109 protein-coding genes and 1 pseudogene are annotated in these 112,944 nt (G+C 71.6%); 24 read left to right on the top strand and 86 right to left on the bottom strand.

The window, feature by feature from the left end; translation table 11 throughout:
• Positions 1-345 precede the first annotated feature (345 nt).
• Together KAG51_RS10380 and KAG51_RS10375 are read left to right on the top strand one after the other, a co-directional pair.
• Positions 346-1,620: an oxygenase MpaB family protein gene (locus tag KAG51_RS10380; protein WP_290583347.1), complete on the top strand. Its 1,275-nt coding sequence runs from the start codon at positions 346-348 to the stop codon at positions 1,618-1,620.
• Between the two features lie 137 nt (positions 1,621-1,757).
• Positions 1,758-2,816: a hypothetical protein gene (locus KAG51_RS10375; protein WP_290583345.1), complete on the top strand. Its 1,059-nt coding sequence runs from the start codon at positions 1,758-1,760 to the stop codon at positions 2,814-2,816.
• A 160-nt stretch (positions 2,817-2,976) separates the two neighbouring features.
• On the opposite strand, the gene KAG51_RS10370 is transcribed toward KAG51_RS10375, so the two are convergent.
• From KAG51_RS10370 to KAG51_RS10335, 8 genes are read right to left on the bottom strand one after another with little or no spacing between them, the layout of a single operon-like run.
• Complete coding sequence (locus KAG51_RS10370) at positions 2,977-4,149, bottom strand: MlaD family protein (protein ID WP_290583343.1); 1,173 nt, start codon at positions 4,147-4,149, stop codon at positions 2,977-2,979.
• Positions 4,150-4,154: 5 nt separating this feature from the next.
• A complete protein-coding gene (locus tag KAG51_RS10365; RefSeq protein WP_290583341.1) occupies positions 4,155-5,327 on the bottom strand; it encodes an MCE family protein in 1,173 nt (390 codons plus the stop codon).
• The gene (locus KAG51_RS10360) at positions 5,324-6,580 is read right to left on the bottom strand and encodes an MCE family protein (RefSeq protein WP_290583339.1); all 1,257 of its coding nucleotides are present in this window, start codon (positions 6,578-6,580) and stop codon (positions 5,324-5,326) included. The genes KAG51_RS10365 and KAG51_RS10360 overlap by 4 nt, the downstream gene beginning before the upstream one ends.
• Positions 6,577-7,557: an MCE family protein gene (locus tag KAG51_RS10355; RefSeq protein WP_290583337.1), complete on the bottom strand. Its 981-nt coding sequence runs from the start codon at positions 7,555-7,557 to the stop codon at positions 6,577-6,579. The genes KAG51_RS10360 and KAG51_RS10355 overlap by 4 nt, the downstream gene beginning before the upstream one ends.
• Positions 7,557-8,627, bottom strand: a complete 1,071-nt coding sequence (locus KAG51_RS10350; protein ID WP_290583335.1) for an MlaD family protein — start codon at positions 8,625-8,627, stop codon at positions 7,557-7,559. Before KAG51_RS10350 ends, KAG51_RS10355 begins: the two co-directional genes overlap by 1 nt.
• On the bottom strand, positions 8,624-9,817 hold the full coding sequence (locus KAG51_RS10345; protein WP_290583333.1) for an MCE family protein: 1,194 nt from the start codon (positions 9,815-9,817) through the stop codon (positions 8,624-8,626). The genes KAG51_RS10350 and KAG51_RS10345 overlap by 4 nt, the downstream gene beginning before the upstream one ends.
• Positions 9,814-10,623 (bottom strand): ABC transporter permease, encoded by an 810-nt coding sequence (locus KAG51_RS10340; protein WP_290583331.1) that lies wholly within the window; start codon positions 10,621-10,623, stop codon positions 9,814-9,816. The genes KAG51_RS10345 and KAG51_RS10340 overlap by 4 nt, the downstream gene beginning before the upstream one ends.
• Entirely contained in the window at positions 10,620-11,441 is an 822-nt protein-coding gene (locus KAG51_RS10335) for an ABC transporter permease (protein WP_290583329.1), read from the bottom strand. Before KAG51_RS10335 ends, KAG51_RS10340 begins: the two co-directional genes overlap by 4 nt.
• Positions 11,442-11,576: 135 nt before the next feature.
• Here KAG51_RS10335 and rarD point away from each other — a divergent pair, with 135 nt between their 5' ends.
• On the top strand, positions 11,577-12,524 hold the full coding sequence (rarD, locus tag KAG51_RS10330) for an EamA family transporter RarD (protein ID WP_290583327.1): 948 nt from the start codon (positions 11,577-11,579) through the stop codon (positions 12,522-12,524).
• A gap of 286 nt (positions 12,525-12,810) precedes the next feature.
• On the opposite strand, the gene KAG51_RS10325 is transcribed toward rarD, so the two are convergent.
• The 15 genes from KAG51_RS10325 to KAG51_RS10255 form a co-directional block, all read right to left on the bottom strand.
• Entirely contained in the window at positions 12,811-13,809 is a 999-nt protein-coding gene (locus KAG51_RS10325; protein WP_290583325.1) for a polyprenyl synthetase family protein, read from the bottom strand.
• Positions 13,810-13,838: 29 nt separating this feature from the next.
• Positions 13,839-15,347 carry an NADH-quinone oxidoreductase subunit NuoN gene (nuoN, locus tag KAG51_RS10320; RefSeq protein WP_290583323.1) on the bottom strand — a complete coding sequence of 503 codons (1,509 nt, stop codon included), beginning with the start codon at positions 15,345-15,347 and terminating at the stop codon, positions 13,839-13,841.
• Positions 15,344-16,822, bottom strand: coding sequence for an NADH-quinone oxidoreductase subunit M (locus KAG51_RS10315; RefSeq protein WP_290583321.1), 1,479 nt, complete (start codon positions 16,820-16,822; stop codon positions 15,344-15,346). The genes nuoN and KAG51_RS10315 overlap by 4 nt, the downstream gene beginning before the upstream one ends.
• Positions 16,819-18,711: an NADH-quinone oxidoreductase subunit L gene (nuoL, locus tag KAG51_RS10310; protein WP_290583319.1), complete on the bottom strand. Its 1,893-nt coding sequence runs from the start codon at positions 18,709-18,711 to the stop codon at positions 16,819-16,821. The genes KAG51_RS10315 and nuoL overlap by 4 nt, the downstream gene beginning before the upstream one ends.
• The gene (gene nuoK / locus KAG51_RS10305) at positions 18,708-18,977 is read right to left on the bottom strand and encodes an NADH-quinone oxidoreductase subunit NuoK (RefSeq protein WP_290583517.1); all 270 of its coding nucleotides are present in this window, start codon (positions 18,975-18,977) and stop codon (positions 18,708-18,710) included. The genes nuoL and nuoK overlap by 4 nt, the downstream gene beginning before the upstream one ends.
• Positions 18,978-18,997: 20 nt before the next feature.
• On the bottom strand, positions 18,998-19,894 hold the full coding sequence (locus KAG51_RS10300; protein ID WP_290583317.1) for an NADH-quinone oxidoreductase subunit J: 897 nt from the start codon (positions 19,892-19,894) through the stop codon (positions 18,998-19,000).
• A 166-nt stretch (positions 19,895-20,060) separates the two neighbouring features.
• A complete protein-coding gene (gene nuoI, locus KAG51_RS10295; RefSeq protein WP_290583315.1) occupies positions 20,061-20,621 on the bottom strand; it encodes an NADH-quinone oxidoreductase subunit NuoI in 561 nt (186 codons plus the stop codon).
• A complete protein-coding gene (gene nuoH / locus KAG51_RS10290; RefSeq protein WP_290583313.1) occupies positions 20,618-21,844 on the bottom strand; it encodes an NADH-quinone oxidoreductase subunit NuoH in 1,227 nt (408 codons plus the stop codon). The genes nuoI and nuoH overlap by 4 nt, the downstream gene beginning before the upstream one ends.
• A complete protein-coding gene (locus KAG51_RS10285; protein WP_290583311.1) occupies positions 21,837-24,242 on the bottom strand; it encodes an NADH-quinone oxidoreductase subunit G in 2,406 nt (801 codons plus the stop codon). Before KAG51_RS10285 ends, nuoH begins: the two co-directional genes overlap by 8 nt.
• Before the next feature lie 139 nt (positions 24,243-24,381).
• Positions 24,382-25,707 carry an NADH-quinone oxidoreductase subunit NuoF gene (nuoF, locus tag KAG51_RS10280; RefSeq protein WP_290583309.1) on the bottom strand — a complete coding sequence of 442 codons (1,326 nt, stop codon included), beginning with the start codon at positions 25,705-25,707 and terminating at the stop codon, positions 24,382-24,384.
• The gene (gene nuoE / locus KAG51_RS10275) at positions 25,700-26,527 is read right to left on the bottom strand and encodes an NADH-quinone oxidoreductase subunit NuoE (protein WP_290583307.1); all 828 of its coding nucleotides are present in this window, start codon (positions 26,525-26,527) and stop codon (positions 25,700-25,702) included. The genes nuoF and nuoE overlap by 8 nt, the downstream gene beginning before the upstream one ends.
• 193 nt (positions 26,528-26,720) lie before the next feature.
• Positions 26,721-28,055, bottom strand: coding sequence for an NADH-quinone oxidoreductase subunit D (locus tag KAG51_RS10270; RefSeq protein WP_290583305.1), 1,335 nt, complete (start codon positions 28,053-28,055; stop codon positions 26,721-26,723).
• Positions 28,055-28,729 (bottom strand): NADH-quinone oxidoreductase subunit C, encoded by a 675-nt coding sequence (locus KAG51_RS10265; RefSeq protein WP_290583515.1) that lies wholly within the window; start codon positions 28,727-28,729, stop codon positions 28,055-28,057. Before KAG51_RS10265 ends, KAG51_RS10270 begins: the two co-directional genes overlap by 1 nt.
• Before the next feature lie 44 nt (positions 28,730-28,773).
• Complete coding sequence (locus KAG51_RS10260) at positions 28,774-29,328, bottom strand: NADH-quinone oxidoreductase subunit B (protein ID WP_290583303.1); 555 nt, start codon at positions 29,326-29,328, stop codon at positions 28,774-28,776.
• Complete coding sequence (locus KAG51_RS10255; RefSeq protein WP_290583301.1) at positions 29,328-29,687, bottom strand: NADH-quinone oxidoreductase subunit A; 360 nt, start codon at positions 29,685-29,687, stop codon at positions 29,328-29,330. The genes KAG51_RS10260 and KAG51_RS10255 overlap by 1 nt, the downstream gene beginning before the upstream one ends.
• A 165-nt stretch (positions 29,688-29,852) precedes the next feature.
• Between KAG51_RS10255 and KAG51_RS10250 the strand changes: the two genes are divergently transcribed.
• A complete protein-coding gene (locus KAG51_RS10250) occupies positions 29,853-30,389 on the top strand; it encodes an AAA family ATPase (protein ID WP_290583299.1) in 537 nt (178 codons plus the stop codon).
• Between the two features lie 92 nt (positions 30,390-30,481).
• Here KAG51_RS10250 and KAG51_RS10245 read toward each other — a convergent pair whose 3' ends face one another.
• A complete protein-coding gene (locus tag KAG51_RS10245) occupies positions 30,482-31,177 on the bottom strand; it encodes a demethylmenaquinone methyltransferase (RefSeq protein WP_290583297.1) in 696 nt (231 codons plus the stop codon).
• Between the two features lie 33 nt (positions 31,178-31,210).
• Here KAG51_RS10245 and KAG51_RS10240 point away from each other — a divergent pair, with 33 nt between their 5' ends.
• Complete coding sequence (locus KAG51_RS10240; protein WP_290583295.1) at positions 31,211-32,467, top strand: isochorismate synthase; 1,257 nt, start codon at positions 31,211-31,213, stop codon at positions 32,465-32,467.
• Between the two features lie 117 nt (positions 32,468-32,584).
• On the opposite strand, the gene KAG51_RS10235 is transcribed toward KAG51_RS10240, so the two are convergent.
• The 6 genes and pseudogenes from KAG51_RS10235 to KAG51_RS10210 all read right to left on the bottom strand — a co-directional run bounded on the left by KAG51_RS10235 (position 32,585) and on the right by KAG51_RS10210 (position 39,947).
• Positions 32,585-33,343, bottom strand: a complete 759-nt coding sequence (locus KAG51_RS10235; protein ID WP_290583293.1) for an SGNH/GDSL hydrolase family protein — start codon at positions 33,341-33,343, stop codon at positions 32,585-32,587.
• A 254-nt stretch (positions 33,344-33,597) separates the two neighbouring features.
• Positions 33,598-34,152, bottom strand: a pseudogene (locus KAG51_RS10230) (SGNH/GDSL hydrolase family protein); the annotation flags it as partial.
• A 113-nt stretch (positions 34,153-34,265) separates the two neighbouring features.
• Positions 34,266-35,828, bottom strand: a complete 1,563-nt coding sequence (locus KAG51_RS10225; RefSeq protein ID WP_290583291.1) for an aldehyde dehydrogenase family protein — start codon at positions 35,826-35,828, stop codon at positions 34,266-34,268.
• Entirely contained in the window at positions 35,825-37,402 is a 1,578-nt protein-coding gene (locus KAG51_RS10220; protein ID WP_290583289.1) for a GMC family oxidoreductase N-terminal domain-containing protein, read from the bottom strand. The genes KAG51_RS10225 and KAG51_RS10220 overlap by 4 nt, the downstream gene beginning before the upstream one ends.
• Before the next feature lie 44 nt (positions 37,403-37,446).
• On the bottom strand, positions 37,447-38,988 hold the full coding sequence (locus KAG51_RS10215; RefSeq protein WP_290583287.1) for a thiamine pyrophosphate-binding protein: 1,542 nt from the start codon (positions 38,986-38,988) through the stop codon (positions 37,447-37,449).
• Positions 38,985-39,947 (bottom strand): o-succinylbenzoate synthase, encoded by a 963-nt coding sequence (locus KAG51_RS10210; RefSeq protein ID WP_290583285.1) that lies wholly within the window; start codon positions 39,945-39,947, stop codon positions 38,985-38,987. Before KAG51_RS10210 ends, KAG51_RS10215 begins: the two co-directional genes overlap by 4 nt.
• Before the next feature lie 42 nt (positions 39,948-39,989).
• Between KAG51_RS10210 and KAG51_RS10205 the strand changes: the two genes are divergently transcribed.
• Positions 39,990-40,658: an SDR family oxidoreductase gene (locus KAG51_RS10205; protein ID WP_290583283.1), complete on the top strand. Its 669-nt coding sequence runs from the start codon at positions 39,990-39,992 to the stop codon at positions 40,656-40,658.
• A 109-nt stretch (positions 40,659-40,767) separates the two neighbouring features.
• Here KAG51_RS10205 and KAG51_RS10200 read toward each other — a convergent pair whose 3' ends face one another.
• Both KAG51_RS10200 and KAG51_RS10195 read right to left on the bottom strand, forming a co-directional pair.
• Complete coding sequence (locus KAG51_RS10200; RefSeq protein ID WP_290583281.1) at positions 40,768-41,760, bottom strand: AMP-binding protein; 993 nt, start codon at positions 41,758-41,760, stop codon at positions 40,768-40,770.
• A gap of 4 nt (positions 41,761-41,764) precedes the next feature.
• Complete coding sequence (locus tag KAG51_RS10195; RefSeq protein WP_290583279.1) at positions 41,765-41,986, bottom strand: hypothetical protein; 222 nt, start codon at positions 41,984-41,986, stop codon at positions 41,765-41,767.
• A 42-nt stretch (positions 41,987-42,028) separates the two neighbouring features.
• Here KAG51_RS10195 and KAG51_RS10190 point away from each other — a divergent pair, with 42 nt between their 5' ends.
• Complete coding sequence (locus KAG51_RS10190) at positions 42,029-42,928, top strand: 1,4-dihydroxy-2-naphthoate polyprenyltransferase (protein WP_290583277.1); 900 nt, start codon at positions 42,029-42,031, stop codon at positions 42,926-42,928.
• Between the two features lie 111 nt (positions 42,929-43,039).
• Here the strand turns inward: KAG51_RS10190 and KAG51_RS10185 are convergent, their stop codons facing one another.
• A complete protein-coding gene (locus KAG51_RS10185; protein WP_290583275.1) occupies positions 43,040-44,116 on the bottom strand; it encodes a PLP-dependent cysteine synthase family protein in 1,077 nt (358 codons plus the stop codon).
• Positions 44,097-44,369, bottom strand: a complete 273-nt coding sequence (locus tag KAG51_RS10180) for a DUF4229 domain-containing protein (protein WP_290583273.1) — start codon at positions 44,367-44,369, stop codon at positions 44,097-44,099. The genes KAG51_RS10185 and KAG51_RS10180 overlap by 20 nt, the downstream gene beginning before the upstream one ends.
• A 66-nt stretch (positions 44,370-44,435) precedes the next feature.
• Here KAG51_RS10180 and KAG51_RS10175 point away from each other — a divergent pair, with 66 nt between their 5' ends.
• A complete protein-coding gene (locus tag KAG51_RS10175; protein ID WP_290583271.1) occupies positions 44,436-44,690 on the top strand; it encodes a PLDc N-terminal domain-containing protein in 255 nt (84 codons plus the stop codon).
• A 30-nt stretch (positions 44,691-44,720) separates the two neighbouring features.
• Here KAG51_RS10175 and KAG51_RS10170 read toward each other — a convergent pair whose 3' ends face one another.
• From KAG51_RS10170 to hemL, 8 genes are all read right to left on the bottom strand, one after another.
• Entirely contained in the window at positions 44,721-45,884 is a 1,164-nt protein-coding gene (locus KAG51_RS10170; protein ID WP_290583269.1) for an ABC transporter permease, read from the bottom strand.
• A complete protein-coding gene (locus KAG51_RS10165; RefSeq protein WP_290583267.1) occupies positions 45,881-46,783 on the bottom strand; it encodes an ABC transporter ATP-binding protein in 903 nt (300 codons plus the stop codon). Before KAG51_RS10165 ends, KAG51_RS10170 begins: the two co-directional genes overlap by 4 nt.
• 262 nt (positions 46,784-47,045) lie before the next feature.
• Positions 47,046-47,990, bottom strand: a complete 945-nt coding sequence (gene ccsB, locus KAG51_RS10160) for a c-type cytochrome biogenesis protein CcsB (protein WP_290583265.1) — start codon at positions 47,988-47,990, stop codon at positions 47,046-47,048.
• Positions 47,987-49,600, bottom strand: coding sequence for a cytochrome c biogenesis protein ResB (locus tag KAG51_RS10155; protein WP_290583263.1), 1,614 nt, complete (start codon positions 49,598-49,600; stop codon positions 47,987-47,989). Before KAG51_RS10155 ends, ccsB begins: the two co-directional genes overlap by 4 nt.
• A gap of 13 nt (positions 49,601-49,613) precedes the next feature.
• On the bottom strand, positions 49,614-50,360 hold the full coding sequence (locus KAG51_RS10150) for a cytochrome c biogenesis protein CcdA (RefSeq protein ID WP_290583261.1): 747 nt from the start codon (positions 50,358-50,360) through the stop codon (positions 49,614-49,616).
• On the bottom strand, positions 50,357-50,938 hold the full coding sequence (locus KAG51_RS10145) for a TlpA disulfide reductase family protein (protein ID WP_290583259.1): 582 nt from the start codon (positions 50,936-50,938) through the stop codon (positions 50,357-50,359). The genes KAG51_RS10150 and KAG51_RS10145 overlap by 4 nt, the downstream gene beginning before the upstream one ends.
• Complete coding sequence (locus KAG51_RS10140; RefSeq protein ID WP_290583257.1) at positions 50,935-51,585, bottom strand: histidine phosphatase family protein; 651 nt, start codon at positions 51,583-51,585, stop codon at positions 50,935-50,937. Before KAG51_RS10140 ends, KAG51_RS10145 begins: the two co-directional genes overlap by 4 nt.
• Positions 51,586-51,621: 36 nt before the next feature.
• Entirely contained in the window at positions 51,622-52,932 is a 1,311-nt protein-coding gene (hemL, locus tag KAG51_RS10135) for a glutamate-1-semialdehyde 2,1-aminomutase (protein ID WP_290583255.1), read from the bottom strand.
• A 233-nt stretch (positions 52,933-53,165) separates the two neighbouring features.
• On the opposite strand from hemL, the gene KAG51_RS10130 reads away from it, so the two are divergent.
• The gene (locus tag KAG51_RS10130) at positions 53,166-54,359 is read left to right on the top strand and encodes a lytic transglycosylase domain-containing protein (protein ID WP_290583253.1); all 1,194 of its coding nucleotides are present in this window, start codon (positions 53,166-53,168) and stop codon (positions 54,357-54,359) included.
• Positions 54,360-54,426: 67 nt separating this feature from the next.
• Here KAG51_RS10130 and KAG51_RS10125 read toward each other — a convergent pair whose 3' ends face one another.
• Positions 54,427-55,323, bottom strand: a complete 897-nt coding sequence (locus KAG51_RS10125) for a LysR family transcriptional regulator (RefSeq protein WP_290583251.1) — start codon at positions 55,321-55,323, stop codon at positions 54,427-54,429.
• Between the two features lie 71 nt (positions 55,324-55,394).
• On the opposite strand from KAG51_RS10125, the gene KAG51_RS10120 reads away from it, so the two are divergent.
• Positions 55,395-56,321 carry an EamA family transporter gene (locus tag KAG51_RS10120; protein WP_290583249.1) on the top strand — a complete coding sequence of 309 codons (927 nt, stop codon included), beginning with the start codon at positions 55,395-55,397 and terminating at the stop codon, positions 56,319-56,321.
• Here KAG51_RS10120 and hemB read toward each other — a convergent pair.
• From hemB to KAG51_RS10090, 6 genes are all read right to left on the bottom strand, one after another.
• Complete coding sequence (gene hemB / locus KAG51_RS10115; RefSeq protein WP_290583247.1) at positions 56,285-57,259, bottom strand: porphobilinogen synthase; 975 nt, start codon at positions 57,257-57,259, stop codon at positions 56,285-56,287. The two genes, KAG51_RS10120 and hemB, sit on opposite strands and share 37 nt — an antisense overlap.
• Positions 57,260-57,544: 285 nt before the next feature.
• Positions 57,545-59,179: a bifunctional uroporphyrinogen-III C-methyltransferase/uroporphyrinogen-III synthase gene (locus KAG51_RS10110; RefSeq protein ID WP_290583245.1), complete on the bottom strand. Its 1,635-nt coding sequence runs from the start codon at positions 59,177-59,179 to the stop codon at positions 57,545-57,547.
• A 58-nt stretch (positions 59,180-59,237) separates the two neighbouring features.
• Complete coding sequence (hemC, locus tag KAG51_RS10105; protein ID WP_290583243.1) at positions 59,238-60,164, bottom strand: hydroxymethylbilane synthase; 927 nt, start codon at positions 60,162-60,164, stop codon at positions 59,238-59,240.
• On the bottom strand, positions 60,161-61,489 hold the full coding sequence (locus KAG51_RS10100; protein WP_290583241.1) for a glutamyl-tRNA reductase: 1,329 nt from the start codon (positions 61,487-61,489) through the stop codon (positions 60,161-60,163). Before KAG51_RS10100 ends, hemC begins: the two co-directional genes overlap by 4 nt.
• 191 nt (positions 61,490-61,680) lie before the next feature.
• On the bottom strand, positions 61,681-61,965 hold the full coding sequence (locus tag KAG51_RS10095; protein WP_290583239.1) for a glutaredoxin family protein: 285 nt from the start codon (positions 61,963-61,965) through the stop codon (positions 61,681-61,683).
• Complete coding sequence (locus tag KAG51_RS10090) at positions 61,962-63,527, bottom strand: AMP-binding protein (protein ID WP_290583237.1); 1,566 nt, start codon at positions 63,525-63,527, stop codon at positions 61,962-61,964. Before KAG51_RS10090 ends, KAG51_RS10095 begins: the two co-directional genes overlap by 4 nt.
• Before the next feature lie 82 nt (positions 63,528-63,609).
• Here KAG51_RS10090 and KAG51_RS10085 point away from each other — a divergent pair, with 82 nt between their 5' ends.
• The 3 genes from KAG51_RS10085 to KAG51_RS10075 all read left to right on the top strand — a co-directional run bounded on the left by KAG51_RS10085 (position 63,610) and on the right by KAG51_RS10075 (position 66,388).
• Positions 63,610-64,506, top strand: coding sequence for an HAD-IB family hydrolase (locus tag KAG51_RS10085; protein ID WP_290583235.1), 897 nt, complete (start codon positions 63,610-63,612; stop codon positions 64,504-64,506).
• A 63-nt stretch (positions 64,507-64,569) separates the two neighbouring features.
• Positions 64,570-65,268, top strand: coding sequence for a sigma-70 family RNA polymerase sigma factor (locus KAG51_RS10080; protein WP_290583233.1), 699 nt, complete (start codon positions 64,570-64,572; stop codon positions 65,266-65,268).
• Positions 65,269-65,362: 94 nt separating this feature from the next.
• Entirely contained in the window at positions 65,363-66,388 is a 1,026-nt protein-coding gene (locus KAG51_RS10075; protein ID WP_290583231.1) for a DUF5667 domain-containing protein, read from the top strand.
• A 50-nt stretch (positions 66,389-66,438) separates the two neighbouring features.
• On the opposite strand, the gene KAG51_RS10070 is transcribed toward KAG51_RS10075, so the two are convergent.
• From KAG51_RS10070 to proC, 6 genes are all read right to left on the bottom strand, one after another.
• Positions 66,439-67,803, bottom strand: coding sequence for a 1-acyl-sn-glycerol-3-phosphate acyltransferase (locus KAG51_RS10070; RefSeq protein ID WP_290583229.1), 1,365 nt, complete (start codon positions 67,801-67,803; stop codon positions 66,439-66,441).
• Positions 67,804-67,825: 22 nt separating this feature from the next.
• A complete protein-coding gene (locus KAG51_RS10065; protein WP_290583227.1) occupies positions 67,826-68,797 on the bottom strand; it encodes an NAD-dependent epimerase/dehydratase family protein in 972 nt (323 codons plus the stop codon).
• Between the two features lie 12 nt (positions 68,798-68,809).
• Positions 68,810-68,911, bottom strand: a complete 102-nt coding sequence (locus tag KAG51_RS10060) for an AURKAIP1/COX24 domain-containing protein (RefSeq protein WP_019143756.1) — start codon at positions 68,909-68,911, stop codon at positions 68,810-68,812.
• A gap of 164 nt (positions 68,912-69,075) precedes the next feature.
• Positions 69,076-69,261: a helix-turn-helix domain-containing protein gene (locus KAG51_RS10055; RefSeq protein ID WP_290583225.1), complete on the bottom strand. Its 186-nt coding sequence runs from the start codon at positions 69,259-69,261 to the stop codon at positions 69,076-69,078.
• 191 nt (positions 69,262-69,452) lie between these two features.
• The gene (locus KAG51_RS10050) at positions 69,453-70,634 is read right to left on the bottom strand and encodes an acetoin utilization protein AcuC (protein ID WP_290583223.1); all 1,182 of its coding nucleotides are present in this window, start codon (positions 70,632-70,634) and stop codon (positions 69,453-69,455) included.
• 48 nt (positions 70,635-70,682) lie between these two features.
• Positions 70,683-71,480 (bottom strand): pyrroline-5-carboxylate reductase, encoded by a 798-nt coding sequence (proC, locus tag KAG51_RS10045; protein WP_290583221.1) that lies wholly within the window; start codon positions 71,478-71,480, stop codon positions 70,683-70,685.
• A 47-nt stretch (positions 71,481-71,527) separates the two neighbouring features.
• On the opposite strand from proC, the gene KAG51_RS10040 reads away from it, so the two are divergent.
• Positions 71,528-72,502: a bile acid:sodium symporter family protein gene (locus tag KAG51_RS10040; RefSeq protein ID WP_290583219.1), complete on the top strand. Its 975-nt coding sequence runs from the start codon at positions 71,528-71,530 to the stop codon at positions 72,500-72,502.
• Here the strand turns inward: KAG51_RS10040 and KAG51_RS10035 are convergent.
• From KAG51_RS10035 to KAG51_RS10020, 4 genes are all read right to left on the bottom strand, one after another.
• On the bottom strand, positions 72,486-73,121 hold the full coding sequence (locus KAG51_RS10035) for a LysE family translocator (protein WP_290583217.1): 636 nt from the start codon (positions 73,119-73,121) through the stop codon (positions 72,486-72,488). The genes KAG51_RS10040 and KAG51_RS10035 overlap by 17 nt on opposite strands.
• A complete protein-coding gene (locus KAG51_RS10030) occupies positions 73,121-73,906 on the bottom strand; it encodes a sugar phosphate isomerase/epimerase (RefSeq protein WP_290583215.1) in 786 nt (261 codons plus the stop codon). The genes KAG51_RS10035 and KAG51_RS10030 overlap by 1 nt, the downstream gene beginning before the upstream one ends.
• A gap of 155 nt (positions 73,907-74,061) precedes the next feature.
• Positions 74,062-74,901 (bottom strand): formyltetrahydrofolate deformylase, encoded by an 840-nt coding sequence (purU, locus tag KAG51_RS10025; RefSeq protein WP_290583213.1) that lies wholly within the window; start codon positions 74,899-74,901, stop codon positions 74,062-74,064.
• Positions 74,902-74,922: 21 nt separating this feature from the next.
• Positions 74,923-75,831, bottom strand: coding sequence for a Ppx/GppA phosphatase family protein (locus tag KAG51_RS10020; protein WP_290583211.1), 909 nt, complete (start codon positions 75,829-75,831; stop codon positions 74,923-74,925).
• Between the two features lie 64 nt (positions 75,832-75,895).
• On the opposite strand from KAG51_RS10020, the gene KAG51_RS10015 reads away from it, so the two are divergent.
• Positions 75,896-76,657 (top strand): hypothetical protein, encoded by a 762-nt coding sequence (locus tag KAG51_RS10015; protein WP_290583209.1) that lies wholly within the window; start codon positions 75,896-75,898, stop codon positions 76,655-76,657.
• Positions 76,658-76,709: 52 nt separating this feature from the next.
• Entirely contained in the window at positions 76,710-77,348 is a 639-nt protein-coding gene (locus tag KAG51_RS10010) for a VOC family protein (RefSeq protein WP_290583207.1), read from the top strand.
• A gap of 215 nt (positions 77,349-77,563) precedes the next feature.
• On the opposite strand, the gene KAG51_RS10005 is transcribed toward KAG51_RS10010, so the two are convergent.
• Entirely contained in the window at positions 77,564-79,207 is a 1,644-nt protein-coding gene (locus KAG51_RS10005; protein WP_290583205.1) for an FMN-binding glutamate synthase family protein, read from the bottom strand.
• An 85-nt stretch (positions 79,208-79,292) separates the two neighbouring features.
• Here KAG51_RS10005 and radA point away from each other — a divergent pair, with 85 nt between their 5' ends.
• Both radA and disA read left to right on the top strand, forming a co-directional pair.
• Positions 79,293-80,669, top strand: coding sequence for a DNA repair protein RadA (radA, locus tag KAG51_RS10000; RefSeq protein ID WP_290583203.1), 1,377 nt, complete (start codon positions 79,293-79,295; stop codon positions 80,667-80,669).
• Positions 80,670-80,717: 48 nt separating this feature from the next.
• Entirely contained in the window at positions 80,718-81,785 is a 1,068-nt protein-coding gene (gene disA / locus KAG51_RS09995; protein ID WP_290583201.1) for a DNA integrity scanning diadenylate cyclase DisA, read from the top strand.
• A gap of 3 nt (positions 81,786-81,788) precedes the next feature.
• On the opposite strand, the gene KAG51_RS09990 is transcribed toward disA, so the two are convergent.
• On the bottom strand, positions 81,789-82,496 hold the full coding sequence (locus KAG51_RS09990) for a hypothetical protein (RefSeq protein ID WP_290583199.1): 708 nt from the start codon (positions 82,494-82,496) through the stop codon (positions 81,789-81,791).
• A 46-nt stretch (positions 82,497-82,542) separates the two neighbouring features.
• On the opposite strand from KAG51_RS09990, the gene KAG51_RS09985 reads away from it, so the two are divergent.
• On the top strand, positions 82,543-83,439 hold the full coding sequence (locus KAG51_RS09985) for an A/G-specific adenine glycosylase (RefSeq protein WP_290583197.1): 897 nt from the start codon (positions 82,543-82,545) through the stop codon (positions 83,437-83,439).
• A 145-nt stretch (positions 83,440-83,584) separates the two neighbouring features.
• On the opposite strand, the gene KAG51_RS09980 is transcribed toward KAG51_RS09985, so the two are convergent.
• From KAG51_RS09980 to KAG51_RS09960, 5 genes are all read right to left on the bottom strand, one after another.
• The gene (locus KAG51_RS09980; RefSeq protein WP_290583195.1) at positions 83,585-86,098 is read right to left on the bottom strand and encodes an ATP-dependent Clp protease ATP-binding subunit; all 2,514 of its coding nucleotides are present in this window, start codon (positions 86,096-86,098) and stop codon (positions 83,585-83,587) included.
• Between the two features lie 186 nt (positions 86,099-86,284).
• Entirely contained in the window at positions 86,285-86,542 is a 258-nt protein-coding gene (locus tag KAG51_RS09975; protein WP_290583193.1) for an HPr family phosphocarrier protein, read from the bottom strand.
• Positions 86,543-86,570: 28 nt separating this feature from the next.
• Complete coding sequence (locus tag KAG51_RS09970; protein WP_290583191.1) at positions 86,571-88,655, bottom strand: fructose-specific PTS transporter subunit EIIC; 2,085 nt, start codon at positions 88,653-88,655, stop codon at positions 86,571-86,573.
• A 9-nt stretch (positions 88,656-88,664) separates the two neighbouring features.
• Positions 88,665-89,666, bottom strand: a complete 1,002-nt coding sequence (locus KAG51_RS09965; protein WP_290583189.1) for a 1-phosphofructokinase family hexose kinase — start codon at positions 89,664-89,666, stop codon at positions 88,665-88,667.
• Positions 89,663-90,430, bottom strand: a complete 768-nt coding sequence (locus KAG51_RS09960) for a DeoR/GlpR family DNA-binding transcription regulator (protein ID WP_290583187.1) — start codon at positions 90,428-90,430, stop codon at positions 89,663-89,665. Before KAG51_RS09960 ends, KAG51_RS09965 begins: the two co-directional genes overlap by 4 nt.
• Positions 90,431-90,600: 170 nt before the next feature.
• Here KAG51_RS09960 and KAG51_RS09955 point away from each other — a divergent pair, with 170 nt between their 5' ends.
• The gene (locus KAG51_RS09955; RefSeq protein ID WP_290583185.1) at positions 90,601-92,253 is read left to right on the top strand and encodes a putative PEP-binding protein; all 1,653 of its coding nucleotides are present in this window, start codon (positions 90,601-90,603) and stop codon (positions 92,251-92,253) included.
• Between the two features lie 143 nt (positions 92,254-92,396).
• On the opposite strand, the gene lysS is transcribed toward KAG51_RS09955, so the two are convergent.
• The 3 genes from lysS to KAG51_RS09940 form a co-directional block, all read right to left on the bottom strand.
• Positions 92,397-93,902: a lysine--tRNA ligase gene (lysS, locus tag KAG51_RS09950; protein WP_290583183.1), complete on the bottom strand. Its 1,506-nt coding sequence runs from the start codon at positions 93,900-93,902 to the stop codon at positions 92,397-92,399.
• 43 nt (positions 93,903-93,945) lie between these two features.
• A complete protein-coding gene (locus tag KAG51_RS09945; RefSeq protein WP_290583181.1) occupies positions 93,946-94,215 on the bottom strand; it encodes a GlsB/YeaQ/YmgE family stress response membrane protein in 270 nt (89 codons plus the stop codon).
• Positions 94,216-94,310: 95 nt separating this feature from the next.
• Positions 94,311-94,481 carry a CsbD family protein gene (locus tag KAG51_RS09940; protein WP_290583179.1) on the bottom strand — a complete coding sequence of 57 codons (171 nt, stop codon included), beginning with the start codon at positions 94,479-94,481 and terminating at the stop codon, positions 94,311-94,313.
• Positions 94,482-94,595: 114 nt separating this feature from the next.
• Between KAG51_RS09940 and KAG51_RS09935 the strand changes: the two genes are divergently transcribed.
• Positions 94,596-95,360 (top strand): M15 family metallopeptidase, encoded by a 765-nt coding sequence (locus KAG51_RS09935; RefSeq protein WP_290583177.1) that lies wholly within the window; start codon positions 94,596-94,598, stop codon positions 95,358-95,360.
• A gap of 14 nt (positions 95,361-95,374) precedes the next feature.
• Here KAG51_RS09935 and KAG51_RS09930 read toward each other — a convergent pair whose 3' ends face one another.
• Genes KAG51_RS09930 through KAG51_RS09915 form a run of 4 tightly spaced genes read right to left on the bottom strand, consistent with a single transcriptional unit; the run spans position 95,375 to position 98,365 of the window.
• Positions 95,375-96,157 carry a type III pantothenate kinase gene (locus KAG51_RS09930; RefSeq protein WP_290583175.1) on the bottom strand — a complete coding sequence of 261 codons (783 nt, stop codon included), beginning with the start codon at positions 96,155-96,157 and terminating at the stop codon, positions 95,375-95,377.
• Complete coding sequence (gene panD / locus KAG51_RS09925) at positions 96,154-96,645, bottom strand: aspartate 1-decarboxylase (protein WP_300233768.1); 492 nt, start codon at positions 96,643-96,645, stop codon at positions 96,154-96,156. The genes KAG51_RS09930 and panD overlap by 4 nt, the downstream gene beginning before the upstream one ends.
• Before the next feature lie 2 nt (positions 96,646-96,647).
• Positions 96,648-97,511: a pantoate--beta-alanine ligase gene (gene panC, locus KAG51_RS09920; RefSeq protein WP_290583173.1), complete on the bottom strand. Its 864-nt coding sequence runs from the start codon at positions 97,509-97,511 to the stop codon at positions 96,648-96,650.
• Positions 97,508-98,365: a DUF2520 domain-containing protein gene (locus tag KAG51_RS09915; protein ID WP_290583171.1), complete on the bottom strand. Its 858-nt coding sequence runs from the start codon at positions 98,363-98,365 to the stop codon at positions 97,508-97,510. Before KAG51_RS09915 ends, panC begins: the two co-directional genes overlap by 4 nt.
• A 194-nt stretch (positions 98,366-98,559) precedes the next feature.
• Between KAG51_RS09915 and KAG51_RS09910 the strand changes: the two genes are divergently transcribed.
• The gene (locus tag KAG51_RS09910; protein ID WP_290583169.1) at positions 98,560-100,194 is read left to right on the top strand and encodes a DUF885 domain-containing protein; all 1,635 of its coding nucleotides are present in this window, start codon (positions 98,560-98,562) and stop codon (positions 100,192-100,194) included.
• A 12-nt stretch (positions 100,195-100,206) separates the two neighbouring features.
• Here the strand turns inward: KAG51_RS09910 and KAG51_RS09905 are convergent, their stop codons facing one another.
• From KAG51_RS09905 to dacB, 11 genes are all read right to left on the bottom strand, one after another.
• Positions 100,207-100,710, bottom strand: a complete 504-nt coding sequence (locus KAG51_RS09905) for a DUF3180 domain-containing protein (protein ID WP_290583167.1) — start codon at positions 100,708-100,710, stop codon at positions 100,207-100,209.
• Between the two features lie 4 nt (positions 100,711-100,714).
• Entirely contained in the window at positions 100,715-101,278 is a 564-nt protein-coding gene (gene folK / locus KAG51_RS09900) for a 2-amino-4-hydroxy-6-hydroxymethyldihydropteridine diphosphokinase (protein ID WP_290583165.1), read from the bottom strand.
• Positions 101,275-101,652: a dihydroneopterin aldolase gene (gene folB / locus KAG51_RS09895; protein ID WP_290583163.1), complete on the bottom strand. Its 378-nt coding sequence runs from the start codon at positions 101,650-101,652 to the stop codon at positions 101,275-101,277. The genes folK and folB overlap by 4 nt, the downstream gene beginning before the upstream one ends.
• On the bottom strand, positions 101,649-102,080 hold the full coding sequence (locus KAG51_RS09890; RefSeq protein WP_290583161.1) for a nuclear transport factor 2 family protein: 432 nt from the start codon (positions 102,078-102,080) through the stop codon (positions 101,649-101,651). The genes folB and KAG51_RS09890 overlap by 4 nt, the downstream gene beginning before the upstream one ends.
• A gap of 3 nt (positions 102,081-102,083) precedes the next feature.
• On the bottom strand, positions 102,084-102,890 hold the full coding sequence (gene folP, locus KAG51_RS09885) for a dihydropteroate synthase (protein ID WP_290583513.1): 807 nt from the start codon (positions 102,888-102,890) through the stop codon (positions 102,084-102,086).
• 56 nt (positions 102,891-102,946) lie between these two features.
• A complete protein-coding gene (folE, locus tag KAG51_RS09880; RefSeq protein ID WP_363316165.1) occupies positions 102,947-103,519 on the bottom strand; it encodes a GTP cyclohydrolase I FolE in 573 nt (190 codons plus the stop codon).
• Positions 103,516-105,483 carry an ATP-dependent zinc metalloprotease FtsH gene (gene ftsH, locus KAG51_RS09875; RefSeq protein ID WP_290583157.1) on the bottom strand — a complete coding sequence of 656 codons (1,968 nt, stop codon included), beginning with the start codon at positions 105,481-105,483 and terminating at the stop codon, positions 103,516-103,518. The genes folE and ftsH overlap by 4 nt, the downstream gene beginning before the upstream one ends.
• Positions 105,484-105,620: 137 nt before the next feature.
• Entirely contained in the window at positions 105,621-106,178 is a 558-nt protein-coding gene (gene hpt, locus KAG51_RS09870) for a hypoxanthine phosphoribosyltransferase (RefSeq protein WP_290583155.1), read from the bottom strand.
• A gap of 20 nt (positions 106,179-106,198) precedes the next feature.
• Positions 106,199-107,176, bottom strand: coding sequence for a tRNA lysidine(34) synthetase TilS (gene tilS, locus KAG51_RS09865; protein ID WP_290583153.1), 978 nt, complete (start codon positions 107,174-107,176; stop codon positions 106,199-106,201).
• A gap of 173 nt (positions 107,177-107,349) precedes the next feature.
• A complete protein-coding gene (locus tag KAG51_RS09860; RefSeq protein WP_290583151.1) occupies positions 107,350-108,369 on the bottom strand; it encodes a zinc-dependent metalloprotease in 1,020 nt (339 codons plus the stop codon).
• A gap of 60 nt (positions 108,370-108,429) precedes the next feature.
• Complete coding sequence (dacB, locus tag KAG51_RS09855) at positions 108,430-109,815, bottom strand: D-alanyl-D-alanine carboxypeptidase/D-alanyl-D-alanine-endopeptidase (RefSeq protein WP_290583149.1); 1,386 nt, start codon at positions 109,813-109,815, stop codon at positions 108,430-108,432.
• A gap of 135 nt (positions 109,816-109,950) precedes the next feature.
• Between dacB and KAG51_RS09850 the strand changes: the two genes are divergently transcribed.
• Entirely contained in the window at positions 109,951-110,445 is a 495-nt protein-coding gene (locus KAG51_RS09850; RefSeq protein WP_290583147.1) for an inorganic diphosphatase, read from the top strand.
• Positions 110,446-110,504: 59 nt separating this feature from the next.
• Here the strand turns inward: KAG51_RS09850 and KAG51_RS09845 are convergent, their stop codons facing one another.
• Positions 110,505-111,113 (bottom strand): TetR/AcrR family transcriptional regulator, encoded by a 609-nt coding sequence (locus tag KAG51_RS09845; protein ID WP_290583145.1) that lies wholly within the window; start codon positions 111,111-111,113, stop codon positions 110,505-110,507.
• Positions 111,114-111,180: 67 nt separating this feature from the next.
• On the opposite strand from KAG51_RS09845, the gene KAG51_RS09840 reads away from it, so the two are divergent.
• Positions 111,181-112,668 carry an NAD(P)/FAD-dependent oxidoreductase gene (locus tag KAG51_RS09840; protein WP_290583143.1) on the top strand — a complete coding sequence of 496 codons (1,488 nt, stop codon included), beginning with the start codon at positions 111,181-111,183 and terminating at the stop codon, positions 112,666-112,668.
• A gap of 38 nt (positions 112,669-112,706) precedes the next feature.
• Here the strand turns inward: KAG51_RS09840 and KAG51_RS09835 are convergent.
• A partial coding sequence (locus tag KAG51_RS09835) for a hypothetical protein (protein ID WP_290583141.1) occupies positions 112,707-112,944 on the bottom strand: 238 nt, incomplete at its 5' end.

Raw genomic sequence — 112,944 nt, 5'->3', positions numbered from 1 at the left:
TGTGGGACGGCTTCTCGGCCACCGTCACGGCGCGCACGACGCGACACCAGTTCCACCCGACTCGGCGCCCACCCCCTTCACCCAGGACGTCGATCGCGCGCTGCACGGCGTCGCGCTCGGGGGGAGGTCATGCACTGGCCGACCGAGAACGAGCTCGACGTCGACCCGGACGCCACGTTCCGACCTCACGGCGCGGTCGCCAGGCCGGCGACCCAGGCCACGGCGGACACCTGGAGCAGATCCAGGACGACGTCTGGCACTGCCACATCCTCGACCACGAGGACCACGACCTGATGCTCCGTTTCCGGACCCCCGCCCCGAACCCCGCCCCGTGACAGGACAGCCATGACCACGACCTCCCCCGATCGCGCGCTCAGCGACGACGTGCGCTGCCCGACGAACTTTGGTTACTGGAGAGCCAAGGAGACGCCCGCCTGGAAGAAGCGCGAACGCCTGGCCAAGAGACTCTTCCGACACGACCTGTTCCCGACCGATGAGCAGGCCGCGCTGCTGTGCGAGGACCTGTTCGCCGGCGACCCGGTCGCGGAACGCTTCGTCGCCGAGGTGTTCTTCGGCGAGATCGGTCACCGCCGGGGGCGCGAGATGCTGATGCACGCGCTCCAGCACGGTGTCGACTCCGTGCCCGACGCGCCCGAGTCGATGCGCGCGCTGTTCGCCGAGTTCGAGACCGTCCCCGACTGGGTCGACCCCGCCCTGGTCGCGCAGGGTGCCGAGGTGTGGCGGCGGTGGGGCACCATGCTCTTCAGCGTCGCCGGAGTCATCACGCTCGAGATCTACACCGAGGGCGCCGTCGCGATGCCGCTGTCGCTGGCGGGCGGCTACGCGGGCGACAACGCCCTGCGCCGCTTCCTCGAGACCTCGAAGTTCTGGATCGACATGTCCGAACCGGGCCAGATCATGACGCCCGGGTCCGCCGCCCGGACGACCGCCATGATGGTGCGAGTCATGCACGTCTCGGTGCGCAAGCGGGTCGGGGAGCACCCTGACTGGGACACCGAGGCGTGGGGCCTGCCGATCAGTCAGACGTACGAGCAGATGACGCAGATCGGTGGCGCGGTCGCACCGGCCCTCGCCTTGTGGCTTGCTGGCGTCCACACGACGCCCTCGGAGATGCGCGCCCTGATCCACTTCAACCGGTACATGGGTCATCTGATCGGCGTGCAGCCCCGCTGGGCCACGACGACGATCCGCGAACAGCTGCAGGTCCTGGCGATGGCCACGGCCGCACGGACGTACGACTCCGGCACGGCCGGCAAGGAGCTCATCGAGTCCTTCCCCGCCGCGTTCGCACCGCGCCCTGGGCAGAAGGGCCTCGCCCGACTCCGGGCCCGCTACAACCACCGCGTGTACGCGGCCTACTGCGCGCTCTGGATGGCACCAGGGACCCGCAAGGGCTACGACATGCCGTCACCGTGGCTCGGCCTGCTCGTCGTCGTCCTGCGCCTGCCGCTCATGCACACCGTCGAGCTGCTGCGCCGGATCCCCGGACTCCGTCAGCTGCACGCGCGAGTCGTCGACCGGCACCGCCGCAACTGGTACGAGGCGCAGATGGACGGTCGCCAGGCCGAGTTCGACGCCAGCAGCGCCCTGCGGCGGTAGCCGCGAATCCAGCGCTGCGGTGGTAGCCGCGAATCCAGCGCTGCGGCGGTAGCCGCGAATCCAGCGCTGCGGCGGTAGCCGCGAATCCAGCGCTGCGGCGCTGACCTTCCTTCACCACCCACCCCACGGAGACCCTCATGGACAAGACCATCGTCGACGCCTGGAACGGCCCAGGAGGCCGCGACGGCGAGCTCACCATCGTCAGCCCGCGCGACAACGCACTGCACGCGACCGACGCCGGGGCCTTCGAGCACTGGTACGTCGACGCGCACCTGGACTCCGGTCACACCGTGATCGGCTTCCTGACCAAGCGTCGCCCGGAGCAGCGCCCGGGATGCGACCCGTCGATCGAGATGCTCGTCTACCACCCCGATGGAACGCGCACGCAGGTCAACGCCTCCTACCCGAAGAGCCAGGCGTCGTTCTCGACCGAGTCGGCCGACGTGAAGATCGGTCCCAACTCGATCCGCAGCGAGTACCCCTCGGACGGGCTGCCGGTGCACCACGTGCATCTCGAGGGTGACGGACTCGTCTTCGACCTGACGTTCGCCAACGAGATGCCGAGCTGGATGCCCGGCTCCGGACGGACGACCTACGGGGCCAAGCAGTACTTCGGCTGGGTCGTGCCGGGCCCGCGCGCGAAGGTCACCGGCTCGGTGCAGATCGGCGGCGAGACGATCGACGCGACCGGCATCGGCTACCACGACCACAACTGGGGCGTCGGTCAGATGCCCCGCATCATCGACCGGTGGCACTGGGGTCGCCTCTACACCCCCGAGTTCACGATGCTCTTCGCGACGGTCCTGACGCAGAAGCGGTGGGACCGCCACATGACCACCGCCGCGATGATCGCCCAGGGCGACAAGGTCATCTTGAGCTCGGGCGAGTTCGAGCTGACCGAGGGGCCGATGCCGTACGACGACGTCGCGCACCGCGCCCGCCCGGAGTGGATCCGGCTGAGCGCGCCCGGCGAGTTCGATCTCCGCCTCGACGTCCGCCGGATCTCCCACGCCCACGACCTGCTCGACGACATGCCGGTCGTGCGGAACCGGGCGGTCAAACCGCTCGTGCGAGCCCTCATCGGCCGGCCCGGGTACTTCCGGTTCGAGTCCGACTACGAGCTCACGATCAACGTTGACGGCCTCGACGAGAAGCTGACGGGCTCGACCCTGCACGAAATGGTGGCCCTCGGCTGAACGACGACGAAGATCCCGGGATCGTGGCCGCTCCGACGGCCGCGATCCCGGGATCTTGACGTGGGCCCGACCAAGGTCCCGGGTTGACGGTCGCCACCACGACCACGACCCCCGGAGCTTCGTCGTGCACCGGTCAGCCGGCGACCGGTCAGCCGGCCGCTCAGACCGTGTCGAGGAGCAGGCTCAGCAGGGGCGGGCCCGAGCGATCCACCGTCGTCCGGTTGAGGGGCGTCGTGAAGCGGCTCGGGTCGTTGCCCCGGACGAGCTGGGTGCCACCGCGCGGAGTGGCCGGCAGACCCTCGGCGCACCCGATGCCCTCAGGCACCTCGGCCGCGCTGAAGTCGTTCGGCGACCGCCACTCCGAAGCAGGGATGAACCCCTCCCGGCACACGTCGGGGGCCTGAGCCATGGCCAGGGCGAAGTGCGACTTGTTGTCGCGTCCCGGCGTCACGCCACTGGCGAGCGCGAGCGGGGCGACGACGAGCGTCTGCTCCAGCGACGTGAGCCGGTCGCTCGTGACCGTCGCGAGCCCCGCCACGTCGGCGAGCAACGACGGGAGCACCGGCGTCAGGTCCGCCGCGAGCCCGTCGAGCGCTGCGCCCGCGTCAGCACCGCTGGTCAGGATCTGCCGGACCGCAGCATCGTCCCGCGCCACGACGTCGGTCACGACCGCGAGCGAGGAGAGCGTCGCGGCGATCGCCGGCGTGAGATCGGCCTGCGTCTGCAGCACGACCTCGCCGCTCGCGAGCAGCGTGGTCAGGTCCGGCAGCGACGCCTGGCCCGCATCGAGCAGCACGCCAGCGTTGTCGATGATCCGGCCGACGTCCTCGCCCCGGCCGCCGAGCGCGGTGCCGAGCTCGGTCACGACGGTCGAGAGGTCGCCGGTGTCGATCGAGGTCACGAGACGGTCGATCGAGAGCAGGAGGTCCTCCTCCGCGACCGGGGTCGTCGTGTCAGCCGGCCGCACGACGTCGCCGTCGGCGAGCATCGGGCCGTCAGCGGAGCGCGGGACGAGGTCCACGTACTGCTCGCCGACCGCGGAGCGGTTGTGCACCTCGGCCACCAGGTCACGTGGCACGCGCATGTCCTCGTCGATGCGGAGATGGGCCGTGACGCCGTCGCGGCGGAACTCGACCCGCTCGACCGAGCCGATGCGCACGCCGCGGTACGTGACCTCGGCCGCCTCGTAGAGGCCGCCGCTGTCCTCGAGCTCGACGGCCACCGAGTACGAGTCGTCACCGACGAGATCGGTCAGCCCCGCGTAGCGAGCCCCTGCGTTCGCGACCGCGATGGCCCCGATCACGAGGAACAGCAGCAGACGACGTCGCGTCACGGCCCTCATCGGCCGCCCCCGAGCAGCAGGCTGAGCAGTTCGGGCAGCACCTGGTTCGACCCAGCAGGTGCCGGTGACGGCGCCCCAGCGGCAGCCGGCGCGGGGGCCCCGTCGGTGTCGGTCGGGGTCGGGGGCACCGTGAAGAGGCCTGGGAGCGAGGTCGCCGTCTCGAGCAGCGCCTCGGGCGAGAGCAGGTTCGACAGCAGGAGCAGGGGCGTCAGGTCGATCTCCAGGTCGAGGTTCACGTAGTCACCCTTCAGCGCACCGAGCATCTCGTCGGGGAACGGGAAGGTCAGGATGATCTCGAGCGCGCGCGGAAGTCGGTCCCCCGCGAGGGCCAGCTGCTCCAGGACGGGTTGGAGCGACTGGAGGTTCGCCTGAAGATCCGCACTGGCGGCCGATACGACGTCGCTCGCGGTGGCGCCGAACGAGTCGAGCGCCGTGATCATCACGGCGATCTCGCCGCTCTGGCCCGCGAGCACCTGCGTGCCCGCCTCGATCGCGTCGATCGAGGTCTGGATCTGTGCGCGATTCGCGGACACCCGGTCACCGAGCCGCTGCACGTCCTCCATCGCGGCGATGATCGTGCCGCGGTTCTCGTCGAGCGTTCCCACGAAGGCGTCCAGCTCGGTCAGGAACGTCGTGGTGTCGACCGTGCCGGCGTCGAGCGCCTGGTGCAGCTCGCTGCTGATCGTCTGGAGCTGCGCGATGCCTCCGCCGTTCAGCAGCAGCGAGAGCGCTCCCAGCACCTCCTCGACCTCGACCCCCCGGCCCGTGGAGGCGAGGGTCACGGCGTCGCCGTCGGCGAGTGGTGCGGCGGCGGATCCCGGGGGCACCACGAACTCGACGAACTTCTCCCCGAGCAGGCTCGTCTGCGAGACGCGCGCGACAGCGTCGGACGGGATCGTCGTCTCGTCGTCGACCAACACCGTGACGACCGCCGTCCAACCCTCTCGGCGGATCGTGTCGACCCGACCGACCGTCACTCCGTCGAGGCGCACCGTGGAGCTGGGCGCGAGGTCGCGCACGTCCTCGAAGGTCAGCTCGAGCCGGTATGGGTCGTCACCGACGTCCGGCGCACCGGGGAGGGGAAGGTCGTTCAGGCCGCCGTAGCCACACCCCGAGGCGAGCACGGCGCTCACCACGGCCGCAACGATCGTCCGTCGTGTGCGGATCATGGCGCCACCCCCGCAGTCGTGGTCCCGAGTGGCCCGGTGAGGGTCGACAGGAGACCGGACCAGTCGACGCTGCCAGGATCGGTCACCGATGCCTGCGGCAGCAGGTCGGCGGCGCCGGGGACCGGCACCGGCGGCACGGCCGAGCTGCCGTCCACGTCGACGCCTCCCTCGAGGGGCAGGAGCGCGAACGCCCCCGACAGCAGCGTGCAGAGCGCGCCCGGGTCGACCGGCGACTGCGACGAGATCGCCTGGCAGAGCAGACCGTCTGCATTGCGGAGGACCTCGACGAGGTTGGCCCGCGTGCGCACGTCCTTCGTGACCGGCTCGTAGGCCTGCGTCAGGTTGGTCAGGCCGAGCGGCGCCAGCTCCAGCACCTGCGCGAGCGAGTCCTGCTCCGTCATGAGTGCCGCCGCGACGGACTGGAGCGACTCGACGTTGTCCACGAGGTCGGCGCGATTGGTCTGGACGAACGTGGCGACCTGCCCGAGCGCACCCGAGAGCGTCTGGAGCAGCAGATCGAGGTTGTCGTCATCTGCGGCGAGGCTCGTCGAGAGCGAGGCGAGATCGGTGATGAGACCGCTCAGCGCCGTGTCGTGCTCGGCCAGCGTGCCGGTGAACGTCGAGAGACCGCTGATCGTGGAGCTCAGGTCATCCGATCCGTCGGCCGCGACCTGGGAGAGGTCGGCCAAGGCGTCGATCGACGTGCCGATGTCCTCGCCCTGACCGTCGAGCGTCGCGGCTCCGACCGCCAAGACGTCCGACAGGGCCCCTTCGGCATTGGCACCGTCCGGACCGAGCGCGTCCACGAGCTCCTGCGTCGCCTCGAACGACCGGTCGAGCTCGACCGGCACCGCGGTGTCGTCCAGGTCGAGCCGCGCACCGTCGGCCAGGACGGGGCCCTCGACGTAGGCGGGCGTGAGCTGCACGTAGCGGTCGGCGATGACCGACGGCGCGACGATGACCGCCTTGACGTCGGACGGCAGGTCGAGGTCGGCGTCGTAGGTCATCGTGACCTCGACCCCGTCGGGCTGGGGCTCGAGCGACTCTACCCGGCCGACCGTGACCCCCATGACCTTGACGTCCGAGCCCACGAAGACGCCCACCGTGCGGTCGAACCGTGCCGTGACCGTGCGGACGTCGTCGCCGGACCACCACACGACTCCGGCCACCACGACGCAGACCGCGACGACCGGCACCACGACCCCACGCAGACGCTGCAACGACTCGACAGCCCAGCTCGACAGGCTCCTCACGGGACAGCCACCTCCCCGATCTGGATCTGCGTCGGCACGTTCGGGATGAAGGAGTCGAACCAGGGTCCGGTCCCGATCGCATCGCTGAAGACCCGGGCGAACGTCGACAGGTTCGCCGCGATCGCGGTCAGGTCGGTCTGCCGCTGCTGCAAGAGCGTGACGGTGGCCTCGAGGTCGGTCAGCGCCGGTGCCAGCTGGGTCTGGTTGTCGGTCACGAGCGTCTGCAGCTCCGCCGCGAGTGCCTGGGTGCTAGTCAGCAGTGACGAGATCGCTGCACGCCGGTCGTCGAGCACGGCGACCAGACCCGCGGCCGCTTCGATGAGGCCGGCCACGTCGGCGCTGCTCGCGGCCAACGTCGAGCTCAGCGTCGACGACTCCTGCAGGAGGCTCGCGACCTCGGCATCCCGATCGGCGATCGTGCTCGACACCTCGCTCAAGCCCTGAACTGCGGCCTGCACGTCGGCGGGAGATTCGCGGAACGTGTCGGTGACGGACGCCAAGGCCGCCTGGAGCTGAGCGGTGTCGATGCCTTCGATCGTCTCGGTGAGCCCGCCGAACGCCGCGACCACGTCGAAGGGCGGTTCGGTGCGCGACACGGGGATGGCCTCGGACGTGTCGAGCTGCCCCGATCCGGCGGGCAGGACTTCGAGGAACGAGCTGCCCAGCAGGTTGCTGACGCGAATCGCTGCTGACGTCGACGTCCCCAGCTCGACGTGGTCCTCGATCGTGAACCGGACCAGCACGTGCCCTCGTCCGAGGTCGATCGACTTCACCGTGCCGACGTCGACGCCCGCGATCTGCACGGGGTCGCCGACGTGCAGGCTCCCGACCTCGGAGAACTCGGCCGACACGGTCCGGCCGCCTGCCCCCACGAAGGGCATGCGGTGCAGGTTGAACACCATGACCGCCAGGAGCACGACGACGGCCGCGGCCACCAGACCCCGTCGCGCCGCAGCGTTGCGGTTCCGCGCGGCCATCAGTCACACCTCGGGGAGGGGTCGACGATCACGATGGGATCGAGTGCCTGCTGGAGCGGTGCCAGGAGCGAGTCACCCGAGGAGTCGATCGTGAAGCGAACCGCGCACAGGTAGTAGTTGAAGAAGGACCCGTAGGAGGCGGTGCGAGTGAGCCGTGCGAGCTTGTCGGGGACGTGGTCGAGGACGTGCTCGACCATCTCGCGGTTGGCCGGCTCGACGAGCGTCGCGGCGATCTCGCCGAGCGCGGCGACGTCGGCGGTGATCGGCGGGTTGGCCCCCTGCAACAGGTCAGCGGTGATCCGGGTCGTCTCCTCCAGGTGCACCACGGCGTCGGCGACGGTCTGTCGCTGGCCGTCGAGACTGCCGACGAAGGTCTGCAGCGCCGAGACGATCTCGGCGAGCTCGGTGTGACGCTGCGAGACCGTGCCCACCCCGGCGTCGAGCGATGCGATCGTGTCGGAGATCAGCTGGTCGCGTTCGGCCAGCCCGGTCGTGAGGTCGGCGGTGTGGCTGATGAGCGCCTGCACCGTCGCACCGTCGCCCTGCAGGGTCTGGACGATGTCGAGCGCGAGAGCGTTGACCTGGCCAGGTTCGAGCGCCTGGAACAGCGGCTTGAATCCGCCCAGCACGGCATTCAGGTCCAGGGCAGGAGCCGTGCGATCGACACCGATGGGCGTCCGCGGGTCCTGCGGTGCGGCCGCTGCATCGCCGTCCTTCCCGCCGTCCTCGACGAGGGCGACGTACCGGTCACCGACGAGGTTCAGGTAACGGATCTCGACCCGCGTCATGGTCGTGACGGTCAGGTCGTCGTCGACCTCGATCTCGACCCGTGCCTGTCCGTCGCTCGTGACCGAGACGTCAACAACCGATCCGGCGGGAACTCCGGCGACCCGCACGTCGTCGCCTGGGACGAGGCGGCTGGCCGAGGTGAACTCCGCCGTGAAGGTCGTGCGCGAGCCGGCCGACCCGATCGGCGTGATCGTGCCCGCGATCGTCAGGAGCACGAACGTCGCCACCATGGCGAAGACCACCAGCTTGAGGGCCGGGATCCAGAGGGCTTCCCGGTTCACGGCGCACCCGTCTCCGTCGGCATCAGGATCGAGAGCAGATCGGTCGAACCCGCCGCGGGTCCGGGCCTCGGCTCGACGCCGTCCTTCGTCACGACCCCCGGGTACGGGATGGGCGGATCCGGCAGCCCTCGGCAGTCTGGTCCGTACCCGGCGTCACCGAAGGCCAGCGCGTCCGCCGCGGTGTACCCCGTGGTCTGCGGACCGAACTGCAACCGTCCGAAGATCCTGTCGTCGTACGCCGACGATGCCGACGAGCGGTTGAGCCCGTAGAAGCCGTCGAGCAGGCACACGATCTCGGGCGAGTACGTCGCGAGCATCTCCAGGGTCGGCCGGGCCACCGCGTTCGCCCGCACGAGGTTCTCGCCACTGGCGGCGAGGAGTGCCTCGACGGCCCCTGCCGCCTGGGTCGTGGTGCTCGTGAAGGTCGCGACGTCCCCGGAGCGGTCCGCGAGCGTCTGGGCCGTCACGGCACCGTTCGTGAGCACCGTGACGATCGAGGGCATCACGTCGGCGTAGTCGGACGAGACCTCGGACACGAGCTCGAGGTCACGCACGAACTGTGGGGCGAGGTCGTTGAGCGAGGCGAGGTAGGGCCCGGCCTCGTTGATCAGCTGGCCGATCTCCGCTCCGCGCCCGTCGAGCGCCGTCGTGAGAGCCGACAGCGTCGCCGCGAGGTCGTCGGGCTCGACGGCCGTGAGCAGCGGCTCGAGACGGTTCAGGACGTCGGTGATCTCGACGGTCTCCCGAGTCGTGTCGAGAGGGATGCGCGCGCCGTCGGAGACGACGTCGTCGGCCGGGTCGGAGTCGGACAGGAGCTCGACGTACTTCTGGCCGAACAACGTGGTCGGTAGGACGCGTGCCGTGACGTCGGCGGGGATGCGGTCGGCGGCCTGCCGATCGATCGCGAGCTCGACGCTCGCTCCCCCGGTGGGACCGCCCGAACCCGGCCGCACCGACACGACCCGACCGACGATCGCCCCGTTCATCCGCACGTCTCCACCGGCGTTGAGCTGGGCACCCACCTGGGAGGCCTCGACCGTCACGGTCGTCTCGTCGCTGAAGACGTGTCGGTAGGCCGCGATCGAGAGCCACAGCAAGCTGGCGACGACGAGCAACCAGACGACGCCGAGCAGGCGCAGCCGCCGGGTCTGGGCGGGGGACGCCAGGCTCGAGGCGAGATCGGTGCTCATCCGGTGATCCTCACCGTCGTCGTCGAGCCCCAGATAGCGAAGCTGATGAAGAAGTCGCTGACGGTGAGCACGACGATCGACGTGCGGATCGCTCGGCCGACCGCGAGACCGACTCCCGCCGGACCTCCGCTCGCGAAGTAGCCGTAGTAGCAGTGGATGACGATGATCGCGACGGCGAATACGAGCACCTTGGCGAACGACCACAGCACGTCGACGGGAGCCAGGTACTGCAGGAAGTAGTGGTCGTACGTGCCGGTCGACTGCCCGTGCACGCCGGTCGTGACGATGCGGGTCGCCAGATAGGACGAGAACAGCCCGATCGCGTAGAGCGGCACGATCGCGACGACCGCCGCGATCATCCGGCTCGTGACGAGGAACGGGATCGACGGAATGCCCATGACCTCGAGCGCGTCGACTTCCTCGTTGATCCGCATGGCCCCGAGCTGCGCCGTGAAACCGCAGCCGATCGTGGCGGCCAGGGCCACGCCCGCGATCAGCGGCGCCGCCTCCCGCGTGTTGAAGTAGGCCGAGAGGAAGGCCGAGAAGTTGGTGGCACCGATCTGGTCGAGCGAGGCGTGGCTCTGCAGCCCGACCTCGGCGCCGACCGCGAACGACAACGCGATCATGACGCCGACGGTTCCCCCGACCACGGCCAGGCCCCCGGAGCCGAAGGCGACGTCGGAGAGCACGTCGGCGACCTCACGGCGGTACCGGGCCAGCGTGCGCGGCGTCCAGCGCACGGCCGTGGCGTAGAAGCGCAGCTGGTGCCCCAGGTGCTCCAGCTGGGGCAGGCCGGGCCGGCTCATCCGCCGACCTGCGGAAACAGGGCGAAATATGCGGTGGTCAGGAAGTAGTTGACGGTGAAGAGCAGCAGGAAGGTCATAACCACGGTCTCGTTCACGGCCTGTCCCACGCCCTTCGGCCCGCCGCTCGCGTGCAGGCCCTTGTACGAGCCGACGACGCCGGCGATGATCCCGAACACCAGCCCCTTGACGAGGCTCGACCACAGGTCGGGGATCGTCGCGAGGGTCGCGAAGGACTGCACGTAGACGCCGGACGTGCCGCCCTGCAGCATCACGTTGAAGAGGTAGCCGCCTGCGATGCCGACGCCCATCACGACCGACGTCAGCAGGACCGCGACGATCGCCGCCGCGACGACCCGTGGCAGAACGAAGCGGTGGATCACGTCGACGCCGAGCACCTCGAGCGCGTCGATCTCCTCGCGGATCTTGCGCGAGCCGAAGTCGGCACAGATCGCCGATCCGCCGGCACCGGCGAGCAGCAGCGCCGTCGCGATGGGCGCGCCCTCGCGGACGATCGCCACGACCGAGGCTGCACCGGCGAAGCTCTGTGCTCCCAGCTGCTGCGTCAGGCTGCCGATCTGCAGCGCGACGACGGCGCCCAGGGGGATCGAGACGAGCGCGGTCGGGACGATGACGATGCCGGCGAGCTTCCACGCCTCGCGGATCAGCTCGGGGGTGTTGAAGTTTCGCCGGGGCACGGCCCGGCAGATCGCGAGCACGAAGTCGACGAAGTCGCCGATGCCGGCGAGAAGGTCGCGGATCTGAGTCGAGAGGGGTGAACGATCGGCGACACGCCGTGCACTCGCCACGCTTCCGGCCATCACCACCTCCTCGCTCGCCCGCTGCACCCCCAACGACGATCCGTGACGCGGGTCACGTCCTGGGCCTGTCAGCACCGTACACTCATGAATGGTTCGACGGGAAGGAATCGTCCGCGGTGGGTGTTGACTGCTCGCGTGGACCAGACGACGGCGGCGACCGGGAACGCGCCGGAGGGGCGGATCGACCGAGGCGGGGGTGGGATCGCCTTCGGCGCCGCCGCGTACCTGTGCTGGGGCTTCTTCCCGCTGTACTGGCCGCTGCTGGACCCGGCCGGGCCGCTCGAGGCGCTCGCCCACCGGGTCGTGTGGTCGCTGGTGTTCGTGGCCCTGCTGCTCACCGTCACCCGGCGGTGGGGCTCGTTCCTCGCGATCACCCGCCGGCCGCGCGTCGTGGCGCTGCTGTTCGCCGCGTCGATCGTCATCGCGATCAACTGGGGCACGTTCATCTACGGCGTCACCAACGACCGGGTCATCGAGACCTCGCTCGGCTACTTCATCAACCCCCTCGTCACGGTCATGCTCGGCGTCGTGGTGCTGGGCGAACGGCTCCGACGGCTGCAGTGGACCGCCGTCGCGATCGGCGCCGTGGCGGTCGTGGTGCTGACCGTCGACTACGGCCGACTGCCGATCGTGGCGCTCTCGGTCGCGTTCTCCTTCGCCGCCTACGGGTTCCTCAAGAAGAAGGTCGACCTCGGCACGATCGAGGGACTCGGCATGGAGACGCTCCTGCTGACCCCGTTCGCGCTGGCGTTCCTGACCTGGCTGGCGTTCAACGGCACGCTGGTCTTCGGCCACGCGGGGCCGGGCAATGCCCTGCTCCTGGCCGGCACCGGCGTCGTCACCGCCATTCCGCTGCTGCTGTTCGGCGCGGCGGCCACCCGGCTGAACCTCACGACGATCGGCCTGCTGCAGTACCTCGGCCCGGCCCTGCAGTTCATCTTCGGACTCGTGGTGTTCCACGAGACCATGACGCCCGCGCGCTGGGCCGGCTTCGGGCTCGTGTGGCTCGCCCTCGTGCTGTTCACGACCGACGCCCTCCGGAACCGGAAGCGCCCCGTCCCCGTGGAGCCGCTGCCCGTGTAGCTCGCCACAACCAGCCGCAGCCGACTGGGCGCGGCGCTGGCGGACAAGCGGCATGGACCAGACGTGATGCGTGGGAGCGGTGAGCCAACAACCTCTCGCCCGGGTGGGCGGTGAGCCAGCAACCTTCTCCCTGTCGGATGAGGTTGCCTACTCACCCCCACCTTCGAGCAGCGGTCACCGAGCACCCTTCAGCCCGCGGGAACGGTTGCTGACTCACCGCCCCGGCGACCGCGCTCGGTCCGTGGCCGCTTGTCCTCAACTCATCGCTGAGCCGAGGCGCGCAGTTTCAGCCCAGGCGGGTCGCGACGGCGTCGCAGAGCTGCTCGAGCGTCGCCCGGGCCGGGATGTCGGGAAGCGTGTGCAGCAGCGCGCGGGCCGCGTCGGCCTCGGCCTGCACGTGGGCGCGAGCCTCGTCCATCGCCGGGTGGCGACGCAGGGCCGCGAGCGCCTCGGCGTGCTCGGCGTCGTCGACGAGCGGCTTGGACAGCAGCTCCTGGAGCCGCGCATCGGCCGGGTCGGTCGAGGCCAGGGCGAGCAGCACCGGCAACGTCGGGACGCCCTCCCGCAGGTCGGTGCCGGGGGTCTTGCCCGACTCCCCCGTCTCGCTCGCGATGTCGATGATGTCGTCGCGCAGCTGGAACGCCGCGCCGATGCGCTCGCCGAACTCGGTCAGCGCCCGCTCGACCTCGACCGGAGCGGCCGCCATCATGGCGCCGAACCGCGCGGCCGTGGCGATCAGCGAGCCGGTCTTGTCGGCGACGACCCCGAGGTAGTGCGCGAGCGGGTCGCCGTCGCCGGGGCCGATCGTCTCGCGGATCTGGCCGTGCACCAGGCGGGAGAACGTGCGGGCCTGGATGCGCACGGCCTCGGGCCCGAGCGAGGCCACGATCTCGGAGGCCTGCGCGAACAGGAAGTCGCCGACCAGGATCGCGAGGGTGTTGTCCCAGCGGGCGTTGGCGCTCACGGCACCGCGCCGCTTGTCGGCCTCGTCCATGACGTCGTCGTGGTACAGCGTGGCCAGGTGGGTCAGCTCGACCACGACCGCCGAGGGGACGACACCGGGCGCCGCCGGGTCACCGAACTCGGCCGCGAGCGTGACCAGGAGCGGTCGGAAGCGCTTGCCCCCGGCGCGCAGCAGGTGGGTCGCCGCCTCGGCGACGAACGGCTCGTCGCTGTGCGCGGCCTCGGCCAGCTGTCGCTCGATCTCCGACACGCCCGCGACGATCCGCGCCTCCAGCGCGGGGTCGGCGACCGCGACGGGCAGGGCCGACGACGAGGTCTGCACAGGTCCTCCTGCTCGGTCTGGCGGCTTCCTCAGGGGATGAGGGAACCGGTCTGCTGCACCAACTCAAGCACAGGGCCCGGAGCGATGCCGAGGATCACCGTACCGACGGCGGCCAGCACGACGACAGCCGTGGTGACCACAGCGCCCGAGGCGACCGCCACGCCGTCGGGTTCGGCGAAGAACATCACGGTGATCATGCGGACGTAGAAGAACGCGGCGACGGCACTGACGAGCACGCCGACCACGACCACGGGACCGTATCCGGCACCGCCGGCCTCGATGAAGACCGACAGCTTGCCGACGAAGCCACCGGTCAGCGGGATGCCGGCGAACGAGAGCATGAAGATCGCGAAGCTCACGCCCAGCACGGGGTTCTCCCGCCCGAGGCCCGCCCACCGCGCCGAGGCCGTGGCCTCGCCGCCGGCGTCGCGCACCAGCATCACGACGGCGAACGCGCCGATCGACGCCAGACCGTACGTCGCCAGGTAGAACAGCACCGACGCGGCGTCACTGCCCCCGAGCACGCCGGTCAGCAGGAAGCCGGCATGGGCGACCGAGGAGTAGGCCAGCATGCGCTTGACGTCGGTCTGGGCGATCGCCAGCAGCGACCCGACCACCATCGTGACGACGGCGACGACGGCGATCATGGGCTGCCAGTCGGTCTCGGTGGACGCGAACAGCACCCGCATCAGCGCGACGAAGGCGGCGGCCTTCGTGCCGGCGGCCATGAAGGCCGTGACGGGTGTCGGGGCACCGACGTACACGTCGGGCGTCCAGGTGTGGAACGGCACCGCTCCGACCTTGAACAGCAGGCCGACGGCCATGAGCGCCACCGCGGCGACGCGCAGCTCCGTGTCGTCGTGCAGCTCGCCGAGGGCCCCGATCGCGAACGAGCCGGAGTAGCCGTAGGCGAGCGCGATGCCGTACAGGAAGAAGGCCGAGCTGAAGGCCCCGAGCACGAAGTACTTGAGCGCGGCCTCCTGGCTGAGCAGGCGACGCCGCCGGGCGATGCCGCACAGCAGGTAGAGCGGGAGGCTCAGGACCTCGAGTGCCACGAACATCGTGAGCAGGTCGGCGCTCGCCGCGAACAGCATCATGCCGAGCAGGGCGAACATCGCGAGCGGGAAGATCTCGGTGTGCTCCACGCGCAGGCGCAGCGCCTCGGCCTCCGCGTCCGACCCGGGACGGTCGGCGGCGCGGCCGGTGAACGCGCTCAGGCCGCCGTCGAGGCGCCGGTCGGCGAACAGCGCGACACCCAGGATCGCGAAGATCGCCAGCATCATCCAGGTGATGACCGCGGCCTCGTCGGCCACGACCGTCCGGCCCGGCTCGTCGGTCAGGCCCAGGTCGCCGCCGGCGTAGACCACGATGCTCGCGACCAGGGCCGCGACGGTCGCTGCGGTCGCCAGCGCCGTCTGGACGACGAATCGGGGCCCGCGGGGGCAGAAGGCCTCGACGAGCACCCCGAGGAGCGCCGCCGCGGCCACGATCAGCAGCGGTGACAGCAGGGCGTAGTCGAGCTCCGGAGCCGGGATCACGGCAGACCTCCCAGGACGACGGCCACGGCCGGATTGACGAGGTCGAGCATCGGCTGCGGGAACAGGCCCAGCCCGATGATGATGACGACGAGCGGCGCCAGCACGACGACCTCACGAGTCGTCAGCTCGGTCACGACCCTGGACTGCTCGACGAGCGGGCCGGTCATGGTGCGTTGGTACAGCACCAGGACGTAGACCGCGGCCAGGACGATGCCGAGCGTCGCGATCACCGCCAGCGGGACGTTGACCGTGAACGTGCCGGCCAGCACGAGGAACTCGCTCACGAACGGGGCCAGGCCCGGCAGCGAGAGGCTCGACAGACCGGCGATGAGCAGGACGCCCGCCATCACGGGGGCGATCTTCTGCACGCCCCCGAAGGCGGAGATCTCGGCCGAGCCGCGGCGACTGATCATGATGCCGGTCACGAGGAACAGCGCCGCGGTCGAGAGCCCGTGGTTGAACATGTAGAGCACCGACCCCGAGGTCGAGGTCTGCGTGAACGCGAAGATGCCCAGGATGATGAACCCGAAGTGCGAGACCGACGTGTACGCCACGAGCCGGCGGATGTCGGTCGAGCCGATCGCCGCGAGCGCTCCGTAGACGATGCTCACGACGGCCAGCGCCATGATCGTCGGCGAGGCCCAGTCGGCCGCCCCGGGGAACAGCTCCAGACCCCACCGGATCATGCCGAACGTGCCGACCTTGTCGATCACGCTGACCATCAGCACCGACGTCGCCGGGGTGGCCGAGGCGGCGGCCTCCGGCAGCCAGGTGTGGAAGGGCCACAGCGGCGCCTTCACGGCGAACGCGGCCATGAAGCCCAGGAAGAGCAGCCTCTCGGTGTCCTCGGCGAACGGCAGGTTCGCGAGGTCGGCGAGTCGATAGCTCGCCTCGCCGGCGTCCGACGAGACGACGTACAGCCCGACGATCGCCGCCAGCATCAGCAGCCCGCCGAGCAGGTTGTAGAGCAGGAACGTCGTCGCGGCCTTCTGCCGACCCTCGCCTCCGTAGCTGCCGATCAGGAAGTAGATCGGCACCAGGGTGGCCTCGAAGGCGACGTAGAACAGGAAGGCGTCGGTCGCGGTGAACACGAGGATCGCCAGACCCTCGAGCACCAGCATCCAGGCGACGTAGGAGTTGGCGCTGCGGTAGCCGGGCAGCTCGTCACGGTACGCCGCGAGCAGCACGACCGGCGTCAGGATGACGGTCAGCAGGACGAGGGCCAGCCCGATGCCGTTCAGGCCCACCGAGTAGGTGGCCCCCAGCGGCTCGATCCAGGCATGTTCCTGCACCATCTGGTAGCCGCCCTCGCCGGCGTCGAACCGGGCCGCGATGACGAGGGCCACGACGAGCGCGACCCCGCTGGCGCCCAGGGCGACGTGCCGCGCGAGGAGCTGCTGACCTCGCGAGGCACGCGGCAGCAGGGTGACGAGGAGGGCACCGACGATCGGCACCAGCGCGAGGAGGGTGATCATCGCCAGATCACCGCCAGCAGGCCGAGGGTCAGCACGAGCGCACCGACGAACACCCCGAGCGCATAGCTGCGGACGAAGCCGTTCTGCCAGGTCCGCATCGCGGCGGCACCGTCCCCGATCAGGGTCACGAAGCCGGTGACCGCGCGGTGCAGGCCGAACTGGTCGAACCACGCGACGCCCCGCGCGAGAGTCACGGTGGGCCGGACCGCGACCCACTCGTTGATCGTGTCGCCGTAGAGGTCGGCGCGCGCGGCACGGGTCAGGACCGAGACCCGCTCCGGGGTCTCGCTCGCGATGGGCTTGCGGCCGTACGTGAACCACCCGAGCGCGACACCCGCCGCGACGACGGCTGTGACCAGGACCGAGACCGCGATGGGCGGCCACTCGGCCCCGAGGATCTCGACGTGATGGTGCTCGGTGTGACCGACGACGGGCTCGAGCCAGTCGGTGATCCAGTCACTTAGCACCAGGAGCCCGCCCAGGACCGAGGCGGCCGCCAGCACGATCAGCGGCACCGTCATGACCCGGGGCGACTCGTGCGGGTGCACCTCCTCGCGCCACCGCTTCTGGCCCGCGAACGTCATCGTCACCAGTCGTGTCATGTAGAACGCCGTGATGCCCGCGCCCGCGACGGCCGCGAGGCCGACCCAGACGTTGTGGGCCAGTGCCGCCTCGATGATCTTGTCCTTGCTGAAGAAGCCCGAGAACCCGGGGAAGCCGATGATCGCGAGATAGCCCAGGCCGAAGGTCGCGAACGTGACGGGCAGCGCCGTGCGCAGCGCGCCGTAGTGGCGCATGTTGACGTCGTCGTCCATCGCGTGCATGACCGAGCCCGCGCCGAGGAACATGTTGGCCTTGAAGAAGCCGTGCGTCACGAGGTGGAAGATCGCGAACGCGTAGCCGGCCGGGCCGAGGCCCGCGGCCAGCATCATGTAGCCGATCTGGCTCATCGTGGAGCCCGCGAGCGCCTTCTTGATGTCGTCCTTCGCGCAGCCGATGATCGCGCCCGCGATCAGGGTCACGAGGCCCACGACCACGACCGCGGTGCGGGCGGTCTCCGAGGCGTCGAAGATCGCGTTGCTGCGCACGATCAGGTACACGCCGGCCGTGACCATCGTGGCGGCGTGGATCAGGGCCGAGACCGGGGTCGGGCCCTCCATCGCGTCGAGCAGCCAGCCCTGCAGCGGCACCTGGGCCGACTTGCCGCACGCACCGAGGAGCAGCAGCAGTCCGAGCACCGTGATCGTGCTCGCCGCGGTGCCGGCCACCGAGTCACCGACCGCGGCGATCTCGGTCGTGCCGAACTCCTTGAACATCAGCATGATCGCGAGCGCCATGCCGATGTCGCCGACGCGGTTGACGACGAACGCCTTCTTGGCGGCTGCGGCGGCCGACGGCTTGTGCTGCCAGAACCCGATCAGCAGGTACGAGGCCAGGCCCACGCCCTCCCAGCCGAGGAAGAGCACGAGGTAGTCGCCGGCCAGGACCAGCACCAGCATCGCGGCGATGAACAGGTTGAGGAACGCGAAGAAGCGGCGGCGCCGCTCGTCGTGCTCCATGTAGCCGATCGAGTAGACGTGGATCAGCGTGCCGACCCCGGTGATGAGCAGCACGAACAGGGCCGCGAGCGGGTCGAACACCAACGACATCTCGACGTGGAAGCTGCCGGGCCCCTGGCCCGTGGAGATCCACGTGAACAACGACTCGGTGACCGTGCGGTCGCCCGAGTCCCGCGCCAGCAGCCGGAAGAACAGCACCAGGCCCCACACGAAGGACGCCGCCGAGGCCGCCGTGGCGACGAGGTGCCCGTGCCGGTCCGACCTCCTGCCCGACGTCAGCAGGAGCGCCGCGCCCAGGGCCGGGAACGCGACGAGCAGCCAGATCATCATCCGCGAACCTGCCTGACCTCGTCGACGCTGACCGATCCCCGGGAGCGGTGGATCGCGATGATGATGGCCAGCCCGACCACGACCTCGGCCGCCGCGACGACCATGACCAGGAAGGCGGCGAGCTGGCCGTCGAGATTGCCGTGCTCACGGGCGAACGCCACGAAGGCCAGATTGGTGGCGTTGAGCATCAGCTCGACGCACATGAACACGATCAGGGCGTTGCGGCGCACGAGCACGCCGACGGCGCCGATCGTGAACAGGATCATCGACAGGGTCAGGAGATCGCTCACGACGACTCCTCCTCGGCGCCTTTTTCCGCCCGTGGCCCGGAACCCCCGCCGGTACCGTCTTCCGCCCGGGGCTCAGTATCGTCTTCCGCCCGTGGCCCGGAACCCCCGCCGGAACCCCCGCCAGATCCCTTCTCCGCCCGTGGCCCGGAACCCCCGCCAGTGCCGTCACCGAGACCCGGCCCCGTGATCGGCGGGCGGATGACCTGCCCGCGGCGCACGAGCGCGCCGGGCACCGAGGACTCCAAGGGAGTGCCGTCGGGCAGCAAGGCCGGCGCGTCGACCGCGTTGTGCCGGGCGTAGACACCCGGGGTGGGTGCGTTGCCGGGGTGGCGACCCTCCGCGCCGAAGTCGCGGATGCGCTGCGCCGCGCGCTCGGCCTGGCTCGGCTGGGCGGTGAGCCGCTCCTGGTGGGCCAGGACCATGGCCCCGAGCACCGCGGTCACCAGCAGGGCAGCGGTGAACTGGAAGGCCAGCACGTAGGGCCCGAACATCAGGGCCGCGAGCCCCTCGACGTTGTCGTCCTCGACCGCGGCGACCGGCATCGAGAAGCCGTTCGCGACGACCTGGCCGATGCCCACGACGAGCATCGCGCCGAAGCCCAGACCCACCAGGGCCGCGGCGACGCGCTGGCCCGGGAGCGGCTCCGTGACCGCCTCGGGCCCGGCCTCCACACCCACGAGCATCACGACGAACAGGAACAGCATCATGATCGCGCCCGTGTAGACGATGATCTGCACCGCGAACAGGAACGGTGCCCCGTTCGCGGCGTAGAGCACGGCGAGGCCGATCATCACGACCGCCAACGACAGGGCGGCGTGCACCGCCTTGCGGGCGAACAGCAGGCCCAGCGCGGCGATCACGACGATCGGCGCGACGACCCCGAACGCCGTCATTCGACGACTCCTGCCACACCGGCAAACCGCTGATCGAGCGAGGCGTATCGAGATCCGCTCATCCGGCGGGCTGACGAGGCACCGGACCTCACCGTGGTCTCGACACGGGGTCCTCGTTCCTCGGACCCCACTCGACCACCAGAGGCGGGCATCATGGTGCCGCCGCTCACTCGTCCGCCTCCACGATCGGCAGCTGCTTCCCGCGGTAGTAGTCCTGGTGATCGTCGCTGATCATCATCGCGTGCGGCGGCTCGGTCATGCCGGGCAGCAGGGGCGCGAGCAGGTCGGACTTCTCGTAGATCAGCGCCTCCCGGCTGTCGTCGGCCAGCTCGTACTCGTTGGTCATCGTCAGCGCCCGGGTCGGGCACGCCTCGATGCACAGACCGCACAGGATGCAGCGCAGGTAGTTGATCTGGTAGACGCGGCCGTACCGCTCCCCCGGGCTGAAGCGTCCCGACTCGTCGGGGCTCCCGTCGGGCAGGACGTCGACGTTCGACGCGCCCTCGACGTAGATCGCGTCGGCCGGGCACGCCCAGGCGCACAGCTCGCAGCCGATGCACTTCTCGAGCCCGTCGGGCCAGCGGTTCAGCTGGTGCCGACCATGGAAGCGCGGGGCCGTGGGCACCTTCTCGAAGGGGTACTGCTCCGTGACGACCTTCTTGAACATCGTCCGGAACGTGACGCCGAAACCGGCGACCGGGTCCCACAGGTTGCCTTTGATGCTCATCGTGCCTCCTCCTTCTCGGAGTCGTCGAAGGGCAGGGGCACGGGATAACCCTCGTGGGCTGATCCGGTGGCCTGCTCGGGGCGCTCGGGGGCGGGCTTCTCGCGACGCAGGGCGATGACCGCGATCAGCAGCACCGCCGCGACGACACCGGCCCAGTTCACGACCGCTTCGTCGATCGAGCCCTCGTTCTGCAGCTTGCGCAGCACGATCACGACGAAGATCCAGCCCAGCGACACCGGGATCAGGATCTTCCAGCCGAACGCCATGAACTGGTCGTAGCGCATGCGCGGCAGGGTGCCGCGCAGCCAGATGAACACGAAGATGAAGAACAGCGTCTTGCCGAGGAACCACAGGACGGGCCAGTAGCCCTCGTTGGCGCCCTCCCACACCTGGGCGATGCCGAACGGCGCCCGCCAGCCACCGAGGAACAGGGTCGTGGCCAGGGCGGAGACCGTGACCATGTTGATGTACTCCGCCAGGAAGAACAGGGCGAACTTCAACGAGCTGTACTCGGTGTGGAAGCCGCCGACGAGCTCGCCCTCGGCCTCCGGCAGGTCGAAGGGTGCGCGGTTGGTCTCGCCGACCATCGAGATGACGTAGACGACGAACGACGGCAGCAGCGGCAGGAAGTACCAGAGGTCGGTCTGGGCCGCGACGATCTCGGAGGTCGACATCGTGCCGGCGTAGAGGAACACCGTCACGAAGCTGAGGCCCATCGCGACCTCGTAGCTGATGACCTGGGCGCTCGAGCGCAGGCCGCCAAGCAGGGCGTAGGTCGAGCCGGACGACCAGCCGGCGAGCACGATGCCGTACACGCCGATCGAGGTGACCGCCAGGACGTACAGGACCGCGACCGGCATGTCGGTCAGCTGCAGCGGCGTGACCGTGTCGGTGAACGGGATCGTGACCTCGGGACCGAACGGGATGACCGACCAGGCCAGGAAGGCCGGGATCGTGGCGAGGATCGGCGCGAGGACGTAGACGACCTTGTCGGCCGCCTTGACGACGATGTCCTCCTTCAGCGCGAGCTTCACACCGTCGGCAAGGCTCTGCAGCAGACCGAACGGACCATGGACGTTGGGGCCCACGCGATGCTGCATGCGCGCCACGACCCGGCGCTCGAGCCAGATGTTGAACAGCGTGTAGACGACGAGGATCACGAAGATCAGCGCCGCCTTCAGCGCGACGACCCAGAACGGCTCGTTCCCGAAGATCTCACTCATGCGTCGACTCCGCCCCCGTCGTCGCGGTCGTGACGCTGCCGTGGCCGATGCCGAGCTCCCGCAGGTTGACCCCGTTGTTGCCCGGCACCCAGACGACGCCGTCGGGGAGGTCGTCGACCACGACCGAGAACGTGGCCGAGCCGCCGAGCACCACGGTGCCGGTCTCGGGCACGCCGAGCGACGACCAGGTCGCCGCGCTCGCGCGGGCCACGGCGGGCCGCGCGGTGGCGGAGTACTCCGCCTGCCCCTCCTGGCCACGCCCGTCGTCGATGAGCTGACGCCAGGTCGAGATCACAACGTGCCCCGCGGGGGGCCCGGCCGGCGCGGTCGGGGCCGCGGACGGTCCGCCCGCGGCTGCGCCGTCCCAGCGACCGATCGAGTCGTGGTCGACCAGGGCGTCCGCCGGGGTGCGGAAGGTCAGGGGGCGTCCCATCTCCTCGGCGATGCCGGCCAGGACGCGGGTGTCGGTGACCGAGCCCGGTTCGTGCAGGGCCGTCGCGAAGCCGCGGCGGCGGCCCTCCCAGGTGACGAACGTGCCGGACTTCTCGACCGGCGGAGCCACCGGGAGGACGACGTCGGCGTGCTCGGTGACCTCGCTGCGCCGCACCTCGAGGCTGATGACGACCGGGGCCGCGGCAAGAGCCGCGCGCGCCCGCGCCGGATCGGGCAGGTCGGCGATCTCGACGCCACCGACGAGGAGGCCGAGCACCGCGTGGTCGGCGGCGTCGTCGACGATCGTCGCGAGGTCACGTCCGCGGACCCCCGGGACTCCCGCCACGCCCCAGGCCGCCGCGAGGTCGGCCCGCGCCTCGGCCACGGCCACGGGTCGCGCACCCGGCAGCAGGTTCGGCAGGAGGCCGGCCTCGACGGCGGCTCGGTCACCCGCGCGCCGCGGAACCCAGGCGAGCCGGACCCCTGCGCCGAGGGTCGCGAGCGCCGACAGCAGACCCGGGACGAGCGCCGCCCGCTCCCCCACCAGCACGACGTCACCGGCACCGAGCTCGAGCCCGGCCAGGGCGGCGACCTCCTGGCCCGGCACGGCGGGCACCAGGGTCGCCCCGAGCTTCTCGCTGCCGCGGCTGAGGTGGCTCGCGATCGTGACGACCTGGGTCTTCGCGGCCCGCACCGCCTTGCGCAGGCGCAGGAAGATCGTGGCGGCCTCGTCCTCGGGCTCCAGCGCGACGAGCACGACCCGGCGCGCGCGGGCGAGCTGGTCGTACGTGACGCCCAGGCCCGACCCGGCCACGTGGGACGCCAGGAAGTCGGCCTCCTCCGGGCCGGTCGCCCGCGACCGGAAGTCGACGTCGTTGGTGCCGAGCGCGACACGGGCGAAGGCCGACCAGGCGTGGGCGTCCTCGAGCGTCAGGCGCCCACCCGGCAGCACGCCGACGGACCCACGGACCGACTCGAGCAGACGACCGGCCACCGCGAGCGCCCCGGGCCACGACGTCGGCTGCAGGTCACCGTTCTCGTCACGTACTAGCGGGGTCCGCAGGCGATCGTCCTGACGGCTCCAGGTGAACGCGAAGCGGTCCTTGTCGCTGATCCACTCCTCGTTGACCTCGGGATCGTCCCCGGCCAGACGTCGCATGACCGCGCCGCGGCGGTGGTCGACGCGGATCGCGGCGCCGCACGCGTCGTGCTCGGCGACCGAGGGCACCGAGACGAGGTCGAACGGCCGCGACCGGAACCGGTAGTCGGCGCTCGTCAGGGCGCCCACGGGGCAGATCTGGATCGTGTTGCCCGAGAAGTACGAGTGGAACGGCGCCCCCTCGGCGCCGTCGGACGACGGGCCGATGCCGACCTGCTGCTGGGCGCCGCGCTCGACCAGCGCGATGAACGGGTCGCCGGCGACCTGCTCGGAGAACCGCGTGCAGCGCGCGCAAAGCACGCAGCGCTCCCGGTCGAGCAGGACCTGGGCCGAGACCGGCACAGGCTTGGCGAAGGTGCGCTTGGTCTCGTGGAACCGCGACTCGCCCCGGCCGTGGCTCATGGCCTGGTTCTGCAGCGGGCACTCCCCGCCCTTGTCGCAGACCGGGCAGTCGAGCGGGTGGTTGACGAGCAGGAACTCCATGTTCCCGCGCTGCGCCGTGGCGGCGACGTCGGACGTGAGGTGGGTGCGCACGACCATGCCGGGCGCCGCCTCGATCGTGCAGGAGGCCTGCGGCTTGGGGAAGCCGCGACCGTTGCCGGCGTCCGGGATGTCGACCAGGCACTGGCGGCACGCGCCCACCGGCTCGAGCAGCGGGTGGTCGCAGAAGCGCGGGATCTCGATGCCGACGACCTCGGCCGCGCGGATCACGAGCGTGCCCTTCGGGACGCTGACGCTGACGTCGTCGATCGTGAGCGTCACGAGCTCGACCGGGGCCTGGGTCTCGTGGTTGGCCTCGATGGTCATCGGATCTCCTCCCCCGGGCTTGCCGCTGGCCGAGCACTGGCGAGGCTTGAGCCGGTGTGTCGAGACCCGGTCAGGTGCTGGATGGTCTCGATACTCGTCCCTCGTCCCTCGGGACGAGCTCGACCAGCGGTGATGCGGGTCATGCCGTGGCCTCCGTAGCGAAGAGGGTCGACGCGACCGGCGGGAAGAGCTCGGCCGACGGGGTGTGCATGCCGGACTCGAACTCGTCGCGGAAGTACTGGATCGCCGAGGTGATGGGGCTCGTGGCGCCGTCGCCGAGGGCGCAGAAGGACCGGCCGAGGATGTTGCCGCACAGCTCCTGCAGCAGCTCGATGTCGCCCGCGCGGCCCTGGCCGGAGTCGAGGCGGCGCAGCACCTGCACGAGCCACCACGTGCCCTCGCGGCACGGGGTGCACTTGCCGCACGACTCGTGCTTGTAGAACTCGGTCCAGCGCAGCACGCAGCGCACGACCGACGTGGTCTGGTCGAAGACCTGGAGCGCCTTCGTGCCGAGCATCGACCCGGCGGCGCCCACGCCCTCGTAGTCGAGCGGCACGTCGAGGTGCTCGGCCGTGAGGATCGGGGTGGAGGACCCGCCCGGGGTCCAGAACTTCAGCTCCGCGTCAGTGCCGTCAGGACTGGGGCGCATGCCGCCGCCGAGCTCCAGCAGCTCGCGCAGGGTGATGCCGAGCGGCGCCTCGTACTGGCCCGGCCGCTTGACGTGCCCCGAGAGCGAGTAGAGCGTGAAGCCCTTGCTCTTCTCGGTGCCCATCGAGCCGAACCACTCGATCCCGTGCTCGACGATGGCCGGCACCGAGGCGATCGACTCGACGTTGTTGATGACGGTCGGCGAGGCGTACAGGCCCGCGACGGCGGGGAACGGGGGCCGCAGACGCGGCTGACCGCGCCGCCCCTCGAGCGAGTCCAGCAGCGCGGTCTCCTCGCCGCAGATGTAGGCGCCGGCACCGGCGTGCACCACGACGTCGAGGTTCATGCCCGAGCCGCCGATGTCGCGGCCGAGGTGACCGGCCTCGTACGCCTCGCGCACGGCCGCCCGGAGGCGGCGCACGACGTGCAGCACCTCGCCACGCACGTAGATGAAGGCCCGCTCGGCCTCGATCGCACGCGAGGCGATGATGACGCCTTCCACGAGCGTGTGCGGGCTGGCCATCATGAGCGGGATGTCCTTGCAGGTGCCCGGCTCGGACTCGTCGGCGTTGACCACGAGGTACGTGGGATTGGGGTTGTCCTTCGGGATGAACGACCACTTCATGCCGGTGGGGAAGCCGGCCCCGCCGCGACCGCGCAGACCCGACTCCTTGACGAGGTCGATGAGCTCGGCCGGGGTCGTCGTGAGGGCCTTCGCGAGGGCGCGGTAGCCCCCGCGCCGGGTGTAGGCGTCGAGCGTCCAGGCCCGGTCGTCGGCCCAGCCCGCGCTCAGCACGGGTGTCAGCACGTCAGTCATCGGCCTTCCCTTCCGCCTGCGGCTCGGAACCCCCGCCGGAGGCTTCCTGCCGATCTCCCGCGCCCCCCTCGACGTCGGCCCCGGACTCCTCGGCCACGGTCTCCGACTCGGCTCGCTGGGTGTCAGCCTCGGCGACGGCCTCGCCCTTCGACTCCTGTGCCGCGGACGCGGCGGAGTCGGCGACCGGCGCCGACCAGCCGCGCTCGTTCGCGATCTCGAGGCCGACGAGCGAGGCGTCACCCGCGGCCGGGCCCTCGTCGACGCGCCCGTCCTCGAAGCCGGCGAGCACCCGCTCGGCCTCGCGCCAGGAGGTGATCTCGGCGCCCCGTGGCGAGGCCACCTGCTCGCCGTCACGCAGGCGGTCGACCAGCTCGACCGCGCTCGCGGGGTCCTGGCGGTCGAAAAACTCCCAGTTGACCATCATGACCGGTGCGAAGTCGCACGCGGCGTTGCACTCGACGCGCTCGAGCGTGACCTGGCCGTCCTCCGTGGTCTCGTCGTGCCCCACGCCGAGGTGGTCGCTGAGCCGCTCGAAGATCGCGTCGCCACCCATCACGGCGCACAGCGTGTTGGTACAGACCCCCACGTGGTGCGTGCCCATCGGGCGGCGCTTGTACATCGTGTAGAACGTCGCAACACCTGACACCTCCGCTGCGCTCAGGTCCAGCAGCTCGGCGCACAGCTCGATGCCGGCGGTGGACACGTGACCCTCGACCGACTGCAGGAGGTGCAGCATCGGCAGCAGCGCCGACCGCGCCTGCGGGTACCGCCCCATCAGCTCCCGCAGCTCCCCCACCGTCGCCTCATCGAAGACGCTCATGAGCAACCCCCGGAGGATCCGAGGGCCGAGCGAAGCGAGGCAGTGGTCCGCGCGAAGCGCGGCAACGCTTCCAGCGGGCCGCCACCACTGGCCGCCACCATCGGCCGAGCGAAGCGAGGCAGCGGTCCGTGCGAAGCACGGCGCGGCGAAGCCGCGAGGCGGCCGGTGAGACTGCGATGCGAAGCGAGCAGGCTCATCGGTCGACACCGCCCATGACGGGGTCGATGCTGGCGACGGCGACGATGACGTCGGAGATCATGCTGCCCTCGCTCATGATCGAGGTGCCCTGCAGGTTGACGAACGAGGGATCGCGGAAGTGCACGCGGTACGGGCGGGTGCCGCCGTCGGAGACCGCGTGGCAGCCGATCTCGCCGCGCGGCGACTCGACCGCGGTGTAGACCTGTCCGGGCGGCACCCGGAAGCCTTCCGTCACGAGCTTGAAGTGGTGGATCAGGGCCTCCATCGACTCGCCCATGATGTGGGCGATGTGCTCGGCGGAGTTGCCCTGGCCGTCGGCGCCGACCGAGAGCTGCGAGGGCCAGGCGATCTTGCGGTCGGCGACCATGGTCGGCTCACCCTGGGAGTCAGCCAGGCGGGCGAGGCACTGCTCCACGATGCGCAGCGACTCCCACATCTCGTCGAGGCGGACGCGGAAGCGACCGTAGGCGTCGGGCTCGTCCCACGTGACGACGTCGAAGTCGTACGTGTCGTAGCCCCAGTAGGGCTGGGTGCGCCGCAGGTCCCAGTCGTAGCCGGTGGCGCGCAGCACCGGACCGGTCAGGCCGAGCGCGAGGCAGCCGGAGAGCTCGAGGTGGCCGACTCCCTTGAGCCGGCGCTTGAAGATCGGGTTGGCGTTGCACAGCGCGGCATACTCCGGCAGGCGCTTGCGCAGCACCGCCACGGTGTCGCGGACCCGCTGGAGTCCGTCGTCGGGCAGGTCGAGCGCGACGCCGCCGGGCCGGAAGTACGCGTGGTTCATGCGCAGGCCGCTGATCGCCTCGAAGCAGTCCAGGATCAGCTCACGGTCGCGGAAGCCGCACGTCATGACGGTCAGTGCGCCGATCTCCATGCCGCCCGTGGCGATGCACACCAGGTGGGAGCTGATGCGATTGAGCTCGAGCATCAGGATGCGGATGTCCTGCGCCCGCTGGGGCACCTGGTCCTCGATCTGCAGCAGCCGCTCGACCGCCGCGACGTACGCCGCCTCGTTGGAGAAGGGCGCCACGTAGTCCATGCGGGTGCAGAACGTGACGCCCTGCGTCCACGTGCGGTACTCCATGTTCTTCTCGATGCCCGTGTGCAGGTAGCCGATGCCGGCGCGCGCGTCGGTGACGGACTCGCCGTCGATCTCGAGCACGAGGCGGAGCACGCCGTGGGTCGACGGGTGCTGCGGGCCCATGTTGACGACGATGTGGTCGCCGTCGGCCAGGGACGGGTCGATCGTGTCCCAGTCCTGACCGGTCACGGTGAAGACGGGTCCGTCGGCCGACTCGGTCGTGCCCGCGTACGGGTCGTTCGTGGTCGTCATCAGCTGTACCTCCGGCGCTCGTCGGGGGCCGGGATCGTCGCACCCTTGTACTCGACCGGGATGCCGCCCAGGGGGTAGTCCTTGCGCTGCGGGTGCCCGGGCCAGTCGTCCGGCATCAGGATGCGGGTCAGGCCCGGGTGGCCGTCGAAGACGATGCCGAACATGTCCCACGCCTCACGCTCGTGCCAGTCCGCCGTCGGGTACACGCCCACGATGCTCGGCAGGTGCGGATCGGCGTCGGCGACCGAGACCTCGACGCGGATCCGACGCCGGAAGCTCATCGAGGTCAGGTGGATCACGACGTGCAGCTCGCGGCCGACCTCGCCCGGGTAGTGCACGGCCGACAGCGACGAGCACAGCTCGAAGCGCAGAGTCGGGTCGTCGCGCAGGTGTCGTGCGGTCTCGACGAGCAGCTCGCGGCGGACGTGGAACGTGATCTCGCCGCGGTCGACCACGACCTTCTCGATCGCGCCGCCGGTCCCGGCCTCCCCCACTCCGTCGACCAGGTGCTCGGCGACCTCGTCGAACCAGCCCCCGAACGGCGCCGTGCTCGCCGGCGGCATCACGACCGGACGGGTCAGGCCACCGAAGCCGCTGGTGTCACCGGAACCGGAGACCCCGAAGGCGCCTTCGCGCACCCCGATGACCTCGAGCTGCTGGGCGTCGCTGGGCACGACGTCGTCCCCCGGCACCGAGCCGGGCGTGGCCGTCTCGTCGGTCACCTCAGCAAGCCCTTCTGCGCCAGGGTCGGGGTGGCGGACAGCGCGACGGTCTCGAGCTCGGTGATCTCGTTCTCGCGGTTCACGCCGAGCTTGGTGTGCTGGATCTTGTCGTGCAGCTTGAGCACGGCGTCGATCAGCATCTCCGGACGCGGCGGGCAGCCCGGGAGGTACATGTCGACCGGCACGACGTGGTCGACCCCCTGCACGATCGCGTAGTTGTTGAACATGCCGCCCGAGCTCGCGCACACGCCCATCGCCAGCACGTACTTCGGCTCGGCCATCTGGTCGTAGATCTGCCGCAGGACGGGCGCCATCTTGTTGCTGACCCGGCCCGCCACGATCATCAGGTCGGCCTGACGGGGGCTGGGCCGGAAGACCTCCATGCCGAAACGTGACGAGTCGAACCGCGGCGCACCGAACGTCATCATCTCGATCGCGCAGCACGCCAGGCCGAACGTGGCCGGCCAGAACGAGGCCTTGCGCATGTAGCCCGCGAGGCCTTCGACGGTCGACAGCAGGACTCCGCTGGGGAGCTTCTCCTCCAGACCCATCAGGTCCACTCCATTCCACCGCGACGCCACTCGTAGGCGTAGACGATCGTGAGGTTGACGAGGAAGAGCAGCACCGCGAGGACCGCGAACCACGTGAGCTGGTCGAAGGCGACCGCGAACGGGTACAGGAAGACGATCTCGATGTCGAAGACGATGAACATCATCGCGGTGAAGAAGTACTTGACGCTGACCTTGCCGCCACCGTCGGGCAGGGGGCTCGGCGAGATGCCCGACTCGTACCGGTCGAGCTTGGCGCGGTTGTACCGGCGCGGGCCGGTGAGCGGCGCGATCGCGATGCTGAACACGGCAAAGCCCGCGGCGAGCGCGCCCAGCACCAGGACCGGGGTGTAGGCGTCCATCGCACCTCCCGCAGGGCATTCGGTCGGATGATCGACGGGCTGTGAACCGGGTCACATCCACGTCGAAGCACACGCTACGCCCGCCTGGGGGTCCCTTGTAACTTAGGTCACACTAAGCGTGTCGCGGGGTCCGCCGGCGGGGTCCGGCTGCGGCAGGATGGACCCGTGCACCCCGGTCCGGAAAGCCCCGTCCGACGGGTTCTCGTCGCGGGGCGCCCGGGCGCCGGCAAGTCCACCCTGGCCCGGCGTATCGCCGATGCCGCGGACCTTCCCTACACCGAGCTCGACGCGCTCCACCACGGCCCCGCCTGGACACCGCGACCCGAGTTCGACGCCGAGGTGCTCGCGCTGGCCGAGTCCGACGCCTGGGTCACCGAGTGGCAGTACCCGCAGGCTCGTCCTGTGCTGGCGGCCCGCGCGCAGCTGCTGGTCTGGCTCGACCTGCCGCTGCGGGTCACGATGACGCGCCTGACCCGGCGCACCGTCGGACGCGTGCGCCACCGCACCGAGCTGTGGGCCGGCAACGTCGAGCCTCCGTTGCGCACCATCGTCACCGAGCCGAACCACATCATCCGGTGGGCCTGGCGCACCCGCCACGACTACCGCACGCTCGTCCCCGAGGCTCAGCTCAGCCATCCCGACCTCGCCCTGGTCCACCTCCGGAGCCAGACGGCCGCCGACGCCTTCCTCACGACCCTCTAGGTTCCGCCACACCCTCGAGGTTCCGCTCGCGAGAGACTTTGTTGGTGGTCAGGAGCGACCTTGTTGGTGGTCGCGAGCGACTTTGTTGGCCGTCAGCCCGGCTTGACGGAGTGGTGCAGGACGACGATGCCGCCGGTGAGGTTGTGCCACTCGACTCGCCCCCAGCCCGCCTCGACGAACCGCAGCGCGAGCCCCTTCTGGTCGGGCCACGCACGGATGGACTCGGCGAGGTAGACGTACGAGTCGGGATTCGACGACACGGCCCGGGCGACCGGCGGCAGGGCCCGCATCAGGTAGTTGACGTAGAGCCCGCGGAACGGCGCCCACGTGGGCGTGCTGAACTCGCACACCACGATGCGCCCGCCCGGCCGGGTGACCCGCAGCAGCTCGCGCAGGCCCTCGACCGGGTCGTGGATGTTGCGCAGACCGAACGAGATCGTGACGGCGTCGAAGGAGTCGTCGGCGAAGGGCAGCCGCATGCCGTCGCCCGCCGTGAACGGCAGGTCGGGGAACTGCCGCTTGCCGACCCGCAGCATGCCAAGCGAGAAGTCGCACGGCACGACGTGCGCACCCGCTGCCGCGAAGGGTTCAGACGAGGTGCCGGTGCCGGCTGCGAGGTCGAGGACCCGCTCACCCGGCTGCGGGTCGACGAGGGCAACGACGGCGCGACGCCAGCGCCGGTCCTGTCCGAGCGACAGCACGTCGTTGGTGAGGTCGTACCGCGCGGCGACCTGGTCGAACATGCTCGCGACCTCGCGGGGGTCCTTGTCCAGGTCGGCTCGACTCACCGGATCACTCTCCCACGGGTATCGTGGATCGTCGTGACCAACCCCGCCGAACCCGCTGCCTCGGACGCCCCCGTGCGCCTGCTGGTTCGCACCCACCAGGTCGAGGTCGACGACCTCCTGGACCTCGTGCCCGAGCGCGACTTCCTCGCCTGGGTGCACGATGGCGACGGCCTCGTGGGCTGGGGCCGGGCGGCGAGCTTCGACGTCACCGGTGCCGATCGGTTCGACGAGGCCTCGCGCTGGTGGGACACCGTGCGCCACCAGGCCGTCGTGCGGGACGACCTCGAGGCGCCGGGCTCGGGGCTCGTGGCGTTCGGCACGTTCGACTTCGCCGCCGACGGGGCCGCCCACCTGACCGTGCCGGAGGTCGTCGTGGGCCGCCGGGACGGGCGCGCCTGGGTCTCCACGATCGGCACGGCCCTGGCTCCCGTCCCCGACCTGCACCCCGGCGACCGCCCCCAGCGGCCCGGAGCGGTCACCTTCGACGACGGCGACGTCGACGCCTGGACCGATGCCGTCGGCGCGGCGGTCCGGCGCATCGACGCCGACGAGCTGGACAAGGTCGTGCTCGCGCGAGCCAGCCGCGCCGAGTTCGAGCGACCGCTCGACGTCCGCTGGCCGCTGAGCCGGCTCGCCCGCGACTACCCGGCCTGCTGGACGTTCCACGTCGACGGCTTCTTCGGCTCGACTCCGGAGATGCTCGTGCGGCTTGATCGCGGCCTCGTGACCTCGCGGGTGCTCGCCGGCACGATCCGCCGCACGGGTGACGACGCGCACGACGCGGCCCTGGCTGGATCGCTCGCGCGGTCCAGCAAGGACCTCGAGGAGCACGAGTACGCCGTGCGGTCGGTCGCCGACGCACTCCACACCCACTGCTCGGCGGTGCAGCGCTCGGAGTCACCCTTCGTGCTGCACCTGCCCAACGTCATGCACCTCGCCACCGACGTCGCCGGGGTGGTCCCCGCGGGCACGTCGGTGCTCTCGGTCGTGGCCGACCTCCACCCGTCGGCCGCGGTCGGCGGCACTCCCACGGCCGACGCGGTCGAGCTGATCGCGCAGATCGAGGGGCTCGACCGCGGGCGCTACGCCGGTCCGGTCGGCTGGATCGACGGCAACGGCGACGGCGAGTGGGGCATCGGGCTGCGCTCGGCCGAGCTGGCCCCGGACGCCCGCTCGGCCCGACTCTTCGCCGGCTGCGGCATCGTCGCCGGCTCGGTGCCCGCCGACGAGCTCGCGGAGTCCGACGCCAAGCTCATCCCGGTCCGCGCGGCCCTCTCCCCCCGCGACTGAAGTTCCGCTCGCGAGAGAGATTGTTGGTACCGGCGAGAGACGTCGTTGGCACGAAGTCTCTCCTGACCACCAACAAACTCTCTCGTGGCCACCAACAAAGTCTCTCGCGAGCGTTACTCAGGTGGGGGTGACGGGGGTGGGCCACCGGGGGGTGAGGGTGTCGCCGGAGGAGGTGCCGCGGAGGCGACGACCGACCCACGGGCCGGCGTGCTCGCGGGCCCAGGCGAGATGGGCCGAGCGGCGCTCCGCCGGCGTCAGCGGCGGGGGCGGCGGCAGCACCGGCGGCCGGAGGTCGTGCTCGACGCCGAGCGCGTCGAGCACCGCGGCCGCCATGCGCTCGTGGCCAGCCCGTGACATGTGCAGGCGATCGACGTCCCAGTACCGGTCGTCGCGATACTCCCGCAGACGCCAGAAGTCGACCAACGTGGCCCCGTGCCGCTCCGCGACCTCGCGCACGAGCTCGTTGTAGATCGCGAACCGGCCGCGCAGGAACGCGAACACCGGCGACTCACCCGGGTCGTACGCCGTGAACATCACGACGTGCGCCTGCTCCGAGAGTCGCGCCACGGCGGTGTCGTACTCCGCCACGAGGGCGTCGATGTCGATCCGGGGCCGCAGCACGTCGTTCGCGCCCGCGTAGACCGACACGAGATCCGGCTCCAGTGCCAGGGCCGGCGCGACCTGTTCGGCCAGGATCGACCGCATCTTGCGGCCGCGGATCGCGAGGTTCGCGTAAGTCAGCTCGGGATCGTGCTGCGCGAGGGCGGCGGCACATCGGTCGGCCCATCCGTGTACCCCGTTGGGGCGGGTGGGGTCGGCGTCGCCGACGCCTTCGGTGAAGGAGTCGCCGAGGGCGACGTAGCGGCGGAATCGCATCCGGCAAGGCTAGACGCCACCTCGGCCCCGACGACCGGGGCACCCGAGAGCACCGGCGGCGTCAGGGCGGGGTACCGCGGCGAGAGGCCGTCGCCGAGCGACCGCCCGCGCAGACGGCGCACGAACCACGGGAACGCGTGCCGGGCCAACCACGCCAGTCGGTGCCGGCGCCCGCGCGGAGCGAGCACCGACGACGGCTCGGCCGGCACCATGGGCCCGAGGCCGATCGCCTCGCAGACCGCACCAGCCACGATCTCGTGCCCCGGCGCGGCCAGGTGCAGACGATCGTCGCCCCACAACCGGCGGTCACCCAGATCGAGCACGTCCCAGAGGTCGACGACGGTGGCACCGTGGCGACGCGCGATCCGCCGGACGAGCTCGTTGTAGATTGCGATGCGCCCCCGGAAGGGACGGAAGATCCACACCGGCTCGGGGTCGCTGATCGTGAACAGCAGCACTCGAGCACCCGTGGCGCGGACCGTGACGACGACGTCCTCGTAGACCGCCATGAGCTCGTCCATGCGGACCCGCAGGTGCATCAGGTCGTTGACCCCGGCGAACATCGCGACGAGGTCGGGGCGCAGCGCGAGCGCCGGCCCGAGCTGCTCCGCGACGATCTGCTCGAGGCGCTTGCCGCGGATCGCGAGGTTGGCGTACTGCACGCCCGGCGTCACGGCCGACATCTGCTCGGCGACCCGGTCGGCCCACCCGCGCACACCGTTGGGTCGCTGGGGATCGGGGTCGCCCATTCCCTCGGTGAAGGAGTCACCGAGGGCGACAAACCGCCGGTGGATGATCCGCCTCGTCACCCCTGCAGGCTACGGGGCGACACGCGGCCCACCGCCAGGCGGCCGGTGAACGACACGTGACCCGACGGGCAACTCTCGTCGCCCGCCGGGCCCGGGGCCGCCCGCGGACCGGGTCAGCGCAGCGTCTTGCGACCGCCGTAGAGCAGGTTGATCAACATGGCCGCGTTCTTGTCGGTCTTCTCGTCGCGCTGCATCGAGGTCAGGTTCAGGAGCGGCTTGAACCGTTGACGCGTGATGGACTTGGCGTACGTGAACTCGCGCAGACCGTCGGCGCCGTGGATGCGTCCGAACCCGGAGTCACCGACACCGCCGAACGGCAGCGACGGGACGCCGGCGAACATCGCGACGGCATTGATCGAGGTCATGCCCGAGCGGATCCGCTCCGCGATGCTGACCGCCCGCCGCTTGCCGTAGACCGAGCCCGCGAGGCCGTACGCCGTGGCGTTCGTGAGCTGCACCGCCTCATCCATGTCGTCGACCGGGTTGACCACGAGCGTGGGCCCGAAGGTCTCCTCCGTGACGGCCTGGGAGTCCTCCGGCACGTGCGTGATGATCGTGGGCTGCACGAAACGGTCGCCGACCGCGTCCGAGCCACCGAGGACCACGCGGCCCCCCTTGGCGATCGCGTCGTCGATGTGGCGCTGGATGACGTCGAGCTGCGAGGGCATCGTGATGGGCCCGATCAGCGAGTCGGGCGCGGCATGCGCCGTGACGGCGCGAGCCTGCTCGAGCAGCTCGGTCATGAACGGCTCGAAGACCGCCCGGTGCACGTACACGCGCTCGGCGCCGATGCAGGTCTGCCCCGCGTTGGACATGCCCGACCAGAGCACACCCTCGGCGGCCGCGGCCAGGTCGGCATCCTCGTCGACGATGACCGAGTCCTTGCCGCCCGCCTCGATCACGACCGGCACGAGGTTCTCGGCGCACGCGGACATGACGCGCTTGCCGGTGTTGGCCGAGCCCGTGAACGCGACCTTGTCGACGCCCGCGCGACACAGCGCCGCACCGGTCTCGCCGTAGCCCGTGACGAGCTGCAGGACCGGGCGACCACCGACAACCTCGGTGAACGTGTCGACGAGCCAGCGGCCGACCCCCGGCGTGTACTCACTGGGCTTGAACACGACGCCGTTGCCGGCCGCCAGCGCGTACGTGATCGAGCCGAGCGGGGTGAAGACCGGGTAGTTCCACGGTCCGATGACCCCGATCACGCCGAGCGGGTTGTAGCGCACCGACGAGGCGTGGTTGATCGCGAAGACTCCGGAGGAGACCGACGACGGCCCCAGGACCTTCTTGGCGTTCTTGGCCGCCCAGTTCACGTGGTCGATCGCGAGCCCGATCTCGAGCTGGGCGTCGCCGTGCGGCTTGCCCGTCTCGAGGTGCACCAGGTGCGAGATCTGGGCGAGGCGCCGGGTGATGACGCTGCGCCACTGCAGCAGGAACTCCTTGCGGCCATCGAAGCCGATGTCGCGCCACCAGATCGCGGCCAGGCGCGACCGCTCGACAGCCGCCTCGACCTCTTCGGCACTGTGGATCGCGTGCTCACCGACGACGTCGCCGGTGCGGGGGTCGAGCGACTCGAACGTGGGGCCCTCGCGGACCGGCAGCGAGGAGATCGGGGGCTCGCCCGCGCCGAACAGCGGGCCGGACAGCTCGGGACCAGAGGGCGAAACACTCATCGTGACTCCTTGATGAGATCGGCGGCCTTCTCGCCGATCATGATGGTCGGGGCGTTGGTGTTGCCGCGCGGGACGCGGGGCATCACGGAGGCGTCGGCCACCCGCAGGCCCTCGACGCCCATGACGCGCAGGTCGGCGTCGACGACCTTGCCCAGCGAGCACGTGCCTACCGGGTGGTACACGGTCTGGCCCAGCCGCGAGATCGTCGCGATGATCTCGTCGTCGGTGGGGTTCCAGCTGCTCGGCGTCCAGGGGCGGTCGACGTAGCGGGTGAGCGGCCCGGTGGACGCGATCTCGAAGGCCGTGCGCATGCCGACGAGGATGCGGTCCAGGTCGGACGGCTCGGAGTAGTAGGCCGGATCGATCTCGGGGTGCCAGGTGGGGTCGGCCGAGCGGAGCGTGATCTGGCCGACGCTCTCGACCCGCACGAGGGTGGGCGCGATGACGAGTCCGCGCTTGGTGACCTCGTGGAGGCCGTTGTCCCAGAAGCCCGTGGGCAGCACGTGCAGCTGCAGGTCGGGCGCCGGCTGGTCGTCGCTGGACTTGAGAAAGGCCCCCGACTCGGCGACGTTCGAGCTCAGCGGACCACGGCCGAGCTTCTGCGCCTTCAGCAGGTTCACCAGGTTCAGGCTCTCGGCCAGGTCGGACGTGTTCTTGGTGTCGAACAGCACGGCCGTGATGGGGTGGTCCTGCAGGTTGCGGCCGACCTCCGGGGAGTCCACGACGACGTCGATGCCATGCTCGCGCAGCTGCGCACCCGGCCCGATGCCCGACAGCATCAGCAGCTGGGGGCTGTTGACCGCCCCGCCCGACAGGACGATCTCGCCCTCGGCGCTGACCGTCTCGGTGACCCCGTGGCGGCGATACGTGACCCCCGTGGCGCGCGTGCCGTCGAGCTCGATCTTGGTGACGAACGCCTCGGTGCGCACCGTGAGGTTCGGGCGGTCCATCGCGGGACGGATGAAGGCGTCGGCGACCGACCAGCGTCGACCCTTGCGGCACGTGACCTGGTAGAGGCCGGCGCCCTCCTGCTCGGCACCGTTGAAGTCGTCGGTGGGCTTGAGTCCCGAGGCGACCGCGGAGTCGACGAAGGCGTGCGTCAGCTCGTGGTTGTACCGGCGGTCCTCGACCCAGAGAGGCCCGTCGGACCCGTGGTACTCGCCTCCGAGGCGCTGGTTGCCCTCGGAGCGCTTGAAGTACGGCAGGACGTCGTCGTAGCCCCAGCCGTCGGCGCCATGGACGTCGCGCCACTCGTCGTAGTCGGCCCGGTTGCCGCGGATGTAGATCATCGCGTTCATCGACGTGCAGCCGCCGAGGGCCTTCATCCGGGGCCAGTCGGAGCGACGCCCGGAGAGCATCTTCTGCGGCGTCGTGCGGTAGGCCCAGTCCCACTTGGTGCGGAACAGGGTCGAGAAGCCGGCCGGCAGGTGGATCATGTCGTCGTCGTCCATGGGCCCTGCCTCGAGCAGCAGCACCCGGACCTGCGGGTCCTCGCTGAGCCGGGCGGCGATGACGCCGCCCGCGCTTCCGGACCCGATGATGACGTAGTCGAAGACCTCGGAATTGTGACCCACGCCACCACCGTACTCCCGGTCGGTTGACCGTGCCAGTGTCGCTGTCAGAATGCGGCGACGGCGGCCGCGGAGAGGGCCGCGGCGTCGGCTCGGCGCGTCGACCGGTCGAGCGGCACCTCGACGACCGAGAGCCCGCGGGGCGCCACGGTGAGTGCCCGGGCGAGGTCGTCGACCGCCACGATCTCGTGGGCCACCCCGTGGGCCCGGCACAGCGCCGCGAGGTCGGCCCCGGTGGGCGTGCCGTAGATCCGCTCGAACGCGTCGGCGAAGGGCGGGGCGCCCTGCTCGAGCAGTGAGAAGATCGCACCGCCGTCGTCGGACGCGACGACCACGCGCAGGTCGGGGCGAGGCTCGGCGGGTCCGATCAGGAGTCCGTTCGCCCCGTGCAGGAAGGTCAGGTCGCCGACGAACGCCGTGGCGGGTCGCCCGGCCGCGAGGGCGACGCCCGCGGCGGTCGAGAGCATGCCGTCGATGCCGGCCAGGCCCCGGTTCGCCACGACCAGGTCGGGGGCCGGCCCGGGGGGCAGCAGGTCGAGGTCACGGACCACCGACGACGAACCCACCACGAGGACGCCGCCGGCGCTCGCCCGCCACACGGCGCCAGCGAGCCGGTGGGCCGCCGGCGCGAGGTCCTCGATCGCCGCGCCGGCGACCCGGTCCGCCTCGACCCACGCGGGGAACCAGTCGGTGTCGTCGGCCTCGTCGACGTCGACCCGATCGACGAACCGGACGTTCGGTCCCGCCGGACCCGGGAAGGTGTGGCGCCCGCCCACGTGGACCACCTCGATGTCGTCGCGCAGCAGCAGCGAGGTCACGGGCCGTGACAACGTGGGGTGGCCGAGGCACACGACCCGCTCGATCCGGTCGGCGACGGGGTGGCCGGCCAGGATCAGCCGGTAGGCGCCGATCGCGTGCTCGTCGCGGGCGCCGGAGCTGGGCTCGGCCAGCAGCGGCCACCCTCCGGAGTCGGCGATGCGGCGAGCCTCGGGACCGGCGCCGTCGCCGGCGACCACGACCGTCCGCGGCCCCGGGGCCAATTGCTCTCCCGGCATCGGCATCGGGACCGGCGGCACGCACCGCTCCACCTCGAAGTACCACGAGCGATTCTCGATCAGGGGCTCGTCGAGCTCGAGGTTGAGGTGCACGGGTCCGGCGCTCGGCCGGAGCCCCTCGACCGTGTCGACGAACCTCACCCGGGGGAAGATCTCGCGCTGGTCGGTGGTCTGGCTGGCGCCCGTGCCGCGCATGCGCGCCGGCCGGTCGGCCGTGACGGCGACGACCCGCGCGCCGGTGTGCCAGGCCTCGAGCATCGCCGGGTGAAGATTGGCCACCGCCGTGCCCGACGTCGTGACGACCGGCACCGGCAGCCCCGTGACCTTCGACATCCCCAGCGCGAGGAACCCGGCCTCCCGCTCGTCGACCCGGACGTGCAACCGCATCAGCCCCTGCGCATCGGCCGCGTGCAGGGCCAGCGCCAGGGGTCCTGACCGCGACCCCGGGGCCAGCACCGCCTCGGTCGCGCCGAGCCCCAGGAGGCGCTCGACGAGCAGGCGGGCGGTCTCCACCGACTCCGGAGCGGCACTCATGCCGGCCGTCCCGCGAGCGGCGCGACCCGGGCGACCCGGTCGAGCCACCAGGCCGTGCGCTCGTCATCGGCCCGGACGGCACGCAGGCGCTCCAGGTCGGGGACGGGGCGGCGCACCGAGAGCAGCCCGTCGACCGGCGCGAGCGGGTCCGCGACGACATCGTTCTCGAGCAGCGCCTGGGTGCCCAGCCCGCAGGCGTAGGGCAGCTCGGGCAGCGCGGCAGCGAGCGCGAGCCCCGCAGCCAGGCCCACGGAGGAGTCGACCGCACTGGAGACCACGATCGGCAGACCGATCTGCTCCGCGATCGTCAGGCAGGCCCGCACGCCGCCCAACGGGGCGACCTTCAGGACCGCGATGTCGGCGGCCTCGAGCTCGGCCACGCGATAGGGGTCGTCGGCCTTGCGGATCGACTCATCGGCCGCGACGAGCACGTCGGTCTCCCGCCGGACGCGGGCGAGGTCCTCGACCCGCTGGCAGGGCTGCTCGACGTACTCGAGCCCGACCTCGGCGTCGAGCGCGCGGACGGCGGCCACGGCCTCGGCAGCGCTCCATCCCCCGTTCGCGTCGACGCGGACACGACCCTCCGGGCCCAGCGCCTCGCGGACCGCCGCGACGCGGGCGAGGTCGTCGGCCAGGCCCTGGCCCTGCTCGGCAACCTTGACCTTGGCAGTCCGGCACCCCGACGCCCGCACGATCTCCGCGGCCCGCTCGGCCGTGACGGCCGGGACGATGCAGTTGACGGGCACCTGCTCGCGCACGGGTGCGGGCCACCCGAGTGTGGCCGCCTCCTCCGCCGCAGCCCACCAGGAGCGGGCCTCGGCGTCGCCGTACTCCAGGAACGGTGCGAACTCGCCCCAGCCGGCCGGGCCCACGATCAGGACCCCCTCACGCCGCGTGATGCCGCGGAAGCGGTCGCGCAGCGGCAGCGAGAACACGATCGGTGTCGCAGAGGACGTCACACTCAGGGAGCCTAGTCACCCGAGCGACCGTAGGCTCGAGACATGGCCACCATCGCAGTCGTCGGAGGGGCGGGCCAGATCGCTCGCCTCCTTCATCCCAAGCTCATCCATGCCGGCCACCAGCCGCGCGCGCTCGTCCGCCGCCAGGAGCAGGCCGACGAGCTCGAGCAGGCGGGGGTCGAGACCCGGTTGTTCGACATCGAGAACGACGACGACGAGGCGTTGCAGGCCGCGCTCGAGGGTGCCGACGCGGTCGTCTTCGCCGCCGGCGGCGGGCCGGACGGTGACGCTGCCCGCAAGCGCACGGTCGACCTCGAAGGCTCGATCCGGTCGGCCCAGGCCGCCGAGGCGCTCGGCATCGCGCGCTTCGTCCAGGTCTCGGCGATCGGTGTCGACGCTCCGCTCGGCGACGACGTCGAGAACGTGTGGCGCGTCTACGTCGAGGCGAAGCGCGACGCGGACGCGCACCTGCGCAACTCATCGCTCTCGTGGACGATCCTGCGTCCGGGCGGCCTCACCGACGACCCCGGCACCGGGCAGGTCACGCTCGGCGTCGACGTCGCCCGGGGTGAGATCCCCCGCGAGGACGTCGCCTCGATGATCGCCGCAGTCGTCGACGACGGCCGCTCGGTCCGCCAGCAGTGGGACCTCGTGGGCGGCACCACGCCCGTCCTCGAGGCCGTCACCCAGGCCACCGCCGGGACCCACTGAGACGTACCGCTCGCGAGAGACTTTGTTGGTGGTCACGAGTGACTTTGTTGGTCCACCGCCGCAACAAACTCTCTCCTGTGCACACACAAACTCTCTCGCGAGCGGAGATTCAGGTGGCGAGGGCGCGGGCGGCGATGCGGTCGGGCTTGCCGTTCGCGAGCATCGGCACGGCGTCGACCAGCACGACCTCGCGCGGACCCCACGTGCGCGGGTGGCCGGCAGCCTCGACCGCGTCGCGGAGCCGCTCGGCAGAGAGACCGTCGAGGCACACGGCGTCGGCCGGCACCACGAGCGCGACGACGCGCTGCCCCCACTCCTCGTCGTCGACGCCCACCGCCAGGGCGTCGACGACTCCCGCGGCGTCCTGCAGCGCCTCCGTGACGGCGGGGAGCGGCACGTTGACGCCACCGCTCAGGACGACGTCGTCGATGCGCCCCAGGACCCTCAGCTCCCCGCCGACGAGCTCGCCGCGATCGCTCGTGGCGAACCACTCGTCGGTGCGGGGCGCACCCAGGTACCCGTCGAACAGGACGTCGCCGGCCACCATGACCTGGCCGTCGTCGATCCGCAGCCGCACGCCGTCGAGCGGGAAGCCGTCGTAGACGCAGCCGCCGCACGTCTCCGACATGCCGTAGGTCCGCACGACCGTGAGTCCGGCGTCCTCGGCCCGCTCGACCAGCGACGGACGCACGGGTCCGCCTCCGACCAGCACGGCGTCGAGCTCGGCCCACGGCCCCGCGCGGTCCGCCTCGAGCAGGCGGTGCAGCTGGGTGGGCACGAGCGAGGCGTAGCGGCGGTCGGCCGAGTACGCGTCGATCGAGGTGACCGGCTCGATCCCGGTCAGCAACGACCGGACGACGACCTGCAGCCCGGCGACGCCGGTCGGCGGCACCGCCAGCAGCCACTGACCCGGGCCACCGAGTCGGGCGTGCGTGGCGGTCGCCGAGGCCCTGACCGCGCTCGGCGAGAGCACGACGTCCTTGGGGCGCCCCGTGCTGCCGCTCGTGCGGATCCACAGGGGCTCGTCGCCCTCGATCCAGGTGCGCAGCAGCGGCACGAGCTCGTCGACGGTCCCCGAGACCGGCCGGAGCGACGCGGTCACGGGGTCAGACCTCGTCCCACGGGTCGGCAGCGTCCTCCTCGGCCGCACGCCGCTTCGCCTCCGCGCGGGCCTGGTCGCGCTGGGTGATCTGGTAGGCCAGCGCGCCGGCCACGACGACGACGGCCGCGAGACCGCCGTACTGCGCCCAGCCGTCCTCGAGCGTCAACGTGCCCCAGCCCAGCAGCACGGCGATGACGAGCAGGCCCCACGGAAACGGTCGGTCCACCCCGCCACCGTACCGAGCGGCAGGCTGGCAGACTCATCGTCCATGACCGCCGGCCCCACGTCTTCCATGCCCCGCGGACTCGCCCTGTGGCTCGCGGGCGCGCGTCCCCGCACCCTCCCGGCCGCCGTCGCCCCGGTCGCCGCCGGCACCGGCGCGGCCGTGCTCGCCGACGGATTCGTCTGGTGGAAGGCCCTGCTCGCCCTCGGGGTGTCGCTGGCCCTCCAGATCGGGGTCAACTACGCCAACGACTATTCCGACGGCGTGCGCGGCACCGACGACGACCGGGTGGGTCCGCTGCGCCTGGTCGGTTCCGGCCTCGTGCCGGCGAGGCGGGTCAAGGCGGCCGCCCTCGGCTTCCTGGCCCTCGGCGGTGCGCTCGGGCTCGTGCTCGCCGCCACGACGACGTGGTGGATCCTGCTGATCGGCGCCGCAGCCCTCGTCGCGGCCTGGACCTACACCGGTGGCCCGTCCCCCTACGGCTACCGCGCGCTCGGCGAGGTCAGCGTGTTCCTGTTCTTCGGGCTCGTCGCCGTCGTGGGCACGACCTTCGTCCAGGTCGAGGAGGTCACGGCGGCCAGCGTGCTCGCCGGAGTCGGCGTCGGCGCCCTGGCCTGCGCGATCCTCGTGGCCAACAACCTGCGCGACATCGCGACCGACACCGTGGCGGGCAAGCGCACCCTCGCAGTCCTGCTCGGGGACGCCCGCACCCGAGGGTTCTACGTGGTGCTCGTGGTCGTGGCGGTCGCGACGGCCGCCGCCCTCGCCGTCACCGCGACGCCGTGGGCCCTCCTCGCCCTGCTGTTCGCGCCGCTCGCCGTGCGGGGCGTGCGGGTCGTGACCTCCGGCGCGACCGGCCCGGCGCTGATCCCCGTGCTCCAGTCGACGGGTGTCGCCGAGCTCGTCTTCGCCCTCGGCCTCACCGTCGGCCTCTGCCTCGCCTGACGCACCGAGAGGGCGGTGAATCAGCAACCCTCTGAGCCGCGGGTGAGGTTGGGTGCTCACCGCCAGCGTCGAGGAGCCGTGGCCGCTGGTCGCTCACCCAGAACGACGGAGTCAGGCCAACCGACCGGTGGCGTCGTAGGTCGCGAGCTGGTCCGCGAACGGGGCGGGGTCGATGCCCTGGGCCGTGACCCAGGCGGGGTCGGCGTGGCTGGCCCGGTAGCGCTCGCCCCCGTCGCACAGCAGCGACACGATGCTGCCCGACTCCCCTGCCTCGGCCATGCGCGTCGCGAGCACGAGCGAGGCCCACACGTTGGTGCCGGTGGAGGGCCCGACCTCTCGACCGAGCCGCGCCGACGTCCAGGCCATCGCCGCGAGCGAGGCCCCGTCGGGCACCTGCAGCATGTCGTCGATGACGCCGCCGACGAAGGACGGCTCGATGCGCGGGCGGCCGATGCCCTCGATCCGTGACGTCGTGGTCGTGACGACGTCGGAGGAGTCGGCAGCCCACCCGGCGTGGAAGGCCGAACCCTCCGGGTCGGCCACGAGGATCCGCGTGTCGTGGCGGCGGTAGCGCACGTACCGGCCGATCGTGGCCGAGGTTCCTCCTGTGCCGGCGCCGACCACGATCCAGGTCGGCACGGGGTGGGACTCGGCCGCCATCTGCTCGAAGATCGACTCGGCGATGTTGTTGTTGCCCCGCCAGTCCGTGGCGCGCTCGGCGAACGTGAACTGGTCCATGTAGTGACCGCCGCACTCGGCCGCGAGTCGACGGGCCTCGTCGTAGGTGTCGGAAGCGGACTCCACGAAGTGGCAGCGGCCCCCGTGCCACTCGATCAGCGCGACCTTCTCCCGGCTCGTCGAGCGCGGCATCACGGCGACGAACGGCAACCCCAGGAGCCGGGCGAAGTACGCCTCGCTGACGGCCGTCGATCCGCTGGACGCCTCGACCACCGTCGAGCCGGGTCCGAGCCAGCCGTTGCAGATCGCGTAGAGGAACAACGACCGGGCGAGCCGGTGCTTGAGGCTGCCGGTCGGGTGGACCGACTCGTCCTTCAGGTAGAGATCGACGCCCGCCGTGGGCAGGGCGACGGCGTGCAGGTGGGTGTCGGCGCTGCGATTCGCATCGGCCTCGACGACCCGGACCGCCTCGGCGATCCAGGCCCGCTGCTCAGTCGACGTCTTCGGCACTGCGCGACTCCTCGATGCGGGCGGAGATCTTCTCCGCCCGCTCCTGGACCTGCAGCGCGAGCGCCTCGCGCTGGCGGGTCAGGAGCACGAATCCCAGGGCCGACGACACGACCATCGCGACGAACACGACGACCAGGTTGGTCATCTCGCTGAACTCCAGCAGGCCGAATCCGAACCCGACACCCGCGAGCACGGCGTACGTGCCGGCGAGGAGTCCGAGTCGGGCAAGCGTGTAGGTCCAGAACGGCGACATGACGCCAGCGTAGTCAGCCTGCGCGCAACGGCCGAATCGCTGGGCCGATTCGCTACGGTGTGCGCCATGGGCAAGTTCATCCTGGCGGGCGTCGCGATCGTGCTCGTCATCTACGCCATCTTCGACGCCGCGGCGACGCCGCGCTCCCAGGTCAAGCTCCTGCCCAAGCCCGTGTGGCTCCTCCTCATCGTGATCGTGCCGGTGCTCGGAGCGCTGGCCTGGATCTTCGCCGGCACCAAGCGCCTGCGTCCCGGGCCCGGCCGCGGTCCGCGTCCGCCGCGCGGCCCCGACGACGACCCCGACTACCTCCGCGGCATCTGAGCTCGATGCCGCCGGACTGAGCGCCTGGGGTCACGCCTCCCAGCGGAACAGGCGCGCCGAGATCGTGGCGAACACGGCGGCGAAGCCGAGCAGGATCACGATCGGCAGCACGATCGCCGACGGACCCTGTTCGCGCACCATGACGTCGAGCATGCCCTGGTTGAGGTGCTTGAGCGGCAGGGCGTTGCTGACCGCACGGAGCCACGCAGGTGCCCCGTCCAGCGGGAAGAACGAGCCGGACAGGAACGCCATCGGCAGCACGATGAAGTTGGCCAGACCGATGGCACCCTCCTCGGTCTTCGAGACCGCACCCGCGAGCATGCCGATCGAGAGGAAGGCCAGCGTGCCGGCGAGCAGGAGCGGCACCACGAGCGGCCACCACCCCGAGAGCTGCAGACCGAACGCGCCGACGCCCAGACCGATGAAGATGACCGCCTGCACGAGCGCGATCACCAGGCTCACGCCGACGCGTGCGAGCACGACCGAGCTCGTGCGAACCGGGGCGAGCCGGAGTCGCCGCAGCAGTCCGCTCTTGCGCCACATCACGAGATTGGCCGCTGCGCCGAAGGTCGCACTCATCGCGACGGCCCAGCCGAGCAGGCTCGGCGTGACGTACTGGATGGCCTGGAGGGACTCGTCCTCCACCTGGCTGGCGGTGAACGTGAAGGCCGGCGGCTCGCCCGTGGCCTGCTGGTAGACCGCCGTGTTGGCCTGCTGCACGATCGCCTGCATGACCCCCTGGATCTGCGCACCGGCCACCGCGTCGGCAGCCGAGTAGCGCACCGTGACCTCGCCGCCCTCCTCCGTGACGACCGCCGTGGCGTCACCGTCGCGGACCTTCGCCAGCGCGGCGTCGAGATCGTCCTCGCGCGTGATCGCGATGGCACGGTCGATGGCCTCGCGCGCCTGCGTCGGTGCGTCGTCGATGACCGAGACGTCCCCGACCACGATGACGTCGGCCGGCCTCGACTGACCCTGGTCGGTGAAGATGCCGCCGAACAGCACCAGGAACATCAGGGGGAAGGCGATGGCCCAGAACAGGGTCATGCGGTCGCGCACGAAGCCCTTGAACATCGCGAGGGTGAGCGCCTTCAGGGGCCGGGCCGCCCGCGCGTCACCGGCTCCCGTGGAGGAACCGCTCCGGTCCGGCGCCGCCGTGCTGGTGCCCGTCTCGGGCTCGGTCTCGGTGCTCATGCGCGGTACTCCCGTCCGGTCAGGTCGAGGAAGACGTCCTCCAGCGTGCCCTTGCTGACGCTGAGGCCCTCGAGGGCCTCCCGGCGTCCGAGCTCGGCCAGGACCGTGGCGGGCTCGCGCGTCTGGATGACCAGACCCGAGCCGTCGAGCCTGACCGACTCCGCGCCGGGCAGCCCCCGTGCGTCCTCCAGCGCGATGGCCTCGGCCGCGAGCCCGATCCGGGTCGCGGCGTCGAGCTTGCGGATCAGCGCACCCGGGGTGTCGAGCTCGAGGAGACGGCCGTGGTCGACGATCGCGACCCGGTCGCAGAGCTCCTCGGCCTCCTCCATGTAGTGCGTCGTGAGCACGACCGTGCGACCGGAGTCGTTGATGCCGCGCAGGACGTCCCACAGGTTGCGCCGGGCCTGGGGGTCGAGCGCCGCCGTGGGCTCGTCGAGGAACACGACGTCGGGATCATGCACCAGGGCACACGCGATCGAGAGCCGCTGCTTCTGGCCACCGGAGAGGTCCTCGACCTGGGCCGTGGCCTTCTCGGTCAGGCCGACCTGCTCCAGGAGCTCGTCGAGCCGTGCGGCCGGGACGCCGTAGATCGCGCCGAACGTCTGCAGCTGCTCGACCGCGGTGAGCCGTTCGAAGAACGCCGACGACTGCAGCTGCACCCCGATGCGACGCTGCAGGTCGGGCTCACGCCGGGCCGGGTCGCGGCCCGCGACGCTCACGCGGCCACTGGTGGGGCTGCGCAGACCCTCGATCGTCTCGAGCGTGGTGGTCTTGCCCGCCCCGTTCGGCCCGAGCAGACCGAAGAACTCGCCCGGCGCGACCGTGAAGCTGATGCCGTCGACCGCCGTGACGTCGCCGTAGCGCATCGTCAGCTGGTCGACCTCGATCTGGACTCCCATGGTGCCGACGCTATCGGCACGGGGCACCGGCCCGCGTCCGCCGAAAGTCGGACATCGAACGGTGGCAGAGCAACAGCACGGACCAGGACGCCGGTAGGGGCGGTGAGTGTTCCACCGTACGAGGCGTCAGAGGGTGGATGACTCACCGCTGATGGCGGACAACTCACCGCCCCCTGGTCGTGGGGGCTCAGCGCGGTCGTCGCCTCGCCTGGCCGACCTGCTGCGGCCCATGCCGCTGGTCCGTCAGACTGGCGACGTCAGCTCACTTGGCGTACGAGTGCAGACCCGGGACGAAGATGTTGACGCCGTAGTAGCTGAACAGGAACGTCGCGAAGCCGAGCAGGGCGATGACCGCGGCCCGGCGACCCTTCCAGCCGGCCGTGGCCCGGGCGTGCAGGTAGCCGGCGTAAACGACCCACGTGACGAAGGCCCAGACCTCCTTGGGGTCCCAGCCCCAGTAGCGGCCCCACGCGTAGTGCGCCCAGATCGGCCCGGCGATCAGTGCGCCGAACGTCCAGAGCACGAAGCCGACCGCGTGCGTGCGGTAGGCCAGGCGGTCCATCGCGGCGATCGTCGGCACGCGGCGCAGGATCGGACCGACTGCGCCCCGGTTCTCGGCCCGCTCCTTGAGCAGGTAGAGCAGCGACGCCGAGGCGCCCACGAGGAACAGCGCACCGGCGATCATGACGGCGGCGACGTGGATCACGAGCCAGTAGGAGTGCAGTGCCGGAACGAGCGGACCGGCGGGGACGTAGGCCGACCAGGCCAGTCCGAGGATCGCCAGACCGAAGCCGGTCACGAGCGGGGCGATCCACTGCACCGACGTGATGCGGACGAGCACGAGGTACACGACCAGGGCGATCGAGACCCCCGTGAGCCCGAACTCGTACATGTTGCCCCACGGCACGCGCTGCGAGGCGAGCGCGCGGGTCACGACACCGGCGACCAGCAGACCGGTGGCGACGACCGTGAGCGCCACGCCGACCCGGCTGAGGACCGCGCTGCGCGGGGGGACGTCGTCGTCCTCCGGCGGGGCCACGGCGACCGTCCCGGGCGCGCCGGAACCGGCCGCTGCGGCGACAGGCTCGACGGCCTCCTGGCGGACGAAGAGCAGCTCACCCAGGTGGGCGAGGAACGCCAGCGCGAGCACGACGGTGCCCGAGGCGACGGCGTAGTTCGAGAACTCGGCGTAGTCGGCGAGGGTCATGGGGTCTTCTTCTCCTGGGGCTCGAGCTCGTCACGGAGACGGTCGATGAAGGACGTCAGGTCGTCCGGCAGGTCGTCGCGCGGGACGCGGTCGAGCGCGGCAGCCTCCACCACGGTACGCGAGCCGTCCGAGACGGCACGCACCCACGTGCGGCGGGGGCGGACGAACAACGAGAGGATCAGCCCGCCGAGCCCGACCGCGACCCCGCCGAGCGGCAGGCCCGCGAGCGGCGAGGAGCTGATCTGGAACCGGGCGAACTGGCGCAGCTCGGTGAACTCCACGGTCGTGCCGTCGGGCAGCGTGCTCGTCTGCCCGGGCTGCAGCTCGATGCGGAAGGGGTTGCCGTCCTCGTCCAGCACCTGCGTCATCCTGCTCGTGTCGAGGACGTAGACCGACTGCGGCGTGCCGTCGTCCAGGCCCAGGTCGCCCGTCCACGCCTGCAGCGCGACGTACGGGTTCGCGGCGGCCGGGAAGAGCGAGATCGAGGCCGCATCGTCCGACGTGCGCGCCGCGGTGGGCAGGAAGAAGCCCTGCAGTCCGAGCTGCTCGGGGCTGATGTCGGGCACCTTGACGACGCCCCCGGAGGTGTACGTGGCGTCCTCGGGCAAAAACGGCACGGCCTCGTCGAACACGACCGTGCCGGACGGGTCGGTGACCCGGATGACGGGCGAATAGCCCTGCCCGACGAGGAAGATGTCGGTCGAGCCGATCGAGAGCGGGTGGTTGACCCGGATCGAGTAGTCCTGGTCGTCGCCGTCGAGGCCCTCGACGAACGTGCCGTCGGCCTGGAACAGGCGCGGCGCACCCCGCTGCGGACCGTCGCTGACGTCGAACTCGGCGATCAGGTCGTCGAGCTCGAGCGAGAACGGCGGCAGGCTGTCAGGGTCGAACCACGTGCCGGACGTGAACTCGTCGTACTGGGTCAGGACGTTGGAGAAGCGGTCGCCCTCCGTCACGATGACGGCGCCGCGGTATCCCAGCAGCGAGCCGATGGCCACGCCGACCAGCACGACGACGACGCTGACGTGGAACACGAGGTTGCCGAGCTCGCGCAGGTACCCGCGCTCGGAGCGCAGCTCGCCGCGGCCGCCGCCGTCGTCGGTCACGACGTCGACGCGGGCCCGGCCCACGACCCGGCGCGCCGCGGCGAGCACGGTGTCGACGTCGGCCGTGGTCTCGAACGTGCCGGAGGCCGGCAGCCGGTCGAAGCGACGCGGCGCCTGGGGCGGCCGAGCGCGCAGGGCCCGCCAGTAGACGCGGGAGCGCGGCAGGATGCACCCGATCAGCGAGACCATCAGCAGCAGGTAGATCGCGCTGAACCAGGGGGACGCGTAGACGTTGAACGCCCCGAGCTTCTCGAGCCACGGTGACAGGTCGGGATGACGCAGGCGGAAGGCCTCGACGGCCCGCGCGTCGACCCCGCGCTGCGGCACGAACGACCCGGGCAGGGACGCCACGGCGAGCAGCAGCAGCAGCAGCAGGGCCGTGCGCATCGAGGTGAGCTGCGTCCACATCCACCGCAGGAACTCGCGGGTCCCGAGCGCCGGTGCCGTCGCCGTCGTGCGGTCGCGCTTGCTCACCCGGCCGTCCTTGTCCCGATCGTTGCTCACGTGGTCACTGCTCTCACAGGGCGGTGCTGAATCCGCCGGCCCACGACTGGAGGTCGGCGATGATCGCGTCCCACAGGCCCGTCACGAGCATGACACCTACGACAAAGAGTAGTAGACCGCCGGCGACCTGGAACCCGCGCTGGTGCCGACGCACCCATCCGGCCGTGCGGGCGAACCGGGCGAAGCCGAGAGCGGCCAGGACGAACGGCACTCCCAGGCCCAGGCAGTAGACCAGGGTCAGGAACGCGCCACGTCCCGCCGTCGCCTCGTTGCCAGCCAGGGCCAGCACGGCGCCCAGGGTGGGGCCGATGCACGGGAGCCAGCCCAGCCCGAAGAAGACCCCGAGCACCGGCGCGATCGCCACCCCGACCGTGGGCACGGCGTGGATGCGCAGGTCCCGCTGCATCCGCGACCCGAAGCCGAGGAAGACCAGGGACAGCAGGATCACCAGGACGCCCGCGACGATCGAGAACGTGCGCTGGTGCTGCGCGAGCCGCAGGCCGAACGCACCGAACAACGCACCACCCGCGACGAAGATCGCCGAGAACCCGACCACGAACAGCACGGCGCCGAGCACGATCCGGGGCCGCGACTCCCGGTCGAGGTCCTGCACCCCGACCCCCGACACGTAGGAGAGGTAGCCCGGCACCAGCGGCAGCACGCAGGGCGAGAAGAACGAGACCAGGCCAGCGACGACCGCGACGGGAACCGCGAGCACGAGTGAGCCCGACAGGACCGTCTCGCGGAGCCACTCGTTCACGAGCCGCCCTCGGCGCCCGACTCGGCCAGCAGGTCGTCGATGATGCCGCCGAGCGTCGAGGCGTCGACCTCGTCGAGGATGCGGGCCGCGACGCGGCCCTCGGCATCGATGACCCACGTCGTCGGGATGGCCTGGGACGGCAAGGAGTCGACGAAGCGGAGCTCGAGCCCGCCGCCCTCGTCGGAGAAGCTCGGATAGGTGATGCCGTAGGTCTGGTTGAACGCCTCGGCCGCCGCGTCCTTGCTGCGATTGACGATGCCGAGGAACTGCACGTCGTCGGCATAGGCGTCCGAGAGCTCCTTGAGCACGGGCGCCTCCGCGCGGCACGGCGGGCACCACGAGCCCCAGACGTTGATCACCATGACGGTGCCGGTGAAGTCGTCGGTCGAGAGCGGGTCACCGTCGAGATCGGTGCCCGAGAGCTCCGGGAGCTTCTCGCGGTCGTCGGGGTCGACGACCGTGACGGTGCCGTCGGAGCTGACGTACCCACCCGTCGACCCGCTGTTGCCGGCCCCGCTGCAGCCGGCCACGACGGCGAGGCAGGCGAGCACGGCGAGGAGCGGTCGCAGGATCCTCATGCGCCGCCGACGAACTTGCCCTTGAGCGCCTCGGGCAGGAGGTCGCCGGCCGGCTCGGCGTAGGAGAAGCCGGCGTAGTCGTCGCCGTCGAAGGTCAGGCTCGTGATGCTGGCCAGCGTGCACTGTCGCTTGCGCGGGTCGTGCAGGAAGGAGTTGCCCTCATAGGCCTGCCGCGCGATCCACACCGGCAGCTGGTGCGACACGATGACGGCCTCGTGCCCGCGAGCGGCCTCGCGGGCGTCGGCCACGGCCGCTTGCATGCGGTCGGCGATCTCGGCGTACGGCTCGCCCCACGACGGACGCCACGGATTGCGCAGCTTCCACCAGTTCTTGGGGTGGCGGAACGCCTTCGGGCCGGCCCCGACCGTGCGGCCCTCGAAGAGGTTGTCGGCCTCGATCACGCGGTCGTCGGTGACGATCGGGGCGTCGAGGATCTTCGACAGCGGCGCGGCGGTCTGCTGGGCCCGCTCGAGCGGGGAGGCGACGACGTGGACGATCTCGTTCTTGGCGAGGAAGTCAGCGGCCCGCTCGGCCATCTGGTGGCCCAGGTCGCTCAGGTAGAACTCGGGCAGACGGCCGTAGAGCACGCCGTCGGGGTTCTCGACCTCGCCGTGTCGCATCAGGTGCACGATGGTTCGGGTGCTCATGGTGTCCTCGGGTTCGGTGCTCGGTCGTGGGGACGGTCAGGCCGGCTGCGCGGCGGCGGCGGCACGGGCGGCCGCGGGCAGTGCCTCGACGATTCTAGAGAGGGCACCTGAGTCGTGGGCCGCCGAGACGAACCAGGCCTCGAACGCACTCGGCGGGAGGTAGACCCCAGCCTCCAGCATCGCGTGAAAGAACGGCGGGTAGCGCCAGGCTTCCTGCGCCTGGGCGCCCGCGAAGTCGCGGACCTCGTCGACCCCCCAGAAGACGCTGAACATCGTGCCGGTGCGTTGCACAGCGTGCTGCACCCCGGCCTCGGTGAGGGCCTGGCCCACCGCCTCCTGCAGCTGGTCGGAGACCTCGAGCAGGTGGGTGTAGACCTCCGGCGTGGCAAGACGGAGGGTCGTGAGCCCGGCCGTGGTCGCGACGGGATTGCCCGACAGCGTGCCGGCCTGGTAGACGGGGCCGACCGGGGCCAGCAGGTCCATCAGGTCGCGTCGCCCGCCGAAGGCCGCCGCCGGGAAGCCACCGCCCATGACCTTGCCGAACGTCATGAGGTCGGGCGCCCAGCCCTCGACGGCTCCGTCGAGGCCCCACTGGCCGTGGCGACTGGCGCGGAAGCCGGTCATGACCTCGTCGCTGATGAGCAGCGCACCGTGCTGGCGGCAGGTCGCGGAGAGGAAGGCGTTGAACCCGGGCTCCGGGGGCACGACGCCCATGTTGCCGGGGGCGGCCTCGGTGATGACGCAGGCGATGCGGTCGCCGAGCTCGGCGAACGCCGCCGTCACGGCCTCCCGGTCGTTGTACGGCAGCACGACGGTGTCGGCGGCGACGTGGGCCGGCACGCCCGGGGTGCCGGGGATCCCGAGGGTCACGACTCCGGAGCCCGCTTCGGCCAGGAGCGCGTCGACGTGGCCGTGGTAGCAGCCGGAGAACTTGACGACCGTGTCGCGGCCGGTCGCGCCACGTGCGAGGCGGATCGCCGACATCGTCGCCTCGGTGCCGGACGACACGAGCCGGACGCTCTCGACGGGCGTGCGACCCACGATCTCCTCGGCGAGGGCGACCTCGGGCTCGCTCGGCGTGCCGAAGGAGGTGCCCCGCGACACCGCCTCGGCGACGGCGGCCAGCACCTCCGGGTGCGCGTGGCCGAGCAGCATGGGCCCCCAGGACCCGACGAGGTCGACGTAGGTGGCGCCGTCGACGTCGGTCAGGATCGCGCCCGCCCCCGAGCGCATGAAGCGCGGTGCCCCGCCGACGGCGCGGAAGGCCCGTACCGGGGAGTTGACCCCACCTGGGGAGACGGCCTGGGCGCGGCGGAAGAGCTCGCGGGAGTTCGTCGTGTCGGTCACGCCGTCCAGTGTCCCAGCCGGTCCGAGCGGGCCGCGCCCATGGGCCTCGGTCCGGACCGGCCCCGCCCCCGGCCTCCCGCGTCCGCGGAGCCCGGTTCACGCGCGCGACGTAACCCAGATCACGTAGCATCGTTGTACCGATGCCGCTCGCGTGGTGCCGAACGGTCACAGCCAGTTACCATGCGGAGCGGGGGAACCTCGAACGTCGGGGTCGCAGTACCGGAGGGACATTGATGCGGTCAGGAAAGTTGACCCGGTGGCAGAAGGCCGGAGCCCTGGTGCCCATGGCACTGCTCGTCGGCGCGTGGGGCGTGGCCCTGGCGAACTCCGGTCTCGCGTCCGCGACGGACAGCGACGACCCCAGCGACGTCCCCTCCGTTCCGAGCACCGCCTTCGACGATCCCGCGAGCGTCCAGGAGGCCCCCGCCGGCATCGACCCGCGCGCCGGCACTGACGGCACGGTCGCCACCTTGTCGACCGACGGCATCCCCAACGCCGCGCTCTCGGCGTACAAGCGCGCCGAGACGCTGCTCGCCCAGGCCGACGCGGGTTGCCGCCTGCCCTGGAACCTCGTGGCCGCGATCGGCCGCGTCGAGTCCAACCACGGACGCACGGCGGGCAACCAGCTCGACGCTCGTGGCACCGCGACGCCCGGCATCTTCGGTCCGCAGCTCGACGGCACGAACGGCACCGCGAAGATCACCGACACCGACGCTGGCGCGCTCGACCAGGACCCGGTGTTCGACCGCGCCGTCGGCCCGATGCAGTTCATCCCGGGCACCTGGAAGTCGGTCGGTGTCGACGCCGACAACGACGGCGCCAAGAACCCGCAGAACATCAACGACGCCGCGACCGCGGCCGGCATCTACCTGTGCGCCGGCCCAGGCGACCTGAGCAACCCGACCGACCTGCGTTCCTCGGTGCTGCGCTACAACCGGTCGGAGGCCTACGCCGACACCGTCATCGCGATCTCCGAGGCGTACGCGCAGGGCAACTACACGCAGTCGCCCAACAACCTGACCTCGTCGAGCCCGCTCGTGCAGCGCAGCGTCGACCAGTCCACGACGCAGGAGCAGCGCGACGCGGCGGCCCAGGAGGAGACGGCCGCAACCACGCCGACCACGCCGGACGCCTCGACGCCCACCACCCCCGGCTCGACCGGCGGCGGCGGCTCCAGCACTCCTGGCGGTGGCTCGACCGGCGGCGGGGGCAGCACCCCGACCACACCGGCGCCCGGCGTCACGGGCCTCGTGGGTGGTCTGGTGAACGACCTCACGGGCCAGCCGGCCCCCGGATCGACCACCCCGACCGCGCCGCTCGGCAACACGATGAGCTGGCTCCAGGCCCAGACCCAGTGCCTCACGAGCGGGATCTCCGCCCTCGACGTCGCCGGGCTGCTCGCCTGCGTCACCAACCTGCTGCGCTAACCACCTCGCGTGCGACGAGGCCCCCTCCGGAAGCTTCCGGAGGGGGCCTCGTCGCGTCGGGCGGCGGTCACCCCTCCAGGTGCCGGCCCACCTCGACCAGGTGGTCGATCACGGTGCGCACCGCCAGGCGGGCCCGTCGGTCCGGCCGACTGAGCGCCACGATGCTGCGCACCGCCCGCACCCCGTCCAACGGCCGCAGCACCACCCCGGCGCGCGCCCGGGTCGTGAAGCGCGGCAGCAGGGCGAGACCCGCACCGGCGCCCACGAGCGCCTCGACCAGGTGGTTGTCGCGCAGCCGCAGTCGTCGCTCGAGTCGCTCCCCCGTGTGGTTCTCGACCGCGAGGAGGATCGTGTCGAACGGATATCCCTCGGGGACCCCGATCCAGCGGGTGCCGACCAGGTCGTCGGCGTGCAGGCGTCGACGCGACGCGAGGGGATGGTCGCTCGGCAGGGCGACGTCGATCGGCTCCCGCACGAGCGGCGTGCTGACGAGCTGCTCGGCGCCGCTCGGCACGTCACCGGCGAGACTGTGGGCGATCACGACGTCGACGTCCATCGACCGCGCGGCGTAGTCGGCCTCGGCGAGGTCGAAGTCGTCCAGGCGCAGCTCGATCGCCGAGCCGCGCAGCCGCTCGAGCAGGCCCGGGAGCAACGCCTCCCCCGCACTCGGGAGCGTGCCGATCGAGACGGTCCCCCGGGGCTCGCCCAGCTGCGCGTCGAGACGTGCTCGCACCCCGGCGAGCGCGACCCCGACGTCCTCAGCGCCATCAGCCAGGATCGCGCCCGCCGCGGTCAGTCGCACGCCCCGCGAGAACGGTTCGACGAGCGCAGTCCCGAGGTCGCGCTCAGCGGTGCGCAGCTGCTGGGAGACGGCCGAGGGCGTGCGATGGGTCGCGGCTGCGACCGCGGCGAGCGTCCCGCGGTCACGGAGCTCGCGCAGCAGCTCCAGGTGACGAACATCCATGAAGGTAGCCTAAGGGTTTACTTCAGAACTCTTCGCTGGTGCTTCACGCTCACGGCGGCCAGACTCATCGCGTGCCCGCTCGCCACATCGCCCTCGCCTGCCTGGTCGCGGCCCTCTGGGGCGTCAACTTCCTCGCGATCCACGCCTCGCTGCAGCAGTTCCCCCCGATCTTCCTGGTCGCGCTCCGGTTCACGCTGCTCGCGGTGCCGACGCTGCTGCTCGTGCCGCGCCCCGACGTCCCGACCCGGTGGCTGCTCGGTTACGGCGTCGGCTTCGGGATCGTGCAGTTCCTGGGGCTGTACCTGGGCATGGAAGCCGGCTTCCCGACCGGGCTCGCCTCGCTCGTGCTGCAGGCCTCGGCCCCCTTCACGGTCGTGCTCGGCGCGGTCCTCCTCCGCGAACGCCTGACGGTCCGGCGCGTCGCCGGCATCGCCGTCGCAGTGGCCGGACTCGGTCTGGTCGGGCTCTCCCGCGGTGGCGCCGACGGCTGGTGGCCGTTCTGGCTCGTCGTCCTCGGCGCGCTCGGCTGGGCGTTCGGCAACGTGTCGACCCGGCTCGCGGCGCCCGAGCGCCCGCTCCACCTGATCTGCTGGATGGCCGTCGTGCCGCCGCTGCCCATGCTCGCGCTGTCGCTCGTCGTCGAGGGCCCGGGCGAGATCGGCGACGCGTGGTCGACCGCGGCCACGACGACAGCGATCCCGGCCTGGATCGGACTGGCCTACACCGTCGTGCTGGGCACGGTGGTCGGCTCCGGCATCTGGGTCTGGCTCATGAAGCGCCATCCGGCCGGGGTCGTCGCCCCGTTCTCGATGCTGGTGCCCGTCGTCGGGATCCTGACCGCTGCGGTCGTCCTGGGCGAGCAGCCGGCCGGGCTCGAGATCGTCGGCGCGGTCCTCGTGGTCGGCGGCGTCGTCTGGTCAGGCCGGCTCCCGCGGGTGCCCGACCTCGAAGGCACGCGCCGTCAGCGCAGACGTGCCGCGATCTCGGCGGCCCAGTAGGTCAGCACGATGTCGGCCCCCGCGCGCCGGATCGAGAGGACGGTCTCGTCGATCGCGCGGTCGCGGTCGATCCAGCCCTGGGCGGCGGCGGCCTCGACCATCGCGTACTCGCCCGACACGTTGTAGGCCGCCACCGGCACGTCGGTGCGCTCCCGGACCTTGGCCACGAGGTCGAGGTATCCGAGCGCCGGCTTGACCATGACGACGTCGGCCCCCTCGACGAGATCGAGCTCGAGCTCGCGCAGCGCCTCGCGGGCGTTGGCGGGATCCTGCTGGTACGTCCGTCGATCGCCCTGGAGCGAGGAGTCGACCGCCTCGCGGAAGGGTCCGTAGAACGCCGAGGCGTACTTCGCGGTGTACGCGATGATCGCGACGTCGAGGTGCCCGGCGGCGTCGAGCGCCTCGCGCACCACGCCGACCTGGCCGTCCATCATGCCGCTCGGGCCGACCCAGTGGGCGCCGGCCTCGGCCTGGGCGACCCCCATCGCGGCGTACACCTCGAGCGTCGCGTCGTTGTCGACCCGGCCCGCCGCGTCGAGCACGCCGCAGTGACCGTGGTCGGTGAACTCGTCGAGGCACAGGTCGCTCATGACGAGCAGGTCGTCGCCGACCTCGGCGCGGGCGTCGGCGATCGCCACGTTGAGGATCCCGCCAGGGTCGAGAGCCCCGGAGCCGGTCGCGTCCTTCGTGGTCGGGACGCCGAACAGCATGACGCCCCCCAGGCCCAGCTCCGCGGCCGCCCGGTAGGCCTTCTTGGCCGACTCCCGGGTGTGCTGCACGACGCCCGGCATGCTCGCGATGGGCCTCGGCTCGTCGAGCCCCTCGGCCACGAACATCGGCAGCACGAGCTGGGAGGCCACCGTGTGCGTCTCACGCACGATCCGTCTCGTGGCCGCCGAGGATCGCAGCCGGCGCGGGCGGTGCGGCAGGTTCGTCATGGGATCGAGCGTAGTCCCGTCCCGGAGGGGGACCGAGGTTGAGGGATTGTGGTGGCGGGCTTCGCACAGTCTGAGGGGATGAGGGTGCTCGGGCACCCTCATCCCCTCAGACTCGGTCGACCCCCGGGAATGAACTGAGGGCTCGTGGTTGCCCCAGCAACCACGAGCCCTCAGTTTGCGTCACACACCGGCGCCGTGAGCCGACCTGGTCTCGATACGGCACTCGTTCCTCGCGCCTCCTCGACCCGCAGCCTCCGGGAGGCCGCTTCGCGGCGACGCTGGAGGCTACGCCTTACGGCGGGTGGACGGACGACGCTGGGACGGCTTGGTGACGGGCTCGCCCGCCTCCAGGAACGCGACCCGGCGGGCGGCGCCGAACGAGGCCAGCGCGTCGGCCAGCACCTCGACCGACGGGGACTCGGCCATGACGTCGACCCGCAGACCGTGCTCCTCGGCGGTCTTGGCCGTGGCCGGACCGATGCACGCGATGACCGTCGACGGATGCGGCTTGCCCGCGATCCCGACGAGGTTGCGCACCGTGGAGCTCGACGTGAACAGGACCGCGTCGAACTTGCCGGTCTTGATCGCGTCGCGCGTCGGAGCCGGCGGCGGGGCTGCCCGCACCGTGCGGTACGCCGTGACGTCGTCGACCTCCCAGCCCAGCTCGATCAGGCCCGCGACGAGGGTCTCGGTCGCGATGTCGGCCCGCGGGAGGAAGACCCGGTTGATGGGGTCGAGCGTCTCGTCGTACGGCGGCCAGTCCTCGACCAGGCCCCGGGCGCTCTGCTCGCCCGACGGGACGAGGTCGGGACGAATGCCCCAGGTGGCGATGGCCTCCGCAGTCTTCTCACCGACCGCGGCGATCTTCAGGCCCGAGAACGCGCGGGCGTCGAGCCCGTACTCCTCGAACTTCTCCCGGACCGCCTTGACGGCGTTGACGCTCGTGAACGCGACCCACTCGTACCGGCCCTCGACGAGCCCGCGCACCGCCTTGTCCATCTGCTGGGGGTTGCGCGGCGGCTCGACCGAGATCGTGGGGACCTCCTCGGAGACCGCACCGTAGCCGCGCAGCCGGGCAGCCAGACTGGCCGACTGCTCCTTGGTGCGCGGCACCAGGATGCGCCAGCCGTACAGCGGCTTGGTCTCGAACCACGACAGCGCATCGCGCATCTGGACGACCTCACCGACGACCGTGATGGCCGGCGCGGTCATGCCCGCGGCCTTGGCGTCGGCGGCGATGCCCTCGAGGGTCGAGACGATCGTGCTCTGCTCGGTCGTGGTGCCGACGCGGGTCATCGCGACGGGCGTCTGCGGCGACCGGCCGGCCGCCACGAGACCGTCGGCCGCCTCACCGATGCGGGCGACCGCCGAGAGCAGGACCACGGTGTCGTCGCCGCCGAGCTCCTCCCAGGCGACCTGGGTGTCGCCGACGCTGACGACCCGGAACTCACGGTGCTGCCGGTTGGTCAGCGGCACCCCGGCGTAGGCCGGCACGGCCTGCACCGACGAGATGCCCGGCACGATCTCGAACTCGATGCCCGCCTTGGCGCACGCTGCGGCCTCTTCGGGCCCGGTGGCGTACGTGAAGGGGTCACCGCTGATGAGTCGGACGACGTGGGCGCCGGTCTTGGCGTGCCGGACGACGAGGCGGGCCCGGGCCGCGTGCGTGAGCAGTGAGCCGTCCTCGCTGACGCCGCCGTCGACGACCTCGGCACCGGCCGGGGCCAGAGCGGTCTGCTCGGGGAGCTCGGTGATCACGACGTCGGCCTGCAGCAGGAGCTCGGCCGCGCGGACCGTGAGCAGGCTGGCGTCGCCGGGGCCGGCACCGACGAAGCTGACACGGCCGAGCTTCTTGGCCGGCTTGCTGGCGCGAGTCGGCGCGGACGCGGTGGCGTCCGGAGCCGCGGTGGTGGTGGTCACGTGGGTACTTCCTTCTGGTGCGGACGAGGTCCGCGGGTGGTCGGGTCGAAGCGGCGGATCAGGCGACGGGCGCCATGATCTGGTCGGCTCCCTCGGCCAACATCTCGGTGGCGAGACGCAGGCCGAGCGCGGCGGCGTCCGAGGGGACGCCGATCGCGGACAGGCGGATGGATGGACTTCCGGACGGATCGGCCACGACGGCACGCAGCCAGAGCTCGTCGCCGTCGTCGCCCCAGGCCACCTCGGCCAGGGCACCGACCGGGGCACTGCACCCGGCCTCCAACGTGGCGAGCAACGCGCGTTCGGCCGTGACGGTGGCGCGGGTGTCGGGGTCGTCGAGCACCCCGAGCAGGTCGATCAGGTCGGTGCGGTCCGAGCGGCACTCCACGGCGAGCGCCCCCTGCCCGGGCGCGGGCAGCACCTGGATCGGATCGAGCACCTCGGTGGCCTCCTCGGCTCGGCCCAGACGCAGAAGGCCGGCGTGGGCCAGGACGACCGCGTCGACCTCGCCCGAGCGCACCTTGCCCAGGCGGGTGCCGACGTTGCCCCGGATCGGGACGACCTCGAGGCCCAGGCCGAGCGCGTTGAGCTGCGCGGCACGGCGCGGCGACCCGGTGCCGACGCGGGAGCCGGGCGGGAGCTCTCCCAGGGTCAGACCGTCGCGGGCCACGAGGACGTCGCGGACGTCCTCGCGCGGCGGGATCGCCGCCAGGGCCAGGCGCGGGTCGTCGGCGGTGGGAAGGTCCTTGAGCGAGTGCACGGCCAGGTCGACCTCGTCGGCGACGAGCGCCTCGCGCAGGGCGGCCACGAAGACCCCCGTGCCACCGATCTGGTCGAGCGGGGCCGAGGACCGGTCGCCCTCGGTGCTGATCGTGACCAGCACGACCTCACGACCCGTGAGCTCGCGAAGCCGGTCGGCGACGTGCCCGGACTGGGTGCGGGCGAGCTCGCTGGCGCGGGTGCCGAGACGCAGGGGCTCGGTCATTCAGCTCCCTCCCCCACGGCGGACACGCGGTCGACCGCGGACGGGTCGAGCGCGAAGAGGTCGGCCAGGGCGTCGGCGTACGTCAGGCCTGCCGGACCGTCGACGAGCTGCTGCACGCGGACCGTGGGCTGGTGCAGGAGCTTGTCGGAGACCCGCCGCAGGGCGTGGCGGATCTCGGCGCGCTGGGCGTCGGTCAGGTCGCCGAGCCGCGCCTCCAGACGGTCGGTCTCGGACTGCACGATCTCGACGGCCATGCCGCGCAGGGCCACGACGGTCGGGGTGACCCGCGAGGCCGCCTTGGCGGCCAGGAACGTGCCGACCTCACCGTCGACGATCGCGCGCACCGCGGCGACGTCGGCGACGACCTCGGAGTCGGCGGCGCGTTCGGCCAGGACCTGCATGTCGATCAGGGTCGTGTTCGGCAGGGTCGTGACGTCGGCGGCGATGTCGCGCGGGAGCGCGAGGTCGACCAGCGTGATCGGCCGGCCGTCCTGGGTGGCCGCGGCGATGCGGTCACGGTCGAACACGACACCGGTCGCACCCGTGCAGCTGATGAGGATGTCGGCGGCCCGGAGCTCGAGGTCGAGCGACTCCCACCGCACGGCCCCGACCCCGAACGTGGCGACGAACTCCGCCGCCCGCTGGTAGGTGCGGTTGGTGAGCATGATGCGTTCGGGGGCGACACCTCGCTCGATCAGCGTGCGGACCGCGAGGCTCGCCATGGTGCCGGCACCGGCCACGAGGTAGCGGGTCTCGGCGTCGATCTGCCGCCCGTCCGCTGGGTCACCCGCCGCCATGGCCTCGTTGGCGGCGTCGAGGGCAGCCGTGACGACCGACGGCGCGAGCCGGTCGATGCCGGTCTCGGCGTGCCCGCGCTTGCCGATGCGCAACGCCTGCTGGAACAGCGCGTTGAGCGCCGGCCCGACGGTGGACTCGGCCTGGGCCGACTGCAGCGACAGCCGGACCTGGCCGAGGATCTGGCTCTCGCCCAGGATCATGGAGTCCAGGCCCGCGGCGACGGAGAACAGGTGGGCCACCGCGGCGTCGTCGTAGTGCACGTAGAGGTGGTGGACGAGCTCGTCACGGCCGAGGCCCGCGTGGTCGGCGAAGAGCCGCGACAGCTCCTCGATCGCGCCGTGGAAGCGCTCGGCCTCGACGTACACCTCGACGCGGTTGCACGTCGAGATCACGACGGACTCGGTGATGTGGGGCGACTCCAGGACCTTGTGCGACAGCTTGACGCCGTCGTCGGTGTCGAGCGACGCGCGCTCGAGGACCTCGATCGGGGCGGTGCGGTGGGACATGCCCAGCACGAGAACGCTCATGCGGTCACCGTCGATTCATCGGTGGGAGAGTCGCCGATGGCCAGGACATCGGTCAGGGGGTGCAGAATCGTCACAGTGCTCCTGCACCGCGCGACCTCGGGATTTCCCTGTCGGGACAGGCCTGCGGCGCCCGCACAGTCTACGATCGGTGATCCTCGTTCACCAAATCGTCACGTCGTGACGTCGGCCGCTCAGGGCGCGAGGGCCGTGCGGAGCCGGTGCGGGTCGACCCGCCAGAAGTCGTGCTGACGGCCGTCGACGAACGTCACCGGCACCTCGTCGGTCCACCGCCGCGCCAGGGCCGGATCGGCATCGACGTCGACCGTGGCCCAGGTGTCGCCGGTCTCGCCCGTGACCTGCTCGACGACCGCGACGGCTGCCTCACAGAGGTGACAGCCCTCCCGCACGAGGACCACGACGCGCGCGGAGCCGAGGGCCTCCGGCGACGAGCCCCCCGCGAGCGGACCCGAGGTCATCGAAGACCCAGGTCGGACCCCCGCGCGAGCGCGCGGAGGCGTCCCTTGGCGACCTTGCCCGTGGGCGAGTACGGGAGACCTTGCACGATCTCGACCGTGGTGGGCTGCTTGAACCGTGCCAGCCGGGTGCGGCAGGCGGCCTCGACGGCCGCCGTGACCTCGGCCTCGTCGGTGCCCGGGAGGGGCACGACGAACGCGACGACCCGCTCACCCGTGGACTCGTCCGGCAGGCCGACGACGGCCACCTGGTCGACCCCCGGGGCCTCGGCGATGACGTCCTCGACCTCACGGGGGTACACGTTGAAGCCCGAGACGATGACGAGCTCGCGCAACCGGTCGACGAGCGTCAGGTCGCCGTCGTCGTCGAGCAGGCCCACGTCGCCGGTCGGGTACCAGCCGTCGGCGTCGGGACCGTCGCTGCCGTCGGGCCAGTAGCCCGTCAGCAGGTTCGCGCCTCGCACCCAGATCTCCGCCGGGTCGCCCGGGGACGCGTCCTGACCGTCGACCGTCTCGACGATGCGCACCTCGATGCCCGGCAGGACCGCTCCCACCGAGTGCGGCTTCGGTGCACCGTCGGCGTCGCGCCGGGCTCCGATCGTGACGGCGACGACGGGCGAGGCCTCGGTCAGTCCGTACCCCTGCTCGATCGCGTGCCCCGAGGACTCCCGGAAGTCGCGGGCCAGGTCGGGATCCAGCGCGGAGGCGCCGGACACCACCACCCGCACCGACGCGAGCTTCTCGCGCAGGTCCTGGCGCCCCGACCAGGCCGCCACGACCGGTGGGGCGACGGGCAGGTACGTCACGCCCTCGCGGACGACCAGGTCGAGCAGGGCGTCGGGGTCGAAGCCGTCGACCAGGACGAGGGGGGCGCCCTGGTGCACCGCCTGACCCAGCACGCAGTTGAGGCCGTAGATGTGGAACATCGGCAGCAGCCCGAGGCACACGTCGTCGGCCGCGACGACCTCGAGCGTGGCGACCTGCTCGATGTTGGCGATCAGCGCCCGGTGCGACAGCATGACGCCGCGCGGCCGGCCGCTCGTGCCCGAGGTGTAGAGGATCACGGCCAGCGCCTCGGGATCGGCCGGAGCCGCCGGCGAAGACTCGACCGCGGCCTCCAGGAAGGCTGCGAAGGCGGTCTCACCCGGCCCGGGCTCGGGCCCGTCGACGACGACGGTGAGGTGGGCGACGCCGGCCGCGGCCGCACGGACCGCGTCGACGGCGGCAGCGTCGGCGAGCACCAGACGCGCCCCGGAGTCGACGAGCATGCGCTCGACCTCCACGGGCGTCGAGCGCGGGTTGACCGGGACGGCGACCATCCCGCCCCGCAGCACGGCGAAGTAGGCGATCACGAGGTCGATGCGGTTCGCCATGACGAGCGCGACCCGGTGCCCGGCTCGCAGCCCCTGGGCGCTGAGGCCTCGCGCGACGGCGTCGGCCGCCTGGTCGAGCTCGGCCCACGTGACGGCGCGTCGTTCCTCGCGAGCCTCGACCAGGGCCGTGCCCTCGGGGTCGCGGCGCGCGGCGGCGGCGAGGATCTCGCTGACGTTCACGGTCACGGTCACGCTCCCAACTCTTCCACACCGCGGGCGCAGGCCGCGGCCGAACACCCGGGCCTGGTCCCGGGTCGCACGGTAGCCTCACGACATGAGTCGTCCGCCGTCCGTCCCCCGGCCCGTCTCAGCGGCCGATCGGCGGCGCAATCTCAAGTCGCGGTCGGTGCTGGCCGGGCAGGCCGCCGCAGCCGCCGCCGAGGTCGAGATCGCCCTCGCGCCACGCGCCGATCCGAGTGCCGCCGCGTTCTTCGACGTCGACAACACGATCATGCAGGGCGCGTCGATCTTCCACCTCGCGCGCGGCCTGTACCGGCGCGACTTCTTCTCGGCCCGCGATCTCGCCGGCGCCGTCTGGCAGCAGGCCTACTTCCGGATCTCCGGCATCGAGGACCCCGAGCACATCGCCAAGGCCCGCAGCTCGGCCCTGGCGTTCATCGCCGGGCACCGGGTGGCCGAGCTCGAGGAGATCGGCGAGGAGATCTTCGACGAGCACATGGCGCACAAGATCTGGCCCGGGACCCGGGCGATCGCGCAGACGCACCTGGACCGCGGTCAGCGGGTGTGGCTCGTCACCGCGGCCCCGGTCGAGATCGCGCAGGTCATCGCCCGCCGCCTCGGACTGACTGGGGCCCTCGGCACGGTCGCGGAGCACGTCGACGGCGTCTACACCGGCGCCCTCGTCGGCGAGATGCTGCACGGCGAGGGCAAGGCCGTCGCCGTGCGCGCCATCGCCGAGCGCGAGCACCTCGACCTGGCCCGCTGCTCGGCCTACTCCGACTCGAGCAACGACCTGCCGATGCTGTCGCTCGTGGGCCATCCCTGCGCGGTCAACCCCGACGCGACCCTGCGCGCCCATGCCCGTGCCAACGACTGGGAGATCCGCGACTACCGCACCGGTCGGCGGGTCGCCCTGGCCGGCTTCCGCACGGCCGGCGTGGCCGGCGCGGGCGTGGCCGCCTGGCAGGTCGCCCGGCGACTGCGCCGCTGATTTCGCCAAATCCCTGGGCGAACGGACTCCCGGCCGATAGACTGCTCGCGATCTGGGAGGGTCATGCGGGAGAATCTGATCGGACTTCGAGCGGTGCTGGCGGTGGCCGGCACGCGGGCCGACGACGTCATTCTCCTGGCCGCCATGGCCCAGGCCACCTCCACCTCGGCCCCGGGGTCCGGCGGCGACGCCCCCGAGCCCGAGCTCGACGCCGAGGGCCTGCGTCTGCGGGCCCTGGTCGACCTCGCCGTCGGTGGTGACGCCGAGGCGTTCGGCCAGCTGTACGACCACTACGTCGGCGGCATCTACCGCTTCATCTACTACCGCGTCGGCTCGGCCCAGCTCGCCGAGGACCTCACGAGCGAGACGTTCGTGCGCGGACTGCGCGCCATCAGCCGCTTCAGCTGGCAGGGCAAGGACTTCGGGGCCTGGCTCACCACGATCGCCCGCAACCTCATCACCGATCACTTCAAGTCCAGCCGCGCCCGCCTCGAGATCGTGTCCGACTCCGTGCCGGAGACCCGGTCGAGCCCGCCGACCCCCGAGGACGAGGTGCTGAGCCTGGTCTCGAACACGATGCTCCTCGAGGCGGTCAACGCCCTCCCCGAGGAACAGCGCGACTGCATCCTCATGCGATTCATGCAGGGACTCTCGATCGCCCAGACCGCTGCGGCCCTCGGTCGCAGCGAAGGCGCGGTGAAGCAGCTCCAGCTGCGGGCGGTCCGCCGGCTCGCCAAGAACGTGACGGAGGATCTGCGATGACATTTCCCCGTTCGTTTCGCGTCATGATCCGTAACTCCCGCCGTCTCATGGTCGTTCGCTTCTCTGACCACTCCACGGCGACAAGGCAGGAATCATGACGAGCCGCAAGCGCGAGGCCGATGCATTCGAGGCCGCCCTCCGAGGTGCGCCGGCCGACCCTGCCGTCACCGAGATGGTGCGCCACGCCGAGGCGCTCTGCGCGCGGGCCGCGACCGTGGCCCCCGCCGACGACTTCCGCCAGGCGCTGCGCGAGCGCCTGATGGCCGAGGCCCCCGAGCTGCTGGTCGCCCAGGCCCGTCCCGCGGTCGCTCCGACCCGCACGCTCGGCGTGCGCCGCCGTGTGGCGCGACTCAGCGCCGCCGCGATCGTCGCGGTGGGTGGCATCGGCATCGTCGCCTCGAGCGCCCAGGCCGTGCCCGGCGACATGCTGTACGGCGTCAAGCGCAGCGTCGAGTCGGTCGAGCTCGCCCTGCACCGTTCCGACGCCTCCCGTGGCCAGTTCCAGCTCGAGCAGGCCCGCGAGCGCCTGGCCGAGGCCGAGCACCTCGCCGACGAGGGCGAGCTCGACCGCGCCGCAAGCGCCCTGGCCGACTTCCGCACCCAGGCCGGGGCCGGAACGGCCGATCTCTTCACGCACTACGAGGCCGACGGCGAGACCGCCACGGCCGAGTCCGTCAACGACTTCGCCGCCGACTCCGCCAGCACCCTGACCGAGCTCGCCCCGCAGTTCCCGGGCTCGTCCGCGGACCCGGTCGAGCTGGCCATGGACGCCGTGCGCGACATCGCCACGCAGGCCAGCAGCCTGTGCCTGGAGTGCAGCCCGGTCACGCTGCCCGAGCTGCAGGCCAGCGCCAGCCCGACACCGGAGTCCGACGCCAGCACCACACCTCAGGCGGGGCCGTCCCAGGCCATCACCACCGCCCCGTCGGGCTCGGCCACGCGGTCACCCTCGACCAAGCCGTCGCCCAGCCCCTCGCTCGCCGCTCCGGTCACCCCGGCGCCGTCGTCGACACCCTCGACGCCCGCCCAGATCCCGGTCGTCACACCGCTGGTCGAGACCCTGCTCGGCGACGACGGACTCGTCCCGTCGCTGCTCGGCGGGCTGCTGGGCCGCAAGTAGTCCGCACGACAGTCCCTCGTCGACCGCCGCGGGCCATGCGCCGGCGGTGATCAGAAGAAGGCGCTGCCCCGGTCGACCAGCAGGGCGTAGAGGGTCTGCTGGATCGTCTCGCGCACCTGGTCGGTGACGTTGAACAGCAGCATCGGGTCGTCGGCGGCCTCAGGCTCGTACGCATCGGTGCGGATCGGCTCACCGAACTCGATGATCCACTTGCTCGGCAGTGGCACGAGTCCGAGCGGACCGAGCAGCGGGAAGAACGGCGTGATCGGCAGGTACGGCACCCCGAGCAGCCGGGCGAGCGACGGGACGTTGCCGATCAGCGGATAGATCTCCTCCGCTCCCACGATCGAGACCGGGACGATCGGCACCTGCGCCCGCATGGCCGACGACACGAATCCGCCGCGTCCAAAGCGCTGCAGCTTGTACCGCTCCGCGTACGGCTTGCCGATGCCCTTGAAGCCCTCCGGCCAGACCCCGGCCAGCTCACCGCTCGTGAGCAGCCGCTCGGCGTCCTCGGTGCAGGCGAGCGTGGCGCCGATCTTGCGCGCCAGCTGGCTGACGAACGGCAGCTGGAAGACCAGGTCGGCCCCCAGCGGACGCAGGTTGCGCTGGGCGTACTTCTTGACCGCGTACCCGACCATGACCCCGTCGAGAGGCACCGTGCCGGAGTGGTTCGAGACGAGCAGGGCACCACCGTCGGTGGGGATGTTCTCGATGCCGCGCACCTCGAGGCGGAACCACTTCTCCGCGAGCGGCTCGACGGCCCCGACGAGGATCTCGGTGATCTGCGGGTCGAAGCCGAACTCGTCGACCGCGTACTCACCCCCCATCCGGCGGCGCAGCGCGGCCAGCAGGGTGGCGAGCCGCGTGTCCCAGTCCGAACCCAGCACCCGCTGAGCGGCCTGGATGACGGCAGCGACGATCTCGTCGATCGGGATGCCCGCGGCAGCAGGCGCCGCGCCAGCCGTGCGCGTGCGGCGCTGGGCCTCCTCAGCGGCCTCCGCCGCGGCCCGGGCGGCGTCGTCCTCGGTGACCGCCCGCAGACGACGACCGGTGGCGGTGCTGCGCGCCGACGAGCTGGGCGTCGTCGTGCGGTCACCCGCCGCGCCGGTGCGCGCCTCACCCTTGGTCGACGAGGTCGTGGCGGAGGAGGTCGGCGAGGACCGCTTCGACGCCGCGGACTTCTTCTTCGGGGCCGCCTTCGTCGAGGCCGGCTCGGCGGCGGGCTTGGGGCTCGCGGCGGACTTCGGGGACGCCTCGTCAGCGGCCGGTCGCGGCGTGGCCTTGGCCTTGGTCGGCGGCTTGCGGGGCGCCGTGCCTCCGGCGAGCGAGCGGGCGGCCGAGGACGGCGAGGTCCGGCCCGAGCCGGGCTTGGCCGACCGGGCACCGATGTTCTTGCGCGGATCCTCACTCATCGCCGGTTCCCCCCTCGTTCACTCATGCCCGAGCTCCCAGTCCCGACAGGACCCCGGGACGCACTGCGGCGCGGAACTGCTCCACGATCTGCTCGGTCGTGTAGGTCGGCTCGAAGCCGAAGATCTCCTTGAGCGCGGACGTGTCGACCGCGCGGCCGTACATCAGCAGCCGGTGCAGGTCGGGCGAGATGTCGGAGCCGACGGCACGCAGGACGCGGCGGGCTCCGCTGGCGAAGCCGAACGGCGGCACCGGGACGACCGGGCGTCCGAGCCGGCGCGCGACCTGCGACAGCAGCACGACGCCGTCGCCGGCCACGTTGAAGGTGCCCGGCCGGTCCTTGCGCACCGACTCGATCATGATGGCGAGGAGGTCCTGGACGTGCACGAACTGCAGGCGCGGGTCATAGCCCAGCGCCGCCGGCAGGGCCGCACTGCGGAAGTACTGGCCCAGCGGCGAGAAGTGGTCGGCGTCGAGCAGGTGAGCCGCGCGCAACGTCGTGATCAACACCTCGGGCCGGCGCCGCGCGAAGCCACGCGCGTAGGACTCGACCTCGACGATGTCCTTGGGAAAGCCCGACCGGACTCCCCCGCGGGCGCCCGTGGACTCGCGGAACAGCGCCGGGTCGCGAGGCGAGGAGCCGTACACCGCGGTGGACGAGCCCAGGACGAGCTTGCGCACGACGGCCGAGCGCTGGCACGCGGCCAGCAGCTGCATCGTGCCGATGACGTTGAGCTCCTTGCCGCCGCCGCGACCGCGCACCTGCGGGCTCAGGTCGAGATGCACCACGGTGTCGACGTCCTCGACGGCGATCACCTTGCCGATGACCGGCGTGCGGATGTCGGCGCGGACGAACTTGACGCCGCTCAGGTCACCGGCAGGCAGGACCGTGTCGACGCCGACGACCTTCTCGACCGAGGGCTCGTCGGCAAGGCTCCGCGCCACGAGCGTGGCGAAGGAGTCGGAGACGCCCGTGACGAGAACGACCTTGCCCATGGCGCCTGGGGACTACTTGCCCAGACGACGACGCTGCACGCGCGTGCGCTTCAGCATCTTGCGGTGCTTCTTCTTCGACATCCGCTTGCGACGCTTCTTGATGACAGAACCCACGGAGGAACCCCAGTACTGGTATTGACGGAGATGACGGCTCAGCCTACCCGCCCGACCCTCATCGGCACACACCGCCAAGAGCGGCACGGCGACGAGGGCGGACCGAGGCCTGCGCCGGGGGGGCCGCGCCACGGGTGCCGGACGCGGCGGACCGGCGACCCGGGTCAGCCGGCCTGGTAGAAGGACTTGTCGATGAAGTCGTCGACGGCCTTCTGCGTGACGCGGAAGGACCGCCCGACCCGCACCGCCTCGAGCTCACCGCCGTGCACCAGGCGGTAGACGGTCATCTTGGAGACACGCATCTGCGCCGCGACTTCGGCAATGGTCAGAAACTCGCCAGCGGACGCCATCTGCGTTCCCTTTCACGTGAGGGCACGCGCGCTCTCCGGCTTCCCCACCGGAGAGGCAGCGCGCGTGCTTGTCGGTGACACTAGTGGGTCCGGCTCCCGGGCGTACAGGGGTTGTCCGAATTCGCCTCAGCAGACCCTCAGGAACCCTGCGCCCCAGATCTCCCGCGAGGACGCGGCAGCGGCCGAGCGTCTCAGTACAGCGGATCGATGCCCACGAGCGGGAAGACCGCCTGCCGCGCCGCGTTGATCGACCGGTCGAGCCAGCTCGCCGGATCGAAGCCCTGCTCCCAGGCCCGGTAGGACGGGGTGCGGCCGTCGCTCATGCGCGTGGGTGCCACGACGCCCTGGCGGTGCTGCACGAACGCCTGCCAGTCGGCCGGGGTCGGGGTCGCGGGATCGATCGGGTGGTCCGCGACGATGCCGAGCAGATGGGTCCACGACCGGGGCACGACCTCGGTCACGGCGTAGCCTCCGCCCCCCGTGACGACCCACTTGCCGTCGCACAGCTCGTCGGCGAGCTCGCGCAGCACGACGTAGGACTGGCGCTGCCCGTCGACGCTGAGCATCAGATTGGTCAGCGGGTCGTCCATGTGCGAGTCGCAGCCGTGCTGCGTGACCAGGACCTGGGGCTTGAACTCCCGCAGCACCTGCGGCACCACCGCGTGGAACGCGCGGAACCACCCCGCGTCCGACGTGCCCGGGGGCAACGGGAGGTTGACCGCCGTGCCGGGCGCCTGCGCGCCGCCGGTCTCGGTCGCGAAGCCCGTGCCGGGGAACAGCGTCTGCGGGCCCTCGTGGATCGAGATCGTCAGGACCCGGGGATCGTCCCAGAACATCGTCTGCACCCCGTCACCGTGGTGCGCGTCGACGTCGACGTAGGCGACCCGGTCGGCACCGTGGTCGAGCAGCCACCGGATCGCCAGGGCGATGTCGTTGTAGATGCAGAAGCCGCTGGCCCGGTCGGGCATCGCATGGTGCAGGCCCCCGGCCACGTTGGCGGCCCGGGGCGCCTCACCGGTCCACACCCGGCGGGCCGCCTCGACGCTCGCCCCCGCGATCAACGCGCTCGCCTCGTGCATCCCGGCGAAGACCGGATTGTCGTCGCCCCCGAGGCCGATCGCCAGGTCGCGGTGGATCGGATGGGCGCTGAGCTTCTGCACCCGCTCGATGTAGCCCGCCGAGTGGATCGCGCTGAGCTCGTCGTCGGTGGCCGGCACCGCGCCGACGAGATCGAGGTGGTCGAGCACCCCGAGGCCGCCCGCGAGCTCCAGCGTCAGCTCGACCCGGACCGGCGCCATGGGGTGGGTCGGACCGAAGTTGTACGACGTGACGGCCTCGTCGAACACGACGACCGGACGTTGGCTGTGACCCACCTCTCGAGCGTAGTCCCCGAAGGTCCGTCGCGAGGCGCTGACCCGGTGTCAGCCGGAGAGCTCGGCCGACCGGCGGGCTGCGGCGACGACGCCGGCTCGCAGGCCGTCGGCCACGCCGGCGTCGTCGAACGCGGCGATCGCCGCGGCGGTCGTGCCCCCGGGCGAGGTGACTCGCCGACGCAGCTCGGCCGGTTCGTCTCCGGAGCGCTCGAGCAGGGTCGCCGCTCCGACGAGCGTGCGTGTGGCCAGGACCCGCGCGGTGGCCTCGTCGAGCCCCGCCTCGACCCCGCCGGCGATCATCTGCTCGACCAGGTAGAAGACGTAGGCCGGGCCGGAGCCCGACACCGCCGTCACGGCGTCCTGGAGCGACTCCTCGACCACGACGACCTCGCCCCCCGCGCCGAGCAGGGTGGCCACGGCCTCGACCTGCTCGCGCGTGCACGTCGACCCGGCGGAGATGCCGAACATGCCCTGACCGACCAGGGCCGGCGTGTTCGGCATGGCCCGCACGACGGCGACGCCCGCCGGCAGGGCGGCCTCGAACGTCGCCGTGGTCACCCCCGCGGCGATCGAGACGACCGTGGCCGCCGGCGACACGACGTCGGCGACGTCCGCCAGCACCGCGGGGACGTCCTGCGGCTTGACCGCCACGACGACGACCTCGGCGTCCTGCACCGCGCCGCGGGCGTCGGTGACGACGACGCCGTGCGCCTCCCGGAGCGACTCCGCCCGCTCGGGACTCTTCTCCGCCACCCGCACGTCGCCGGAGGCCTGACCGGCCCGCAGGATCGCGGCGAGGATCGTCTCGCCCATGACACCGGCACCCAGGAACGCGATCGTCGTCATGGCGTCCACCTTAGGCCGCGCTGATCCGGCCCCCGTAGGGTCACGGTGTGCGCCTCGACCCGTTCCTCGCGATGCTCGTGGCGTCAGCGGCCATCGGCGCACTCCTGCCGGCGACGGGTGACGGTCTCGAGATCGTCAAGACCGTGTCGATGGTGGCCATCGGCGGTTTGTTCTTCCTGCACGGGGCCCGTCTCTCGACCCCAGAGACCCTGCAGAACCTGCGTCACTGGCGACTCCAGCTTGCGATCCTGGCGACGACGTTCGTGGTCTTTCCGCTCGTGGGTCTCGGCGTCAGGCAGCTGCCCGAGGCGGTCCTGCCCGGCGAGCTCGGCGCCGGCGTGCTGCTGCTGTGCCTGGTTCCGTCGGCCATCCAGGGCTGCATCGTGTACACGCGCATCGCTCACGGCAACAGTGCCGCGGCCGTGGTCAGCGCGTCGGTGTCGAACCTGCTCGGCGTGTTCCTCGTCCCCCTGTACGTCGCCCTGCTGATGGGCGGTGACACCCAGGTCGACGGAGCGTCGGTGATCCGCATCGTCCTGCAGCTCTTCGCGCCGTTCGTCGCGGGCCAGCTCCTGCGCCCGCTCATCGGAGGCTGGGTCGAGCGCCACGACCGCTGGCTCCGGCCCTTCGACCGCAGCACGATCCTGCTCGTCGTCTACGTGGCCTTCAGCGAGGGCACCGAGGCGGGGATCTGGACGGCGGTGCCCACGAGCTCGTTCGCCGTCGTCGCCGTCATCTGCGCGGCACTCCTGGCACTCGCATTCGGGTGGACCGCGCTGCTCGGCCGATGGCTCCGCTTCCCGCGCCCCGACCGCACGGCTCTGCTGTTCTGCGGCTCGACCAAGAGCCTGGCGAGCGGTCTGCCGATGGTCGCGGTGCTGTTCTCCGGGCCCGCGGCCGCCCTCGTCGTCCTGCCGCTGATGATCTACCACCAGTTCCAGCTCATCACGAGCGCCGTGCTCGCCCAGCGGTTGTCACGCCACGGTCCGGGCGACGCCGGCGCCGTCAGCGGTGGTTCGTGACGGCCAGGCCGACGCCGAGCCCGATCATCGAGACGCCGCCCACCGTGCCGACGGCCTGACCACGCCGCGGAGAACGGGCGAACCATTCCCGCAGCTGGCTGGCGATCAGCGCCCACAGCCCGTCCGACAGCAGACCGATCACGAACCCGACCAGGCCCAGGAGCAGCATCTGCACCGGGAGGTGGCCGGCTCCGCGGTCGAGGAACTGCGGGAGCACGGCCCCGAAGATCATGAACGCCTTCGGGTTCGTGACCCCCACGACGAAGCCCTGGCGCACGGCGCGGCCGACCGGCATCGGACGGTCGTCGCCCACCGTGACCGACGTGAAGTCCGCCCGGTGGCGCAGGGCCTGCACCCCGAGCCACACCAGGTAGGCCGCCCCGACGAGCTTGATGACCGTGAAGACCAGGATCGACTCCGCCACCACGACGCCGAGCCCCAGGGCCACCGCCGTGATCAGGACGAGCAGGCCCAGCGAGTTGCCGACCACGGTGGCGAGCGCGACGGCCCGCCCGTAGACCAGGGCACGACCGATCACGAAGACGACGCTCGGGCCCGGGATCGCGATCAGCACGAACGCCGCGAGGCCGAATGCCACGAGCTGCCCGGTCGTGATCATCAGACCTCCAGGTGCCGGCGCGTGAAGTCGAGCGCCTCGATCAGGGCGTCCTCGCGCGTGCGGGTGTCCAGGGCCTTGCGCGTGTTGATCTCGACGACGACCTCACCGGTGTAGCCCGTGCGCGTGACCTCGGCGAGGAACTCGGCGCACGGCTGGCTGCCGCGTCCGGGGATCATGTGCTCGTCCTTGGCACTGCCCAGGCTGTCGGCGATGTGGATGTGCGCCAGACGGTCGCCGAGGTCACGCACCATCTGCACCGGATCCTGCCGCGCCGTGCCGCTGTGCGAGAGGTCGACCGTGACGTGGGCGTAGTCCTGCCCGACCGGGTCCCAGTCGGGCGCATAGGCCTGGAACTCGCGCCGGCCCGTGCGCCAGGGGTACATGTTCTCGACGGCGTAGACCAGGCCGTGCTCCGTCTCGAGGTCGGCGATGCCCTGCACGAAGTCGGTGGCGTACTCGCGCTGCCAGCGAAACGGCGGGTGCACCACGATCGTGTCGCAGCCCACCGCGTGGGCCATGTCGGCGGCGCGGTGCAGCTTGCCCCACGGCTCGGTGCCCCAGACGCGTTGCGTCAGCAGCAGCGTGGGCGCGTGCACCGAGACGACCCGGACCCCGTGGAACTCCGCCAGGCGCGAGACGGCCTCGATGTCGGCGCTGACCTCGTCGGTGCCGACCATGACCTCGACGCCGTCGTAGCCGATCCGCGCGGCGGCCTCGAAGGCGCTCGCCGTGGAGCCCGGGTAGACCGACGACGTCGAGAGCGAGACGCGGACAGGGGTGGACACGACGGCCAGCCTAGGCCCGACCCCCACCGCAGGGAACGCGTCGCCCGGCCGCCGCCGTCACCACGGGCCGAGCCGCAGGCGAGGCGGGCGCCCGGGCGAAGCCCGGCACCGGTGAGGAACGAGCCGGTGGAGCGGCGACGAAGGAGCCGCGCGCCTCAGCTGAAGACGACGGTGCGCGGGCCGTTGAGCAGCACGCGGGACTCGGCGTGCAGGGCCACGGCCCGCGAGAGCGTGCGGGCCTCGACGTCGCGGCCCACCCGGGCCAGGTCGGCCGGCGTCATCCGGTGGTCGACGCGCTGCACCTCCTGGTCGATGATCGGACCCTCGTCGAGGTCGGCCGTCACGTAGTGGGCCGTGGCACCGATCAGCTTGACGCCGCGGTCGTGCGCCTGGGCGTACGGACGAGCTCCCTTGAAGCTCGGCAGGAAGCTGTGGTGGATGTTGATCGCGCGGCCCGAGAGCGCGCGGCACAGGTCGTCGCTGAGGATCTGCATGTACCGCGCCAGCACGACGAGCTCGATGTCGAGCTCCTCCACCAGGCGCAGGACGCTGGACTCGGCGGCCGGCTTGTCGCCGGACGGCACGTGGTGGAACGGCACGTCGTAGGCGGTCGCGAGCCGCTCGAGGTCACGGTGGTTCGACACGATCGCCGGCACCTCGATCGGCAGCGAACCCGTGCTCTGGCGGTACAGCAGGTCGTTGAGGCAGTGCCCCTCCTTCGACACCATGACCAGCGTGCGGGTCGGTCTCCCGGCCGCGACGAGCTGGAAGTCCATCGCGTGATCGGCCGCCACCGACGTGAACGACTCGCGGAGCTCGGCGACCGGACGGGGGTGGTCGAAGTGGACCCGCAGGAAGAACTCCCCGTCGGCGGTGTCGGTGAACTGCTGGCTGTCGAGAATGTTGCCGCCCGACTCCGCGATCCAGCGCGAGACGGCAAACACCAGGCCCGCCCGGTCGGGGCAGGTGAGGGTCAGGACGATCGTGGACGTCATCGGTGGCAGGGTCCTCGCGTGTCAGAGTCGGTCGATGCGCTCGAGCAGCACGCCCTCGCGCAGCGCCCAGGGGCAGATCTCGAGCCGTTCGAGACCGAACAGGCTCATCGTGGCGTCGGCGACCAGGGCTCCCGCGAGCAGCTGGTGCGCACGGTCGGCCGAGACCCCGGGCATCTGGGCGACCTCCTCGACCGTCAGCTCGCGCAGCTTGTCGACGAGGGTCACCAGGTCGGCGTGGGCCAGCGAACGGCGCACGAAGCGGCCCTCCCCCGACGGCGCGGCACCGCAGACGCGGGCCAGCGACCGGAACGTCTTGCTCGTCGCGACGGCGTGGTCGAACCCCCCGGCCCGCAGGATCGGACCGGCACCCGAGGCGATCTCGGCCCGCACGTGACGGCGCAGGTCGTCGACGTCGCGTCCGGCCTCGACCCAGTCCCGGGTGAGCCGGCCGGCGCCCAACGGCAGGGAGTAGGCCACGTCGGGGCTCTCGTCGGCGCCGGCGGCGATCTCGAGGGAGCCGCCCCCGATGTCGAACACGCCCATGCGCCCCGCCGACCAGCCGAACCAGCGACGCACCGCCAGGAACGTCAGGCGTGCCTCGTCGGCCCCGGCGAGCACCTGCAGATCGAGCCCGGTGGCCGCGTTGACCTCGGCGATGACCGCCTCGGCGTTGCTGGCCTCGCGCACCGCCGAGGTGGCGAAGGCCATGACCTCGGAGCAGCCCTGGTCCTCGGCCACCCGCTTCGCCTCCTGGCAGAACTCCACGAGGCGACGGACGCCGTCGGGCGTGACCGCGTCGTCCTCCAGGTGCTCGGCCAGCCGCAGCGGCTCCTTGTAGGAGTAGGCCGCGACCGGCGGCCCCCCACGGAAGGCGTCGACCACGAGGAGGTGCCCCGTGTTCGAGCCGATGTCGAGAACGCCCATGCGCATGCCCGCCATCGTCCCACGCGCTCGGCTCGCGAACGGGCCGCCCCGACGTAGAGTGGCCGGCACCATGCCCGAAGTCGACCTCGGTTTCCCCCGCTCCTGGGTGGAGTTCCCCAATCCGGACGACCCGTCCGAGGTCTTTCGGTGCGACCTGACCTGGCTGACGTCCCGCTGGACCTGCATCTTCGGCAACGGGTGCCCTGGCATCTACGCCACGAGCCCCGAGGCCGGCTGCTGCACGCTCGGCGCCCACTTCGCCGACGAGGAGGACCACGCCACGGTTGCCACGTTCGTCGACCGGCTGACCCCCGAGCGCTGGGAGCGCCACGACGACGGAACGGCCCACGGCTGGACCGAGCGCGACGAGGACGGCGAGCTCAAGACGCGCGCCGTCGACGGCGCCTGCATCTTCCACAACTCGCGGGACTTCCCCGGCGGCTACGGCTGCGCGCTGCACGGCCTGGCCCTCGAGGAGGGGCGCGAGCCGCTCGAGGCCAAGCCCCAGGTCTGCTGGCAGCTGCCCCTGCGCCGCCAGTTCCGCGAGGTCGATCCCGGCGACGGCGAGGAGTACACCGAGGTCACGATCGGCGAGTACGTGCGGGCCGGCTGGGGCGCCGGCGGCCACGACCTCGACTGGTACTGCTCCTCCAACACCGACGCGCACGTCGGCGCCGAGCCGGTCTACCGGTCCAACCGTGCCGAGCTGACCGCACTGATGGGCGCCGCGGGGTACGCGGAGCTGGCGCACCACTGCAAGGCGTTCGAGGACGCCGGACATCCCGTGCCCCACCCGGCGTCGGCGCGTCCCCAGCATCAGCGCCAGCCGTGACTTAGGCCACCCTGAGAAATTTCGGCCCGGTCGCTCGGGCGACACTGGCGGCATGCATCTCGACCACGTGACGTTCGCCGTGGGGCCTCATGGGCTCGACGCCACGACGGAGAAGCTCGGATCCCTGCTCGGCTCGACGTTCCTGGACGGCGGGGTCCACCCCCGCTTCGGCACGCGCAACCGGATCCTGCCGCTGCGCAACCGCCAGTACCTCGAGGTCGTCGAGGTGCTCGACCACCCCGCCGCCGACAAGATGGCCTTCGGCCAGGTCGTCCGGGCGCGGTCCGAGGCTGGTGGCGGCTGGCTGCACTGGTGCCTCGCGGTCGAGGACCTCGCTCTGGTCGAGGAGCGCATGGGCCGTCACGCGGTGCCCGGCAACCGGCACCGGCCCGACGGCTTCAACCTCGAGTGGCACCAGATCGGCACGAGCTCGATGAAGGCCGATCCGCAGCTGCCGTACGTGACCCGCTGGGACATCCCGGCGGACGAGCACCCCTCCCAGGCCGCCGCCTCGGACGTGGAGCTCGTGCAGATGGAGATCGCCGGCGACCCCCAGCGCGTGGCCGACTGGCTCGGCGAGAACGTCTTCGACGCCCTGGAGTCGATCAAGGTCGACTGGGCCGCCCCCAACGGCATGCCGGGCATCCTCGCCGCCACGTTCCGCACGCCCCACGGCGACGTCCGCATCTGAGGATTCGTTTCCCCGCGCCATGGCGGTTCGGCGCCGCGTCTCTTGAGGACAAGCGGTCACGGACCACGTACCTGGGTGCGGTCGCCGGTCCGGGCGCCCGCAGGCGGCGAGTTACGGAGTTCACTCGGCAGACCGTGACTTAGCACGGCACCTGTGCCGTGGGATGTCACCGTCCTCCGTGCCACGTCCACTGAGCCGCGCGCCGGCCTCCGGCGTCAGTCGTCCCCGCGGCTCATGGCCGGGCGCTCCTCGGCCCGGCCAAGGTGGCTCGCCGGCTCGAACGAGTCCGCGTCGGCCTCGCGCCAGTCGCGACCCCACCCCGTCGGTGGCGCGGTCAGCAGCTGCTCAGGCTCGAGCCACTCGAAGAGCTCCTGGTAGGTCTGGGTGACCTGCGGGTCGACCCGGCGGAAGAGCTTGCGCGGACTGAGCTGGTCGAAGTCGTCCAGGCCCATCGAGGCGATGATCTGCCGCGCCGAGTTGACGGTCTTCTCCTGGTACTGGAAGACCCGCTCCTTCTTGTCGGTCACGACCAGCCCGCGAGCGCGCTGCGGGTCCTGCGTCGCGACGCCGACCGGACACGTGTTGGTGTGGCACGTCTGCGCCTGGATGCAGCCGATCGCAAACATCATGGCCCGCGCCGCGAGCGTGAAGTCGGCGCCCTGACAGATCCGCTTGACGATGTCGATGCCGGTCGCGACCTTGCCGCTGGCGCCGATCCGCACCTGCCCGCGCAGTCCCACGCCGACCAGCGCGTTGTGCACGAACATCAGGCCCTCGGTCAGCGGCATCCCGACGTGGTCCTCGAACTCGACCGGCCCCGCGCCCGTGCCACCCTCGGACCCGTCGACGATGATGAAGTCCGGTGCGCTGCCCGATGCGACCATGGCCTTGCAGATCGCCAGGAACTCCCGCCGCGAGCCGACGCACAGCTTGAAGCCGACGGGCTTGCCGCCGCTCAGGTCGCGCAGCCGGTCGACGAACGCGATGAGCTCCAGCGGGGTCGAGAACTCCGGGTGCACCGGCGGTGAGACGACGGTCGTGCCGACCGGCACCCCCCGAGCCTCGGCGACCTCGGCGTTGACCTTCGACCCGGGCAGCAGCCCGCCGAGCCCGGGCTTCGCGCCCTGCGAGAGCTTGATGTTGATGGCCTTGACCTGATCCAGCGTCGCGCGCGCGGTGAACGCGTCCGGATCGAAGCGACCCTCCGGGGTCCGGCAGCCGAAGTAGCCCGAGGCGACCTCCATGATCAGGTCGCCACCGTGCGCCGTGTGGTGCCGGGAGATCGACCCCTCGCCCGTGTCGTGCGCGAACCCGCCGAGCGCCGCCCCCCAGTTGAGCGCCTCGATCGCCTGGCCCGAGAGCGACCCGAAGCTCATCGCCGAGACGTTGAGCAGGGCGATGTCGTACGGCTTCGTGCAGCGAGGGCCCCCGAGACGGACCCGGGGCTGCGGGGTGTCGGGCTTGGGGCGGGCCCGCATCGAGTGCGCCACGAACTCGTAGCCCACGGCGTTGACGTCACGCTCGGTCCCGAACGGCTCGTCGCCGTGGTTGCCCTTCGCGCGGTCGTACACGAGGTCGCGGGTCTCCCGGTCGAACGGCGTTCCCGCGGTGTTGGTCTCGACGAAGTACTGCTGGATCTCCGGGCGGATGCGCTCCAGCAGGAAGCGCAGATGACCCACGACCGGGTAGTTGCGCGTGATGCTGTGCTGGGTCTGCAGGAGGTCGAACACGCCGACCAGGCCGAGGCCCGCGGCCACGAGGCCGATCACGGCGAGAAGCCAGTGGCCGCTCGTCACCCCGACCGTCACGGCGGCGACGCCAGCACCACCGACGACCCCCACCACCAGCGCGCGCTTCACCTCGCCAGCATCGCATCGCGCCGGCGGGCGTGCACACCGCCACACCCCCACGCCCGTGTCGGCGTCCGCGCCTACGCTGGCCCCCATGGCGACCACCAAGGCGACCAAGCCGGCCCGCCCCACCTACCGCTGCAGCGAGTGCGGCTGGACCGCCTCGAAGTGGGTCGGCCGGTGCGGCGAGTGCCAGGCGTGGGGCACCGTCGACGTCGCCGGGAGCGACCGCGCGGCCGGACGCACGGCCGCGGCCGCCGTCAGCCGGCCGGCCGTGCCGATCGGCGAGGTCCGCTCCGAGGACGCCCGCGCCGTCACCTCCGGCATCGCCGAGCTCGACCGCGTCCTCGGCGGCGGGGTCGTGCCGGGCGCCGTGCTGCTCATGGCCGGTGAGCCGGGCGTCGGCAAGTCCACGCTGCTGCTCGAGGCCGCCGCCTGCTGGGCCCGCGCGGGCCGTCGCACCCTGTACGTCTCGGGCGAGGAGTCGGCGGCGCAGGTGCGGCTGCGGGCCGAGCGCACGGGTGCCATCACCGACGAGCTCTTCCTCGCGGCCGAGACCGACCTCGGCGCCCTGCTGACCCACGTCGAGCAGGTCAGGCCCAGCCTGCTGATCGTCGACTCCGTCCAGACGATCGGCTCGGCCGACGTCGACGGCGTCCCCGGGGGCGTCACGCAGGTGCGCGAGGTCGCGGCCGCGGTGATCGGCCGCGCCAAGGCCGATCACATCGCCACCCTGCTCGTCGGTCACGTCACGAAGGACGGCTCCGTCGCCGGTCCCCGCGTGCTGGAGCACCTCGTCGACGTCGTCCTGCAGTTCGAGGGCGACCGCACGTCCCGCCTCCGCCTGCTGCGCGCGGTCAAGAACCGCTTCGGCCCCGTCGACGAGATCGGCTGCTTCGACCTCACCGGCACCGGCATCGTCGAGGTGCCCGACCCCACCGGCCTCTTCGTGTCACGGCACGAGCAGCCCGTCGCGGGCACGTGCGTCACGGTCACGATGGAGGGTCGCCGGCCGCTGCTGGCCGAGGTGCAGTCGCTCACGGTGCCCGCCACGGCCGGTGGCAACCCGCGTCGCACCTCCAGCGGGCTCGACGGCTCCCGGGTCGCCATGATCCTGGCGGTGCTCACGAAGCACTGCGGCCTGCAGGTCCAGCAGTCCGACGTCTACACCGCCTCGGTCGGTGGCGCCCGGCTCTCGGAGCCGTCAGTCGACCTCGCCACCGCGATCGCCCTCGCCTCGGCGGTCCGCGACAAGCCCTGCCCCTCCGATCTCGTCGCGATCGGCGAGGTCGGGCTCGCCGGTGAGGTCCGTCCGGTGCACGAGCTCGCGCCGCGGCTGCGCGAGGCCGCCCGCATCGGGTTCAAGCGCGCCATCGTGCCCGCCGGCAGCGACCTCACGGGTCTCGACGGCGTCATCAGCGTCGCGGCCGTGGGCGACGTGGCCACCGCGATCCGCGCCGCGCTCGCGTGACGGGCTCGCCCTGGTCCGCGGTGGTCGTCACGCCCCTACACTGAGCCCGTGCCGAACACCCCTGACCTGCGGACCGTCCTGGCGTCCGTCGCGCCCGGCACCGAGCTGCGCGAAGGTCTGCAACGCATCCTGCGCGGTCGCACCGGCGCGCTCATCGTGATCGGCCAGGACAAGCAGATCGACGCCCTCTCGACGGGCGGCTTCGTGCTCGACGTGCCGTTCTCGGCGACGGGCGTGCGCGAGCTGGCCAAGATGGACGGCGCGATCATCCTCGACGCGAACGCCCAGCGCATCCTGCGCGCCAGCGTCCACCTGATGCCCGATCCCAGCATCCCCACCGTCGAGTCCGGCACGCGCCACCGCACGGCCGACCGGGTGGCCCGGCAGACCGGCCTGCCCGTCATCTCGGTGTCGGCGTCGATGCACACGATCGCGGTCTACTCCGGCGAGGTCCGCCACGTGCTCGAGGAGTCCGCGGCCATCATCGGCCGCGCCGACCAGGCCCTGCAGACGCTGGAGCGCTACCGGCACCGCCTCGACGAGGTCGCCGACTCGCTCTCGGCCCTCGAGATCGAGGACCTAGTCACGGTCCGCGACGTCGCCCAGGTCGCCCAGCGCCTCGAGATGGTCGACCGCATCGCCCGCGAGATCGACGCATACGTGCTCGAGCTCGGCGTCGAGGGACGCCTGCTGGCGCTGCAGCTCGACGAGCTCGTCAGCGGCGTGCAGAACGAGCGCGAGCTCCTCATCCGCGACTACATGCCTCGCGGTCGTCGCGCGCGCCCCACGGCGCAGGTGCTGACCGATCTCGAGGCCGTCGACGCCCCCGACCTGGTCGACCTGGGCCGGATCGCCCGGGCCATGCGCATCGGCACCGACGACACCCTCGACGCACCGCTGTCACCGCGCGGGCACCGCATGCTCGACCGCGTGCCGCGCATCCCGGCCACCGTGGCCGAACGGGTCGTCGAGCACTTCGGCTCGCTGCAGAAGCTGCTCGCCGCGAGCGTCGACGACCTCACCCTCGTCGAGGGCGTGGGTGAGCTGCGGGCCAAGAGCCTGCGCGAGGGGCTGTCCCGCCTGGCCGACTCCAGCATCCTCGAACGCTACGTCTGAGCGTCAGCCGACCGGCACGGCCTCGGGGTCGGCCTCGGGGTCCGTGGCGGGGTCCGGCGACGCGGGGTCGGTGGCCACCGGGTCCGGCGCGGGGGGCGGTGGCGCCGGCGCCAGCGCGAACGTGACCTCCCCCGGCTCACCGCCGAGCGTGCCGAGCTTGAGGGTGTACTCCCCCGCCGCCACGTACGCCTCGGTGTCGGAGCACCCGGCACCCGAGACGCGACCGTTCCAGGTGGCGGTCGTGACGGTGGCCCACTCCGGGCTGAGCGAGACCGGCGTCGACAGGATCGAGGTCCGGCAGGACGTCGAGTCGTAGACGGGACTGCTGCCGTCGTCGATCACCACGACGAGCTCCGAGGCCGATGCCTCGAGGACGCAGGCCGTGCTGGACGAGGTCGAGATCGTCAGGGCCACGGTGACATCGGCCCCGGCGGTCTGGTCGGCGGGCACGCTCGGCGTGATGCGCACGGTCTGCGGGTCGCACGCGCTGTCGCCGGTCGTGAGACTCGCGGGAACCGTGCCCTCGGGCATCTCGGAGGCCTCGGTGGGGGCCGGCGTCGGCGACGACGCAGGGGCCGAGGAGTCGCCGGAGTCGCCAGCGCCCGTGAAGGCGCGCACGAGGAGCCAGACGACCAGCACCACGCCCAGCACCCCGGAGACCAGGATGAGGCGACGGCGCCGGTAGACCTCAGGAGGCAGCGGACGACTCACCCGGTCACGGTATCGGTCATGGCGGGCGTGACAGGATCGACCCGCCATGACCCCGTCTGCCGAATCAGCGACCACCGAACCGAGGGATGCCGCCGACCTCCACGCGCGGATCGGCGCCTGGTTCGAGGTGCACGCCCGCTCCCTGCCGTGGCGCACCGACCCTCGCCCCTGGCCGGTCATGGTCTCGGAGTTCATGCTGCAGCAGACCCCCGTGGTGCGGGTGCTGCCGGTGTTCGAGACCTGGATGACGCGGTGGCCCACGCCGGCCGCGCTGGCCGAGGAGCCGGTCGGCGAGGCGGTGCGCGCCTGGGGTCGCCTGGGCTACCCGCGCCGCGCCCAGCGCCTGCACGCCGCCGCCGCCGCGATCGTCGAGCGCCACGGCGGTGAGGTCCCGGGCACGTACGAGGACCTGCGGGACCTGCCGGGCATCGGCGACTACACCGCGGCCGCGATCGCCTCGTTCGCCTTCGGCCGGCGGCACGTCGTGCTCGACACCAACGTCCGCCGGGTGCTCGTGCGCGTGGCCGAGGGACGGCAGTACCCGCACACCTCGGTCACCAAGGACGAGCGCGCGCTCGCGACGTCGCTGCTCCCCGACGAGCGGGCCGACCGCTGGGCCGCGGCCACGATGGAGCTCGGCGCGGTCGTGTGCACGGCCCGGGCCCCGCGGTGCGAGGCGTGCCCCGTCGCCGACCTGTGCCGCTGGCGCCGGGCGGGCCACCCCGAGCACGACGGGCCGACTCGCCGCGGTCAGGCCTGGGCCGGCACCGACCGGCAGTGCCGTGGCCGCCTCCTGGCGGTGCTGCGCGAGTCCGCCGATCCGGTCCCGAAGGCCGAGCTCGACCTCGTCTGGGACGACATCGGCCAGCGCGAGCGCTGCCTCGACTCGCTGATCGACGACGGCCTCGTCACGCCCCGGCCCGACGGCACCTTCACGCTGTAGCCCCTCCCGGCCCCAGATCTGCTGGCCAATCCACCCTTTCCGCACGGGCCACCGGTGGATTGGCCAGCAAATCTCGGCCTGCCGGTGCGACGAGGCCCCCGCACCCTGAGGGGTGCGGGGGCCTCGGTCGGTCAGGCGCTGCGGATCACTCCGACGTGCCGGCCTCCACCGCCAGGGGCTCCTCGCCCTCGGTCAGCTCCAGGTCGGCCTTGGCCGTGCCGGTGAACGTGAAGGTCGCGCTCGGGCCCTCGCCCTCGACGTCGACCAGCACGATCTGGCCGGCCCGCAGCTCGCCGAACAGCATCTTCTCGGCCATCGTGTCCTCGATCTCGCGCTGCACCGTGCGGCGCAGCGGACGCGCACCCAGGACCGGGTCGAAACCACGCTTGGCCAGCAGGTCCTTGGCCGGCTGCGTGAGCTCGATGCCCATGTCCTTGTCGGCCAGACGCTTCTCGAGCGACGCGATCATCATGTCGACCATCGCGATGATCTGGTCCTGCGTCAGCGGCGGGAACACGACGATCTCGTCGACGCGGTTCAGGAACTCCGGACGGAAGTGCTGCTTGAGCTCCTCCGAGACCTTCGCCTTCATCTTGTCGTACGAGCCCTGGACGTCCGACGCCTGGCTGAAGCCGAGGTTGACGCCCTTGGCGATGTCACGCGTGCCGAGGTTCGTGGTCATGATGATGACGGTGTTCTTGAAGTCGACCATGCGGCCCTGGCTGTCGGTCAGTCGACCTTCCTCCAGGATCTGCAGCAGCGAGTTGAAGATGTCCGGGTGGGCCTTCTCGACCTCGTCGAACAGCACGACGCTGAACGGCTTGCGGCGCACCTTCTCGGTGAGCTGGCCGCCCTCCTCGTAACCGACGTAGCCCGGAGGCGCACCGAACAGGCGCGCGACCGTGTGCTTCTCGGAGTACTCCGACATGTCGAGCTGGATCAGGGCGTCGTCGTCGCCGAACAGGAAGTTGGCGAGCGTCTTGGACAGCCACGTCTTGCCGACGCCCGAGGGGCCGGCGAAGATGAACGATCCGCCCGGGCGACGCGGATCCTTCAGACCCGCACGCGTGCGACGGATGGCCCGCGACAGCGCCTTGATGGCCTCGTCCTGACCGATGACGCGCTTGTGCAGCTCGTCCTCCATGTTGAGCAGTCGCGTGGACTCCTCCTCGGAGAGCTTGACGATCGGGATGCCGGTGGCCAGGGCCAGGACCTCGGCCACGAGCTCCTCGTCGACGACCGCGACGGCGTCCATGTCGCCGGCCTTCCACTGCTTCTCGCGCTCGGCCTTGGCCGCGATGAGCTTCTTCTCCTCGTCGCGCAGGGAGGCAGCAGCCTCGAAGTCCTGCGAGTCGATCGCGCCCTCCTTGCGGCGGCGCACGTCGGCGATCTGGTCGTCGAAGTCCTTGAGGTCCGGCGGCGCCGTCATGCGACGGATGCGCAGGCGCGAGCCCGCCTCGTCGATGAGGTCGATCGCCTTGTCCGGCAGGAACCGGTCGGTGACGTAGCGGTCGGCCAGGTTGGCCGCCGCGACGAGAGCCTCGTCGGTGATCGTGACGCGGTGGTGCGCCTCGTACCGGTCGCGCAGGCCCTTGAGCATCTCGATCGTGTGCGCGACCGAGGGCTCCGGCACCTGGATGGGCTGGAACCGGCGCTCGAGCGCGGCGTCCTTCTCGAAGTGCTTGCGGAACTCGTCGAGCGTCGTGGCCCCGATGGTCTGCAGCTCGCCGCGGGCCAGCATCGGCTTGAGGATGCTAGCGGCGTCGATCGCGCCCTCGGCGGCACCCGCACCCACGAGGGTGTGGATCTCGTCGATGAACAAGATGATGTCGCCGCGGGTGCGGATCTCCTTGAGGACCTTCTTCAGGCGCTCCTCGAAGTCACCGCGGTAGCGCGAACCGGCCACGAGCGCGCCGAGGTCGAGCGTGTAGATCTGCTTGTCCTTGAGCGTCTCGGGCACGTCGCCACGGACGATGTCCTGGGCGAGGCCCTCGACGACCGTGGTCTTGCCGACGCCGGGCTCGCCGATCAGCACCGGGTTGTTCTTGGTGCGTCGCGACAGGACCTGCATGACCCGCTCGATCTGCGTCTCGCGACCGATGACCGGATCGAGCTTGCCCTCGCGAGCGGCCTGCGTGAGGTTGCGGCCGAACTGGTCGAGGACGGTCGAGCCCTGCGGTGCGGACTCCTGCGGCGCGCCGGCCGTCTCGGCCTCCTTGCCCTGGAAGCCCTGCACGAGCTGGATGACCTGCTGGCGCACGCGGTTGAGATCGGCGCCCAGCTTGACGAGGACCTGGGCGGCGACGCCCTCACCCTCGCGGATCAGGCCGAGCAGGATGTGCTCGGTGCCGATGTAGTTGTGGCCGAGCTGCAGCGCCTCGCGCAGCGACAGCTCGAGCACCTTCTTGGCACGCGGCGTGAAGGGGATGTGGCCGCTGGGGGCCTGCTGGCCCTGGCCGATGATGTCCTCGACCTGCGCACGCACGGCCTCGAGCGAGATGTCGAGGCTCTCGAGAGCCTTGGCGGCAACGCCCTCGCCCTCGTGGATCAGGCCCAGGAGGATGTGCTCGGTGCCGATGTAGTTGTGGCTGAGCATGCGCGCTTCCTCCTGCGCAAGCACGACCACACGACGGGCCCGATCGGTAAATCTCTCGAACATGGCGTCCCTCCCGGTGTTGGGCTGTCCGTCCAGTCTACGGGCGGACAGGTCCTGTGCAGACCGCTGTCCGCACACCTAGACAACTGGACCACGGGGGCCGGTGTTCCCCGCGTTCGCTCTCGGCGTACAGCGGCGCCCCCGGGACGATCGTCGTGACGACCGTGCCGGGGCGCCGCCGTGGCCCGGTCAGGCGTCGAGATCGGCCTCGACGAGGTCGGCGATCGCGGTGAGCGCCGCCTCGTCCTCGGACTCCACCGTGACGGCGTCGCCCTTGGCGGCCCCGAGCGTCATGATGAGCAGCGCCGAGCCGGCGTCGACGGGCTCGCCGCCGGCCGTCGCGAGCGTCACGGGGGCCGACTGGGCCGCCGCAGCCGCGGCGATCGTCGCGGCCGGTCGGGCGTGCAGGCCGACGGCGGAACCGACGGTCACGGTCTTGCTGGGCATGCTGTCTCCTTCTGCGGGGCGTCGGCCGTCAGGCGTTCGCGGGGACGGTCTCGTGCTCGTACTCGAACGCGGCGTCGGTGCGGTCGTGTCCGAGCTGCTTCAGGGCCGTGACGGCCAGCGCGCTCACGAGCGTACCCACGACGATCGCGGCGAAGAACCAGAACACGTGGTCGATCGCGAAGAACACGAACACGCCGCCGTGCGGGGCCGCGGAGGTCACGCCGGCGGCCATCGAGATCGCCCCGGCCGTGGCCGATCCGAGCATCATCGACGGGATGACGCGCAGCGGGTCGGCGGCGGCGAACGGGATCGCGCCCTCGGAGATGAACGCGGCGCCGAGCAGCCAGGCCGACTTGCCGTTCTCGCGCTCGGCCGGGGTGTACAGGCTCGGGCGCAGCGCGGTCGACAGTGCCATGGCAAGCGGCGGCGTCATGCCGGCGATCATGACGGCCGCCATGATCTTGACCTCCGTGCCGCCCGAGGCGATCGCGTCGGCCGTGAGGCCGGTCGTCGCGAAGACGTAGGCCGCCTTGTTGACCGGACCACCGAGGTCGAAGGCCATCATCAGACCCAGGATCACGCCGAGGATCACGATCGAGCCGCCCGAGAGACCGTTCAGCCAGTTCTCCAGGCCCGTGGACGCATCGGCGATCGGACGGCCGAGCACCAGCAGCATCAGCAGGCCTGCGACGATCGTCGTGACGAGCGGGATGATGACGACCGGCATGAGTCCGGCGAGCCAGCGCGGGGCCGGCCGCTGGGCGAGGAAGCTCGCGATGAGTCCGGCGATCAGGCCACCCGCGATGCCGCCGAGGAACCCGGCGCCGATCTGGTTGGCCAGGAAGCCCATCACGAAGCCGGGCGCGATGCCCGGGCGGTCGGCGATCGCGTAGGCGATGTAGCCGGCCAGCGCCGGCACCAGGAAGCCGAACGCCCAGGACCCGAGCAGGAAGATCAGCGCGCCGAGGTAGGTCAGCAGGGGCGTGTTCCAGGCGGCGTTGGTGCCCGCCTCGGGCAGGTTGAAGAGCGTGTTGTCGGCCAGGATGTCGTTCGCCCGCTCGGTGATGTCGTACCCCGCGAGCAGGAAGCCGAGCGCGATCAGCAGACCGCCTCCGGCGACGAACGGGATCATGTAGCTGACGCCCGTCAGGAGCCACTGGCGCAGCTTGAAGCCGACTCCGCCGCCCTCGACCTGGTCCGCAGCGGTCTCGACCGATCCGCCGACACGGCGGGCCCGGGGATCATTGGCGGCGGTGCGCGCCTCAGCCAGCATCACCGACGGCTCGTTGATCGCGCGCTTGACGCCGCTCACGACGACGGGCTTGCCCGCGAACCGGCTCTCGTTCTTGACGCCCACGTCGGTCGCGAAGATCACGGCGTGCGCGGCGGCGATCGTCGCGGCCGACAGCGGCGTGCTGCCGGAGGAGCCCTGCGTCTCGACCTGGAGGTCGATGCCCTCGTCGGCCGCGGCCTGCGCGAGCGAGTCGGCCGCCATGTAGGTGTGGGCGATGCCCGTGGGGCAGGCCGTGACCGCGACGACCTTGAAGGTGCCACCGGCGGACGCGGCGTGCCGCGGCTCGGCGGCGGTCGGCTGCGCAGGCGGGGTGGACGGGGTGGACGGGGTGGACGGGGTGGACGGCGCAGCCGCGCCGGCTCCCTCCGCGGGCGCGAGCACCCCGTCGACCAGGGCGACGACCTCGTCGGCCGTGGTGGCGGCGCGCAGGGCGTCGGTGAACTCGGCCCGGACGAGCGCGCGAGCGAGCGACGACAGGAGCTTGAGGTGCTCGGTGCCGGCGCCGTCGGGCGCGGCGATCATGAACACGAGGTCGGCCGGGCCGTCGGGCGCCCCGAAGTCGGCCTTCGGCGCGAGGCGGGCGAACGCCAGGGTCGGCTCGGTGACGGAGGTCGACCGGCAGTGCGGGATCGCGATGCCGCCCGGCAGGCCCGTGGCCGACTGCGCCTCGCGGGCGAGCGCGTCGGCCGTGAGGCCGTCCGCCTCGGTGGCCCGACCCGCGGCGGCCACGCTGGCCGCCAGTCGGGCGATGACGTCGGACGCCTCGGTGCCGAGATCGGCGTCGAGGCTGACCAGGTCCGCGGTGATGAGTGATGACATGACAGTCCTTCAGGGGTGCTGCGGGGTGGGGGTGGTGGACAGCTCGCGGGCGTGCGGCGCCTGGAGGGCGGCGACGTCCGACGGACGTGGGGGCGTGGAGCCCGGGAGGGCAGCGGCGGCGCTGCCGTGGAGCACGGCGCTGACGAGCGCCGAGGGCGCGTCGGCGCCGCGGGAGTCGGCGATCAGGTACCCGGCCAGCGCCGAGTCCCCGGCACCGACCGTCGAGAGCGGCGTGATCGGAGGCGAGGTCGCGAACCAGGTGCCCTCGGCCGTGGCCAGGACGGCACCGGCCCCGCCGAGCGTGAGGAGCACGATCGCCGGGCCCCGCTCGGCGCGCAGCCGCTGGGCCAGCTCGCCGGCGAGGCGCGGATCGGCCTCCACCGCGTCGGCGTCGCCGCCCAGCAGGTCGACGAGCTCGTGCGCGTTGGGCTTGACCAGGTCGGGGGCCGTGGCGGGATCGCTCAGCACCGCCGCGAGCGGATCGTCGGAGGTGTCGACCGCGACCCGGGCGCCGAGCCCGCGCAGTCGTGCGGTGAGATCGCGGTACCAGTGCGCCGGCACGCCCGACGGCAGGGAGCCGCACAGCGCGACCCACGCGGCGCCGACCGAGGCGCCCAGGACGGCGCGGACGAGGTCGTCCAGCTCGGCCGCGCCGAGCTCGGCGCCCGGGGCGTTGAGCTTGGTGGTGGTGCCGTCCGGCTCGGCGAGCGTCAGGTTGACCCGGACGCGCGGGGCCACCGGCGTCGCGACGTGGGGCAGGCCCGTCTCACGGACCGCCGTGACGAAGGAGTCGTGGTCCGCCGCGGGGAAGACCGCCGTGACGGGCTGACCTGTGGCCGCGACCGCGCGGGCCACGTTGACGCCCTTGCCACCGGGCTGGTCCAGCGGCGCTGCCGTGCGGGCGACGCCACCGCGCTCGAGCGGCCCGCCCAGCGTCAGCAGGCGGTCGATCGCCGGATTGGCGGTCACGGTGACGATCAGGCGCGGCAGGTCCGTGCGGGCGGCGGTCATGCGAGCACCACCTCGATCCCGGCGTCGCGCAGGCGGGCGACGGCCTCGGCCGGTGCCGCGTCGTCGGTCACGAGCACGTCGACGTCGTCGAGCGTGGCGAACGTGACCAGGAAGTCCGTGTCGAGCTTCGTGGCATCGGCCAGCACGACGGTGCGACGGGCCGCCGTCACGACGGCTCGCTTGACCGCGGCCTCGGCGAAGTCGGCGGTCGTCAGGCCCCGCTCGGGCGAGATGCCGTTGGCGCCGATGAAGGCGACGTCGGCGCCGACCTGCCCGTAGGCCTCGACCGTGGCCGAGCCGACGGCAGCACCCGTGGCGTCGCGGACGTGACCGCCGAGCACGTGCAGGTCCATCGACGTGGCGCGGGCGAGCTGGGCGGCCGTGACGACTCCGTGGGTGATCGCGACGAGCGAGAGGTCGGCCGGGAGGTGATCGACGAGGGCCGCGGTCGAGGTGCCCGCGTCGACGATGATGCTGCCCCCGGCATCGGGCAGGTAGGCCAGCGCCGCCACGGCAATGGCCTGCTTCTGGCCGGCCTGGCGCGTCTCGCGCTCGACGAGGTCGAGCTCGACAGCCTGCACCGACGTGCGGGCCACGGCACCGCCGTGGATCCGTCGCGCGACCCCGTGCCGCTCCAGGGCGGCCAGGTCGCGCCGGACGGTCTCGCCGGACACCCCGAACTCCTGGGCCACGTCGATCACGCTGACCCGGCCGTCGGCCCGGAGCTTGCGCGCCAGGGCGGTCCGTCGTTCGGCTGCGTACACCGGTGGTCCTTCCGTCTGTCCCACCCGCTCCACCCGCCGGATCGACGGATGTGGATTGTTGTGGATTTCTGTTGCTTTGTGTTGTTCTACGCGTTAACGTGACGTCACGTCAAGCACCTTGACGAAAAAGTCCTCACCAACGTGTCGCCTCCGTCACGGTCAGGAGTCAGATGAGCACCACCGGTACCCCCGTCGTCCCCGGTGTGGGAGCCGGCCCCGTCGTGCGGCCGGGCGCCCGCACCGAGGCCCCCGCCGACGAGGCCTTCGTCGACCGCGACACGACCGTCGCGGCCTTCGCCGCCGCGGCCGCGACCGTGGCCGAACGGCTCACCGCTCGCGCGAGCCACGCCTCCGGCGCCGCCGCCGAGGTGCTGCAGGCCACGTCGGCCATGGCGACCGATCGGGGCCTGGCCACCTTCGTCGCGAAGCACGCCGACGGCGCGGGACCGGCGACCGCCACGACGCTCGCGGTCACCGACCTGGCCGCCATGTTCACCGCGGCCGGCGGGCTGATGGCCGAGCGGGTGACCGATCTGCACGACGTCCGCGACCGCGTGGTCGCGGAGGTGCTCGGGGTGCCGGAGCCGGGCGTGCCGGAGCCCGAGGTGCCGTCGGTGCTGTTCGCCGACGACCTCGCCCCCGCCGACACCGCGGGTCTCGACCCGGCGCGCATCGTCGCGATCGCGATCCGCCTCGGCGGCACCACGAGCCACACCGCGATCATCGCGCGCCAGCTCGGCATCCCGTGCGTCGTCGGGGTCAGTGACCTTCCGCTCGACCTGCCCGCGGACGGCACCGCCCGGGCCCTGGTCGACGGCGCGACGGGCGAGGTCGTGCTGGACCCCGACCCCGCCGACGTCGAGGCACGGCGCGCCGCCGACGACGAGCGCCGCGGCGCGGTCGCCGCGTGGGGCGGGCCGGGCGCGACGTCCGACGGCCACGCCGTCCAGGTGCTCGCCAACGTGCAGGACGGCGCGGGGGCCCGCCGGGCCGCCGCGCAGCCGATCGAGGGTTTCGGCCTCTACCGGACCGAGCTGAGCTTCCTGGACCGCGGCACCGAGCCCACGGTCGACGAGCAGGCCGCGATCTACCGCGAGGTGTTCGCTGCCGTGGGCGCCGGGCAGAAGGTCGTCGTGCGCACGCTCGACGCCGGCTCGGACAAGCCGCTGCAGTTCGCCGACATGGGCGACGAGCCCAACCCGGCCCTGGGCGTGCGCGGACTCCGGATCGCCGAGTCGCGCCCCGAGCTGCTCGACCACCAGCTCGACGCGGTCGCCGCCGCGGCCGCGGACAGCGAGGCCGACGTGTGGGTCATGGCCCCGATGGTCTCGGTGACGCCGGAGGCCGCGGCCCTGGCCGAGCGCATCCACGCTCGTGGCCTCCAGGCCGGGGTCATGATCGAGACGCCGTCGGCCGCCCTGCTCGCCGATCGCATCCTCGAGCACGTCGACTTCGTCTCGATCGGCACGAACGACCTGAGCCAGTACACGTTCGCGGCCGACCGGATGTCAGCGGCGCTCGGTCACCTGACCGATCCGTGGCAGCCGGCCCTGCTGATCCTGATCGAGCAGGTCGCGGCCGCCGGACGCCGGGCGGGCAAGCCCGTGGGCGTCTGCGGAGAGGCGGCGGCTGATCCAGTGCTCGCATGCGTGCTGGTCGGCCTCGGGGTCACCTCGCTCTCCTGCGCCGCCACGGCCGTGCGCGCCGTCGGCGCCCAGATCGGCGCCGTCACGCTCGAGCAGTGCCGCGCCGCAGCGCACGCCGCGCTCCTGACCGACACCCCCGAGGATGCCCGCACCGCAGCCCGCGCCGCCCTCGCCTGAGCCGTCCCCAGCCGAGCGAGCGGTGACCTACGCGCCGAACTCACGCCGAGCGGTGAGTGGTGCGCCGAATTCGCCCTCGATTCGGCGCACCACGCACCGCTCCGCCGGGGTTTGGCGCGACACTCACCGCTCGGGGCGGGAGATCACTCGGCCCGGGTGATGGGGAACAGGATCGCCTCGCGGATGCCGATGCCCTGCAGCAGCATCACGAGCCGGTCGACGCCCAGGCCCACGCCGCCGGCCGGGGGCATGCCGAACTCGAGGGCGCGCAGGAAGTCCTCGTCGACGTCCATCGCCTCCGGATCGCCCGCGGCCGCGAGGCGCGCCTGCTCCTCGAGCCGCTCGCGCTGGATGACCGGGTCGTTGAGCTCGGAGTACGCCGGGGCGAGCTCGACCCCGTTGATGATGAGGTCCCACGCCTCGACGAGCCCGGGCGTCGATCGGTGCTTCTTGGCCAGCGGCCGCACCGACTCGGGGTAGTCGCGCACGAACGTGGGCTGGATCAGCGTGTGCTCGACGAGCTTCTCGTACAGCTCGAGCACGACCTGGCCCGCGTCCCAGCCGGGCTGGAGGGCGACGCCGCGCTGGTCGGCGATCGTGCGCAGCGACTCGACCGACGTCGAGGTGTCGACGGGTCGGCCGACGGCGTCGCTCACGAGCTGGTGCACCGTGGCGTGACGCCACTCGGCCTCGAGGTCGATCGTCGAACCGTCGCGGGCCGGCACGACCGTGCGACCCACGGCCCGGGCCGCGTTGACGACGAGGTCGCGGGTGAGGGCGGCCATCGAGTCGTAGTCGCCATAGGCCTCGTACGCCTCGAGCATCATGAACTCGGGGTTGTGCGTGTTGTCGACGCCCTCGTTGCGGAAGGTCTTGCCGATCTCGTAGACGCGGTCGATACCGCCCACGAGCGCCCGCTTGAGGTGGAGCTCGATCGCGATGCGCAGCAGTGCCGGCTCGTCGAAGGCGTTGACGTGGGTCGAGAACGGTCGCGCCGCCGCCCCACCGTTGGTGTGCTGCAGGACAGGAGTCTCGACCTCGACGTACTCGCGGCCGTCGAGCGTGGCCCGCAGCGACTGCAGGACCTTCGCCTTGACGCGCACGTTGTCACGCGCCTCCGGCCGCACGATGAGGTCGACGTAGCGCAGTCGGGTGCGCGCCTCGTCCGACAGCGGCCGGTGCTCGTTCGGGAGCGGCCGCAGCGTCTTGGCGGCGAGGTCCCACGAGGTGGCCGCGACGCTGAGCTCGCCGCGGCGGCTCGTGATGATCTCGCCCGTGACCGACAGGTGGTCGCCGATGTCGACCAGTCGCTTGAAGTCCGCGAGCGACTCCTCCCCCACCTCGGCGAGCGACAGCATCGCCTGCAGCTCGGTGCCGTCTCCCTCACGCAGGCGGGCGAAGCACAGCTTGCCGGTGTTGCGCTGGAAGATCACGCGGCCCGTGATCGAGACGATCTCGCCCGAGTGGTGGTCGGGACCGAGGGCCTCGGCGTCGTACCCGTCGACGATCGCCCGGAGCGTGTGGGTCCGCGGGACCGAGATCGGGTACGGCGCACGGCCGGAGTCGATGAGCTCCTGCCGCTTGTCGCGGCGGATGCGCAGCTGCTCGGGCAGGTCGTCCTCGGGCTCGGACACAGGTACGTCGGTCACGTCGCCAGCGTAGTGGTGCGACGCCCGTCACCTGGGAGTCGCGTCAGCGCTTGGACGCCTGCGAGCCGGAGATCTTGATCCAGACCAGCAGCACGATGACCGCGCCGATGACCGACCCGATGATGCCCGACGTCCGCAGGGAGGCGTCGGCGTTGAACAGCAGGTTGCTGAGGAAACCGCCCACGAACGAGCCGATGATGCCGACCAGGATCGTGGCGGGGATCGAGATGTTCTGGCGGCCGGGGACGAGCAGGCGCGCGAGGGCGCCGGCGATCAGGCCGACGATGAGCAGCCCGAGGATGAAACCGATCATGAGAAGCTCCTTCGAGCCATGGGGGGTGTGGTCGCGCGGGGCGCGGGCACAGAAGAGGGCCCGGGCGAACCCGGACCCTCAGCGGTGTGGCTGACCTACTTGAACGCGTCCTTGATGTTCTCGCCCGCGTTCTTCAGGCTGCCCTTCGTCTGATCCTTCTTGCCCTCGGCCTGAAGGTCCTGGTCGTCGGTGGCGTCTCCCGCCTTCTCCTTGGCCTGGCCCGTCAGCTTCTCGGCGGTGTTCTCGGCCTTGTCGGCGATACCCATGGTTCCTCCGATCAGTCACGGCCGGCGTGTCCGGCCCTCACCTCCACGGTAGGTCGGTGGTGGGCGCCCGCAACTCGGTGCCGAGCGTTGTCGCGCCGGGTAGCGTCGACTCCGATGAGCAGGCACCGGACCGACCGGCGGATCACCGCAGGTCTTGTGGTCGGCACCGTCGCGATCGCGCTGGCGGTCGCCGCGACGGTCGCCGCGAACCGTCCTGCCCAGTCGTCGGACGCCTCGACCACCCCGGCGGAGACGACCCGGACGCAGGAGTCCGCCCCGGCGGCCTCCTCCGCCCCAGCACCGACCGAGCCCGATCCGGAGGCGACCCCGACCGACCACCTCGGCGGAGTCTCCTTCGACTCCGAGGGCGTGCTCCACATCGACGGACACGTCGTGGTCAACAAGTCCTTCGCGCTGCCGGAGACCTTCGGGCCCGGCGGCCTGCACCCCGACCTCGTCGGCGCGTTCGACGCGATGGCTGCCGAGGCCTCGGCGGCCGGCATCTCGCTGCGCATCGTGTCGGGCTACCGCAGCTTCGCGCACCAGGCGGACAACTACACGCGCCGGGTCGCCTCGGTCGGCCAGGACGCGGCTGACCGAGGCATGGCCCGCCCCGGGCACTCCGAGCACCAGACCGGTCTGGCGATCGACGTCAACGACCTCTCCACGAGCTTCGGGCAGACCCCGGCCGGACAGTGGGTCGCCGCGAACGCCCACCGGTTCGGCTTCGTGATCCGCTACCCGGAGGGCAAGGAAGCGGTCACCGGGTTCAAGTACGAGCCGTGGCACCTGCGGTACTTCGGCGTCGAGCTCGCCACCGAGCTGGCCACCTCAGGTCTGACGTTCGAGGAGCACTTCGGCCTGCCGTCGTCGTACTGAATCCTCGGGCGGCGTCAGGAGGCGTGATTGCGCTCGTGGACGAGGCGCAGGCCCGTCAGCGTCAGCCACGGATCACGGTGCGTGATGGTGCGGCAGTGGTCGATCACGACGTCGGAGTACGCCCCCGTGGCGATCACGGCGACGTCGTCGACCTCGGCGTCGAGGGCCTCGACCATGCGCTCCACGAGGCCGTCGACGAGGCCGGCGAAGCCGTAGACGGCACCGGACTGCACGGCCTCGACCGTGTTCTTGCCGATGACGCCCCGCGGGATCGCGAGCTCGACACTGCGCAGCTGGGCGCCCCGACGGGCGAGCGCCTCCAGCGACAGCTCGATCGCCGGCGCGATCGCGCCGCCCACGTAGCGGTTGGCCTCGTCCACGACGTCGAAGATCGTGGCGGTTCCGTTCATGTCGACCACGACGGCGGGCCCGCCGTAGAGCTCGGAGGCGGCGAGGGCGTTGACGATGCGGTCGGCGCCGACCTCGCGCGGGTTGTCGGTGTGGATCGGGATGCCGGTCTTGACCCCCGGGCCCACGATCGAGACCGGCAGCGCCGCGTAGTGGCGCTCGAGCATCGTGCGCAGCTCGACCTGGATCGCGGGCACGGTGCAGCACATCGCCACGGCCTCGACATCGGCGAGCCCGGCCGAGCGCACGAAGCCGAGCGCCAGCAGGTACCACTCGTCGGCCGTGCGGCGCGCGTCGGACGAGACGGTCCAGTGGTTGACCAGCTGCTCGCCGTCGAAGACCCCGATGACGGTCTGGCTGTTGCCGACGTCGAGGGTCAGGAGCGTCACGCGCGGCCTGAGACCAGCGGGTTGCTCTTCAGACCGGTCGCCCGGGGCCCGACGCCCCCGCCCGGCACGTCGCTGCCGAGCGTCACGTCACCGCGGATCAGGCCGGTGGCCGGGAGCGCCTCGGCCGGGTCGGAGCCCGTGCCGATGATGCCGTTCTCGGCGTCGACGAAGACCACGTTCGGCTCGAAGGTGCGCGCCTCGGCGTCCTCCATCTGGCCATAGGCGATGAGGATCACCAGGTCCCCCGGCTGCACGATGCGGGCGGCGGCGCCGTTGATGCCGATGACGCCCGAGCCGCGCTCCCCCTCGATCACGTAGGTGACCAGGCGGGCGCCGTTGTCGATGTCGACGATGTGCACCTGCTCGCCCGGGAGGAGATTGGCGGCGTCGAGCAGGTCGGCGTCGACCGTGACCGAGCCGACGTAGTGCAGGTCGGCCTGCGTCACGGTGGCGCGGTGGATCTTGGAGGTCATGAGGGTGCGGAGCATGGTCAGCTTCCTTCCGGGGGGTTCCCCGGGGCGTCGGCCCCGAGGGTGAGAGCGCAGTTGTCGAGGAGTCGGGGCTTGCCGACACGGGCGGCGATGAGCAGTCGCGCCTCGCCCGGCCCGGGATCGCCCAGGTCGGGCGAGGTGACGGCGACGTAGTCGGGCTCGACGCCGAACGCGGCCAGTCGCGCCGTCGCGGCCGCGCGGACCGCGTCCGGGCCCGCCGAGGCGGCGGCCGTGCCGGCTGCGAGCGCCTGGGACAGCGCGACCGCGCGCGTGCGCTCGTCGGACGTCAGGTAGCGGTTGCGCGAGCTCAGGGCCAGGCCGTCGGCCTCCCGCACCGTGGGGCAGCCGACGACCTCGACGTCGAGGCACAGCGCCTCGGCCATCAGGCGGATCAGCGTGAGCTGCTGGTAGTCCTTCTCCCCGAACACCGCGACGTCGGGGCGCACCAGGCCGAAGAGCTTGGCGACGACGGTCAGCACGCCGCGGAAGTGGGTGGGGCGCTGCGCGCCCTCGAGGATCGCGCCGAGCGGGCCCGGGTCGACCGTGACCTGGTCGTCGGTGCCGTGCGGGTACATCGTGGCCACGTCGGGAGCGAACACGACGTCGACCCCGGCCTCCTCGCAGCGCTGCAGGTCCTCGTCCCACGTGCGCGGGTACTCGCCGAAGTCCTCACCCGCCGCGAACTGCGTGGGGTTGACGAAGATCGACGCGACAAGCGTGTCAGCCAGCGGGCGCGCGTGCTTCATGAGCTGGACGTGGCCGTCGTGGAGGGCGCCCATCGTGGGAACGAGGGCGATCGTGCCGCCCACCGCCCGCAGCTCGGCGACGGTGCGGACGACCCGGGGCCCGGTGGCGCCGCTCATCGCTCGGCTCCTGCCGCCAGGGCGCCCCGCAGCGAGGAGGCCGCGGACTCGTCGATGCGCCCGTCGGCCAGTGCGCGCTCGATCGTGGCGGCCGAGAGGGCGGTGTACGTGGCGGCGACGTCGGCGTCGGCGATGGCGCCGACGTGAGCGGCGACCGTCTGGGCGTCTCCGCGCGCCACGGGCCCGGTGAGCGCAGCGTCACCGTAGGCGAGCGTGTTCGTGACGGAGGCCCGGACGAGCGGCTCCAGCACCGCGGACGGGTCGGCGACGCCGATCGAGCGCAGCAGGTCCATCGCCTGGTTCAGGACCGTGACGACGTGGTTGGCCCCGTGGGCCAGGGCTGCGTGATAGACCACGCGGTCGGCCTCCGCGACGTGCACGGGAGTGCCACCGACCGCCTCGGCGAGCGTCTCGACGGTGGCGCGGTCCGCGTCGGTCGTGGTGAGCCCGATGACGCACGGGCGGTCGACGTCGACGTCGCTGCCGGTGAACGTCATGGCCGGGTGGAACGCCGCGGTGCTCGCGCCGACCTCGGCGAGCGGCGCGAGCACGGCGCGACCGTGGCGTCCGCTCGTGTGGAGCACGAGCTGGCCCGGACGTACGTGCGGGGCCAGCTCCTGGGCGACCGCGGCGAGCGAGTCGTCCGGCACCGCGAGCACCAGGACCTCGCTCGCGCCGACGACCTCGACCGGGTCGAGCACCGGGACACCGGGCAGGAACGTGCGCGCGCGCAGCAGCGACGCCTCGGACCGGGCGGCGACCGCGACGACCGGGTATCCGGAGGCGCGCAGGCGGGCGCCCAGCACGGCACCGACTCGACCGGCGCCGACGATGCCCACAGGGGCAAGCGACATGATGTTGCCTTTCGTTCCAGTCCCCGAGGGGTACCAGACAAAGTGACGCGGTCAGTCTATCCCGGAAGGCACCCATCGCGACCATGACCCCGGTCACCTGCACCTGGATCGGCTCCGCAACAGGCGAGCGACAAACGGCCACGGACCACGAGCGCGGCCGGGGTGGGTCGCCACCCGCGCGTTAACGTCGTTCCATGAACCGCGAACCCACCCCCATGGACCGCGTCGCCGAGAGCTGGCTCGACACCCTGCTGGAGCTGCAGCCGGAGTGGCACGTGGAGCTGGGCAGGCCGGGGCGCGAGGGCGAGTACGCCGACCACTCCCCCGATGGCCACGCCGCTCTCGCCGCCGCAGCAGCCGCGACGCTCCGCACGGTCCGGGAGACCGAGCCGGTCGACGAGGTCGATCGAGTGACCCGCCTGGAGCTGGAGCGCACGCTCGAGCTGACCGAGGAGCAGTTCGCCTCGGGCGAGTGGCGCCGCGACCTGAACGTCATCGCCTCGCCCGCCCAGTCGCTGCGCGAGATCTTCGACCTCGTCCCCACGACGACCGACGACGACTGGCACCACGTCGCGCGCCGCCTGCGGAACGTCCCGGCGGCCGTCGACGGGTACGTCGCGACGCTGACCGACGGGATCCAGCACGGCCAGACCCCCGCCCTCCGCCAGGTCCGCGAGGTGCTGACGCAGACCCGCGAGCTCGCCGGGCCCGGCTCGTTCTTCCTCGGGCTCGCCGAGCAAGGGCCCGACGGTCAGCAGCAGGAGCTCCAGGCGGCGGCCGCCGACGCCGCCGCCGGGTACGCGCGGCTCAGCGAGTTCCTCGCGCACACCCTCGCACCGGCCGCGCGTCAGCAGGACGCGGTCGGCCGCGAGGCCTACGCCCTGGCCTCGCGGTCCTTCGTCGGCCTCGAGGTCGACCTCGACGAGACCTACGCGTGGGGCGTCGAGGAGCTCCGGCGCATGGTCACCGAGCAGGAGGAGGTGGCCCGCGAGATCGTGCCCGGCGGATCCGTCGCCGAGGCCATCGCGGCGCTCGACGCCGACCCCAGCCGCATCCTCCACGGCACCGACGCGCTGCAGGCGTGGATGCAGGACACGAGCGATGCCGCGATCGCGGCGCTCGACGGGGTGCACGTCGACATCGACCCCCGGCTCCGGGCGCTGGAGTGCCGCATCGCCCCGACCCAGACCGGCGGCATCTACTACACGCCGCCGAGCGAGGACTTCGCCCGCGCCGGGCGCATGTGGTGGAGCGTGCCCCCGGGCGTCACCGAGTTCGGCACCTGGCGCGAGCGCACGACGGTCTACCACGAGGGCGTGCCCGGCCACCATCTCCAGTGCGGCATCGCGGTGGCCGCGGCGGCGACGCTCAACGGGTGGCGACGGATCAGCTGGAACTCCGGGCACGGCGAGGGCTGGGCGCTGTACGCCGAGCGCCTGATGGCCGACCTCGGCTTCCTCGACGACCCGGGCGACCGGCTCGGGATGCTCGACGCACAGCGGCAGCGCGCCGCCCGTGTCGTGGTCGACATCGGCGTGCACCTGGGGCTGCCCAAGCCCGATGGCAGCGGTCCGTGGCGCGGCGACGACGTCCTGCCGTTCATGCGCCAGCACATGCACATGGACGAAGGATTCGTGCGCTTCGAGGCCAACCGCTATCTCGGCTGGGCCGGGCAGGCCCCGTCGTACAAGATCGGCGAGCGCGAGTGGACCCGCCTGCGCGACGACTGGGCCGCTGCGCGCGGCGCGGACCTGAGGCGGTTCCACGCCGACGCCCTGGCCCTGGGCGGCGTGGGCCTGGGCACGCTGCGCACGACCCTGCTGCCCTAGACGCGGGCGCAGTCAGCTGGGCGTCGGGCTGGCCGTCGAGCGGGATCCGTCGTCGCCCTCGTCCTCGTCGTCGTCGCTGGGCAGGCGGCACACCCGCTCCATGACCAGACCGGCGGCCACCAGCAGGGCGGCCGCGACGGCAGCGGCACCGCCGTGCACGACGCGGTCGCGGCCGTTGGCGGTCTCGAACAGGTCCAGGTAGACCAGCGCGAACCCGGCGTAACCACCGAGCAGCACCGCGCCGACCCGGGACGAGGCCTGGGCCAGGGCGAGGTGGAACAACGCACGGTCGGCGTTGACCCGCTGACGGTCCTCGTGGACGGCCTTCCAGGTGACCCTCGCGACGATCGCGACGAGGCCGGCGGCCCCGGCGAGCAGCAGCGCAGGACCCCAAGAGAGCAGCGGGACGTCGCCCCCCAGACGGCGGACCAGGACCGGGAGACCGGCCCCGATCACGAGCCCGGCGCTGACCAGGACGGCCAGCAGCCGGATCGAGGTCGGACGCACGGACCTCATCGGATCAGAGCAGGATCTCGAGATCCTCGCGCTTGACCACGCCGGAGGTGTCGACACCGCCGATGAGGTCGGCCACGAAGCCGTGCCCAGGGATCTGCCCCTCCGGGTCGATCTCGAGCCACGGCACGAGCACGAAGCCGCGCTCGTGGGCCCGCGGGTGCGGCAGCTGCAGCTGCTCGTCGGCCGCCACCCGCTCGCCGACCACGATGACGTCGACGTCGAGCGTGCGCGGCGCGTTGGCCTCGTCACGCTCGCGGCCGAAGGCGTCCTCGATCGCCAGGGCGCGGTCGAGCAGCGTGTGCACCGTGAGGGTCGTGTCGATCAGCACCACGGCGTTGAGGAACTTGTCCGAGCCGGCGGGAGCGCCCACGGGCTCGGTCTCGTAGACCGAGGAGATCGCGACGACCTGCACCTCGGGGGTGTCCTCGAGCGCCGAGACGGCACCCTGGAGGCGGGCATGGCGATCGCCGAGATTCGAGCCGATCGCGAGGACGGCCTGACGGATGGGACGCATGCCACCGGTCATGGTGTCCGCGTCCAGCACGTAGGGGGTGGGCGATTCGGTCACTGTCTGCTCCGCTCGATCGTGACGGCCACGTCGGTGAACGTGGGCGTGATGGGCGCGTTCGGCTTGTGCACCGTGACGCTCGCCCACTGCACGCGGGCGTCCGTCAGACACAAGTCCACCATACGCAGCGCCAGCGACTCAATGAGGTCCACGGGGGGACCCACGAGGATCGCGTGGATGCCGTCGGCCAGCTCGCCGTAGTGGACCGTCTCGGCGAGGTCGTCGGTGCGGCCGGCCGCCGTGAGGTCCAGCCCGAGCACGGCGTCGACGACGAACTCCTGCCCGTCGCGGCGCTCGTGGTCGAACACGCCGTGGTGGCCGAAGCCCCGCAGGCCGGTCAGCTCGATGCGGTCAAGACCGTCGGGGATCGTCACGCCTCCCCCTCCTCGCCGGCCTCGGCCTCGAAGTCGATGACGGGCGAGGCGTGGCGCGTGTGGAACAGCCACCGCCCCTGGCGCAGCACCAGGACGCTCGTGCTCGTGACCCGCCCCCCGGCAAAGCTCTCGGCGCTCTCCAGGCCGGTGCCCGACAGGATGTTCTCGGTGCACGTGACGATCGCCACGGCGCCGTCGGAGGTGTACGAGGCGTGCACGTCGGTCAGAAAGAACTGCAGGTAACCGGCCTGCGCCATGAGCATGGTCCACGACCGCAGGATCGTGGAGGTGCCCCGCACCGGCATCGTGCCCGGATGCGCGCAGGAGGTGTCAGGTCGGTCGATCCAGAGCGCCGCCATCAGGTCGACGTCGCCGGACTCGATCGACTCGTAGAAGCTGCGGTGGACCGCCAGCACGTCCCCGCTCATGTCTCACCCACCACTCGATCCTCGCAGACGACCGACCACCCGGACGCCGTCGGCCGAGGCGCGCACCTCGTGGACCCGGACGGCCCAGGCGCCGGCGCGGGCCGCCAGGACCGAGATCGCGGCGGAGGCGTCGTCGCGCTCGACGGCCGGGCGCAGCTCACCGCCCGTGGCGAGCAGCTCGCCGAGGAAGCGCTTGCGGCTCGCGGCCACCAGCAGCGGGTGCCCGAGCGAGGCGAACGTGCCGAGCGCCTCCAGCACCTCCCAGTTCTGCTCCCCGGTCTTCGAGAAGCCCAGGCCCGGGTCGACCACCAGCCGGTCGGGCCGGACCCCGGCCGCGAGCGCGCTGTCGACCTGCCGGCTGAGCTCGGCGCGGACGTCGGCCACGACGTCGCCGTACCGCGTGTGGTCGGCCTCCTGCATCGCGGCGGAGTGAGCGCGCCAGTGCATCACGACAAACGGAGCCCCGACGTCGGCCACGACCCGCAGCATGTCGGGATCGGCCCGCCCACCCGAGACGTCGTTGACCAGGGCGGCGCCGGCCTGCCACGCCGCCTCCGCCACACGGGCGCGCATCGTGTCGACCGAGACCGCGATGCCGTCGCCGGCAAGAGCCCGCACCACCGGCACGACCCGGTCGAGCTCGGTGGCCTCGTCGACCCGCTGGGCGCCGGGCCGGGTCGACTCCCCGCCGACGTCGACCAGGTCGGCCCCGTCGGCCACGAGCCGCCGACCCCGCGCGATCGCCGCGTCCGCGTCGAGCCACAGCCCCCCGTCGGAGAACGAGTCGGGGGTGACGTTGACGACGCCCATCACGAGGGTGCGCCCCGCGCGAGGGGCGCCGCCGAGACCGGGGATCTGCGGGCGGGTCACGTGCCCCTGATGAGGTTCATCGCCTCGGCTCGGGTCGCGACCTCGCGCAGCTGACCGCGGACGGCGCTCGTGATGGTCCTGGCCCCGCCCTTGCGGACACCGCGCATCGTCATGCACAGGTGCTCGGCCTCGATCACGACGATGACCCCGCGCGGGTCCAGCACCTCGATCAGGGCGTCGGCGATCTGCGTCGTGAGACGCTCCTGCACCTGGGGCCGGCGGGCGAACACGTCGACCAGGCGCGCGAGCTTCGAGAGCCCGGTGACATTGCCCTCGGCGGCCGGGATGTAGCCGATGTGGGCGACGCCGAAGAACGGCACCAGGTGGTGCTCGCACATGCTCCACATCTCGATGTCCTTGACGAGCACGAGCTCGTCGTGGCCGACGTCGAACGTGGCGCTGAGCACCGCGGCGGGGTCCTGGTCGAGGCCCGCCACGAGCTCGGCGTACGACCGCGCGACGCGGGCCGGGGTCTCGCGCAGCCCGTCACGATCGGGGTCCTCACCGATCGCGAACAGCAGCTCCCGCACGGCCGCCTCGGCGCGCGCCAGGTCGACGGCCACGGTCAGTCCGTGCCGTCGACGACGGGGCCGACGTCGACACCCTCGTCCGAGGTCGTGGGCTGGGGCGGCGCGATGACGACCGGCGGCTCCTGCGACGGCTGACGCGTGTCGGAGCCGGTCCACGGGGGACGGATCTCGCGGCGACGCAACGGCTCGAAGATGCGGGCCACCTGGGCCTTGTCGAGCGTCTCCTTCTCCATGAGCTCCACGACGAGCGCGTCGAGGACGTCGCGGTTCTCGTGGAGGATGTCGAAGGCCTCCTGGTGCGCGACGGCGATCAGGGCCGTGATCTCCTCGTCGACCGTGGCCGCGACCGACTCGGAGTAGTCGCGGCTGTGTCCCATGCCGGTGCCGGCGCCGAGGAACGGCTGGCTGTTGTCGCTGCCGAGCTTGATCGCGCCGATGCGGTCGCTCATGCCGTACTGCGTGACCATCGCGCGGGCCAGGCCCGTGGCCTTCTCGATGTCGTTGCCCGCTCCCGTCGTGGGGTTGTGGAACACAAGCTCCTCGGCCGCGCGACCGCCCATCATGTACGCGAGCTTGTCCTGCAGCTCGGCGCGCGTCTGGCTGTACTTGTCCTCGTCGGGCAGCACCATGGTGTAGCCGAGGGCCCGCCCGCGCGGCAGGATCGTGATCTTGTGCACGGGGTCGCTCTGCGGCAGCGCCGCGGCCACCAGCGCGTGCCCGCCCTCGTGGTAGGCCGTGACGAGGCGCTCGTTCTCGTTCATGAGTCGGGTGCGCTTCTGCGGGCCGGCCATGACGCGGTCGATCGCCTCGTCGAGCGCCTCGCTCGTGATGACCTTGTCGCCGTTGCGCGCCGTGAGGAGCGCCGCCTCGTTGAGGACGTTGGCCAGGTCGGCGCCGCTGAACCCGGGGGTCCGCTTGGCGACGCTGCCGAGCTCGACGTCGGGGCCGAGCGGCTTGCCGCGAGCGTGCACTTTGAGGATCGTCTCGCGACCCTTCAGGTCGGGCGCCTCGACACCGATCTGACGGTCGAAGCGGCCCGGCCGCAGGAGAGCCGGATCGAGCACGTCGGGCCGGTTGGTGGCCGCGATGAGGATGACCCCGCCGCGCACGTCGAAGCCGTCCATCTCGACCAGCAGCTGGTTGAGCGTCTGCTCGCGCTCGTCGTGGCCGCCGCCCATGCCGGTGCCACGGTGCCGGCCGACGGCGTCGATCTCGTCGATGAAGACGATCGCCGGCGCGTTGGCCTTGGCCTGCTCGAAGAGGTCGCGCACGCGACTGGCGCCGACGCCCACGAACATCTCGACGAAGTCGGAGCCGGAGATCGAGTAGAACGGGACGCCCGCCTCGCCGGCGACGGCGCGCGCGAGGAGGGTCTTGCCGGTGCCGGGCGGGCCGTACAGCAGCACGCCCTTGGGGATCTTGGCGCCGACGGCCTGGAACTTGGCCGGCTCCGCGAGGAACTCCTTGATCTCGCCGAGCTCCTCGATCGCCTCGTCACACCCGGCGACGTCGGCGAACGTGGTCTGCGGGGTGTCCTTCGTGAGCAGCTTCGCCTTGGACTTGCTGAACTTCATGACGCCACCGCCACCGCCCTGCATGCGGCCCATGAACCAGAACAGGACCAGGACGATCAGCAGGATCGGCAGGAGGGTGAACAGCAGCGACACGAACGTGTTGGTCGTGGGGTTCTCGACGTCGAAGCTCTTGAGCTTCTTGTCGGCCACCGCGGTCTCGGCGGACTCCACGAGACGGGCGCCCTGGTCGCCGAGCCACGTGGCCCGGACCTGCTCGTCGTCCTTCTTGAGGGTTGCCCGGATCTGCTGCTCGCCCTCGACGAACGTGACCTTCTCGACCTCGTCGTTGTCGAGGTACTTGACCATCGTGGAGGTCTCGACCTCGCGGTACCCGTCGGACGAGGACGAGAACTGCAGGATGCCGATCACGACGAGGGCAATGACGACGATCCAGAGCCAGGGGCCCTTCACGATCTTCTTGACATTCATGGGGCGTCAGCCCACCCTCTCCTCGGCGAATCGACGGTAGGTGAACGGTACACGCGCACAGGTCACGCGTGGGCAACGTCCGGGGGACCCGTCAGGTTCCCTGCGACGGGGCTCAGGGCCCGGCATCGCAGGACGGTTCAGCGGTACACGTGCTCGGCGAGCGTGCCGATGCAGCGCAGGTTGCGGTAGCGCTCGTCGAAGTCGAGGCCGTAGCCGACCACGAACGCGTTGGGGATGTCGAAGCCCACGTACTTGACGTCGACCTCCATCTGGAGGGCGTCGGGCTTGCGCAGCAGCGTGGCGATCTCGACCGAGGCCGGCTTGCGCGACTTCAGGTTGGCCACGAGCCAGGAGAGCGTGAGGCCGGTGTCGATGATGTCCTCGACGATCAGGACGTCGCGACCGCTGATGTCGGCGTCAAGGTCCTTGAGAATGCGCACGACGCCGGAGCTCTTGGTGCCCGACCCGTAGGACGAGACCGCCATCCAGTCCATCTGGACGTGCCGCTCGAGCGAGCGGGCCAGGTCGGCCATGACCATGACCGCACCCTTGAGGACGCCGACGAGCAGGACGTCGCGCCCCTCGTAGTCGGCCTCGATCCGCTGCGCCATCTCGCGCAGTCGGGCCTGGATCTGCTCCTCGGTGAAGAGCGTCTGGGTGAGGTCGAGATCGGCTTCGATGTCTGCGCGGTCCACGGGTTCAGGGTGCCACAGGGTCACGACGCCGGCTGGGTCGGGAGGAAGTGCAGGCGGTCGGCCTCGCGGGTGCACGCGATGCCGCCCGGCAGCTCGATCGTCCGTCCGCCTCGCGGGTCGGCCACGAGCGAGTCGAGTCGCAGGACGTGGGCCGCGGTCAGCTCGCCCGCCGACGCACCTGCCGCGAGCGCGAGGCGGTGCAGCGCCCGGGTCCGCACGGCCGGGTGCTGCACCGCGAGGTCGGCCACCGTCGGGTCGGGGTGGGCGTCGAGCCACCCGGAGGCCAGCGATTCCAGCAGCTCGGCATCGCGCGCCAGCTGCTCGGCCGTGCGGGCCAACGCCTCCGCGACCCCTCCGGCGAGCACGTCCTCCAGCAGGGGAAGCACCTCGTGCCGCACCCGCACCCGTCGGAAGCGGGGATCGGCGTTGTGCGGGTCGTGCCAGGGGTCGAGGCCGAGGGCCGCGCAGATCGACGCGGTCGCGGACCGCCGCAGGCCGAGGAAGGGCCGGCGCACGAGACCGGACCGCGGGGTCATCGCGGCGAGCGAGCGCGCCCCGGATCCGCGTCCGAGACCGAGCAGGACCGTCTCGGCCTGGTCGTCGAGGGTGTGCGCGAGACAGAGGGCGGCGGCTCCAAGCTGGGCGGCGTGCTCGCGCAGGGCTGCGTGCCGCGCGGCGCGGGCGGCAGCCTCAGGGCCGCCCTCCTGCCCGACCTCGACCGTGACGACCTCGGCCGCGAGACCGAGGTCGCGGCACTGCTCGGCGGCCCGCGCGGCCACGTCGGCCGAACCCGGCTGGAGGCCGTGGTCGACCACGACCGCCGTGACGTCCCAGGCGGCGCGACCGGCGACGAACGCGAGGCTCGCGGCGAGCGCGAGCGAGTCGGCACCGCCCGACACCCCGACGACGACCGCGCTGCCGGGTTCGACGTCGCTCAGCCCGTCGCGCACCGCGGCGCGACCTGCCGCCACCGCCGGGTCCAGCCGTCCTCCGCCCACGCCCCCACCCTCTCAGCCCGTACCGCTCGCGAGAGAGATTGTTGGTGGCGAGGAGCGACTTTGTTGGTGGTCAAGAGCGACTTTGTGCGAGGCCGGAGTCGCTGGCCGCAACGAACTCGCTCGCGACCACCAACAATCTCTCTCGTGACCACCAACAAAGTCTCTCGCGAGCGTCAGGCGTGGATGCGGGAGAGCCAGAGCTCGGGGTCGAGGATCTCCTCGTGGGAGGGAAGGGTCTCCGGGGAGGTCCAGACGGCGTTGAACCCGTCCATCCCGGCACGGTCGACCACAGCGCGGACGAACTCCGCGCCCTCCTTGTACTGGCGGAGCTTGCCCTCCATGCCGAGCAGCTTGCGCACCAGCCGGTCGACGGGGCTCGCCTTCTCGCGACGCTGCGTGAAGCGGCGGCGGATCGTCGCCACGGTGGGCACGACCTCAGGACCGACGCCGTCCATCACGACGTCCGCGTGCCCCTCGAGCAACGACATGACACCCGTGGCACGCCCGACGAGTCGGCGCTGCTCCTCGGTCTGGAACAGCTCCGTCAGGGACAGCTCGATCTCGCCGCGCAGGGCGCGACCGATCTGCTCGACGACGTGTGCCATCGACTCCGAGTCGGTCTGGTCGAGGAACTCCTGGACGATGCCGCGCAGGTGGTCGCGCAGCCACGGATTGGCCGTGAACTGCACCCGGTGGGTCTCCTCGTGCAGGCAGACCCACAGCCGGAAGTCGGCAGGGTCGACCTCGAGCTTGCGCTCGATCTGCACGATGTTCGGGGCCACCAGGAGCAGCCGACCGGGCTCGCCTCGCGGGCCCGTCCAGAACGGGTCGTACTGGCCGAGCACCCGACTCGACACGAGCGCGAGCACGGCCCCGAGCTCGGCACCGCTGACCGCTCCCCCGACGCGTCGCAGCATCGGGTTGCTGCGCTCGTCGAGCTTGTCGAGCGCCGGGCCGAGCAGGCCTGAGAACGAACCGAGGTTCGCCTCGATCCACCGCGGACGGTCGACCACGAGGATCGGTGTGGCGTCGGTGGGCGCCGCCAGTCCCGTGTACTCGCGCACCGGACCCTGTGACCTGGCGGCCGCGACCCTGAGCTGTTCGACGACCTCAGCGGCCTGACCGGGCGAGACGTCCGGGCCCGGACGGCTGAGCCGTGCTCCCGTGCTGCGGGCGAGCCGCCAGTCGATCATGCCCTTCAACCTACGGTCCCCGGCCCAAGTCTGCTGGCCCCCAACGCCGGGGCGGCGTGTTCAGGCCGCGCAGCCGCAGCTCGCGAGGGACGCGACCACGGCGTCGACCGCCGCCCTGGCGTCGAGCGCCTGGGCGATCTCGGCCTGGTCGACCATGACCGCGACGATCAGCACGACGCCGTCGGCCGTCGTGACCGTGCCCGCGAGCGAGTGCACCTGGTTGAGGGCGCCGGTCTTGACGCGGGCCAGTCCGCGGCCCGCGAGCCCGACGAACCGCTCCACGAGCGTCCCGGTGAACCCGGCGACCGGGAGGTCGGCCGTGAGCTGGGGGGCCGCGAGCTCCGCGGCGGCCACGACCGAGGTCAACGTCGAGGGCGCGATGCGGTTCTGCCGCGACAACCCGCTGCCGTCGCGCAGCACCAGTCCGGTCGTCTCGACCCCGCTGGCCTCGAGCGCCGCGATGACCGCGCCGGTGGCGCCCTCGAAGCTGGGGTCGACCCCGGCGCCCAGCGCGACGTGCCGTGCGATGACCTCGGCGGCTCCGTTGTCGCTCGTGACGGCCATCCGCTCGACCGCCTGCGCGACCGTGGGGCCTTCGACCTCGGCGACCGGCACCGCGTCGACGGGTGCCGGTGCAGGCTGGAGCTCGACGACCGTGACGCCGCGCTCGGCGAGCTGGGCGGCGAAGATGCCAGCGGCCGAGCCCGAGGGGTCCTCGACGCGGCGCTGGTCGACCCTGCCGCGGTCGACCCACAGGGCCGTGATCGGACTGACCTGGTTCTGGGCCGCGTAGGTGGGCTCCCACGCAGGGTTGTCGGCCGGACCGGTGAACAGCGTGTCGTCATAGGCCAGCCGCACCTGGGTCACGCCGTCGGCCACCAGGGCCTCGGCCGTGCGGTCGGCCAGCGTGCCGAGGTCGGCCGGGGCCGCGTACCCGCGATCGGCCGGCGTGGCCATGAGGTACGGGTCACCGCCGCCCACCAGGACCAGGCGATCCCCGTCGAGCACCGTGGTGGTGCGGAACCGCTCCTCCGGGTCGAGCGTCGTGAGCGCCGCGTACCCCGTCAGGAGCTTCGTGGTGGAGGCGGGGATAAAGGTGTCGGGCGAGGTCATCAGCAGCTCGTCGCCGTCGAGCTCGCGCACCGAGACACCGACGTGCGGACCGAGGATCGGCTGCCCGGCAGCCCCCTGCACCGCCTGGGTGACGGCTGCGGGGTCGGCCGTCGCCGACGGGATCGCCGAGACCGTCTGGTCCCCCGGCGCCGGCGCCTCCAGGTCCTCGGGCGCAGACACGTACCGGTCGCCGCAGTCGCCCCCGCAGAGGACGTCGTTGAGCGCCCCGCGCTGGTGCAGCACGACACCGCCGGCGACGGCACCCACCAGAACCACGACGGCGGTGACCCACGCCAGGGCACCGAGGACTCGCCTGGCGGCGCTTTTCCTCACCCGGTGGCTGCTGCGCGACGTCACATGGGCCAGACTATAGAGACGGTCTCCCGTCCCGGATCCTCGGAGCGGACGGCCACCGACGACTGACGACCTGCCGTGAGCGACTCCGGCCGGCCACCACCTGGAGGACATGTGATCTTCGACGTCACCGTGGAGATTCCCAAGGGCGAGCGCAACAAGTACGAGCTCGACCACAAGACGCATCGGCTCCGTCTGGACCGGACGCTGTTCACCTCGATGACCTACCCCGCCGACTACGGGTTCATCGACGACTCCCTCGGCAACGACGGCGATCCGCTGGACGCGCTCGTCGTGCTGCCGTTCCCGACGTTCCCCGGATGCGTCATCGAGTGCCGCGCGATCGGCATGTTCAAGATGACCGACGACGCCGGCGGCGACGACAAGATCCTCTGCGTGCCGGCCAGCGATCCGCGCCAGGTGCACCTGCAGGACATCACCGACGTCGCCGAGTTCGACCGCGGCGAGATCCAGCACTTCTTCGAGACCTACAAGGACCTCGAGCCCGGCAAGTTCGTCGAGAAGGGCTCCCTGTGGGTCGGCCGCGAGGAGGCCGAGGCCGAGATCCAGGCCAGCTTCCAGCGCTTCAAGGACAACGGGGGGTATTGAGCCTCCACCTCTGCATGACGAGGGCCCCGCAGCCGAGCTGCGGGGCCCTCGTCATGTCGTCAGCTGTTCTTGGCCCGGACGAGGGAGCGGATGGCAGCGGCGAACACGCTGACGTCGATCGAGGCGTCGAGCGAGCGCATCGCTCCCATCCCGATGCCGAGGCTCAGCAGCGAGGTGGCCGCCTGGTCCGGGGTCAGGGCGAGCTCGATGCCCTCCTCCTCGGCGATCTGCGCGATCAGACCGGCCGCCATCGAACGCATCTCGCGATGGCGCTTGACGAGCTCACGCGCGACGAACGGGCTGTGCCGGGCCGCGGCCGCGAACTCGACCTCGAGCGCGGTGTACCGGGGGTTGCCGACGCTGCGACGCGCCCACTCGACGAAGGCGTCGATGCGGCTGTCGAGGTCGGTGTGGGCGCTGAACGCCTCGACGATGCCCTCGATCTGCTCGGCGTGCATGCTGTCGAGCACCGCGAGGCACAGCTCCTCCTTGCCGGCGAAGTTCGAGTAGACCGCACCCTTGGAGAACCCGGCCGCGACGGCGACCCGGTCGAGCGGCGTGGCGGCGTAGCCCTCGGTCAGGAAGAGGTCGCGCGCGACCTCGACCAGACGCTCGCGCGTCTGCGCCTGGCGCTCGGCCCGGGTGATCCGCGTTCCGTCGACCGTCACGTCGTCCTCCTCACATCGGTGCCGTTTCGTCTTGGCGCGGCACTCAGATACCGATAGTATCTGAAACGTGATCAGCACCGACACCCTCATCATCGGCAGTGGCTTCTCCGGCATGGGCATGGCCATGAAGCTCCGCGAGGCCGGCCGCACCGACTTCCTCGTCCTCGAGAAGGCCGACGACGTCGGCGGCACGTGGCGCGACAACACGTACCCGGGCGCGGAGTGCGACGTCCAGAGCCACATGTACTCGTTCTCGTACGAGCTCAACCCCGAGTGGTCGCGCGAGTACTCCGGGCAGGCCGAGATCCACGCCTACATGCGCGACGTCGCCCAGAAGCACCGCCTCCACGAGGTCATCCACTTCAACACCGAGATGACCGGCGCAACGTGGGACGAGGACACCCAGCGTTGGACCGTCACCACCAACGGCGAGACGTACGAGACCCGCGTGCTCGTCTCGGGCATCGGCGGTCTGCACATCCCCAACATCCCGAGCATCGCGGGCGCCGAGTCGTTCCAGGGCGCTCGCTTCCACTCGGCCCAGTGGGACCACAGCGTCGACCTGACCGGCAAGCGGGTGGCGGTGATCGGCACGGGCGCCAGCGCGATCCAGTTCATCCCGCAGATCGCGCCGATCGTCGGCCAGCTCGACGTCCACCAGCGCACCGCACCGTGGGTCGTGCCGAAGTCGAACCACGACATCACGGGCAAGAAGAAGGCCTTCATCTCGAAGGTCCCCGGCGGCACCCGCGCCTACCGCAACCTGCACTACTGGATGAACGAGGCCACGCAGCTCGGCTTCACCGGACCGCTGCAGAACATCACCTCGGTCGTCGAGAAGAAGGTCTCGGGCTACATCCGCAAGACCGTCACGGATCCCGCGACGGCCGAGAAGCTCATCCCCGACTACCGGCTCGGCTGCAAGCGCGTGCTCAAGACCGACAACTACATCCCGGTCTACAACCGCGAGAACGTCGCGCTGATCGACACCGGCATCGAGGAGATCACGCCCACCGGCATCCGCACGAAGGACGGCGACTTCCGCGAGGTCGACGTCATCATCTACGGCACCGGCTTCCACGTGACCGACGCGTTCCAGTGGGTCCACGTCACGGGCGAGGGCGGCCGCGACCTGTCGCAGACGTTCGACGAGGGCGGCATCGAGACCTACAACGGCATCGCCGTGACGCACTTCCCGAACTTCTTCCTCCTGCTGGGGCCCAACACGGCACTCGGCCACAACTCGGTCGTGTTCATGATCGAGCAGCAGACCAAGTGGATCATCAAGCTGCTCCAGGCCATGGACGCCCGCGGCGCCGGGGCGGCGCAGCCCACGCCGCAGGCGCAGCGCGAGTTCAACGACCGGGTGCAGGAGAAGGTGTCGAAGGGCGTGTGGAGCCAGGGCGGCTGCACGAGCTGGTACCTCGACAGCCAGGGCAAGAACCGCACGATCTGGCCCGGGTTCACGTTCCGCTACTGGTGGCACCTCCGCCAGGTCCAGACCGACGACTTCATCTGGCACACCGCCGCGAAGCGGGAGAAGCAAGCCGCCTGACGCACCTTGAGGAGGTCCTCACTGAGGTCCCGTACGCCTCATAGGAGATTGGTTGAGGCGGAGCTGACGACGTCGTTCACCACGAGCACGGCGAAAAGTGGCCCCAGGTAGGCGAAGACCATCACTGCCCCGGGACGTAGCAAGTGCTCGATGGCGTCAGCGAGCCAGGCCTGGGCCGTGACGACTGCTCGGGACGGGTTCACGGCGTTTGCGCCGTTCGTTCCGCTCCCACCGGGGAGTTGTGTCGGCGCGCCTAGGTGTAACCGGTCATGAGGT

Origin of the sequence: Aeromicrobium sp. (genome assembly GCF_023146395.1) — a bacterium.
In the GTDB taxonomy this organism is placed as follows: Bacteria; Actinomycetota; Actinomycetes; order Propionibacteriales; family Nocardioidaceae; genus Aeromicrobium.
Note: the sequence above shows the minus strand (reverse complement) of the source record. Positions and strands in the feature narration are given on the sequence as shown.

What these genes read in the sequence shown, in the direction of transcription:
- KAG51_RS10380 (WP_290583347.1), top strand. Translation starts at nt 346, where the DNA reads ATGACCACGACCTCCCCCGATCGCGCGCTCAGCGACGACGTGCGCTGC.
- KAG51_RS10375 (WP_290583345.1), top strand. Translation starts at nt 1,758, where the DNA reads ATGGACAAGACCATCGTCGACGCCTGGAACGGCCCAGGAGGCCGCGAC.
- KAG51_RS10365 (WP_290583341.1), bottom strand. Translation starts at nt 5,327, where the DNA reads ATGATCCGCACACGACGGACGATCGTTGCGGCCGTGGTGAGCGCCGTG.
- KAG51_RS10355 (WP_290583337.1), bottom strand. Translation starts at nt 7,557, where the DNA reads ATGGCCGCGCGGAACCGCAACGCTGCGGCGCGACGGGGTCTGGTGGCC.
- KAG51_RS10345 (WP_290583333.1), bottom strand. Translation starts at nt 9,817, where the DNA reads ATGAGCACCGATCTCGCCTCGAGCCTGGCGTCCCCCGCCCAGACCCGG.
- KAG51_RS10340 (WP_290583331.1), bottom strand. Translation starts at nt 10,623, where the DNA reads ATGAGCCGGCCCGGCCTGCCCCAGCTGGAGCACCTGGGGCACCAGCTG.
- KAG51_RS10335 (WP_290583329.1), bottom strand. Translation starts at nt 11,441, where the DNA reads ATGGCCGGAAGCGTGGCGAGTGCACGGCGTGTCGCCGATCGTTCACCC.
- KAG51_RS10315 (WP_290583321.1), bottom strand. Translation starts at nt 16,822, where the DNA reads ATGATCACCCTCCTCGCGCTGGTGCCGATCGTCGGTGCCCTCCTCGTC.
- nuoL (WP_290583319.1), bottom strand. Translation starts at nt 18,711, where the DNA reads ATGATGATCTGGCTGCTCGTCGCGTTCCCGGCCCTGGGCGCGGCGCTC.
- nuoK (WP_290583517.1), bottom strand. Translation starts at nt 18,977, where the DNA reads ATGATCCTGTTCACGATCGGCGCCGTCGGCGTGCTCGTGCGCCGCAAC.
- KAG51_RS10300 (WP_290583317.1), bottom strand. Translation starts at nt 19,894, where the DNA reads ATGACGGCGTTCGGGGTCGTCGCGCCGATCGTCGTGATCGCCGCGCTG.
- nuoI (WP_290583315.1), bottom strand. Translation starts at nt 20,621, where the DNA reads ATGAGCATCAAAGGCAACCTGTGGGACCCGGTCGCCGGTTTCGGCGTC.
- nuoH (WP_290583313.1), bottom strand. Translation starts at nt 21,844, where the DNA reads ATGAGTGAGATCTTCGGGAACGAGCCGTTCTGGGTCGTCGCGCTGAAG.
- KAG51_RS10285 (WP_290583311.1), bottom strand. Translation starts at nt 24,242, where the DNA reads ATGACCATCGAGGCCAACCACGAGACCCAGGCCCCGGTCGAGCTCGTG.
- nuoF (WP_290583309.1), bottom strand. Translation starts at nt 25,707, where the DNA reads ATGACTGACGTGCTGACACCCGTGCTGAGCGCGGGCTGGGCCGACGAC.
- nuoE (WP_290583307.1), bottom strand. Translation starts at nt 26,527, where the DNA reads ATGAGCGTCTTCGATGAGGCGACGGTGGGGGAGCTGCGGGAGCTGATG.
- KAG51_RS10270 (WP_290583305.1), bottom strand. Translation starts at nt 28,055, where the DNA reads ATGACGACCACGAACGACCCGTACGCGGGCACGACCGAGTCGGCCGAC.
- KAG51_RS10260 (WP_290583303.1), bottom strand. Translation starts at nt 29,328, where the DNA reads ATGGGTCTGGAGGAGAAGCTCCCCAGCGGAGTCCTGCTGTCGACCGTC.
- KAG51_RS10255 (WP_290583301.1), bottom strand. Translation starts at nt 29,687, where the DNA reads ATGGACGCCTACACCCCGGTCCTGGTGCTGGGCGCGCTCGCCGCGGGC.
- KAG51_RS10235 (WP_290583293.1), bottom strand. Translation starts at nt 33,343, where the DNA reads ATGCGATTCCGCCGCTACGTCGCCCTCGGCGACTCCTTCACCGAAGGC.
- KAG51_RS10225 (WP_290583291.1), bottom strand. Translation starts at nt 35,828, where the DNA reads ATGAGTGTTTCGCCCTCTGGTCCCGAGCTGTCCGGCCCGCTGTTCGGC.
- KAG51_RS10215 (WP_290583287.1), bottom strand. Translation starts at nt 38,988, where the DNA reads ATGAGTGCCGCTCCGGAGTCGGTGGAGACCGCCCGCCTGCTCGTCGAG.
- KAG51_RS10205 (WP_290583283.1), top strand. Translation starts at nt 39,990, where the DNA reads ATGGCCACCATCGCAGTCGTCGGAGGGGCGGGCCAGATCGCTCGCCTC.
- KAG51_RS10190 (WP_290583277.1), top strand. Translation starts at nt 42,029, where the DNA reads ATGACCGCCGGCCCCACGTCTTCCATGCCCCGCGGACTCGCCCTGTGG.
- KAG51_RS10180 (WP_290583273.1), bottom strand. Translation starts at nt 44,369, where the DNA reads ATGTCGCCGTTCTGGACCTACACGCTTGCCCGACTCGGACTCCTCGCC.
- KAG51_RS10175 (WP_290583271.1), top strand. Translation starts at nt 44,436, where the DNA reads ATGGGCAAGTTCATCCTGGCGGGCGTCGCGATCGTGCTCGTCATCTAC.
- KAG51_RS10170 (WP_290583269.1), bottom strand. Translation starts at nt 45,884, where the DNA reads ATGAGCACCGAGACCGAGCCCGAGACGGGCACCAGCACGGCGGCGCCG.
- KAG51_RS10165 (WP_290583267.1), bottom strand. Translation starts at nt 46,783, where the DNA reads ATGGGAGTCCAGATCGAGGTCGACCAGCTGACGATGCGCTACGGCGAC.
- ccsB (WP_290583265.1), bottom strand. Translation starts at nt 47,990, where the DNA reads ATGACCCTCGCCGACTACGCCGAGTTCTCGAACTACGCCGTCGCCTCG.
- KAG51_RS10145 (WP_290583259.1), bottom strand. Translation starts at nt 50,938, where the DNA reads ATGAGGATCCTGCGACCGCTCCTCGCCGTGCTCGCCTGCCTCGCCGTC.
- KAG51_RS10140 (WP_290583257.1), bottom strand. Translation starts at nt 51,585, where the DNA reads ATGAGCACCCGAACCATCGTGCACCTGATGCGACACGGCGAGGTCGAG.
- KAG51_RS10130 (WP_290583253.1), top strand. Translation starts at nt 53,166, where the DNA reads ATGCGGTCAGGAAAGTTGACCCGGTGGCAGAAGGCCGGAGCCCTGGTG.
- KAG51_RS10125 (WP_290583251.1), bottom strand. Translation starts at nt 55,323, where the DNA reads ATGGATGTTCGTCACCTGGAGCTGCTGCGCGAGCTCCGTGACCGCGGG.
- hemB (WP_290583247.1), bottom strand. Translation starts at nt 57,259, where the DNA reads ATGACGAACCTGCCGCACCGCCCGCGCCGGCTGCGATCCTCGGCGGCC.
- hemC (WP_290583243.1), bottom strand. Translation starts at nt 60,164, where the DNA reads ATGACCGAGCCCCTGCGTCTCGGCACCCGCGCCAGCGAGCTCGCCCGC.
- KAG51_RS10100 (WP_290583241.1), bottom strand. Translation starts at nt 61,489, where the DNA reads ATGAGCGTTCTCGTGCTGGGCATGTCCCACCGCACCGCCCCGATCGAG.
- KAG51_RS10095 (WP_290583239.1), bottom strand. Translation starts at nt 61,965, where the DNA reads ATGACCTCGGGTCCGCTCGCGGGGGGCTCGTCGCCGGAGGCCCTCGGC.
- KAG51_RS10085 (WP_290583235.1), top strand. Translation starts at nt 63,610, where the DNA reads ATGAGTCGTCCGCCGTCCGTCCCCCGGCCCGTCTCAGCGGCCGATCGG.
- KAG51_RS10080 (WP_290583233.1), top strand. Translation starts at nt 64,570, where the DNA reads ATGCGGGAGAATCTGATCGGACTTCGAGCGGTGCTGGCGGTGGCCGGC.
- KAG51_RS10075 (WP_290583231.1), top strand. Translation starts at nt 65,363, where the DNA reads ATGACGAGCCGCAAGCGCGAGGCCGATGCATTCGAGGCCGCCCTCCGA.
- KAG51_RS10070 (WP_290583229.1), bottom strand. Translation starts at nt 67,803, where the DNA reads ATGAGTGAGGATCCGCGCAAGAACATCGGTGCCCGGTCGGCCAAGCCC.
- KAG51_RS10065 (WP_290583227.1), bottom strand. Translation starts at nt 68,797, where the DNA reads ATGGGCAAGGTCGTTCTCGTCACGGGCGTCTCCGACTCCTTCGCCACG.
- KAG51_RS10055 (WP_290583225.1), bottom strand. Translation starts at nt 69,261, where the DNA reads ATGGCGTCCGCTGGCGAGTTTCTGACCATTGCCGAAGTCGCGGCGCAG.
- proC (WP_290583221.1), bottom strand. Translation starts at nt 71,480, where the DNA reads ATGACGACGATCGCGTTCCTGGGTGCCGGTGTCATGGGCGAGACGATC.
- KAG51_RS10035 (WP_290583217.1), bottom strand. Translation starts at nt 73,121, where the DNA reads ATGATCACGACCGGGCAGCTCGTGGCATTCGGCCTCGCGGCGTTCGTG.
- purU (WP_290583213.1), bottom strand. Translation starts at nt 74,901, where the DNA reads ATGACGTCCACGATCGTCCTGACCCTCACCTGCCCCGACCGGGCGGGC.
- KAG51_RS10020 (WP_290583211.1), bottom strand. Translation starts at nt 75,831, where the DNA reads ATGCGCATGGGCGTTCTCGACATCGGCTCGAACACGGGGCACCTCCTC.
- KAG51_RS10015 (WP_290583209.1), top strand. Translation starts at nt 75,896, where the DNA reads ATGCCCGAAGTCGACCTCGGTTTCCCCCGCTCCTGGGTGGAGTTCCCC.
- KAG51_RS10010 (WP_290583207.1), top strand. Translation starts at nt 76,710, where the DNA reads ATGCATCTCGACCACGTGACGTTCGCCGTGGGGCCTCATGGGCTCGAC.
- radA (WP_290583203.1), top strand. Translation starts at nt 79,293, where the DNA reads ATGGCGACCACCAAGGCGACCAAGCCGGCCCGCCCCACCTACCGCTGC.
- KAG51_RS09985 (WP_290583197.1), top strand. Translation starts at nt 82,543, where the DNA reads ATGACCCCGTCTGCCGAATCAGCGACCACCGAACCGAGGGATGCCGCC.
- KAG51_RS09980 (WP_290583195.1), bottom strand. Translation starts at nt 86,098, where the DNA reads ATGTTCGAGAGATTTACCGATCGGGCCCGTCGTGTGGTCGTGCTTGCG.
- KAG51_RS09975 (WP_290583193.1), bottom strand. Translation starts at nt 86,542, where the DNA reads ATGCCCAGCAAGACCGTGACCGTCGGTTCCGCCGTCGGCCTGCACGCC.
- KAG51_RS09970 (WP_290583191.1), bottom strand. Translation starts at nt 88,655, where the DNA reads ATGTCATCACTCATCACCGCGGACCTGGTCAGCCTCGACGCCGATCTC.
- KAG51_RS09965 (WP_290583189.1), bottom strand. Translation starts at nt 89,666, where the DNA reads ATGACCGCCGCCCGCACGGACCTGCCGCGCCTGATCGTCACCGTGACC.
- KAG51_RS09955 (WP_290583185.1), top strand. Translation starts at nt 90,601, where the DNA reads ATGAGCACCACCGGTACCCCCGTCGTCCCCGGTGTGGGAGCCGGCCCC.
- KAG51_RS09945 (WP_290583181.1), bottom strand. Translation starts at nt 94,215, where the DNA reads ATGATCGGTTTCATCCTCGGGCTGCTCATCGTCGGCCTGATCGCCGGC.
- KAG51_RS09940 (WP_290583179.1), bottom strand. Translation starts at nt 94,481, where the DNA reads ATGGGTATCGCCGACAAGGCCGAGAACACCGCCGAGAAGCTGACGGGC.
- KAG51_RS09935 (WP_290583177.1), top strand. Translation starts at nt 94,596, where the DNA reads ATGAGCAGGCACCGGACCGACCGGCGGATCACCGCAGGTCTTGTGGTC.
- panD (WP_300233768.1), bottom strand. Translation starts at nt 96,645, where the DNA reads ATGCTCCGCACCCTCATGACCTCCAAGATCCACCGCGCCACCGTGACG.
- panC (WP_290583173.1), bottom strand. Translation starts at nt 97,511, where the DNA reads ATGAGCGGCGCCACCGGGCCCCGGGTCGTCCGCACCGTCGCCGAGCTG.
- KAG51_RS09915 (WP_290583171.1), bottom strand. Translation starts at nt 98,365, where the DNA reads ATGTCGCTTGCCCCTGTGGGCATCGTCGGCGCCGGTCGAGTCGGTGCC.
- KAG51_RS09910 (WP_290583169.1), top strand. Translation starts at nt 98,560, where the DNA reads ATGAACCGCGAACCCACCCCCATGGACCGCGTCGCCGAGAGCTGGCTC.
- KAG51_RS09905 (WP_290583167.1), bottom strand. Translation starts at nt 100,710, where the DNA reads ATGAGGTCCGTGCGTCCGACCTCGATCCGGCTGCTGGCCGTCCTGGTC.
- KAG51_RS09890 (WP_290583161.1), bottom strand. Translation starts at nt 102,080, where the DNA reads ATGAGCGGGGACGTGCTGGCGGTCCACCGCAGCTTCTACGAGTCGATC.
- folP (WP_290583513.1), bottom strand. Translation starts at nt 102,890, where the DNA reads ATGGGCGTCGTCAACGTCACCCCCGACTCGTTCTCCGACGGGGGGCTG.
- ftsH (WP_290583157.1), bottom strand. Translation starts at nt 105,483, where the DNA reads ATGAATGTCAAGAAGATCGTGAAGGGCCCCTGGCTCTGGATCGTCGTC.
- KAG51_RS09860 (WP_290583151.1), bottom strand. Translation starts at nt 108,369, where the DNA reads ATGATCGACTGGCGGCTCGCCCGCAGCACGGGAGCACGGCTCAGCCGT.